Annotated in this window: 81 protein-coding genes (2 of these 81 cut by a window edge); 18 read left to right on the forward strand and 63 right to left on the reverse strand. The window is 45.0% G+C overall.

The genetic code is table 11. The annotated features are described in order from the left end of the window. Both HNP76_RS03980 and tgt read right to left on the reverse strand, forming a co-directional pair. Positions 1–1,016, reverse strand: partial view of a HEAT repeat domain-containing protein gene (locus HNP76_RS03980; RefSeq protein ID WP_184657718.1) — the 5' portion only. It extends 685 nt beyond the left edge of the window; 1,016 of the gene's 1,701 nt are visible here — the first part of the coding sequence; the start codon lies at positions 1,014–1,016; its stop codon lies beyond the left edge, outside the window. Positions 1,017–1,031: 15 nt separating this feature from the next. Further along, positions 1,032–2,180 carry a tRNA guanosine(34) transglycosylase Tgt gene (gene tgt / locus HNP76_RS03985; RefSeq protein WP_184657720.1) on the reverse strand — a complete coding sequence of 383 codons (1,149 nt, stop codon included), beginning with the start codon at positions 2,178–2,180 and terminating at the stop codon, positions 1,032–1,034. An 88-nt stretch (positions 2,181–2,268) separates the two neighbouring features. On the opposite strand from tgt, the gene HNP76_RS03990 reads away from it, so the two are divergent. Continuing rightward, positions 2,269–3,024 carry an SDR family NAD(P)-dependent oxidoreductase gene (locus tag HNP76_RS03990; protein WP_184657722.1) on the forward strand — a complete coding sequence of 252 codons (756 nt, stop codon included), beginning with the start codon at positions 2,269–2,271 and terminating at the stop codon, positions 3,022–3,024. 110 nt (positions 3,025–3,134) lie between these two features. Here the strand turns inward: HNP76_RS03990 and HNP76_RS03995 are convergent, their stop codons facing one another. From HNP76_RS03995 to truB, 14 genes are all read right to left on the reverse strand, one after another. Next, positions 3,135–4,205 carry an LptF/LptG family permease gene (locus HNP76_RS03995; protein WP_184657724.1) on the reverse strand — a complete coding sequence of 357 codons (1,071 nt, stop codon included), beginning with the start codon at positions 4,203–4,205 and terminating at the stop codon, positions 3,135–3,137. After that, positions 4,202–5,626, reverse strand: a complete 1,425-nt coding sequence (locus HNP76_RS04000; RefSeq protein ID WP_246462711.1) for an LptF/LptG family permease — start codon at positions 5,624–5,626, stop codon at positions 4,202–4,204. Before HNP76_RS04000 ends, HNP76_RS03995 begins: the two co-directional genes overlap by 4 nt. Further along, a complete protein-coding gene (dut, locus tag HNP76_RS04005; protein ID WP_184657725.1) occupies positions 5,626–6,066 on the reverse strand; it encodes a dUTP diphosphatase in 441 nt (146 codons plus the stop codon). Before dut ends, HNP76_RS04000 begins: the two co-directional genes overlap by 1 nt. Continuing rightward, positions 6,063–8,243 carry a beta-galactosidase gene (locus HNP76_RS04010; protein ID WP_184657727.1) on the reverse strand — a complete coding sequence of 727 codons (2,181 nt, stop codon included), beginning with the start codon at positions 8,241–8,243 and terminating at the stop codon, positions 6,063–6,065. The genes dut and HNP76_RS04010 overlap by 4 nt, the downstream gene beginning before the upstream one ends. A gap of 31 nt (positions 8,244–8,274) precedes the next feature. Then, complete coding sequence (locus tag HNP76_RS04015) at positions 8,275–9,126, reverse strand: sugar ABC transporter permease (RefSeq protein WP_184657729.1); 852 nt, start codon at positions 9,124–9,126, stop codon at positions 8,275–8,277. Then, the gene (locus HNP76_RS04020; protein WP_184657731.1) at positions 9,123–10,439 is read right to left on the reverse strand and encodes a carbohydrate ABC transporter permease; all 1,317 of its coding nucleotides are present in this window, start codon (positions 10,437–10,439) and stop codon (positions 9,123–9,125) included. The genes HNP76_RS04015 and HNP76_RS04020 overlap by 4 nt, the downstream gene beginning before the upstream one ends. Positions 10,440–10,484: 45 nt before the next feature. Further along, positions 10,485–11,684 carry a sugar ABC transporter substrate-binding protein gene (locus tag HNP76_RS04025; RefSeq protein ID WP_184657733.1) on the reverse strand — a complete coding sequence of 400 codons (1,200 nt, stop codon included), beginning with the start codon at positions 11,682–11,684 and terminating at the stop codon, positions 10,485–10,487. Positions 11,685–11,705: 21 nt separating this feature from the next. Further along, positions 11,706–12,698: a LacI family DNA-binding transcriptional regulator gene (locus tag HNP76_RS04030; protein ID WP_184657735.1), complete on the reverse strand. Its 993-nt coding sequence runs from the start codon at positions 12,696–12,698 to the stop codon at positions 11,706–11,708. 43 nt (positions 12,699–12,741) lie between these two features. Further along, positions 12,742–13,935 (reverse strand): galactokinase, encoded by a 1,194-nt coding sequence (locus HNP76_RS04035; protein WP_184657737.1) that lies wholly within the window; start codon positions 13,933–13,935, stop codon positions 12,742–12,744. Positions 13,936–14,033: 98 nt separating this feature from the next. Then, a complete protein-coding gene (locus HNP76_RS04040; protein ID WP_184657739.1) occupies positions 14,034–15,044 on the reverse strand; it encodes an aldose epimerase family protein in 1,011 nt (336 codons plus the stop codon). Positions 15,045–15,056: 12 nt separating this feature from the next. After that, a complete protein-coding gene (gene galT / locus HNP76_RS04045; protein ID WP_184657741.1) occupies positions 15,057–16,574 on the reverse strand; it encodes a UDP-glucose--hexose-1-phosphate uridylyltransferase in 1,518 nt (505 codons plus the stop codon). A gap of 218 nt (positions 16,575–16,792) precedes the next feature. Continuing rightward, positions 16,793–18,898 (reverse strand): polyribonucleotide nucleotidyltransferase, encoded by a 2,106-nt coding sequence (gene pnp, locus HNP76_RS04050; RefSeq protein WP_184657743.1) that lies wholly within the window; start codon positions 18,896–18,898, stop codon positions 16,793–16,795. A gap of 163 nt (positions 18,899–19,061) precedes the next feature. Next, a complete protein-coding gene (gene rpsO, locus HNP76_RS04055) occupies positions 19,062–19,331 on the reverse strand; it encodes a 30S ribosomal protein S15 (RefSeq protein WP_184657746.1) in 270 nt (89 codons plus the stop codon). A 34-nt stretch (positions 19,332–19,365) separates the two neighbouring features. Continuing rightward, positions 19,366–21,165, reverse strand: a complete 1,800-nt coding sequence (gene truB, locus HNP76_RS04060; RefSeq protein WP_184657748.1) for a tRNA pseudouridine(55) synthase TruB — start codon at positions 21,163–21,165, stop codon at positions 19,366–19,368. A gap of 296 nt (positions 21,166–21,461) precedes the next feature. Between truB and HNP76_RS04065 the strand changes: the two genes are divergently transcribed. Both HNP76_RS04065 and HNP76_RS04070 read left to right on the forward strand, forming a co-directional pair. Beyond that, complete coding sequence (locus HNP76_RS04065) at positions 21,462–23,192, forward strand: ammonium transporter (RefSeq protein WP_184657750.1); 1,731 nt, start codon at positions 21,462–21,464, stop codon at positions 23,190–23,192. A gap of 28 nt (positions 23,193–23,220) precedes the next feature. Further along, on the forward strand, positions 23,221–23,676 hold the full coding sequence (locus HNP76_RS04070; RefSeq protein WP_184657752.1) for a hypothetical protein: 456 nt from the start codon (positions 23,221–23,223) through the stop codon (positions 23,674–23,676). A gap of 253 nt (positions 23,677–23,929) precedes the next feature. Here the strand turns inward: HNP76_RS04070 and HNP76_RS04075 are convergent, their stop codons facing one another. The 4 genes from HNP76_RS04075 to HNP76_RS04090 all read right to left on the reverse strand — a co-directional run bounded on the left by HNP76_RS04075 (position 23,930) and on the right by HNP76_RS04090 (position 30,234). Further along, positions 23,930–24,679, reverse strand: coding sequence for a hypothetical protein (locus tag HNP76_RS04075; RefSeq protein ID WP_184657754.1), 750 nt, complete (start codon positions 24,677–24,679; stop codon positions 23,930–23,932). Between the two features lies 1 nt (position 24,680). Continuing rightward, positions 24,681–25,079, reverse strand: coding sequence for a hypothetical protein (locus tag HNP76_RS04080; protein WP_184657756.1), 399 nt, complete (start codon positions 25,077–25,079; stop codon positions 24,681–24,683). Between the two features lie 130 nt (positions 25,080–25,209). Beyond that, on the reverse strand, positions 25,210–28,575 hold the full coding sequence (locus tag HNP76_RS04085) for a leucine-rich repeat protein (RefSeq protein ID WP_184657758.1): 3,366 nt from the start codon (positions 28,573–28,575) through the stop codon (positions 25,210–25,212). 12 nt (positions 28,576–28,587) lie between these two features. Next, positions 28,588–30,234, reverse strand: a complete 1,647-nt coding sequence (locus HNP76_RS04090; RefSeq protein ID WP_184657760.1) for an InlB B-repeat-containing protein — start codon at positions 30,232–30,234, stop codon at positions 28,588–28,590. Between the two features lie 149 nt (positions 30,235–30,383). Between HNP76_RS04090 and HNP76_RS04095 the strand changes: the two genes are divergently transcribed. The 3 genes from HNP76_RS04095 (at position 30,384) to HNP76_RS04105 (ending at position 37,057) form a co-directional block, all read left to right on the forward strand. Beyond that, the gene (locus tag HNP76_RS04095; protein WP_184657762.1) at positions 30,384–30,719 is read left to right on the forward strand and encodes a helix-turn-helix transcriptional regulator; all 336 of its coding nucleotides are present in this window, start codon (positions 30,384–30,386) and stop codon (positions 30,717–30,719) included. Positions 30,720–30,939: 220 nt separating this feature from the next. After that, on the forward strand, positions 30,940–35,496 hold the full coding sequence (locus HNP76_RS04100) for a glutamate synthase-related protein (RefSeq protein ID WP_184657764.1): 4,557 nt from the start codon (positions 30,940–30,942) through the stop codon (positions 35,494–35,496). Between the two features lie 25 nt (positions 35,497–35,521). Continuing rightward, positions 35,522–37,057 carry a glutamate synthase subunit beta gene (locus tag HNP76_RS04105; RefSeq protein WP_184657766.1) on the forward strand — a complete coding sequence of 512 codons (1,536 nt, stop codon included), beginning with the start codon at positions 35,522–35,524 and terminating at the stop codon, positions 37,055–37,057. Positions 37,058–37,106: 49 nt separating this feature from the next. On the opposite strand, the gene carB is transcribed toward HNP76_RS04105, so the two are convergent. Beyond that, positions 37,107–40,226, reverse strand: coding sequence for a carbamoyl-phosphate synthase large subunit (carB, locus tag HNP76_RS04110; protein ID WP_184657768.1), 3,120 nt, complete (start codon positions 40,224–40,226; stop codon positions 37,107–37,109). A gap of 146 nt (positions 40,227–40,372) precedes the next feature. On the opposite strand from carB, the gene HNP76_RS04115 reads away from it, so the two are divergent. Then, positions 40,373–42,022 carry a glycoside hydrolase family 5 protein gene (locus tag HNP76_RS04115; protein WP_184657770.1) on the forward strand — a complete coding sequence of 550 codons (1,650 nt, stop codon included), beginning with the start codon at positions 40,373–40,375 and terminating at the stop codon, positions 42,020–42,022. On the opposite strand, the gene HNP76_RS04120 is transcribed toward HNP76_RS04115, so the two are convergent. Next, complete coding sequence (locus HNP76_RS04120; RefSeq protein ID WP_184657772.1) at positions 42,019–42,855, reverse strand: AraC family transcriptional regulator; 837 nt, start codon at positions 42,853–42,855, stop codon at positions 42,019–42,021. The two genes, HNP76_RS04115 and HNP76_RS04120, sit on opposite strands and share 4 nt — an antisense overlap. A 146-nt stretch (positions 42,856–43,001) precedes the next feature. Between HNP76_RS04120 and HNP76_RS04125 the strand changes: the two genes are divergently transcribed. Then, positions 43,002–43,757 (forward strand): formylglycine-generating enzyme family protein, encoded by a 756-nt coding sequence (locus HNP76_RS04125; RefSeq protein ID WP_184657774.1) that lies wholly within the window; start codon positions 43,002–43,004, stop codon positions 43,755–43,757. On the opposite strand, the gene HNP76_RS04130 is transcribed toward HNP76_RS04125, so the two are convergent. The 6 genes from HNP76_RS04130 to asnB form a co-directional block, all read right to left on the reverse strand. Beyond that, positions 43,732–45,093 carry an MATE family efflux transporter gene (locus HNP76_RS04130; RefSeq protein WP_184657776.1) on the reverse strand — a complete coding sequence of 454 codons (1,362 nt, stop codon included), beginning with the start codon at positions 45,091–45,093 and terminating at the stop codon, positions 43,732–43,734. The two genes, HNP76_RS04125 and HNP76_RS04130, sit on opposite strands and share 26 nt — an antisense overlap. A gap of 3 nt (positions 45,094–45,096) precedes the next feature. Then, positions 45,097–45,417 (reverse strand): RNA polymerase sigma factor, encoded by a 321-nt coding sequence (locus tag HNP76_RS04135; RefSeq protein WP_184657778.1) that lies wholly within the window; start codon positions 45,415–45,417, stop codon positions 45,097–45,099. Positions 45,418–45,484: 67 nt separating this feature from the next. Next, a complete protein-coding gene (locus HNP76_RS04140; RefSeq protein WP_184657780.1) occupies positions 45,485–46,315 on the reverse strand; it encodes an alpha/beta hydrolase family protein in 831 nt (276 codons plus the stop codon). A 62-nt stretch (positions 46,316–46,377) separates the two neighbouring features. Further along, positions 46,378–47,571 carry a carbamoyl phosphate synthase small subunit gene (locus HNP76_RS04145; RefSeq protein ID WP_184657782.1) on the reverse strand — a complete coding sequence of 398 codons (1,194 nt, stop codon included), beginning with the start codon at positions 47,569–47,571 and terminating at the stop codon, positions 46,378–46,380. A 22-nt stretch (positions 47,572–47,593) separates the two neighbouring features. Beyond that, entirely contained in the window at positions 47,594–49,207 is a 1,614-nt protein-coding gene (gene pyrG / locus HNP76_RS04150) for a CTP synthase (RefSeq protein WP_184657784.1), read from the reverse strand. A 30-nt stretch (positions 49,208–49,237) separates the two neighbouring features. Then, positions 49,238–50,992 carry an asparagine synthase B gene (gene asnB, locus HNP76_RS04155; RefSeq protein ID WP_184657786.1) on the reverse strand — a complete coding sequence of 585 codons (1,755 nt, stop codon included), beginning with the start codon at positions 50,990–50,992 and terminating at the stop codon, positions 49,238–49,240. Between the two features lie 340 nt (positions 50,993–51,332). On the opposite strand from asnB, the gene HNP76_RS04160 reads away from it, so the two are divergent. Further along, on the forward strand, positions 51,333–53,423 hold the full coding sequence (locus HNP76_RS04160; protein WP_184657788.1) for a glutamine synthetase III family protein: 2,091 nt from the start codon (positions 51,333–51,335) through the stop codon (positions 53,421–53,423). 75 nt (positions 53,424–53,498) lie between these two features. Here HNP76_RS04160 and rbfA read toward each other — a convergent pair whose 3' ends face one another. The 10 genes from rbfA to HNP76_RS04210 form a co-directional block, all read right to left on the reverse strand. After that, on the reverse strand, positions 53,499–53,882 hold the full coding sequence (gene rbfA / locus HNP76_RS04165; RefSeq protein ID WP_184657790.1) for a 30S ribosome-binding factor RbfA: 384 nt from the start codon (positions 53,880–53,882) through the stop codon (positions 53,499–53,501). Positions 53,883–53,885: 3 nt separating this feature from the next. Next, positions 53,886–56,582: a translation initiation factor IF-2 gene (infB, locus tag HNP76_RS04170; protein ID WP_184657792.1), complete on the reverse strand. Its 2,697-nt coding sequence runs from the start codon at positions 56,580–56,582 to the stop codon at positions 53,886–53,888. A gap of 17 nt (positions 56,583–56,599) precedes the next feature. After that, positions 56,600–58,066 carry a transcription termination factor NusA gene (nusA, locus tag HNP76_RS04175; protein WP_184657794.1) on the reverse strand — a complete coding sequence of 489 codons (1,467 nt, stop codon included), beginning with the start codon at positions 58,064–58,066 and terminating at the stop codon, positions 56,600–56,602. A 13-nt stretch (positions 58,067–58,079) separates the two neighbouring features. Continuing rightward, positions 58,080–58,553: an LSm family protein gene (locus tag HNP76_RS04180; protein ID WP_184657796.1), complete on the reverse strand. Its 474-nt coding sequence runs from the start codon at positions 58,551–58,553 to the stop codon at positions 58,080–58,082. A 127-nt stretch (positions 58,554–58,680) separates the two neighbouring features. Further along, complete coding sequence (locus HNP76_RS04185) at positions 58,681–59,847, reverse strand: hypothetical protein (protein ID WP_184657798.1); 1,167 nt, start codon at positions 59,845–59,847, stop codon at positions 58,681–58,683. A 108-nt stretch (positions 59,848–59,955) separates the two neighbouring features. Continuing rightward, complete coding sequence (locus tag HNP76_RS04190; RefSeq protein WP_184657800.1) at positions 59,956–60,177, reverse strand: hypothetical protein; 222 nt, start codon at positions 60,175–60,177, stop codon at positions 59,956–59,958. A 52-nt stretch (positions 60,178–60,229) separates the two neighbouring features. Then, complete coding sequence (locus HNP76_RS04195) at positions 60,230–63,289, reverse strand: insulinase family protein (protein WP_184657802.1); 3,060 nt, start codon at positions 63,287–63,289, stop codon at positions 60,230–60,232. Beyond that, positions 63,282–64,616 carry a flagellar motor switch protein FliG gene (locus HNP76_RS04200; RefSeq protein WP_184657804.1) on the reverse strand — a complete coding sequence of 445 codons (1,335 nt, stop codon included), beginning with the start codon at positions 64,614–64,616 and terminating at the stop codon, positions 63,282–63,284. Before HNP76_RS04200 ends, HNP76_RS04195 begins: the two co-directional genes overlap by 8 nt. Positions 64,617–64,757: 141 nt before the next feature. Beyond that, a complete protein-coding gene (locus tag HNP76_RS04205) occupies positions 64,758–65,492 on the reverse strand; it encodes a flagellar filament outer layer protein FlaA (RefSeq protein ID WP_184657806.1) in 735 nt (244 codons plus the stop codon). After that, a complete protein-coding gene (locus HNP76_RS04210) occupies positions 65,492–66,280 on the reverse strand; it encodes a flagellar filament outer layer protein FlaA (protein WP_184657808.1) in 789 nt (262 codons plus the stop codon). The genes HNP76_RS04205 and HNP76_RS04210 overlap by 1 nt, the downstream gene beginning before the upstream one ends. 290 nt (positions 66,281–66,570) lie before the next feature. Between HNP76_RS04210 and HNP76_RS04215 the strand changes: the two genes are divergently transcribed. Both HNP76_RS04215 and HNP76_RS04220 read left to right on the forward strand, forming a co-directional pair. Further along, entirely contained in the window at positions 66,571–67,569 is a 999-nt protein-coding gene (locus HNP76_RS04215) for a class II fructose-bisphosphate aldolase (RefSeq protein WP_184657809.1), read from the forward strand. A 244-nt stretch (positions 67,570–67,813) separates the two neighbouring features. Further along, a complete protein-coding gene (locus tag HNP76_RS04220; protein ID WP_184657811.1) occupies positions 67,814–68,041 on the forward strand; it encodes a hypothetical protein in 228 nt (75 codons plus the stop codon). On the opposite strand, the gene HNP76_RS04225 is transcribed toward HNP76_RS04220, so the two are convergent. The 4 genes from HNP76_RS04225 to ilvB form a co-directional block, all read right to left on the reverse strand. Further along, positions 68,015–73,246 carry an Ig-like domain-containing domain gene (locus tag HNP76_RS04225; RefSeq protein ID WP_184657813.1) on the reverse strand — a complete coding sequence of 1,744 codons (5,232 nt, stop codon included), beginning with the start codon at positions 73,244–73,246 and terminating at the stop codon, positions 68,015–68,017. The genes HNP76_RS04220 and HNP76_RS04225 overlap by 27 nt on opposite strands. 105 nt (positions 73,247–73,351) lie before the next feature. Then, positions 73,352–74,722: an exo-beta-N-acetylmuramidase NamZ family protein gene (locus HNP76_RS04230; RefSeq protein WP_184657815.1), complete on the reverse strand. Its 1,371-nt coding sequence runs from the start codon at positions 74,720–74,722 to the stop codon at positions 73,352–73,354. Positions 74,723–74,724: 2 nt separating this feature from the next. Beyond that, on the reverse strand, positions 74,725–75,831 hold the full coding sequence (locus HNP76_RS04235; RefSeq protein WP_184657816.1) for a glycoside hydrolase family 3 protein: 1,107 nt from the start codon (positions 75,829–75,831) through the stop codon (positions 74,725–74,727). Positions 75,832–75,878: 47 nt separating this feature from the next. Next, positions 75,879–77,600, reverse strand: a complete 1,722-nt coding sequence (gene ilvB, locus HNP76_RS04240) for a biosynthetic-type acetolactate synthase large subunit (RefSeq protein WP_184657818.1) — start codon at positions 77,598–77,600, stop codon at positions 75,879–75,881. Between the two features lie 102 nt (positions 77,601–77,702). Between ilvB and HNP76_RS04245 the strand changes: the two genes are divergently transcribed. The 5 genes from HNP76_RS04245 (at position 77,703) to HNP76_RS04265 (ending at position 84,789) form a co-directional block, all read left to right on the forward strand. Next, entirely contained in the window at positions 77,703–79,406 is a 1,704-nt protein-coding gene (locus HNP76_RS04245; RefSeq protein WP_184657820.1) for a S41 family peptidase, read from the forward strand. Between the two features lie 26 nt (positions 79,407–79,432). Beyond that, positions 79,433–80,785, forward strand: coding sequence for an ATP-grasp domain-containing protein (locus HNP76_RS04250; RefSeq protein WP_184657822.1), 1,353 nt, complete (start codon positions 79,433–79,435; stop codon positions 80,783–80,785). Between the two features lie 205 nt (positions 80,786–80,990). Then, the gene (locus tag HNP76_RS04255) at positions 80,991–82,802 is read left to right on the forward strand and encodes a sensor domain-containing diguanylate cyclase (RefSeq protein ID WP_184657824.1); all 1,812 of its coding nucleotides are present in this window, start codon (positions 80,991–80,993) and stop codon (positions 82,800–82,802) included. A 115-nt stretch (positions 82,803–82,917) separates the two neighbouring features. After that, positions 82,918–84,615 (forward strand): dihydroxy-acid dehydratase, encoded by a 1,698-nt coding sequence (ilvD, locus tag HNP76_RS04260; protein ID WP_184657826.1) that lies wholly within the window; start codon positions 82,918–82,920, stop codon positions 84,613–84,615. Between the two features lie 9 nt (positions 84,616–84,624). Beyond that, positions 84,625–84,789 carry a hypothetical protein gene (locus HNP76_RS04265; RefSeq protein ID WP_184657828.1) on the forward strand — a complete coding sequence of 55 codons (165 nt, stop codon included), beginning with the start codon at positions 84,625–84,627 and terminating at the stop codon, positions 84,787–84,789. A 3-nt stretch (positions 84,790–84,792) separates the two neighbouring features. On the opposite strand, the gene HNP76_RS04270 is transcribed toward HNP76_RS04265, so the two are convergent. Further along, positions 84,793–85,986: a hypothetical protein gene (locus HNP76_RS04270; RefSeq protein WP_184657830.1), complete on the reverse strand. Its 1,194-nt coding sequence runs from the start codon at positions 85,984–85,986 to the stop codon at positions 84,793–84,795. Between the two features lie 129 nt (positions 85,987–86,115). Here HNP76_RS04270 and HNP76_RS04275 point away from each other — a divergent pair, with 129 nt between their 5' ends. Beyond that, positions 86,116–88,074, forward strand: coding sequence for a diguanylate cyclase domain-containing protein (locus HNP76_RS04275; protein WP_184657832.1), 1,959 nt, complete (start codon positions 86,116–86,118; stop codon positions 88,072–88,074). On the opposite strand, the gene HNP76_RS04280 is transcribed toward HNP76_RS04275, so the two are convergent. From HNP76_RS04280 to mraZ, 17 genes are all read right to left on the reverse strand, one after another. After that, positions 88,071–88,763 (reverse strand): DNA alkylation repair protein, encoded by a 693-nt coding sequence (locus HNP76_RS04280; RefSeq protein ID WP_184657833.1) that lies wholly within the window; start codon positions 88,761–88,763, stop codon positions 88,071–88,073. The genes HNP76_RS04275 and HNP76_RS04280 overlap by 4 nt on opposite strands. A gap of 37 nt (positions 88,764–88,800) precedes the next feature. Next, complete coding sequence (hslU, locus tag HNP76_RS04285) at positions 88,801–90,273, reverse strand: ATP-dependent protease ATPase subunit HslU (protein WP_184657835.1); 1,473 nt, start codon at positions 90,271–90,273, stop codon at positions 88,801–88,803. A gap of 1 nt (position 90,274) precedes the next feature. Beyond that, on the reverse strand, positions 90,275–90,814 hold the full coding sequence (gene hslV / locus HNP76_RS04290; RefSeq protein ID WP_184657837.1) for an ATP-dependent protease subunit HslV: 540 nt from the start codon (positions 90,812–90,814) through the stop codon (positions 90,275–90,277). 65 nt (positions 90,815–90,879) lie between these two features. Beyond that, a complete protein-coding gene (locus HNP76_RS04295) occupies positions 90,880–92,973 on the reverse strand; it encodes a methyl-accepting chemotaxis protein (protein ID WP_246462709.1) in 2,094 nt (697 codons plus the stop codon). A gap of 109 nt (positions 92,974–93,082) precedes the next feature. Beyond that, on the reverse strand, positions 93,083–93,982 hold the full coding sequence (locus HNP76_RS04300) for a tyrosine-type recombinase/integrase (RefSeq protein WP_184657839.1): 900 nt from the start codon (positions 93,980–93,982) through the stop codon (positions 93,083–93,085). Between the two features lie 9 nt (positions 93,983–93,991). Next, positions 93,992–96,145, reverse strand: coding sequence for a type I DNA topoisomerase (gene topA, locus HNP76_RS04305; RefSeq protein ID WP_184657841.1), 2,154 nt, complete (start codon positions 96,143–96,145; stop codon positions 93,992–93,994). A gap of 94 nt (positions 96,146–96,239) precedes the next feature. After that, entirely contained in the window at positions 96,240–97,208 is a 969-nt protein-coding gene (gene dprA / locus HNP76_RS04310) for a DNA-processing protein DprA (protein ID WP_184657843.1), read from the reverse strand. 14 nt (positions 97,209–97,222) lie between these two features. After that, positions 97,223–97,957, reverse strand: a complete 735-nt coding sequence (locus HNP76_RS04315; RefSeq protein WP_184657845.1) for a tetratricopeptide repeat protein — start codon at positions 97,955–97,957, stop codon at positions 97,223–97,225. A gap of 20 nt (positions 97,958–97,977) precedes the next feature. After that, a complete protein-coding gene (locus HNP76_RS04320; RefSeq protein ID WP_184657847.1) occupies positions 97,978–98,871 on the reverse strand; it encodes a tyrosine recombinase in 894 nt (297 codons plus the stop codon). A gap of 12 nt (positions 98,872–98,883) precedes the next feature. Continuing rightward, positions 98,884–100,302, reverse strand: a complete 1,419-nt coding sequence (ftsZ, locus tag HNP76_RS04325) for a cell division protein FtsZ (RefSeq protein ID WP_184657850.1) — start codon at positions 100,300–100,302, stop codon at positions 98,884–98,886. Positions 100,303–100,346: 44 nt separating this feature from the next. Then, positions 100,347–101,600, reverse strand: a complete 1,254-nt coding sequence (ftsA, locus tag HNP76_RS04330; RefSeq protein WP_184657852.1) for a cell division protein FtsA — start codon at positions 101,598–101,600, stop codon at positions 100,347–100,349. Next, on the reverse strand, positions 101,593–102,456 hold the full coding sequence (locus HNP76_RS04335; RefSeq protein ID WP_184657854.1) for a cell division protein FtsQ/DivIB: 864 nt from the start codon (positions 102,454–102,456) through the stop codon (positions 101,593–101,595). The genes ftsA and HNP76_RS04335 overlap by 8 nt, the downstream gene beginning before the upstream one ends. Then, positions 102,449–103,615, reverse strand: coding sequence for an FtsW/RodA/SpoVE family cell cycle protein (locus tag HNP76_RS04340; protein WP_184657856.1), 1,167 nt, complete (start codon positions 103,613–103,615; stop codon positions 102,449–102,451). Before HNP76_RS04340 ends, HNP76_RS04335 begins: the two co-directional genes overlap by 8 nt. Next, on the reverse strand, positions 103,612–105,099 hold the full coding sequence (locus tag HNP76_RS04345) for a UDP-N-acetylmuramoyl-tripeptide--D-alanyl-D-alanine ligase (RefSeq protein ID WP_184657859.1): 1,488 nt from the start codon (positions 105,097–105,099) through the stop codon (positions 103,612–103,614). The genes HNP76_RS04340 and HNP76_RS04345 overlap by 4 nt, the downstream gene beginning before the upstream one ends. A 57-nt stretch (positions 105,100–105,156) precedes the next feature. Then, positions 105,157–105,444, reverse strand: a complete 288-nt coding sequence (locus tag HNP76_RS04350) for a septum formation initiator family protein (RefSeq protein ID WP_184657861.1) — start codon at positions 105,442–105,444, stop codon at positions 105,157–105,159. Next, on the reverse strand, positions 105,444–106,436 hold the full coding sequence (gene rsmH, locus HNP76_RS04355) for a 16S rRNA (cytosine(1402)-N(4))-methyltransferase RsmH (protein ID WP_184657863.1): 993 nt from the start codon (positions 106,434–106,436) through the stop codon (positions 105,444–105,446). The genes HNP76_RS04350 and rsmH overlap by 1 nt, the downstream gene beginning before the upstream one ends. A gap of 38 nt (positions 106,437–106,474) precedes the next feature. Continuing rightward, complete coding sequence (gene mraZ, locus HNP76_RS04360; protein ID WP_184657865.1) at positions 106,475–106,930, reverse strand: division/cell wall cluster transcriptional repressor MraZ; 456 nt, start codon at positions 106,928–106,930, stop codon at positions 106,475–106,477. A gap of 165 nt (positions 106,931–107,095) precedes the next feature. Here mraZ and HNP76_RS04365 point away from each other — a divergent pair, with 165 nt between their 5' ends. Beyond that, complete coding sequence (locus HNP76_RS04365) at positions 107,096–107,839, forward strand: DUF8091 domain-containing protein (RefSeq protein WP_184657867.1); 744 nt, start codon at positions 107,096–107,098, stop codon at positions 107,837–107,839. A 9-nt stretch (positions 107,840–107,848) separates the two neighbouring features. On the opposite strand, the gene HNP76_RS04370 is transcribed toward HNP76_RS04365, so the two are convergent. The 3 genes in view from HNP76_RS04370 to HNP76_RS04380 are tightly spaced (at most 28 nt apart) and all read right to left on the reverse strand, a layout consistent with a single transcriptional unit that may run on beyond the window. Further along, positions 107,849–108,202 (reverse strand): hypothetical protein, encoded by a 354-nt coding sequence (locus tag HNP76_RS04370; RefSeq protein WP_184657869.1) that lies wholly within the window; start codon positions 108,200–108,202, stop codon positions 107,849–107,851. A 28-nt stretch (positions 108,203–108,230) separates the two neighbouring features. Beyond that, positions 108,231–113,123, reverse strand: a complete 4,893-nt coding sequence (locus HNP76_RS04375) for a SpoIIE family protein phosphatase (RefSeq protein ID WP_184657871.1) — start codon at positions 113,121–113,123, stop codon at positions 108,231–108,233. A gap of 6 nt (positions 113,124–113,129) precedes the next feature. Further along, positions 113,130–115,343 carry the 3' portion of a hypothetical protein gene (locus HNP76_RS04380; RefSeq protein ID WP_184657873.1) on the reverse strand. Its footprint extends 987 nt past the window's final position, so the window shows 2,214 of its 3,201 coding nt (coding positions 988–3,201); its start codon lies beyond the right edge, outside the window; it ends in the stop codon at positions 113,130–113,132.

Here is a 115,343-nt window from a genome sequence, read left to right on the forward strand (position 1 = left end):
CTGTTCTTAAAATGAGAGATTCCCTTGATTACATACTGGCGGAGGTTGGGATTGGTGTCCTCGAACAAGTCTGCAAGTATTTCCTGGGCCTCAGGCTTTTCCATGACACCGATTGCCTCGGCACTGTACATGCGAACAAAGGCATTTTCGTCGCTGTCCTGGGCATATTCAACAAGCTTGTCGTAAGTTTCAAGGGCATGAAGCTGGCCCAGCACGCGCACAAGGCTCTGTCGCTGGGCAACAGTCAAATCCTCGCGCTCAAGATATTCTGTGATGTAGACGGCTTCCCGGCTTCCACCGATTTTTCCCAGAGTCTCGATTGCACCGGTAAAGTATTCTTCGTTGTCGCTTTCAAGCAAAGTGCAGATTGCAGGAACGGCTTCCTTAGTCTTAGCCATCTGAAGGTATGAGAAACAGGCGTTTACAGTGGAATTTTTTTCGTCATAAGGATCGTTCAGAACCATGACGGCGTAGTCTTCAAGACAGGGATCTTCGATAGTCTTAAAGAAATTAAGGATTTTTTCGCGGATTGCGACGGATTTTGTGTCCTGAAAAAGATCGTAGACCTCGTTGACAAAGCGCACATCCTTTTTTTTGGTCATAGTGTCCAGAAGCTCGGAAATGTCCTCTTCAAGACCATACTTCAGGATATCAGCATTTTTTTCGTTGGCCTCAGGATCCGTGTTATTAAGCTCCTCGACTTTTGCAGAATCAGGAGATTTAGGTCGTTTTGAATTGGGTACATCGCTTACGCCTGCAAGACTTTCCTTTTTAACACGCGGCTCTTCTTCAATTGAAAAATCATCAGCCCCAGAAATCGCGTCAAAGTCTTCGGAAGATGAAATTACGGTCGTTTCCTCAATCGAAATTTCAGAGCTTTCAATCGAAATTTCCGGCTCTGGAATGGCCGGCTCAGAAGGAGCAATTTCAATCTGACCAAAGCCAGACTCCCCTTCCTGGGCAAAAGATGCTCCGGCGAGAAAAGTTATTGCTAAAAACAAGGTACTCTTTTTCATCACGACTCCAAAGCGCTAACCTTTAAGCTTCCAGGCATCCGAGTGATAGCGTTTCAGGAAATTCGTCCTGTATTCTTCAAAACGGTTTTCTGAAATTGCCAGGCGGATTTCCTTCATCATGCTGTGCAAAAAGTAAAGGTTGTGGTAACTTGCCAGCATGCTTCCCAAAATTTCCTGTGACTTAAAAAGATGGCGGAGATAGGCGCGCGAATAATTACGGCAGACCTTACAGTTGCACTCAGGGTCAACAGGTCCAAAATCGCGGGCAAACCTCTCTTGTTTTATCGGCAGATTTCCGTCGCGGGTGAAGTAGCTTCCGTTTCGGGCATTGCGGGTGGGAAGAACGCAGTCGAACATGTCGATTCCAGAATGAACGGCGTCCAGAATGTAGTCCGGAGTTCCGATTCCCATGACATATTTTGCCTTTTCTTTTGGAAGATAATTTACGGTAAAGTCCAGCATGCTTGCAAAAACTTCAGGAGGCTCACCAACGCTAAGACCTCCGATTGCGATTGCAGGCATGTTCATCTCAGTGACAAACTCTGCCGACTGGATTCTGAGATCCTCGAAGAAATTTCCCTGGACGATTGGCATGAGGATTCCCTTGTAGCCGGAGTCGCACTTACGGATCCATTCTTCTTTTGCCCGCTTGAGCCAGTTTTTGGTGATTTCAAGGGCGTGAATCGCTGATTTTTTATCCTCGCCCCAGCCGGTACAGACGTCAAGCTGCATCTGAATGTCGGAATTGAACTGAGCCTGGATGTCGACTACCCGCTCAGGCGTGAACATGTGGCGGCTTCCGTCGATGTTTGAAGAAAAAAGCGCGCCCTCTTCGGTGATTTTTCGCAATTTTGAAAGGGACCAGACCTGAAAACCGCCAGAGTCAGTGAGAAAATTCTTTTTCCAGCCGGAAAATCCGTGCAGACCGCCAGCCTCTTCGATAATATCCGGCCCCGGCCGCAGGTAAAGGTGATAAGTGTTGGCAAGGATAATTTCAAAACCGATTTCGTCCAAGTCATCTTTTGTGAGTGCCTTGACAGTGGCATTGGTTCCGACAGGCATGAAAACAGGAGTCTGAACATCCCCATGCGGAAGATGCAGAGTGCCGGTGCGGGCCTTGCCGTCAGTAGATTCGTGTTTGATTTCAAAAATATTGTCTATCATTTCAAAACGAGTATATCACAAAAAATTCGACAAATTCAATAAAGCGTTGTATTCTGAAAAGGACAATGACAAAAACAGGAGGCTTTTAATGTCAAAAACAGCAATTATCACAGGCGGATCTCGTGGTATCGGACAGGCAATGAGCGAAAAACTCGGCGAACTCGGATACAATGTAGTTATCAATTACAGAAGCGACTCTTCAAAGGCACTTTCTGAAAAAATCGCAGCTGATCTTGAAAGCAAATACAAAGTCGGAACACTTGTTGTCAAAGCAGATGTCAGCAAATACGAAGACTGCGAAAAGCTCGTAAAAGCAACCGTAGAAAAATTCGGTGATAACATCGATGTTCTCGTAAACAATGCAGGAATCACAAACAACAGCAACTGGATTGACATCACACACGAAGCTTATGAGCGTGTAATCGGAACAAATCTCATGAGCGCGCTTCACATGACACATCTGGTTCTTCCGCACATGATTAATCATTCCTCAAAGGATTCACAGTGCGTAATCGTAAATACATCTTCTGTAGGCGGCATGACAGGCGTAATCAATCAAGCAGATTACTGTGCTTCAAAATCAGGTCTCATTGGTTTGACCCGTGCCCTCGCCCTTGAATTTGCAGGCCGTGGAGTACGTGTAAATGCAATCGCACCAGGCATGATTATGACCGACATGCTCCGTGGAGTTAATCAGGACGAACTCAACGCGCTCGCCGCAACAATCCCGGAAGGCTACATCGGCGATGTTTCTGATATTGCAGGAGCTTTGGCATACATTCTCACAGCACCATATCTTACAGGACAAATAATCTCACCAAACGGCGGATTCGTACTCCAGTAAAAAAACTTTGCTCGCGCTAGGGTATGTAGCCCCGAAGTTGCCAGCTTGCTGGCAATGAGCGTGAGCAAAGGGCGGAACACCCGACCACCAAAGGTGGGAGCGCCCAATTTTTACGTTCTCGCATATCTCAAAACCACCGCCGCAATCACAACGAACATAAAGACCGGGAACCAGGCTCCCATGAAGGGGGAAATTGCGCCGAACTTTGCCAGCAGCATGGTAATCATCTGGGTAACGTAGAACAAGACGGCCGCACTGATGCAGGAAGCAAGGCTCATGAGCATTACGTTCTTGCGGGTCTTACCGCTCAGGCCAACTGACAGGAAGACGACTATGAAGAGAATGAATGGAAAGGAGAATTTCTTGTAATAAAGGCTCATCGGCTCGGCAAAAGGAAGACCGGCTTTCTGCAGATGCTCTATGTAGACTTTTGCCGTGGCAGAGTTTACTGTTTCAACACTTATTACGTTGTTCTGGAATGTTTCAGGCGGCTCAACCAGGCGGTCAAGCACGTCCGAAGAGAGCGAAACGGCCTTAATCGTGTCCTCAACATGAGTGTACTGAATTGCCCCGGACAAAACCCAGCGATCATCGCGCCAGACTGCTGAATCAGCGCGGATAACAGAGTTCAATGTCTTGTCTTCGTTCCGAATTATAATGTAAAGCGATGTAAGTCTTTTGGCCTCATCGTCGTAAAATTCAGCTTTATAGCAGATATTGCCGTTTTCACTCAGGATTACGATTTTATCATTGTTCAGAGTTTTGTTTTTGTTGAGGACTTCTTCCTGTTCGGCAGTTTTTTTGGCATAAGTGGGCACGACTACCTTGTCATCAAAGAAAAAGAGGGCAAAGCTCATTACAAAAGCAAAAATCAAAAGAGGGAAAGTGAATCGCGTAAGTGAAATTCCTGAAGCAAAAATCGCGATAAGCTCATTGCTAGCGTACAAGTCACTCAAAGTGTAGGAAACCGCAAAAAGAATTGCAATCGGTGTGGCGTACCAGAGGCATTTGGGCACATAAAGTCCCATAATCCTCATTACCTTCAGGCCCGGAACGCCATTTGAAATAAAATTCCACAGGTTCATCATCAAATCGACCAAAACGAGAACCATGGCGAAAAAAATCAGCGCGCCCACAAAGAGAGGAATTACTTTTCTAAAAAGGTACTCAATAATTTTCATTTTCTCAAAAGCCTCAGATAGAAAAGAATTCCGGCAACGCCAATCAAAAGGTTTGGCGCCCACATTGTGGTAATACCGTAAACACCTGTTCGTGAACTGAAAATCTGGCCGACGATGCTGACAGCCCAGTAGAAAACCGAAATAAAAAGACCGATAATCAATCCGATTGTCTGGCCGTTGTGCTTACCAAAAATCAGGGCCAGAGGCATGGCAAGAATAGCAAAGAAAATCGAACCGAAGGGCATTGAGAATTTTTTGGCCATTTCAAGATGGTAGCGGTTGCGCTTTTTCTCGGAAACATCGGCATCGCCCCTCATCTTGCGGATTTCTTTATAAAGGTCGTAACTGGTCATTTCACGCGGAGAAACGGCACGGTCATTTTCAAGGAAAGTTGATTCAAAAATATTAAGCTCGACATTTTCGCTCGTAAGAACGTCGTAGTCATTTTTTTTGTCGGGGTCGAACATGATTACACTTGCGTCATTCATAATCAATTTCATGAGGACGCCGGGGGCAGAAGCCTTTTTAATCTGGGATTTGTTGGCAACGATAATCCTCTGCCCGTCATCACCGTCAGTATCAAAGAAAATCAAATCGCTCACGTTCTCACCTGAGACTTCACCGATTACCAGAGTCTTGTCATTCGTTCTTTTGATTGAATTGGACTCCAGTTCGACGGCAGGATTTGAAGTGAGGATTGAACGGTAAAGCTTGTTGTAGTTAAGGGTTCCAAGAGGAAGAAGATAGTCGTTCACGAAAAAAGAACCGATTGAAATAATAACGCCCAGAATCAGTACAGGCTTTAAGATAACCCGGTAGCCCTGACCGCTCGCACGGAAAATCAAAATCTCGTTTTCGCTGGCAAGTCGTCCCAGACACATCAAAAATCCGACCAGGGTTGCAAAAGGCGCAGACTGGGCAATTACCATGGGAAGAGAATATGTGATAAGGCGCATTACGTCCATGACAGGAACACGTTTTTTGAGGATATTTTCGGCAACGAGCAGAATCTGATTGACGAAAAAGACCATGAAAAAGAAGATGAAGGCGATAAAAAAATAAAGGAAAAGCTCCTTCATGAGATAGCGGAAAAGAACATGCCTGTTGATTCCCGATTCTTCCTGAGTTAAGGTCGCAAAAAAATCAGCCTGCTTCTTTAACTTGAGTCTGGCAAAAAGTTTTGAAAGATTACGCGAGCAGGAATTGAGAAGATTGAATTCGCTGTATTTTAATAGAAGAAACTTGCCGAATTCCTCGAGGTTTTTCTTGGCCTGACTCCTGGCCCATGTGCGGCGGTAATAAATAACCGAAACCAAAATGCGCTTGATGGGATAAAAGGCAGAAGTCTTTTTAAATCGCTTGAGAAATTCCTTCTTTTTTTTTGCAATAAGCTGCCTGAGCTTCCAAATCGGGAATGCCATTACTTACCAGTTGAGCCGAATCCGCCTGAACCTCTTTCTGTCTCATCAAGGACTGAAACCTGCTCGAAATCAGCAATCGTAACCGGAGCAAGAACAATCTGTGCGATGCGCTCACCGTTTTTAACTTCAAAATCTTCGTTACCAAGGTTGATGAGGATGACTTTGACTTCGCCACGGTAATCAGAATCAATAGTGCCCGGTGTGTTGAGGACCGTGACACCATTTTTAGCAGCAAGACCGGAACGAGGGCGAACCTGAATCTCATATCCTTCCGGGATTGAAAAGAAAAGCCCGGTTGGAATCATTGCACGCTCGCCCTTTTTGATAATGACTGGTTCAGCAAGAAGGGCGCAGATGTCAGCACCTGCAGCCCCGGAAGTTTTATATTGAGGAATAATCGCTCCCTGAGAAGCGACGCATTTGACTGTTACTTTGTTCATTCTTCTATTATATAGGAGAACTCAAAACTTGTCATTATCGAATGAAGTTCCGCAATTTCGCCGCCACTGAAATCAGGCCACTTTTCAAGGTAGATTTTCTCATCCTTTTTAAGAGGAAGGATTTCAAGTTCAAGATTGGAAAAATCAATGGAAGCCTCAAGGAAACGCTTCAAGCCGATTTCCCAGGGATAGTTCTCGCCCAGATAGAAATTGTCGAGAATCAGTTTTCGCTCTCCGCCCTTTATTTCGTAAAGGCCGGCAGTATTTCCTGTGTAGGCTATTTTTACGAAAATATCCGAAAGATTTTTTGAAGGTTCTTTTTTGCGTAGGCTTTCGATACAGGCGCTCAAATCGATTTTGTAGGAAACTTTTCCATCTTCCGAAGATTTTTTCTCAAAAGGGATTTTTCCGCATGATTTTTCGCACTTTTCAAGAGGCTGGTATTTTGCAAAAAGAATCTGATCCAAATCGCTGGCGGCATTTTTGTTTTCAAGGCCAGATTTTTTGAAGGCGGCCAGCTCTTTTTTAAAATCAGGATAAACGAAAAGCTCTCCATTGCTTCTTGTTGAAATCACTATCCTGCCCTTTTCATCTTCAAGGGCGCTTGACTGGCCGTCTGTAATCACAAGCCTTCCATCGCTCATTTTCCAGGCATTCAAAGCGTCTTTTTTGCTGAGGACCAGGAATTTTTCATTTCCCCTTTCTGAAAAATCAAAGAAATCTGAACTGGCGGAGTCATTTTCCCGCTTGTAGAATACAGAGATTTCCTTATTTGCCCCGATTTTCGTAAATGGCGTTACCCTAGCGCTTTTGACCAGAGATTTTCCATAGCTCATGTTGAACGGGAAGAAGAAAAAGTCGCCGTTTTCAACATTGATTTTCGGGAAAAGGATTTTTGAGTCAGGAGACTTTAATTCCAAGTCCTTATGCTCAGCCATTTTCTGGTGGCGGACGTAATTATTGACGAAAATATAACCCCGCTTTTTGTCGCTTCGGAAAGAATAGCGGAGGGAAGTTAAATCATCCGGCTTTACTTCGCAGGGGATTTCCGCCGGCAATCCGCACAAATCGCTTCCCCACTCGGCAGCAAAATATGAAAAGAGCTTGAGCTCGCGCAGGGTGTCCGAAACCTGGCCGAATTCACGGATGGCCGCCCTGAAATCATAAGACTTAACCGGAAGGTCGTTGAGAAAGCCGGTTGCCCGGGATTCCTGCAAGGTTGTAAGCTTTCCTTCCGGATTCGTGCCGCCGGTGTACATGTAAAATCCGAGCAAATTTACCCCGCTTCCAAGTTTTGAGAGGGCGACGGCTGCAATATCCTTAGCAGTGGCAATAGTCCGCCTGTGGCTTGTAACCTGGAGTCCGCCGCCAAGTTCCGCCGTGAGGTAAGGGAATTTTTTCAAATCGAAGGTAATTCCGTAGGCAAAGCCGTGGTCGCTTCCGATATTGTGGTCGTTCCGCTCATGGGTGAAGGTATAGTTTCCGCTAGGCTCAATCTCAGTGACCCGCTGATCCCAGGGAGCATCGCAGTAGCCGCCCATTACAGGCAGCATTCCGCCGGTCCAGGCACCGCCCCAGCCAGTCGCTGTGTACAAAGCAACGTTAAAGCCACATTCTTTCGCGATTTTTTGTAGACGCTGCATGTGAGCTTCACCGCTTTCTTTTTCGTAAAGGCCGCCGCAATGTCCGTACTCATTTTCAATCTGAACACCGATAATTGGCTTTTCCCTGCTCGAATCGTCAGCAGGATTTGCGATAAAGCCTTTTACCTGCCAAAAAATCTCTGAATACCATTTTTTTACAAGGGCGAAGTATTTTTCGTCATTCGTGCGGGGCTCAAAATCTTTATGCAAAAGCCAGTCAGGGAAGCCGCCGTTTCTGACTTCACCATGAGACCAGGGACCGATTCTAAGCAGCATCTTCAAGCCGCACTCACTAACGCATTCCATAAAGGCAGACAGGTCCCGGTTGCCGCTCCAGTCGTAGTGTCCTTCAATTTCTTCATGATGAATCCAGATGACATAGGCACTGACGATTGTAACGCCGCCGGCCTTCATCTTTAAAAGCCGCTCTTTCCATTCAGTGCGGGGCACGCGGGAATAATGAATCTCCCCCATTATCGGGAAAATTCTCTCCCCCTCTTTCATAATGCTTATATTGTCAAAACTGTAAGACATAAAATCTCCATTTCTAATTCCTAATTGGTAACTATTCCTTAACAGCCGCGCCACCGAAGCTGGAAATCAATGTTTTCTGGCTCACAAGGAAGAAAATTACAAATGGAATTGATACAAGCAGCGAACCGGCCGCAAAAATCGTGAATTCGTTCTTTTTATCAGTGACAAATCCGAAAAGTCCCAGGGCAAGGGTCTGATTTTCCGGGCTTCGGAGAACCATTTTTGGGAAAATGAAGTCCATCCAGGGAGCCGTAAAGCTTGTGATTGCAAGGAAAGTGATAATCGGCTTTGCCACAGGCATTATAATCTGAGCGAATACGCGGAAGTGGCTTGCACCATCGATTCTTGCCGCCTCATCAAGACTTTTTGAAACCGTGTCCATGTAGTTCTTGACCAGCCAGGTGTTGTAGGGAATGTTTCCTGCCACATAGACAAGAACCAGGCCCCAGAGGGTATCAAGTCCGTTGATTCTAAGCAGGATTACATAAATCGCAATCATGCCGACGAAACTCGGGAAAATCTGAAGAATGAGAAGGGACATCAAAAATGACTTCTTGAACCTGAAGTTGAAGCGGGAAAAAACATAGGCCGAAAGTGAGGAAATCACGACCGTAGCCGCACTTGTTTCAGTGGCAATCAGCAGGGTGTTCAAAAACCATCTGCCGTAGGATTTTTTCGTGAACAAATCGACAAAGTGTTCAAGAGTAAATCCGTCTTTGAAGGGAATTATATTAAGGGCCGCGATTGAGTTCGTGGGGGCAAAGGCACCGCTCACGACATAAATCAGCGGATAGATTACGAAGAGTGAAATCAAAAAGAAAATCATGTAAATTACGGCTTTGTTCAAGCGGTTGACCAGCTGATCTTTTGTAATAGTTATCATAGAGAGCCTTCCTTGTATGCCTTAGTATTTTTGAAATTGAAAATCGCGAAAGGAGCAAGAACAATGAAAATCATGACCGCGATGACTGAAGCATAGTTGTACTTCATGAGGTTGACCGTAAGCTTGTAAATCCAGGTGACAAGAATATCCGTGCCGCCTGCGAGAGTTGTGGTTGAGTCCGAGACTGTCGGCGCTCCACCTGTGAGGAAGAAGATTGCCCCGAAATTGTTTACGTTGTGGGCAAAACTCATGATGATTAAAGGTAAAGTCTGATACAAAACGAGGGGAAGAGTAATTTTTGAGAAAATCTGTTTTTTGTTCGCACCGTCAATTCTGGCCGCTTCGTTCAAGTCCTCGCTGATTGCAGTCATTGTTCCCATCGAAAGGAGCATGAAATAACCGAAACCGGCCCAGAGGTTTATGACCACGCAGGTGAATTGGGCCATAGTTGCAGTACCCAGCCAGGGAATCGGCTGAGAAATGATTCCAAGAGCCATGAGGCTTCTGTTTACGATTCCGAAAGAACCGTTCAGAAGATTTTTCCAGACAAGCATCGAAACGACACCAGGAACCGCATATGGCAGAATGAAAATAAACCTGAAGACAGGAGCGATACGAACGTGAATTTCCTTAAGCTGAACCGCAACAATCAGGCCGCCAAAATAGCAGGTGAAGGTCGCGAGAACAGCCCAGACTAAAGTCCAGCCGGCAATCCTCAAGAAACCGACTGACCATGAATTCTGGCCTCCAAGCAGCTCAACGAAATTCTGGAAACCGACCCAGTCGACAGTGTTATTAGGAGGAATATGCGACGGGTCGGAGTAATTTGTAAAAGCAACTGCGATACTAAAAAGGAGAGGAACTACGACAAAGACTAAGACCATGACGAAAGCTGGCGCAAGTCCAAAAATCGGGAAAGATTTTCCCAGTGCATTGTCTAAGGATTCTTTTTGATTCTTAAGTCGGCCGGTCCTGCAATATTCAGCATAGCCGTTCTGGGCGCTTTTTACGCTCAGAATATATACAATGACGAAAATTGCAATGATGGCAATAATCAAAATACCGTCGATAAGCATGAAAATCGAATTGTCACGCATTTTAACAGGAAGCTCCGGGTGGGGACTTCCAAGAGTGACGAGCCCGATAATTTTCTTTACGACAAGAGGAAGGGAAACAAAGAAGAGGATTTCACAGAGGGCAAAGAAAGCTCCCTTAACATAATCCTTCAGAAAAAGAAGGTGCGAAAGTCCCATAAAGCAGCAGGCTGTCTTTGTTATTTTCTTCATGTCCGACTTATCTTTTTTAAGTTCCATAGACTCCTCTCAATTTTAATTCACAAAAGTAATGAAGCGGAAGAATTAGTTTCCGACCATTGCCTTGTTACATGCATCAAGTTCGGCTTTAACGTCAGCGCCGTCCCAAATGTTCTTTGATGCGCTGTTCATAGCTTCCCAGTACATTCCCATTTCAGGAACTGTAGGCATTGGGAAAGCATAGTCAAGCTGCTTGAGGAAGCCTTCTGCATAAGGGCTTGAAACTTTTGTATCGATACTTGGAAGGGCACCAGTGATTTCGAAGCGGAGTTTCTGCATTTCGTCGCTCATGAGGAAGGCAGCAAATTCGTTAGCCTCAGCAGGATGCTCTGAGTAAGCAGAAACGAACATAGCGCGTGTTCCGCTGAATGAAGCGGCTGGAGTTGAGTCACCAGGAAGGGCTGGAAGAGGAGCAACGCCGAATTCGATTCCTGCTTTTTCAAATGGAACGACATTCCAAAGGCCAGTGATGTGCATTGCGGCATTTCCGCTCTGAAAAGCACCGTCAACTGTTGCAGTATCGAGGTCAGATGAAGGAACTTTTACGACATCCTTCAAAGTCTGGAAGAATTTCATGCCTTCGATAGACTCGGCAGAGTTGATGTTTGAGTTCTTGCGGTCTGTACCGTCTTTTCCGAAGAGGCGGTTTCCATTTCGGGTTGTGAAGATGATTGTGTAGTAGCCTTCGCAGCACATAACGAAACCGTATTTTCCAGGATTCTTTGAGTTGAAGTCTGAAACCCAGGCTTTCAAGTCATCCCAGTTTTTCGGAACTTCATTATCTGAAATCAGTTTTTTGTTGTAGAAGAGGGCGTATGTTTCGGCAGAAACAGGATAGCCGTACATTGTGCCTTCGTAAGTAAGAGCCTGTGAACATGCGCCGAGAGCACGAGCCTTAATATCATCAGGATTTGCTGTCGGAAGAACATGGCCGCCTGCAACAAGGGCACCAAGTTTATCATGCGGAGCTACAAAAACGTCAGCACCTTTTCCAGCAGGACCGTCAAGGGCAATCTTACCTGTTGTATCTGTAAGCTCGACATTTTCATATTTGATTACTACATTTGGGTGTGTCTTAGTGAAAGCCTCACCTGCCTGTTTGATGAATTCATCAGGACCGTTAGTAGATTCCCAAACCGTCAAAGTGATTTTTTCATCAGCAGCCTTTTTTTTGTTGCAAGAAGAAAAACCAAACAAAGTTACAGCACAAAGTGCGACCATTCCGATTTTTGCGACTCTTTTCATGCAAAAATTCCTCCTTCTTTATTAATATGTTGACTCGCGCATCTGGAAAGAGCAATCAACATAGTTTACAAAATCATATTCCTTTTCACCCAGGATTTTTAGTGAAAGTTCAGCAGCAGTAGAACCAAGACTAAAGGCATCGACATGAAGAGCCGTTATGCCGGGCGAATGGGATTCGAGAAGCAGACTGTCGTGGAAGGAAGCGACTTTAACATCCTTTCCGACAGCAATCTTTTCTTTTTCAAGATATTCGAGAACCTGCATGCAGATTACGTCATCTGAGCAGAGGATCATATTCCAAGATTTGAGGGAAATTTCGTCCTCAATGTCAGCCGCTTCGGTACAGACCGCGTATTGAAGGGAATCAGAATCTTCCATTCCGCTCAAAAAGCCTGAAAGACGGTTATTATTGGCTTCAACATCAAGAGAACCGCAGACAAAAAGCACCTGGGAGTCTTTTTTAAGATTTTTTGTACAGATTCTCGTAAATTCAGCGCAGGATTCCTTCATTCGTGAGTCAACGTGAACGACATCACTTCCGGCACCAGAGCCGATTACGACAAAAGGAAGATGATGGCTTTTGAGCAGTTCCACAGTCTTATCATCATGACGCAGCTGTGTGAGGATTGCGGCGTCAACCTTGCCGTTTGAAAGCACCCTCTCCAGAATTCCGCTGTCCTTTTCCTGGGTCATGCTGACAAGAATACTATAACCGTCCTGGGAAGAGCGGCTTACAATCCCCGAAAGGCACTCATGGAAAAACAGCATTTGGGAAGCGCTGGCCTCAAAGGGCATGATGGCGACAATATTGAGGGTTTTCTGACCGGCAAGGGCTTTTGCAACAAGATTTGGCTTAAAGCCATGCTTTTTTGCGCAAGCCCTTACCTTTTCTTTTGTTTCGATGCTAATTCTACCGGAATCTGACAGGGCACGGGAAACCGTACTTTTCGAAAGCCCGAGTTCGAGAGCGATGTCTTCCATTGTAAAATTATTAGTGTGCAATCGGTTGCTCATACAAACATTGTGCAACCGATTGCACGAATTGTCAAGGAAAAAATTAAATTATGCGGGTAACTCCGTCGCCAGTCTCACACTGGAAGAAGCCGGCAGCATAGCCAATCTTGGCAGTATACTCTTTCTGGACGTTATCGATGAACTGCTTAACCTTGTCCTTGTGGACGAGTGCGATTGCACAGCCACCGAAACCTGCACCAGTCATGCGGGCACCAAGACAGCCTTCCTGCTTCTGAGAAGTTTCAGCCAGAGTGTCGAGCTCGATTCCAGTGACTTCGTAGTCTTCTTTGAGCGATTTGTGGGATTCGTTCAAAAGGGAGCCGAGTTTTTTAAGGTCACCTGCCCTGAGGGCAGTAACGGCATCGAGAACCCGTTGGTTTTCGTAAACGCAGTGCTTTGCCCTCTTCAAAAGGATTTCATCGCTTACAAAAGTTTTGACTTCTTCCCATTTTGAAGGAGTAAGCTCGCACAAAGCCTTAATTGAAAGGCCCTTGTCCTGCAAAATCTTCAAGGCAGCTTCGCACTGGCTCCGCCTTTCGTTGTATTTTGAGTCAGAAAGCTTTCTCACCTTGTTCGTGTTCATTACGACAAAGCGGTAGTCGCCAAGTTCCAGAGGCGCGTACTCGTATTCAAGTGTTGCACAGTCCAGCATTTCGGCGGTATTTTTTTTGCCTGTCGCGATGATGAACTGATCCATGATTCCGCAGTTTACGCCCATGAAATTGTGCTCGCTCATCTGCCCAAGCTTAGCGATTTCAACCCGGTCAATATTGAAGCCGAAAGTCTCGCTCACAGCCCAGGCAAAGCCGCACTCCAGGGCAGAGGAAGAAGAAATTCCTCCGCCTGCAGGAACATTGCTGACCATGAGAATCTCAAAGCCAGAGTCGAGCTTGTAGCCCTGAGCCTTAATCTGGCTCAAAATGCCGTTGAGGTAGTTTGCATAGTCATTTTTTTTGTCAAAGGCAAAATTGTCGTTTACGTCAAACTCGTAAGTTCCCGGAAAACGCACGTCGTTGTAGATGATTTTTGAATCCGCACGCTTACGAATCGCAACATAAAGATAGCGGTCGATGCTGGCAGGGAAAACCTTTCCGCCGTTGTAGTCAATGTGCTCACCGATGATGTTGATTCGTGCCGGTGAAGCGTATACGCGCACATCTTCAATTTTTCCGCCGTAAGTTTTAATGAATTCCCCCGGCAAATCCTTGGGGTCGTATTCTTTTGCGGTCAATCCCATTTTATTCTCCTATTCAAGAAGGGGGAAGCCTCCCCCTTCGGTCACACTTCGTTGTGCCCTACCCCCTCTGCGCCCTCAAACGCCGGGCGCAACGCGGGCTAGAACTTAAAAATCGTTTTATGGAAATATTTCTCACCAGGATTCAGGACACAAGTCGGGAAGCTTGGTTCGTTGATTGCGTTCGGGAAGCGCTCTGTCTCAAAGCAGATACCGTCGTGAGGCTTGTGAGTTACACCGCCCTTTCCGATTTTTCCGCCGATATAGTTTGCCGTGTAGACGTGAACGCCTGCCTGGTTCGTGAACATTTCCATGCTGATTCCGCTTTCGTCTGACCAGATTTTTCCAAAGCGGACGAGACCTGTCTCGTTTCCGCCTGTGATGAAGCACTGGTCGTAGCCGTTTTTGAGCGGCTCAACCTTGTCGCAGTCCTTTCCGACCAGTTTTTCACTAGTGAAGTCGAATACAGTTCCGGCTACGTCGAGGATTTTTCCGGTTGGTGCCGAGTCTGCGGCTGTCTCAAGGATTGACTTGCAGTCAAGCTGAAGGTGATGGCCTTCTACGCTGCCCTTTCCGTTGAGGTTGAAGTAAGCATGGTTGGTAAGGTTGAGAGGTGTTGCCTTGTCGCTTGTTGCAGAATATTCCCAGATAAGCTCGTTTTTGTCGTTGAGCTTGTAGATTACAGAAAGTTCGACGTTTCCAGGGAAGCCCTGCTCGCCGTCCGGGCTAGTTCGTGTAAATTTTACGCCCTCGCCCTCTGAATCAGAATATTTCTCGCCCTTCCAAAGCTGTTTTTCGTAGCGTGTGTTTCCGCCGTGAAGGCAGTTTTCGCCGTCATTTTTGTCGAGAGTGTAAGTTTTTCCTTCGAGGCTGAATTTTGCACCGCGGATTCGGTTTGCAAAACGGCCTACAATTGCGTTGTGAGCCTCAGTTCCCTTTTTCCACTGGTCAAGAGTGTCGAATCCAAGAAGGATGTCAACTTTTGAGCCGTCCTTTGCAGGCACATAAAGGTTTGTGATTGTGCAGCCCCATTCAATTGCAGTAAAGCTGACTTTTCCGTTTGATACAGTGAAAGCTGTAATTTCGTCGTCCAGTTTTTTAACTTCTGTCATAAAATTCCCCTTTTACAGAGCCTCAACAAATTTCATGAACGAGGCTCTTCCTTCATCAGTGTATTTATAAACGCCCGCATGTTCAAGGACTTTAGAGAATACATGACCGACTTCTTCCTTAAGGACTGAATCACACTTTTCTTCGCTCATAGATGCAAAATCGTATCTTTCCCGGAGTTCTGCCACCCAGTCAGCGTGCTTTGAAAGATTCTCGTCACAAGCAATGTCTTTTCCAGCACGCAAGGCTGTGTTCAAGTCTAAAAGCTCAGTCTTGAGTCGCCCCGGCAGAATCGCAAGTCCCATGACTTCAATCAGGCCGATATTTTCCTTTTTGATGTGGTGAAGCTCTGCGTGAGGATGATAGACTCCAAGCGGATGCTCAGCAGTCGTGATGTTGTTGCGTAAAACCAGGTCAAGCTCAAAGAGTTTTCCACGGCGGCGGGCAATCGGATTCAATGTATTGTGCGCCTCTCCGTCAGTCTCAGCAAATATAAAGGCACTTTCGTCAGAGTAAGCGCGCCACTTTTCAAGAACATGCTCTGCAAACTCGACAAGCCTCTCTTTTTTCTCGCCTGCGACACGGATAACGCTCATCGGCCATTTTACGATTCCGCATTTTAAATCTTCAAAGCCCTTGACCGTAAATTCCTTTTCAACAGGAGCCTTTGCCATCGGGAACTCGTAAGCTCCGCCCTGAAAATGGTCGTGGGTAAGGATTGAACCGCCGACAATCGGCAAGTCCGCGTTGCTTCCAAGAATATAGTGAGGGAATTTTTCAACGAAATCCAAAAGTCTCTCGAAAGTTTTTCTGGAGATTGCCATGGGCGAATGCTCGAACTTGAAGACGATACAGTGCTCGTTGTAGTAGACATAAGGAGAATACTGGAAGCCCCATTTTTCTCCGGCAAGTTCAATCGGAATAATGCGGTGATTTTCGCGGGCAGGATGATTTACACGACCGGCGTAGCCCTCGTTTTCCTTGCACAAAAGGCACTTAGGATAGCCCGCCTGCTTCATGAGCTTGGCAGCGGCGATTGCCTTGGGGTCCTTTTCTGGCTTAGAAAGATTGATAGTGATATCCATGTCTCCGTATGGAGTTTTTGAAATCCACTTTAAGTCCTTGCAGACACGGTAACGGCGGATATAGTCAGAATCCTGACTCAATTTATAGAAAAAGTCCGTAGCCTCTTTGGGAGACTTTGCGTAAAGCTCATTGAATTTTTTAATGATGTTCGATGGTCTGTCAACCATTACGCTCATAAGGCGGGCATCAAACAAATCACGGTAAACAACGCCCTCTCCCCCGGTAAGTCCCTTTTCAACGGCATAATCAAGAATGTTTTTGAGGATGTCTTCAAGGTCAGAAATTTCAACGTTCGGAAGAGAAGAAACATCCTCGTCCTTTTCAAATCCGTCAAGATTCAAAAGAAGAAGAAACTGGTTTTTGACGAAAATCAAGTCCTCTTTTTCAATAAGCCCTGCTTTAAGTCCATAAGAAGCAAGGCGGTTAATCTCATTGTAAATGCTCATGACTAATATTGTACAACCGATTGCACAAAATTATCAATAGAAATTTACGATTTTTGATAGCGGTACTATCATTTTTTTTCAATTTTTCATAAAAAAACTCCAGTCGTGATGACTGGAGTTAAAAATATACACAGATAGACACAGATTAGCACCGATTACAAATTTCATATTGCAAAACACATAATCTGTGAAAATCTGTGTTAATCTGTGGATTAAAATTATTTCTTTGCTTCGATTGCGTCGATGTAAGAAAGATTCAATCTTCCCTGCTTGTCAACTTCGAGAAGTTTTACAGGAATCTGCTGTCCTTCCTTGAGAACGTCAGTTACCTTCTCTACGCGGCCGCGTGAAAGTTTGGAAATGTGACACAAGCCTTCTTTGCCTGGCAAAATCTCAACGAACGCACCGAATTCCATGATTCGTTTAACAGTTCCGTTGTAAATTGTGCCGACTTCCGGGTCTTCGCAGATGCCTTTAACGGCGATTTTTGCTTCTTCGGCTGATTTGCCTGTTTTGCCGTAAATCTGAACTGTTCCGTCGTCTTCTGTGTTGATTGTAACACCGTACTGAGCGCAGAGAGCCTTGATGTTCTTTCCGCCTGGTCCGATGAGGGCGCCGATCTTGTCCGGAGCAATCTTCATTGTGAGGATTTTCGGAGCGAACGGGCTGATTGGCTGAGGCTTGTCGATGCACTTCTCCATGATTGAAAGGATGTGCAGGCGGCCAGCTTTTGCCTGTGCCAAAGCGTTCTTCATGATTTCTGTTGTAACGCCGGCAATCTTGATATCCATCTGGAAGCCAGTGATACCGTCTTTTGTACCGGCAACCTTGAAGTCCATGTCGCCCAAGTGATCTTCTTCACCGAGGATATCAGAAAGAATCTTGTAGCGTCCGTATGGATTGTCGCCTTCCGGCTCTGTGATAAGGCCCATTGCGATACCGGCAACCATCTTTTTCATTGGAACGCCAGCAGCCAGCAATGAGAGACACCCACCACAAGTTGAAGCCTGTGAAGATGAGCCGTTTGATTCCATAATCTCTGAAACTACACGGATTGTGTATGGGAATTCTGACATTGGAGGAATCATTGGGGCCAAAGAACGGCGAGCCAAGTTTCCGTGACCGATTTCGCGGCGGCCAGTTGTCAGGCGGCCTGTCTCACCAACTGAATATGGCGGGAAGTTGTAGTGGAGGATGAAGTTTTCGCTTCTCTCTCCGTCGATATCGTCGAGAACCTGTGCGTCGAGTGCTGTTCCCAAAGTTGTTACAGCGAGAGACTGTGTTTCACCGCGTGTGAACAAAGCCGAGCCGTGAGGACGTGGGAGAACGTTGACTTCACAAGTGATTGGGCGGATTTCGTCGCATTTGCGTCCGTCGATTCGCAAGCCCTTGTCCAAAATTGATTTTCGGAGAAGGTTGTACTGAATGTCATCGAAGCACTGGTCAAAGAGCTTTTTCTGGATTTCGTCAGCGAGCTGCTCTGCGTGATTTGCAACAACCTGCTTTTTAACCTCAGAAATTGCCTTGCCGCGGTTCATTTTGCCGTCCTGGAAGCAGGCTTTTTCCAAAAGTGGTGTTGCTTCTGCGATGATGGCATCCTTGTTCTCAAGCTCAACATTGAGTGGAGCGAGAGGAAGCTTTTCTTTGCCGCATTTTGCAACAAGCTGTTCCTGAAGCTCACACATTGCTGTGATAAAGCCCTGTGCCTTTTCGAGGGCGCCGAGCATGATGTCTTCAGAAACTTCGTTTGCACCGCCTTCTACCATTGTGAAGCCGTCTTTTGTACCGGCAACAACGATTTCAAGCTCTGCCTTTTCCTGCTGCTGGAATGTCGGGTTGATGACATATTCACCGTTGATGTAAGCAACACGAGCGGCTGCGACAGGGCCGTGGAACGGAATGTCAGAAATTGAAACTGCAGCAGAAGAAGCGATAACTGCAAGAATGTCCGGCGGGTTGATTCCGTCAGATGAAACGCATGTTGGAACAATCTGAATTTCGCGGCCGAAGCTTACTTCAAAAAGCGGGCGCATCGGGCGGTCGATAAGACGTGAAACAAGGATTTCCTTGTCCTTTGGGCGTCCTTCACGCTTGATGAATCCGCCAGGAATTTTACCAGCTGCATAATATTTTTCGTTGTACTCAACTGTAACAGGAACGAAGTCCAATCCCTCTTTTACTTCTGATGAAGCACAAACTGTAGCAACGATTGCTGCACCTGCATACTGTGCATATACACAACCATTTGCCTGCTTACCGATTTTACCAGTCTCAAGGATAAGTTCGGAATCTCCAAGTTTGTAGGTTACTCTTTCTACAGACATAATTTTACTCCTACATACATCACTACATCCGATGTACGTTTTAAATATAATAACTTTATAATTTTAAACTATTATAAGATAATAATCAATGAAAAGTTTTCAAAATGGGCAAAAAAAAAATCCCACCAGACATCTGCCTGATGGGATTGCAAAAAAAACAGAATTATTTGCGGAGGCCGAGCTCTTTAATGAGTGAGCGGTATGTCTCGAGGTCTTTTCTCTGGAGATATTTGAGAAGAGAGCGGCGAGCACCGATTACTTTGAGCAAAGCGCGTTTGCAGCTTGTGTCTTTTGGGAAGTTCTGTGAGTGTGTTGTGAGCTGCTTGATTCGTTCTGTGAGAAGAGCGATCTGAACTTTTGTGTTACCTGTGTCAGCCTCGTTAGCGCCGAATTTGCTGACCAAAGCAGCTGTTGTTTCTTTTGTAAGTGCCATTTACTTACTCCTTAAAAATATAAATTTTACTGGCTTATAAGAACTGAATTGACCGAACAAAGCCACTGATTAAATTATCAGAGAATGCGAGGCGAAGATTCCCATCCTCTAATGTACAATCAGAATTGGCTGCACGGTAATTTTGTGCTTCACCAGATTTTTGACTAAAATCGTAGAAACTCACAATCGTTTTGTAAGTTCCTTCGGGAGGCAAAAGCTGCGCACCCTTTTTTGCAGCATAAATTTGATTTTTGCCCTGTTTGTGCCAATTGAAACCAGTGCAATCAAGCTCGAAATTCTTTAGAAGCATTTTTTGAGCCTGATGGAACTGACGCTCCAGAACACAAGTTCGGATCCTGGAAGAAGAAACCTTTTCGCCTTCAAAAATAACCGAATCAATTGTTTGGACAGCAAAATCTAAATCTGCCGCGATATTTTTGATTTCTTCCATGCCGACAAGACCTTTGTAACCGCAGTGGAAATCTGATCCTTCTGCAAGATACTTGAGCCCGCAATTCTGCACCAGCACATTAAGAAAATCACGTCCTTCTATTCTACCGAATTCAGAAGAAAAGTCAATGACTATGGCAAATGCAAATCCTTGTTCCGTAAGATTTTCGATTTTTTGAGACAATGAAACGACATCGCCTTCGTAAGACTGCGGATTTTTATAGCCACGGAGTGAGCGCGTAAAAGTAAGCACTCCCGGAACAAGTTTATTTTCTTTTTGCGCAATAACTGAATCAAAAATCGCCCTGTGTCCCAAGTGAGAGCCGTCAAAACTTCCGATTGTGATTGCAGTGCCGGCATTTTTTAATTCTTCCGGGAATTTTCCGTTTACAACCTGATCCCAGGAAAAAATCTTCATTTTTTGCTCAGGGTAATGAATCACAAAACCGTAATTGAGCAGAAATTTATTGCCGTCAGCCTTTTTTGTGATGACTCCGCCAAATTTTCCGTCATCATAAAAAACAGCGACTTCATTTTTGACGTTCTCGCTGTTTAAATCATGGACGAACATCTTAGCCTTTAAAGGACGGCCATTGTTAAAATCATTGATGTAGCGGTGGGCAAGAACGGCTGTGTCCATGCCGCAAAGTCGGGCAAGATCCATGTCCATATCAAGAAGATGTGAACGGATTTGAGAATACAACTTTTCATCATCAGCAGGATTTTTTGGCGAACAATCAGCACCGACTGCATCCTCGAGCTTGAACGGCCCTACCCGCGTGCGCTTGAGTTCTTTGAGATGAGCGACACTTCCGCAGGCCGAAGCAATATCACGGGCAAGCGAGCGAATGTAAGTTCCTTTGGAGCATGAAATTTCGATTCGGGCAAAATTATCATAAAAATCAAGCAATTTAATAGAAGAAATTGTAATTTTTCTGGCTTTTAATTCGACAGCCTTTCCCTCACGCATCAAGTCACTGGCCCTTTTTCCGTCAACATGAAGGGCGCTGTAGGCAGGAGGAACCTGATCAATCTCACCTAAAAACTGGGGAAGGACGGCTTCAACTTCTTCTCTGGATGGGATTTTTCCTGTTTTAATGACCTGACCAGTCGGGTCCAGGGTGTCAGTTTCGCTTCCGAATTCAACAAGGGCTATATAAGTTTTGTCAAAATTTGTGATATGGGGAACTAAATGAGTGAGTTTTCCTACAAGAACGACCAGAAGACCGTCGGCAAATGAATCCAGCGTGCCTGTATGACCGACTTTTGTGGTGGAAAGTGCGCGCTTGACCGAGGAGAGAGAAGAAAAACTTGTGAGACCTGCCTGTTTTGCAAGCAGAACAATACCGGACAAGCCTGAATCCGAGTTCTTATTCTTTTTCATCTATATAATTGAAAAAAGACTAGCAATTTTACGATTGGGTGTCAAGTTAAAGTCATTAAGATTTTCTTTAACTATCTTGACATTTTTTTTTCAAAAAGATATAAATAGAATATCACACGACAATGAGGTCGCAGGAAGGCAATTCTTGCGACCTTTTTTTGTGTTATTAACATGGCAATGAAGCCGTGAGTTCAAATTTGAATTCGCGGCTTTTTTTATTATCGACGATGGTGTCGGGCATGTGCGCAGTGTCTGATGTTATCGTCGATTTTTTTGCAAAAATAGGAGGTAAAAAAATGCAAGATTTATGGAGTGTATGGTTCTTAATTGGTGCCGCATTCGTATTCTGGATGCAGGCAGGTTTTGCGATGGTGGAGACAGGTTTCACACGCGCAAAAAACGCCGGCAACATCATCATGAAGAACCTGATGGATTTCTGTATCGGAACCGTAATGTGGTTCCTGATTGGTGCATCAATGATGCTTTCTTTCACAGATCCTGTAACAGGTGAAGTAAGCAAAGGAATCTGGAGCGTTCTCGGAAAACCCGGCTTCTCAGTTTTCAGCGACTATGCTCACTTTGATTTCTCAAACTTCGTCTTCAACCTTGTTTTCTGTGCCACAACAGCAACAATCGTTTCTGGTGCAATGGCAGAGCGAACAAAATTCAGCTCATACTGTATCTATTCAGCAATCATTTCTGGTATCATCTACCCTATCGAAGCTCACTGGACATGGGGCGGCGGATTTTTGGCACAGTGGGGCTTCCACGATTACGCAGGTTCAGCATGTATCCACATGGTAGGCGGTATCTGTGCCCTGATTGGTGCCGCAATGGTCGGTCCTCGTATCGGAAAATTCACACGCGATGCAGCCGGTAAGGTCACAAAGGTAAAGGCTTTCCCTGGCCACAACCTGACAATCGGTGCCCTGGGTGTATTCATCCTCTGGTTGGGCTGGTACGGATTCAACGGTGCTGCCGCAACTGACGTTCCAACCCTCGGTTCAGTATTCCTTACAACAACTGTAGCTCCTGCTGTTGCAACTGTAGTTACAATGATTTTCACATGGATTAAATATGGCAAGCCTGATGTTTCAATGTGTTTGAACGCCTCACTTGCAGGATTGGTTGCAATCACAGCTCCATGTGACGTTACAGACTGTGCTGGTGCGGCAATCATCGGTGCCGTAGCAGGCCTGCTCGTAGTATTCGGAATCTGGCTTTTGGACTACAAGCTCCACATTGATGACCCGGTTGGTGCCGTTGCAGTTCACATGATGAACGGTATCTGGGGTACAATTGCCGTAGGTCTTTTCGCCACAAAATCAGCTCCAGGATTTGAACTTGCAGGAATTCAGGAAGGTCTTTTCTACGGCGGCGGATTTGCCCAGCTCGGAAAGCAGTTCGGCGGCATGTTCATCATCATGCTCTGGACAGTCCTTACAATCACAATCCTTTTCACAATCATCAAGAAAATCATGGGATTGCGAGTCAGTGTTGAGGAAGAAATCATCGGTCTTGATAAGATTGAGCACGGCTTGGATTCAAGCTACTCAGGCTTCGACATCGAGCAGCACTATTCAAGCGCAGAGCTCAAGGCAGCTGCTTCTGCCGGCGTAAAGGTTCCGGAAGAAAAGGCTGTTCCGGTCGTCAAAGTTCCTTCAAGCAAGCCGGATGCAAAATTCCACAAGGTTGTCATCGTAACACGTCAGACAAAATTCGACGAAATCAAGTCTGCAATGAACGACATCGGAGTAACAGGTATGACTGTAACAAACGTACTTGGCTGTGGCGTACAGCACGGTGCAGGAGAGTTCTACCGCGGTGCTCAGATTGATATGACACTTCTTCCTAAGATTAAGGTTGAAATCGTCGTAAGCGAAGTTCCTGTTGATTTGGTTGTCACAGCCGCCAAGGAAGTTTTGTACACAGGCCACATCGGCGACGGAAAGATTTTCGTATACGATGTTGAGAATGTAATCAAAGTAAGAACCGGCGAAGAAGGTTACGACGCTTTGCAGGACTAAAAATCTTTCAAACAAGAGATAGAGGGGAATGTCTTCAAGGGCATTCCCCTTTTTTTTGGATTTTTCTGACTTTTTTTCATTTGCATTGCCGAAAATCAAAGAACTTTTTGACAAGCCGGTCGCAGAGTTGTCAGAAATTGAGTTCTGGAGTATTCTAATAATGGCAGAAGAGAACAAGAAAGCACGGCTTCTGCTCAACAAACTTACCAGGATGCAGGAGGAAATGGACATGGCACAGGCACTTTTGAATCAGATGAGCCGCGACCAGCAGGAATGGGAAAACCAGATCGGCTACGAAAGATTTGTCCATGACTGCATCTCGCGCGAAAAATACGCCTTCATGCAGGGCGAAAAGCAAGCTTCCATTACAAACGCGAAGAAAATGCTGACTGACTGTGTTCCTGAAGAACAAGTTGCAAAATGGACTTCACTGCCATTGGAACAAGTGCTGGCTCTTAAAGAAAAATTGAAAACGGGAAGTTAAAACTTTCAAACAAGACGTAACAGGGAATGTCCGTGAGGACAGTCCCTGTTTTTGCCGTTGCAGGAAATTCCGCTGGCGAGCAAGGGAGGCTTTGTTTGTTTCAGCTCGTTCCTTCCTTTTATATGATAATAATTATACGTAAATATTTTTTTTGTTTTTTGGGAAAAGTTTTTTTATACTTTTGCCATACGCCACAATGCATCAGCAGAATTTCCTTCCGTAAAAATAATTTCATATTCTGATTTCATGGCTTCTACTCTTCATCTGTTTTTAATTTAGAGTTTTCTAAAGAATTTAATTCGCTAATGTTTCCCCACTTCACAGAAGTTTTTTTCTTGCGAGAATTACTTTTAATCTCTTTATTAGCATTTTTTAGCAATCCCTCTGTATATTTCAGAACTTCATTATTCATAGTAACTTCAAGTTTTTTTTTGCATTCAGAATCTGGATTTCTAACCATCATAACATATCCCATTTTTTCATTTGGAAAAGAATAACCTCGATGTAACTTTAATTCTTCTTCATCCCAGTTCTTTTCTTTTTTGATTAAAACTATTGAATATTTTCCATCCTCATTATGTACATCATCACACCAAATATTTTTATCAATAATTCCCAGAGACTTAATTTCAAAAGTTGTATTATCTGCAAAAAACTTGAATTCATCAGCAGTAGGTAATCTGTATCCGTCAGAATCCCGACTTTTTACATCAAATACAAATTCACCATTGCAGATTGCAGGATTTTCTATCTGATAGCACGGAGTCAGATGTTCTATTTCAGAGCGCAATATGCATAAACACACAGCTTCATACCATGTGACAGGTATATCAAGTGCAATATGTTTATCGATAAGAGCATCATCAGGTATTTCACAAACCTCATGAAAATTTTTGTTTTTATTCAACTCTTCTCTAAATGAATTTAATCGTTTCATAAGAAGTTGAGTACTTTTTTCCCTTTCATTTTCAGATAAGTCTTTAAGATAAACAATACCGCTCATTTTACAACCTCGCAAATTTCCGTAATTCGTGTGCCTGGACAATGCAATCATCAGGGAAGCCCCCCCCTTGCCCCCTGCCGATAAAATGAATCGAATAATCATTCTTCATTGTATTAACAGCATCCAAAGTATCGCCATCAGTTAGGCATGCACAGAAAACTATCTCACATCCCTTATCCCGAAAAGTTTCCAGATGAGATTTTATGAACTTTTCGTACTTATCATCTATTAAAAGTCCAATCTTCGGGGTATTTTTCCCACTTAGAATATAAACAGTATCTGTATAAAGTTCCTCTTCTTGATAATCAGGATATAAATTCTTCAGCATTTCTCTTAACGCTTTAAGAGTCTTTTTTTTTCCAGTGTTCGTTGCCCCCTGTAATACAAACATCTCATTCATATTCGTTTTTCTCCCTTTGAAAAATCTTTCTCATTCCGCCCCCTGCACATAGCTCAACGAACCGTATTGTGCAGAAGTGCGGATTTAGCTTGCAAACTTTCTAAACTCTCTCCGTAAGTTACATTTACATCTACAGAGACACATTTCCATCAGAGCAATGCACGACAGTAGCGGCGACATCTTCTTTCCAACGTGAACCTTTTGTAATGCTGTTCCATTCTGCTTTAGTTCCTGCAAAATTGATTGTTGAAAGATTTTTGCAATATAAGAACGCCCTCCCCCCTATGCTCGTCACACTGCCAGGTATCTCCACGCTCGTAAGTCCGCTGCATCCAGAGAACGCATACTCTCCTATGCTCTTCACGCTGTCTGGTATCTCCACGCTCGTAAGCCCGCTGCATCCAGAGAACGCATACTCTCCTATGCTCTTCACACTGTCCGGTACTACTAGCCCGGTAAGTTTTTCGCCATTTATATATAAATCAGCTCCATTACAACATGGATTGCTATCCACCCCTTCAAACTGAATTCCCAGCCACTGCTCTATCGTTCCTGCGTAATACACTGTTTTAAGTCCGCTGCATTTAAAGAACGCACTAGATCCTATGCTCGTCACGCTGTCTGGTATCTCCACGCTCGTAAGCCCGCTGCATCCAGAGAACGCATACTCTCCTATGCTCGTCACACTGTCTGGTACTACTAGCTTGGTAAGTTTTTCGCCATTTATATATAAATCAGCTCCATTACAACATGGATTGCTAGCCACCCCTTCAAACTGAATTCCCAACCACTGCTCTATCGTTCCTGCGTAATACACTGTTTTAAGTCCGCTGCATCCAGAGAACGCATACTTTCCTATGCTCGTCACGCTGTCTGATATCTCCACGCTCGTAAGTCCGCTGCAGTAATAGAACGTATTTTCTCCTATGCTCGTTACGCCGTTTCCTAACTCCACACTCGTTAGTCCACTACATTTAGAGAACGCACCGTTAAACAGTTTTCCGCCTGTTACTTTTACTTTTTTCAATGATGAAGGAACAGTATCGAATATATATTTAAACTCTATTGATTTACTTTCGATATCTGCACTGGCACCGACAAACGGAATTGTAATACTTTCAAGGGAGCTGCATTCAGAGAATGCCCCTTGTCCTATGCTCATCACACTGTCTGGTACCTCCACGCTCGTAAGCCCGCTGCATCCATAGAACACATACTCTCCTATGCTCGTAACGCCGTTTCCTATCTCCACGCTCGTGAGTCCGCTGCATCCAGAGAACGCAAATTGCCCTATGCTCGTCACACTGTCCGGTACTACTAGCTCGGTAAGTTTTTCGCCATTTATATATAAATCAGCTCCATTACAGCATGGATTGCTATTCCACCATTCAAACTGAATTCCCAGCCACTGCTCTATCGTTCCTGCGTAATACACTGTTTTAAGTCCGCTGCATCCATAGAACGCCCCTTCCCCTATGCTCTTCAAGCTGTCTGGTAAAGCAATTGCCGACAAATTAGAACATCCACGAAATGATTTTGTCGGTTCAGAAGATGCGCTTTCCAAATAAGTCAATCCTGAGGTTCTGGACAAATCCAGGCTAACGCGTATCTCTGAATTCTTACTTTCCAAATTTTTTAATGCAGAATTTATTTCGCGTATTTTTGACTGTGTAATTTCACCCGTCACAAGCAGACTTGCACTTTTTGTGAGCGACTTTATCTTGTTCACTATTTCACTTGAGGTTAATTCATTTACCCAAACAGCATAAAGAACAACCCTTCCGCCTTGTTCCGGGCAGAGACTTGCAACAGTCTGCTTATCGGCATACTCTGCGTTTTCTGAGTTCTTATCGGTTGTCCACCCCATAAATACTTTACCATTATAAGAAAATAGATTCTTTGGCAATTCAACATCTTCACCACATGCGGCTTTAAGATTGTCCATTGAACCTGTGGCATCATTAATATTTGCATTAAAAATTATCGTGTAAGTTTCTTTCCATTTCGCATACAGTGTAAGCTTTCCTGTACACCCCTTTTCGATTTTTTCAAGCTGACTTTCTGCTTCAAATGTGGAGCTTGTATACCATCCGCCGAAAAAGTAATCCTCACGAACCGGATCTTTTAATGTAAAACTAGATTCTACTGTATATTTTTCAGGATTCTCACTGTTGTTACTACCATCATTCAGCACATATTCAATGTCATATTCGATTATTTCCCATTTTGCATAAAGCGTGAGTCTTCCGCTGCTGCCTTTTTCTATTTTTGACACTTTACTTTCATCTGCAAATGAATCATCCGTGTACCAGCCTGCAAATTTATACCCTTCACGTGTCGCATCCTTAAAATCAAAGGTATCATCTTTTGCCGTATAAGCTACCGGATTTTCCGCACTGTTCGTTCCGCCGTTCAGTTCATAAGTAATCTTGTAAGGAGCTGGCAGCAAAATCACATTGCTGAATTCTGATTCTTCCTCCTCTGAATACGCTTTGATTGCAATATAAAGATTTTTTTCGTCAGATGTATTTTCAACCACATATTCTGTATTCTGGATTTCTTCCGGCTCTTCCGTAAACAGAGCTGCATTAAAATTCTTTACATCAATGAAGCCTTCCGTCTCGTACTTGAAAATCTTATATTTTTCTGCATACGGAACGGTGTTCCAGGCAATTCCCGAAGCAGTTCTGAATATCGTGATGTAGTTTCCTGTCCGGAGAGTTTCTTCCCCCTTGCTGGTGCTGCCGTTTGAAACTTTCACAAGGGTCGTGTAATAGCTTTTTGGCTCGGCAGAATTTGCCGTGCTGTCATAGATGTAAAATTTGAGGACGTAATATCCGCTCTGCACATCTGATTTTTGAAAAACGACAGATGAATATGGGTGTTCATCAATGATTTTTTCTTCGGAAGTGATTTCCAAAGTCTTTTTTGCCAGAACAGTAATTTCGCTGTCAAGGCCAGTCTGAAAATTTTGTGCAATGAGAACCAGTTCAGCCTTTACACAACCTGTCTCAAGCTTCGGATACCAGAAAGTCACATCAATATCGCCACGGCCGGCAACTTCCTTCATATAAAAGCCGAGTGAATTCAAACCATAGCTAATTGTTTTTGAAATCGTATCCTCTAAAAGCTGTGTGTTGCTGTCCAGATATGCTTTAAGGGTGAAAGACCAGTTTCCTACATCAACTTCAATCACCTTTTTTTCCTTCAGCTTGCTGTATGTCACCCATGTCGCAATTTTTCTCTTGACGGAATCATTAGGACCGCTTCCCCAAAGCTCATAAATAAAGTCTTCTTTATTCAGAGTTGTTGGCATGATAGTCCTTTCGGGCTGAGATTCTTCCAAAGAAACTGTAATATAAGCCTTTTTAGAAGAAGAGATTTCCCCTGCAGTCATTTCTTCCGAAGAATTATTGTCTGTATCAGAATCAGAGCATGAGAGAACAAAAAAAGATGCGCACAAACATAAAAAAATGGATTTAAAGATTTTCTTCATTTAATTTTCCTCCTATCGCAATGTAAATTCAGCCGTTGCCGAATACCGGTTTCCATCATCATCAGTAACGATGACCATTATCGTGTGATTTCGTTTGTCGCTTACAAGTGACTGCGTGATTTTGCAGAAACCGTCCGTAATTGACTGGGCCTTGTCGTCTATCCACCATTTGTATTTTTTGAAGCCGTCTTTTGCGATGAACATATTTGTTTTCTCGTAATAGGAAAGCAGGCCATCTTCATCAGTAAAATCCCTGATTGTTACATTCAGTGAGAAACTCAGAGACTTTATGACATCAACTCTGTATGTCACGGTCTTTTCACCGTATGTAATCGTTATTGTCTGCTCCCCCTCAGAGTCCAGTGTTTCTGGAGATACGCTAAATCCACTTTCAATAGTCTTGCTTGTTCCATCAGAGTATGTTGCAAGAAGCACAGTTCCGTCCGTATCAACCGAATCACCTATGTCGTATAAGGTTTTATATGGCTTTGTCATGAAAGAAAGACCTGTCAGTTCATTGTAAACTTCAACATCGAATGTCACAGTTTTACCTTCATAAGTTACCGTGACGGTTTGACTTCCAACAGAGTTCAGTTTTTCCGGTGACACCGTGAAGCCGCTTTCTATCGTCTTTTTTGTGCCGTCAGAATATGCTGCGATAAGTTCCGCGCCACTGACATCAACAGATTCTCCGTATTTGTATTCCGTTTTTGCAGGATTTCTATTGAAGTATATTGAAGAAAGTTCTGCTTCTTTAACGACAAGCATCCATACTGCATAAAGCGTGACCACTTCTCCATCAGTTGAAGAAAGGTCTTTTACGCTAGCACCGTCCGCATAGTCCGCAGAAGTTGCACTGCTGGTTTTTGCCCAACCCTCAAATGTAAAGCCCGTTCTCAAGAATGTGCTTTTTGGCAAAGTAAGAACTTCCCCCTGAGAAGCGGCAATATCGCTCAGAGAGCCAGATGCATCAGAAGCGTTTGAGTTGAAACGAATTGTGTATTTTATAGTTTTCTGTTCGTCTTCCTTTTCGGACGGCTTTTCCTGCTCCTGCTCCGTCGGTTTATCCTGCTTGCCAGGTTCATCGGTCTGTGCAGGATTATCAGTTTCACCAGGCTTATCTTCTTCCTCAGTTTTTCCAGGATTTTCATTTTCTCCCGGCTTATCTTCTTCATCAGTTTTCCCCGGATTTTCCCCTTCTCCCGGCTTATCAGTATTCTCAGCTTCTGTATTTTTCACCCACACAGCATAGAGAGTTATGTCTGAATTGACGATTACAGAGTCACCGTCATCATAATTCGCACTTATCGCAGTTGCAGAACGAGCCCAGCCCGCAAAGGTATATCCCTCACGGCTTACGCCAAGCCCCTTCGCTTTTTCAAGCTTAAATTCTTTATTTGTTTCTATATTATTGTATGAAATTGAGCCTTCTCCGCCGTTTGCATCAAGGGAAAGTGTGTAATACGTTTTTCCATCTTCCGTTTTCTTGCCATCATCTTCCTTTTCGCTTTCGTCTGAGTCCTTGGATTTTTCATCTTCATCTGTTTTCTCAGTCTTCTGATTTTCATTTCCGCTGTCACCAGAACTGTCAGTAGAACAATTTGCAAATAAAAAGAACATTGCCGCAAGTAATGCCACTACAGAAAGGATTTTTTTCATAATTCGCCCCCACGATCTTGCATCAAAGTTGACACTCAATTGAGTTACACTTAAGTATATATTATGCTATTTGAGTTTTCTAGGCAATATAAATTGCTCATTGAGTTTTGCGAATATTTGTATATATCTAATTGAATTATTATAAAGCCATGGGAAATTCATTCAGAGAAAATGTAAAAGATGAATTGTCGTTTTTAGGTATAACAGCTAAAGAACTCTCTCAAAAAGCAAAGATTCCGTACCAAACATTAGAAAACTACTTAAATTCACGTGCTACAATTCCCCCCGCCGACTACGCATGCCGGATTGCAAAAGTTCTAAACACCAGCGTTGAAAACCTGCTTGGTGGCGAAGACAATTCCAACGCACTGGCCGAAGACAAAAAACAGGAAAAGCACATCCTCACGCTGATTTCCCGCCTTTCCCCCGAAAACAAAAAGGCCATTCTGCAAGTGCTGACAACAATGGTACGCGGTCAGACCTAAGCCAGAGTCAGGATTAATAAGTATATTGACAAAAATAAGCCGTTAGTGTATAAAAAATTAACGGCAAAGAGGTCGTAGATTTTCTGCTTGAGATTCAGGCGTAAAATCTACGACCTCTTTTGTTTTTATAACAAAAGAAAAAAACGACAATGAAGTCGCAGGTGATGTTTTTTTTAAGGGCATCGTCTGCGACTTTTTTGTTTTGAATAGGAGAACAAAATTGAAGACACTTTACGAACCATCGTTTGAGCATGATTCCTGCGGTATCGGAGCGGTCGTTAACATTGATGGCAAAAAATCGCACGGAGTCGTTGAAAATGCTCTTTCCATCGTCGAAAAACTGGAGCATCGCGCTGGCAAAGACGCTAGCGGCGAAACAGGTGACGGCGTTGGAATCCTCGTCCAGATCAGCCACGATTTTTTTAATGAAGCCGCAAAAAAAGGCGAGATTTCACTGGCTGGCAAAAAAATTGAATCTTTGGGAGACGAGAGAGACTACGGAATCGGAATGTTCTTCTTCCCGGCAGATAATTTCGAATCAGAAAAATCTCGCTTCGAAAAAATCTGTGCCTCAGAAAAATTGAATTTCATCGGCTGGCGAAAAGTTCCTGTAAAAGCCGAAGTCCTTGGCCAGAAAGCAAGGGACTGTATGCCGGAAGTATGGCAGGCCTTTCTAGCCCGCCCGGAAAACTGCGAGAGGGGTCTTGAGTTCGACAAACTCCTTTATAAAGCCCGCCTTGCCTTTGAAAAAGGAGCAGATTCAAAAACTTACATCTGTTCCATGAGCAGCAGGACAATCGTTTACAAGGGAATGTTCCTTGTCCAGCAGCTCCGCACTTTCTATCATGACCTTCAATCTGATCTTTATTCTTCTTCACTTGCCCTCGTTCACTCACGATTTTCTACAAACACTAACCCAAGCTGGCAGAGAGCCCACCCTAACCGCTTTATCGCCCACAACGGCGAAATCAATACAATCCGCGGAAACGTTGACCGCATGATTGCCCGCGAAGGTGAAGTCGACACGACAGGCTCTGACTCGGCAATGCTCGACAACACTCTTGAATATCTGGTAATGAACGGAATGGACTTGCCTCTTGCCGTAATGGTCTGTATCCCACAGGCATGGAAGCACGAAGACACCCTCGGTCAGGACAAAAAAGACTTCTACCACTACTGGGCAACAATGATGGAGCCATGGGACGGTCCTGCCGCAATCCTTTTCAGCGACGGTGACGTTTTGGGTGCCACACTCGACCGAAACGGACTTCGCCCTAGCCGCTACTATATCACAAGCGACAACATGCTCATCCTCAGCTCGGAAGTCGGCGTTCTTGAAATCCCGGAAAGCAAAATCGTCAAAAAATCACGCCTCATGCCGGGAAAAATGCTTCTGGTCGATACAAAGGCAAAAAAAGTCATCACAGACGACGAAATCAAGAGTCACTACGCATCTGAGCATCCTTACGGCGAATGGATCAGCCAGAACCTCATCCAGCTTGCATCCCTCAAGATTCCTAACAAAAAGGTTCCTGTTTCAACTCAGGAAGAACGGGACAGGCTTTACAGGGCTTTCGGCTGGAATTACGAGGACGTCAACGAGATGGTTCTTTCAATGGCAAAAACTGGTGTCGAGCCGATCGGATCTATGGGCGTTGACACACCGCTTGCCTGCATGAGCGACAATCACCCGAGTCTTTTTGAATACTTCAAGCAGCTCTTCGCCCAAGTCACAAACCCGCCGATTGACTCACTCCGTGAAAAAATCGTAACTGACACGACTGTCTATGTCGGAAGTGACGGCGACCTTCTTGATCCAAAGGGCAAAAACTGCCATGTCCTCGAAATCCACAATCCGATCCTCACAGGCACAGACCTGATTAAAATCAAGGCACTGGACCAGAAAGGCCTGAGAACGACGACACTTTCACTGCTTCTAAAAATTGAAAACGGAAAATTGAAAATTGAAAGCGGGGAAAGCCTTCCCCTCGCTGCAGCCGCTGACGCGTCTTCCGCTACCCCTTCTGCGGGGGCTACCCCCACAACGCCCCCAGTTCTTGAGGTGGCACTGGAAAATCTTTTCAAGCAGATTGATTCGGCTTATGAAGATGGCTACAACATCATCGTTCTTTCTGACCGTGGCGTTGACGAAAAACATGCGGCAATTCCTTCCCTGCTCGCTGTCAGTGCCGTTGAGCAGTATCTTATCCGCACAAAAAAACGAACAAAGATTTCAATCCTCCTTGAGAGCGCTGAAGTCCGCAATGTTCATCAGGCTGCAATGTGCTTAGGCTATGGTGCGCGGGCTGTAAATCCTTACCTTGCCCATGAGGCAATCGCTGAGCTCATTGACCAGAAAATCCTCGACAAGGACTACCACACGGCAATCAACGACTACAATTTCGCAATCATCAACGGAATCGTAAAAATCGGCGCTAAGATGGGAATCAGCACGGTTCAGTCTTATCAGTCGGCACAGATTTTTGAGGCTGTCGGCATTTCCCCTGAAGTCACTGAAAAATACTTCACAAACACGGTCAGCCGAGTCGGCGGAATCACCCTCAAGGAAATCGAAGAAGACATCATCTATCACCACAACAAGGCATGGAATCCAAACGGCCTCACGGAAAACAGCCACCTGGATTCAACCGGCTACCACAAGATGCGTCGGGGTCCTGGAGCAGAAGACCATCTTTACAATCCTGAGACAATCATCGCACTTCAGGAATCGACACAGAAAGGCGACTACAAGCGATTCAAGGAATACACTGCCCTTGTTGATGCTGACGAAAAGCCACACACACTGCGCGCAATGCTTGATTTCAACTACGACAAAAACAGCGGAATCCCGCTTGATGAAGTCGAGAGCGTAGACCAAATCGTTCAGCGCTTTAAGACTGGTGCCATGTCTTACGGCTCAATTTCTGAGGAAGCCCACAAGTGCATGGCCGAGGCAATGAATCACCTTCACGGAAAAAGCAACAGTGGTGAGGGCGGCGAAAAACCAGAGCGTCTGGGAACTGTCTTCAATTCCGCAATCAAGCAGGTCGCTTCGGGACGATTCGGCGTTACAGAAGAATATCTTCTCAGCGCAAAAGAGATTCAGATTAAAATGGCACAGGGAGCAAAGCCTGGCGAGGGCGGACACCTTCCTGGAAAGAAAGTTTATCCCTGGATTGCCCAGACCCGTTATGCAACTCCTGGAGTAAGCTTGATTTCGCCTCCACCACACCACGACATCTATTCAATCGAGGATCTGGCCCAGCTCATTTACGACTTGAAGAATGCCAACCGGGATGCCCGAATTAGCGTCAAGCTGGTAAGTGAAGCTGGTGTCGGAACTGTCGCAGCCGGTGTTGCAAAAGCAGGTGCCCAGGTAATCTTGATTTCAGGTCACGACGGCGGAACTGGTGCGGCTCCAATCTCATCAATTCACAATGCAGGCTTACCTTGGGAGCTAGGACTAGCCGAAGCCCACCAGACTCTGATTCAGAACGGCTTACGCGGCCGGGTAATCATCGAAACCGACGGAAAACTCATGAGCGGACGTGATGTTGCTATTGCGGCCCTGCTCGGTGCGGAGGAATTCGGATTTGCGACAGCTCCTCTCGTAACAATGGGCTGCCGAATGATGCGTGCCTGCCAGAGCGATACCTGTCCTTTCGGAATCGCAACCCAGAACGAAAAACTTCGTGCAAACTTCAAGGGCAAGGCAGAATATGTTGAGAATTTCATGCGCTTTGTAGCAGAAGAACTCCGTGAATTCATGGCAAAGCTCGGAATCAGGACAGTCGAGGAACTTTGCGGAAGAACTGACCTTCTCAAGCTCAAGGAAAAGCAGGGCTTTAAGCGGGCAAACCTTCTTGACCTGTCACGAGTCCTTGCAAAGGCAGAAGAAGGAAAAGCTGAAAGCTGGAAAACTGAGCGCAGCCTCTACGACTTCAAGCTGGAAGCAACTCTTGATATGAAGGAACTTCTGGCAGAACTGAAGGAAAATGCCAGCTCTTCAAACTACCGCATTGAATCAACAGACAGAACAGCCTGCACTATTTTGGGCAGCGAGATTCAGAAAAAATACGGCGGAAAAGTTGAGGAAGATGCATTCAAAGTTCATTTTGCCGGTGGTGCCGGACAGAGCTTCGGAGCCTTCATTCCAAAGGGCTTGAGCGTTTACCTTGAGGGAGATGCAAACGACTATCTCGGAAAGGGCCTGAGCGGCGGAAAAATCGTAGTTAAAAAGGCTGGTGATTTTGGCGGAAAGGCTGACGAAAACATCATCATTGGTAACGTTGCCCTCTTCGGCTCAACAAGCGGACAGGCTTTCATCAACGGTGTTGCAGGAGAGCGATTCTGCGTACGAAATTCGGGCGCAACTGCTGTTGTCGAAGGAACTGGCGACCATGCCCTTGAATACATGACAGGCGGCGTAGCGGTCATTCTTGGCGAGACAGGACGAAACCTTGCAGCCGGAATGAGCGGCGGCATCGCATACATCCTCGACGAAAAGCACGAGGTTTACAAAAAGCTCAACCGTGAATTCGTCACGATGTACGACCTGGACGATGAAGTTACGGCACTTGTAGATGAAAAATTTGCTGACGGCAGCAATCCTGATGTCGAAAAACTCCGTTCCCTTCTTGAAAAGCACGTCAAGGAAACCGGCTCAGAAAAAGGCAGGGAGATTCTTTCCGACTTTGAGAGTTATATTCCGCGCTTCAAGAAGATTATTCCAAACGACTACCTCAAAGTAAAAATTGCAGCAATGCAGGCTAAGTAAAAAAGGAAAAAGGGAGAAAAAAGAAATGGGAAAGCTCACTGGATTTATGGATTATGCGAGAAAGGAGAACGGTAATTTTGCTCCACTCGAAAGAATAACGAATTTTAAGGAATTTCATCCTGTTCTTGACGACAAGGCCCGCCGCGAGCAGGCTGCCCGCTGCATGAACTGCGGTGTTCCGATGTGCCAGAGCGCGATAAGATTAGGTGGAATGGTCACAGGCTGTCCGCTCCACAACTTTATTCCGGAATGGAACGACGCCCTTTACAAGGGTCAATATGACATGGCAGCATGGAGGCTTTTAAAGACTTCAAGTTTCCCTGAATTTACTGGTCGTGTCTGCCCGGCTCTCTGTGAAAAGGCCTGCAACCTCGAAAATGACGCTGTCACGATTCACGACAACGAGCTTTACATCATCGAGAGGGCCTTTGCCACAGGCTACATGAAGCCGGAAATTCCAAAAAGCCGCTCTGGAAAGAGAATTGCCGTAATCGGCTCAGGTCCTGCGGGCCTTGCAGTAGCCGACTGGCTCAACAGGCGCGGTCACTCAGTCACTGTTTACGAGCGTGAGGACAGGGCCGGCGGACTTTTGATGTACGGAATTCCAAACATGAAGCTGGACAAAAAAATCGTCGAAAGGCGAATCCAGCTGATGAAGGATGAGGGAGTTCAGTTCATCTTTAACGCTGATGTCGGCCGCACCTTCTCTTCTGACGACATCCTCAAAAATTACGATGCCGTAGCCCTCTGCTGCGGTGCAAAAAATCCCCGCCCCCTCTCAGCAAGCGGAGCTGAAAAACTTCTCCCGGCAGAAAAAGGCGGACTCATGTTCGCGGTTGATTTTCTTACAAAAGTCACAAAATCTGTCGTTGCCCTGAGCGAGGCTGAAAAATCTTTTGACGGAGACCTTGTAATCACCAACAAAAACATAGCCCTTTCACTTGAAAAGAAAGGCATAAATATAGAAGGAAAAAGCGTAATTGTCCTTGGCGGCGGTGACACAGGCAACGACTGTACCGGAACCTGTATCCGTCTGGGCGCAAAAAGCGTCACCCAGATTGAGATGATGCCGAAACCGCCTCTCGAGCGCACAGCAGACAATCCGTGGCCACAGTGGCCTAAAACCCTCAAGACTGATTACGGTGCAGAAGAATCAATCGCAAAATTCGGCCATGATCCGAGGGTCTTCAAAACCACAATCAAGGAAGTCTATTCAAAGGACGGAAAAGTCACCGGCGTAAAGACAGTTGAAGTCGAGTTCAAGAACGTTGACGGAGTAAGAAAACTCGTTGAAATCGAAGGAAGCGAAAAGGAACTTGAGGCAGATTTGATTCTTGTTGCGGCAGGATTTTTGGGCGCAGAAGAATACTCAGCTTCATCATTCGGAACAAAGCTTTCTCCACGAAACACAGTAGTCACATCCTCAGCAGAAAGCTACCAGACCGAAAACGAAAAAATCTTCACGGCCGGAGACATGCACAGAGGCCAGTCGCTGGTAGTCTGGGCAATCGCAGAAGGCCGAGCCTGTGCAAAGGCAATCGATGACTGGCTGATGAGGTAATAAAAAGCAGCTAAAAAAAAATCTCCTGAAAAGGAGATTTTTTTTTATTTTATAAATCGTGGTTGATGTCTACCAGGCTTGCATTTCCTAGCGTATAGGGGCTTGCCAAACAGTCTGCCAGTGCATTTGCCGTGTCGATGGCTGTGAGGCAGTCGATGTCACGTTCTACTGCAAGGCGGCGGAGCTTGACGCTTTCTGCTACCGGGTCTCGGCCCTTGGCTGAGGTTGAAACGACATAGACTACCTTTCCGCTTTCAAGCAGGGTCATTACATTGTCATTGTAGTTTTCATGAACTTTTGCAACATACTCAACTTCCATGCCGGAACGCTCGATTGTAGCCGCATTTCCGCTGGTAGCGTACAATTTAAAGCCCAGATCATAGAATTTTCGGGCAAGGGACGGAAGCTCTGGCAAATCGCTCTGGCGAACAGAGAACAAAACGCCGCCAGTCTTCAGGCTCTTCCAGCCTGCAGCGGCCATGCCCTTGAAAACTGCTTCATTTCTTGTGCTTGCGATTCCCAGAACTTCGCCGGTTGACTTCATTTCAGGACCAAGATGAGTGTCCACATCCATGAGCTTTTCAAAGCTGAAGACAGGAACTTTTACTGCAAAATAATTCGGCTTTCGGTAGAGGCCTGTTCCGTAGCCCATTTCACTCACCTTCTCGCCCAGCATTGCCCGGGTTGCAAGGTCAATCATCGGAATGCCCGAAACTTTTGAAATGTAAGGAACGGTTCGGCTTGAGCGCGGATTTGCCTCGATGATATAGAGGTCATTTTCGTAAATCAAATACTGGATGTTTACAAGACCTTTTGTTCCCAGGGCAAGGGCTAAGTCAACCGACTGCTTTACGATTTTTGATTCGATGTCAGATTCAAACTCGCCCGGATAGACTGCAATCGAGTCGCCTGAGTGGATTCCGGTACGCTCGATGTGCTCCATGATTCCAGGAATAAGGACATTCTCGCCGTCGCAGATACAGTCGACTTCAAGTTCCTTTCCTTCCATATATTTATCAATCAAAACAGGATTTTCGATTTTCTGGCGCAGGATGATTGCCATGTATTCCTTTACATCAGCAGAGTTTCGGGCAACAATCATGTTCTGGCCGCCCAAAACATAGCTAGGCCTCATCAAAACCGGGTAAGTGATTTTTTCGGCAGTCTCAAGAGCCTCAACCTCAGTAAAGACGGTCATTCCCTTCGGCCGTTTGATTTGAAGCCGGTCACAAAGCTCCTCAAAACGCTCGCGGTCTTCGGCAAGGTCAATTGCATCGGCACTGGTTCCGAGAATCTTGATTCCCTGTTCGTCAAGGAATTTAGCAAGCTTAATCGCAGTTCCGCCGCCAAAGGCAACTACAACGCCGAGCGGCTTTTCAACGGCAAGGACATTCATGACATCAACCGGAGTTAGCGGCTCAAAGTAAAGCCTGTCCGCCGTGTCAAAGTCTGTCGAAACGGTCTCAGGGTTATTGTTTACGATTGCGACCTCGTAGCCCAGTTTTTTGAGGGCACGCACGCACTGAACGCTAGCATAGTCGAACTCAATTCCCTGACCGATTCGGATTGGTCCAGAACCGAGGACTACGATAGTTCCTTTTGATGAGCGTTTTCTTTCATTCAGGAAGGTCTCGGCTTCGTTTTCGCCTGATGTCGTTGAGTAGAAATACGGAGTTTCCGCATCGAACTCGCCCGCACAGGTATCAACCATTTTGAAACTCTTTGGCTGGAAGAGCATCTTTTCGCCGGCTGCTTTTTCGGCATTGCAAATCTTTTCAAGTTTCCACAAGAACCATTCGTCAATCTTTGTGATTTCGTGAATTTCTTCGACTGTAAGAAGATTTCTCTTCAAAGCCTGGTAAATTGCAAAAATCCTCTGGTCAGTGCATTTTGTTACCCGCTCGCGGATTTTCTCGTCACTTTCCTTTACAAAGGCTGGAAGGTTCAAGTCCTTTACTCCGACTTCAAGACCGCGGGCAGCCTTTAAGATTGCTTCCTCGAAATTCTGGCCGATTGCCATTACCTCGCCTGTCGCCTTCATCTGGGTACCGAGCTTTCGGGCTGCATAAACGAATTTGTCGAACGGGAATTTCGGCATTTTTACTACGACATAATCCAAAACTGGCTCAAAGCAGGCTTTTGTCTTTTTGGTTACGAAGTTAGGAATTTCATCGAGGGTAAAGCCGACCGCAATCAGGGCCGCAACTTTTGCAATCGGATAGCCTGTGGCCTTTGAAGCGAGGGCTGAAGAGCGTGAAACACGAGGGTTTACTTCGATTACAGCATATTCAAAAGAATCCGGGTTTAAGGCAAACTGACAGTTACAGCCGCCTTCAATCTCAAGGGCTGAAATAATGTTTAAGGCCGCAGAACGGAGCATCTGATATTCTTTGTCGGCAAGGGTTACTGTCGGAGCGATTACAATTGAGTCTCCTGTGTGGACGCCGACCGGGTCAAAGTTTTCCATTGAACAGACTGTGATTACGTTGCCTGTTGAATCCCTCATTACCTCAAATTCAACTTCCTTCCAGCCTGAAATACATTTTTCAACAAGAATCTGATGAATCGGCGAGCGGTGAAGGCCATTGTGGGCAATCTCGTCAAGCTCCCGGTCATTGTTTACGATACCGCCGCCGGTACCACCGAGCGTAAATGCCGGTCGGATAATTGCCGGGAATCCAATCACATTATGAACAAAATCAGCCGCGTCTTCATAAGTCGTAACGACCTTACTCGGAATGCAGGGCTCATCGATTGCTTCCATAGTATCCTTGAACATCTGTCGGTCTTCGGCCTTGTCGATTGTCTCCGGCCGGGCACCCAAAAGCTGTACATTGTGGCTCTTTAAAAATCCTGATTTTGCAAGCTCCATACTCAGAGTGAGGCCTGTCTGACCGCCCAAAGTCGAAAGAAGTGAATCGGGCTTTTCTTTTTCGATAATTCTTTGCAAAGATTCAAGCGTAAGCGGCTCCAGATAAATCTCATCCGCCATAAAATGGTCCGTCATGAGGGTTGCAGGGTTTGAATTCACAAGACAAACTTCAAGTCCCAGTGACTTTAAGGCTTTACAAGCCTGGTTTCCTGCATAATCAAATTCCGCTGCCTGACCGATTACAATCGGGCCGGAACCAATAATCATAACTTTGTGGATATTTTTATTAAGTGGCATTTCTAACCTCGCCTGAATAAAAAAAAGCGACAGCACCCCCGTGGAATGATGTCGCCTTTGACGCTATATACTATAGCGAAAATCGGCTTTTTATGGAAGTCTTTTTAACTTGTCATTTGGACCTTAGTCATTTACAATATTTCATCATGAAGAAACTATTTTCCTTATTTTTAATTTTGAGTTTTTTTGCTGGATCTGGATTTGCCGCCCAGAGCGTTCAAAAGTCACTTCCCTTTTCCAAGGGCATAAACCTGCCAGGCTGGCTTGAATACAACCGCCTCAACACCCTCCGCTACGGCAGGCAGGATTTTGAAAACCTCAAGAGCATGGGAGTCGAGATTGTCCGTCTTCCAGTCTGGTTTGAAATCTGGAATGACGGCTCATCAGAATACAAAGTTGTGCCCGAATGTTTTGAAATGATTGACAAGGCAGTTGACTGGGCAAAGGAACTTGGTCTTTACATCATCATTGACTTTCACAACGACTGCAACGGCTCTTCAAAGACCAATCCCAAAATCGAAAAGGTCCTCCTTAAAATCTGGCCCCAGATTGTAGAGCACTACAAGGACAGGGGCAGCCACATTGTCTACGAAGTTATGAACGAGCCTCATTTTTCAAGCGGAAACCTCAAGTCCGACATCAGTAAATGGGGTAAAATTCAGGGAAATGTCTTAAAGGCTATCCGAGAAATCGACAAAAGCCACACGATTATAGTCGGCGGCGGTGACTGGAATTCTTTGGACTCAATGCTGGCCCTTCCTGATTATGACGACGACAATTTGATTTACAATTTCCACGATTACACGCCATTCCTTTTCACTCATCAGGGAGCTACATGGACCTACACCAAGCGGCTGACTAACATTCCCTTCCCCTATGTAAAGGAAAAAATGCCTCCCCTTCCAAAAAATGCCAGCCAGGACGAAAAAAGGGAATACAAGAACTACGAAAAGAATTCCTCAGAGGAAGTTCTGGTCTCACCTCTGGACAAGGCCGTTGAATTTGCAAACAAGAGAAATGCTTCCCTCATGTGCAACGAATTCGGCGTCTACATGAATTATGCCCAGCCTGAAGAAAGGGTCAACTGGTACAGAATCAAATGCGGCTGGATGGCAGATAGAAACATCATCCGGGTAAGCTGGGATTACACCCAGGAATTCGGCGTATTCAATTCGCCCAACGAATCACGCTTCCCGGAAGACTTGAACGCACCTCTTTTGGAAGCAATGGGATTTAAACTCCCGGCCGGAAAAAGCAAGACCTGGTTCAACAATGCAAGGGAAAGCGGCGACTGGACAATCTACAAGAACGGCAGCATAGGGCTTTTAAAGGCCAACGCCTACAGCGCAGAAGGAAGCCTCACCCATAAAATTGATTCCGAGCAGGTCATTTTCCTCAGCAGCATAAGCCCATACGGCCAGATCTGCTTCAGCTTTGGCGAGGCCTGTGATTTTACAGAACTTAAGGATTCAGGCGCCCAAGTTGAATTCCTTATAAAAAGCAAGGACAAGGCCCTCAATATTTCCCTTTATTTCAGGGACATGGAGTCAAAGATTTTCCCATGGCGGGCTTCATACTCGCTCAATTCAAAGGTAGTCAAGGCAGACGGAGAATGGCACAAAGTCACCATCCCGCTCAAAGATTTTTCAGACATCGGCGGCTGGACAAACGCAGAGGGCTGGAAAAACGGCGAGCACAAATTCAGCTGGAGCCTGGTCGACGCCCTTATTTTTGACAACGGAGCCAGCCCTTCAAAAAGCGGCTTCATGCTCAAGGACATAAAAATCGTCCGCTAGCTTCCCTGCATTTCACTACGGATTACTTCAGGTGTTTTTCCGAAAGTTTTTTTGAACTCCCGGATAAATACCTTGTAGTTCGTAATCCCGCATTCTTCCAGAATCACCGAAATTTTCTGGTTCGTATTTTGAAGCATCTGATAAAAGGCCGAAATCCTCAGCGACATCAGGTATTCGTTAAAAGTCATGTCCGTATACTTTTTGAAAAGACGGCACATGTGCTCAGGCGTTACATTGAGGATTTCAGCCACGTCACTCAGAGAGATTTTATTGCGGAATTCCTTTTCGACATAAGCCATGACCGGTGAAATCCTATTGATTCCGTAATATGAAAGAGTCCCCGCCTTTTTCTGCTCAACTTTATAAGATGTAAGCAGCTGATAAAAAAAGTCATAAAGAAGAGAAATGAATTTGATTTTGTTTTCCTGCCTCTGGTCATCAACTGACTTAAGCATAAGCGAAAGGTAAGAAAAAAGTTTTTCCGCCTCCCCGCTTTCAGGCTTTTCCTTTAAAAGCACGTTTTCGATTTCGTCATAGACACCCTCAAAGGCACTCAGGGGCACCTGCAAAAGAATATACCTGGCATGGCCGCACAATTTTGAGGAATGAATCAATTCAGAGTTGATGATTATCATGTCGCCGTCCGTAAGGAGATATTTTCTCTGCTCGACCGTAAAATCAATCTTTCCCTCAAGGACATAAAGAATCTCGATATGGTTGTGCCAGTGAAAGGGAGAATAAAAATTGACGTCATCAACGACCTCGAAGCGGATTGAAAACTGAAGGTCAAAGTGCCGCTTGTGCAGGATGTTCTCGTGCTTAAATTCTTTCATGTCAATATTCTAAAATAAAAATGGCAAAAAAACAAATATTTTTGACCAAAATATCAAAATCAACCTATTAAAAATCATTTTCCTTTCTTGTTAATTTTAATTTAAGTGATAAAGTCAAATCATCAGTAAAAAAAAAGGAGGACATTATGAAAATCAGGACAAACTTAAAGGTTTTAATTTTGGCTTTGGGAATCGCATCTCTCTCATCTTGCGGAGGCAGGAGCCCAAAAATCACTCTGGAAAACGGAGTCTCACTCGGCTATGTTTCCATTCCGGGCAAAGATTTCTGCATCGCAAAAACTGAAGTAACCCAGGAATTCTACGAGGCCGTCACCGGGGTAAATCCATCTCAGACCAAGGGAGCAAAATTTCCTGTCGAATCAGTCAGCTGGTACGACTCGCTTGTTTTCTGCAACAAACTGAGCGCCCTTCTCGGAAAAACTCCGGCCTACAAAATCAACGGCAGCACAAATCCCGACCAGTGGAACTACACTCCCCACCAGAGCTCAATCATAGAAGACGAAATCGAATTCAACCCTGATGCAGACGGCTTCCACCTGCCTACAATGGAAGAATGGGATTTTGCAATCAAAGGCGGAGAAAATTTCACCTACTCAGGAAGCGAAGATCTGGATTCAGTTGCCTGGACTGACTGCAACAGCGGAGGCCTTTTGCACGAGGTTGCCCAGTTAAAGCCAAACGGCTACGGAATTTACGACATGTCGGGCAATGTTTTTGAATGGGTCTGGAGCGTAAGAAAAGACACGAGCCGCTATCTAAGGGGAGGCAGTTACTTTGATGCGGCCCGTGCCGGAAAATGTACTAATAAAGAACTGAATTATGCCTCAAGGCAATTCAAAACTGCAGGATTCAGAATCACATGGAAGAAGGCCCAGGAATAGAGCTTCTGCAAATTTTCCTGTACTTTGCGAGATTGATGATGAAGCGTACAAACTCATCAGCCATTACCGCAAAGAATACTCCGGAAACGCCAAGATGCAGGGCGAATACAAAAAGACTTGCACAGCTGATTACGAAAACAGTTCCGAAAATCTGAGTGCAGAACATCCATTTTGTGTCGCCGCTTCCACGGATTCCGCTTCCCACGATTATGTTTCCGGACTTTGAGAAGAGGTTTACCGCAATGAAGAGAAGATAAATTCCCGAAGTTGTGGTAATCCTCTCGTCCTTTGTAAAGACCGAAATTATTTCCTGGGGGAAGGCAAGAGAAGCCGCCACCATTATCAGGGCAATGACAAAGCAGATTGAATAGGCGGACAAACATACGCCCTTGTACTGCTTTGCATCCCCTTTTCCGACAGCCTCAGAACTTAAAGTCAAAGTTCCGCTTCCCAATGCACCTACGACGACAACTGCAAGCAGCTCGACGCCAAAAACAATCGAGAAAATTCCCGCCGCCAGCTCGTTTATCGTATTCAATATTCGAATGATGGCAAGGTTTCCTAAATTCCAGCAGAAATCTTCGAGGGCCGTGTTGATTCCAAGCCGGGCCGAATGGAGGTAGCTTGAGAATTTTGCCTTTTTGAGGGCAGGAGCCTTTGGTCTTGTTGAAAGCTTACGGCTTCTTGCATAGGCGACAAGCATGTAGAGGGCACCGAGATACTCTGCAAGGGTTGTACCCAGAGCCGCACCCTTTACGCCCATTTCAGGAAAGCCAAAGCGGCCGAAAATCAATACCCAGTCAAAGAAAATGTTCAGGCAGGAACGCAAAAGACTCCAGATTGCCAGATGCTTTGTGTGGTTCGATGTCTGAAAAATCACCATGAGTGAGCCGCCCAAACCGATTAAAAGGAAAACCGGCGAAGAATAGCGGGCATAATCCACGCACCAGGGAAGAATGTTCTCTGAAACGCCCATGAGACGGAAAACCGGAACGGAACCGAATCCCCACAAAAAGAAAAGCATTACTGGAAGAATATTGTTGAATTTCAAGAGGGCACCTGAATATTCCTCAACATTCTCCTGATTTTTTGCCCCAACGTTCTGACTGATCAGGATTGAAGCGCCGGTCGCGATTGAAATACAGACCGACATTGTTGTCCAGATTGGAGAATTTGCATTTCCCAAAACGCTCATGTAAAGGGAATTTGCGTTTCCCAAAAAAATGCGGTCAATCAGCATCTGAAGCTGGTTTATGATATTGCTGAGAATCAGCGGAACCGCAATAGCTAAAAGTCTTGAATAATAAACTTTGTATTCTTTTAACTTTACATTCATAATTTACCCCTCTTTTATTAATCGTAGATCACAAATTTCCCGGCAAACCCTATTTGCAGCCATATAAAAGAAATTTGCCGAAAGCTTCTGTTTTTTAACCCTATCGCTCATAATCTGAACAAAAACCTTTTGCATCGCAGCTAGAGCCAAATCCTCATCATTCAAAATTGAACGGCAGCACCTGAGAACCATCGGAGCGTATTTCTGGTATAATTCTGAAAAATCACGATTAGTTAAAGTTTTCATCGACATCAGCCTCTTTTTTTCATCTTTTCCAGAATATACTAATGACAAATCAAATTTCTGAGAATGATTTTTAGACAAGATGCAAGTTTTTACCGATGAAATGCAATATTCAGCAGCTATTTTGGATAAGATGCAGGCAAAAAAACTAATTTAACAGCCTGATAAGCCAGTCAGTAACAGTCTCGTCAGCATTTTCCGTCTTATCGTTAAGTTCAACCCAAAAGTGTCCCCGGGTTTCATATTCAATATAATGTGAATTTTTACACCATTTTCCGCAAAGTTTGCCGACTCTGCTCCCCGGCTCGTAAATTCCCTTGTCATTTTTGGAAACAGCGGAATAAAACTGTACCGGCAAAACTGAAATCAGCTCCCTAAGACTTATATCGTAAAATCCGCTTCCAGAAATCACGGCCCGGAAAAGGCGCGGCTCATGGCAGGCCAGCTCGACTACGAATTTTGCCCCCTGGGAAAAACCATAGCCGATGATTTTACTTTTATCGATGCATTTATTACGGACGGCAATATTCTGAATCAAAAGACTCGTGCTTGCAGGATCCGTAAAATAATTAATGCGGGAAAGGATGACCAGGACCGCCGCTCCTTCTGGATAAATCTTCTGCTGGAAATCTTTCGTGGCAAACTGGCGGCCGTATTTACGCAGGGATGAATATTTTTCGTCACTGCCGTGAAAAACTACAATCAAAGGAAGTTTTGCGCTCTCGTTATCCTTGTCATTGCGGTATTTATCTGGAAGGAAAAGATAATAATCGTGACCGGAAGGCAGTTCCTCGTAAAGCCACTTGTCGATGTAAACCTTTTTTTCTGCCCAGAAATATGCGGCGTCAAAAGAAAAATCCATGGGCTTACGGACATAAAGGAGAAACAAAGATAAAAAAGCTAAAAGTAAGAAGCCAAGCAGCAGGCCTAAGGCAAGAATGATTCTTTTTTTGGCGGGCTGCTTAAGTGTGGTAATCATTTTCATCCTCTTTTTTATATATGAAAATTATACCACACTTGGGAAAAATTTAAATAAATTTTCTATTTTTCCTGCATCATGGCAATGAATCTGTCAAAGAGGAAATTCGTGTCATGAGGACCGCCACAGGCTTCCGGGTGGAACTGAACGCTGAAGGCCGGAATATCAGTGTATGTCAGGCCCTCGCAAGTATTGTCATTGGCATTTACAAAGCTCAGTTTGGCATAGGCTGGAATCGTGTCGCTTTCAACAGCATAGCCGTGGTTCTGGCTGGTGATGTAAACCCGACCGCTCTCCAAATCCTTTACCGGGTGATTTCCGCCACGGTGACCGTATTTGAGCTTAGAAGTTTTTGCACCCCGGGCCAGGGCAAGCATCTGATGACCAAGGCAAATTCCAAAAATCGGAATCTTTGACTGGCACAACTTTCTGATTTCTTCTATTATACTGACATTCTCCGCAGGGTCTCCAGGACCGTTGCTGAGCATAATTCCGTCCGGATTAAGCTCAATCACATCCTGAGCCGTGGCATCGTATGGAAGAACAGTGACCTTACAGCCCCGTTTTTCAAGTTCCCGCTCAATATTTGCCTTTGCACCGAAATCAAAGAGACAGACAGAGAATTTAACGGGGGAAGTCTCCCCCTCGCTGCAAGCGCCTTCGGCGTTTTCCGCTACCCCTTCTCCTAAGGGGCGCTGCCCCTTAAAATCCCCGCCCTTTTCTTTACAAAGGCTTTGAACGCTTTCGACGGCATTTTCTATCTTATATTCTTTAATTTCCTTCAATATGGCTTCTGAGACAAGCTGGCAAGAACCATCATCAGCTTTCTTAATCCCTATTTTCTCAGCTTCCTGGCCGCTGATTATCATTCCGTTCATGACACCAGCTTCACGCAGAATTTTCGTGAGTTTTCTTGTGTCAATTCCGCAAATTCCCACGATATTCTGTGCTTTAAGGAAAGAATCCAGGTCACCCTGGCAGCGGAAATTACTTGGTCCGTCGCAAAGTTCCCGGACAATATATCCGCGAACCCAGCTTTTTTTGCTCTCAAAATCCTCGGGCTGGACTCCGTAGTTTCCGATTAAAGGAAAAGTCTGGGTAACAATCTGACCGAAATAGCTTGGGTCAGTCAAAGTTTCAACGTAGCCCGTCATTCCGGTTGTAAAAACCGTTTCACCAATCGTTTTGCCTTCTGCTCCGATAGAATTTCCCTCAAAAAAGCTTCCATCAGCAAGAATCAAATATGCTTTGCTCATTTTATTCCTCTTAACGCCGGACCTATAAAGCAGATGCCTTCAGGAATTCTACAAAGAGTTTTCCTGCATTGTTGGGGCGGCTCTTGAATTCAGGATGGAACTGCACACCGATAAAGAATTTGTGCTTTCCCTTTCCCTCGCCCTGCGGCAATTCAACAGTCTCAACGATTTTGTCATCAGGACTTTTTCCGCTGATTACAAGGCCGGCCGCACTCATCTGCTCGCGGTAGTCATTATTGAATTCGTAGCGGTGTCTGTGGCGCTCCTCGATTAAGTCAGAACCGTAGGCCCTTTTCATAATCGTGCCGTCTGTGACTTTGCAAGGATAGCTTCCCAGACGCATTGTACCACCAAGGATAACGCCTTCCTGATCTTTCATCAAGTCGATTACAGGATTTTCGCAGAGTTCGTCAAATTCGCGGCTGTTTGCATTTTTGAGGCCGAGGACGTCCCGGGCAAATTCGATTACACTAATCTGCATTCCAAGACAGATTCCAAAATAAGGAATATTGTGGGTTCGGGCATAGCGGCAGGCAGCGATCATTCCTTCGATTCCACGCTGGCCAAATCCGCCCGGAAGAATAATTCCCGAACAGTCAGAAAAAATCGATCCGGCACTTTCGTCGGTAACGGAATCAGAATCAACCCATTTGATTTTTACATTTTTTCCAATTACAAATGAAGCATGATTCAGGCTCTCAACGATACTCAAATATGAATCGTGAAGCTTTACGTATTTTCCGACCAAGGCAATCTGAATCTCGCCCTGTCGTCCGTGAATTGTCTCAACCATTTGAGACCAGTCAGCCAGAGCCCTGTAGTCAGTCGGCTTTTCAAGGCCCAGGTCACGGCAAACAACGTCATCCATGTTCTGGGCATGAAGCATGAGTGGAACTTCGTATAAACTCTTACAGGTCGTGTTGTTGATTACACAGTCTTCGCTTACGTTACAGAAAAGGGAAATCTTCTTGCGGATGTCGGCAGGGATTTCCTTGTCACAGCGGGCAACAATAATGTCCGGGTGAATTCCAACTGCCATCAGTTCCTTTACAGAATGCTGGGTCGGCTTAGACTTAAACTCATCGCTGCCCGAAATATATGGAACCAGACAGACATGAATAAAAAGACAGTTGCGGCGGCCTACCTCCAGGGAAAGCTGGCGGATAGCCTCAAGGAAAGGCTGGCTTTCAATATCACCGATTGTACCGCCAATCTCAACAATGCTCACGTCACAGCCGGAAACCTCGGCATTTTTAAGGATAAAGTCTTTGATTTCATTGGTAACGTGAGGAATAATCTGAACGGTCTGACCCAGATAATCGCCGTTGCGCTCCTTGTTCAAGACGTTCCAGTAAACTCGGCCGCTTGTAAGGTTAGAATATTTTGTAAGATTCTCGTCGATAAAACGCTCGTAGTGGCCCAGGTCCAGGTCAGTCTCAGCACCATCTTCAGTAACAAAAACTTCACCGTGCTGGAAGGGACTCATCGTGCCCGGGTCAACATTCATGTATGGATCCAGTTTCTGTGATGCAATTTTTAGTCCGCGGCATTTCAAAAGCCGTCCAAGAGATGCGGCAGTAATTCCTTTTCCAAGTCCGCTAACAACTCCGCCAGTTACAAAAATAAATTTACTCATAAATACTCCTAAAAAATCAACAGGGCCCGATTAATATGCTTTGTCGTGCACTCCAGCGATTGCTCTTCCTGATGGTTCATCCATGTTCTTCCATGCGGCATCCCATTCCAGGGCTTTTGCTGTTGAGCAGGCAACTCCGGCTTCGTGAGGAACACAGCGGGCAGCAGAGTCGCTTGGGAAGAGGCGGCTGTAAATTTCTCGGTAGTAGTATTCCTCTTTTGTCTTTGGAGGATTTACCGGGAAGCGGTTTTCACGGCGGGCAAATTCTGCGTCGCTTACCTTTTCTTCTGTCATTTTTTTGAGGGTATCAATCCAGTTGTAGCCGACTCCGTCAGAGAACTGTTCCTTTTGTCGCCATGCGATGCTTTCAGGGAGCAGGTCTTCAAATGCCTTGCGCAAAATCCATTTTTCCATGCGCTGCTTGCCGTCAGCCAGCTTGATGTTCATTTTGTCGCTCGGATTCAATCTCATTGCAATGTCGATGAAATCCTTGTCCAGGAAAGGAACGCGGCCTTCAACACCCCATGCCATAAGCGATTTGTTGGCACGGAGACAGTCATAAAGATGAAGTTTGCTCATTTTGCGGACAAGTTCTTCGTGGAATTCCTGGGCATTAGGAGCCTTATGGAAGTACAAATATCCGCCGAAAAGCTCGTCACTTCCCTCGCCCGAAAGAACCATTTTGATTCCCATTGATTTGATTACGCGGGCCAAAAGGTACATCGGAGTTGATGCACGGACTGTAGTGATGTCGTATGTTTCAATGTGGTAGATTACGTCAGGCAGGGCATCGAGTGCTTCCTGAATCGTAAAGTGAACTTCGTGGTGAACGGTTCCGATATAGTCAGCCGCTTTCTGGGCTGCGATAAGGTCAGGAGAACCTTCAAGTCCGACTGCGAATGAGTGGAGCTGAGGCCACCATGCAGCTTCCTTTGAATCAGTCTCAACACGTTTTTTTGAGAATTTCTGTGTGATTGCGGCGATAATAGAAGAATCAAGACCGCCTGAAAGAAGTACTCCATAAGGAACGTCAGACATGAGCTGAGCCTTTACGGCAGATTCAAGTCCATTTCGAACTTTTTCGATTACGCTAGGATTGATTACCTCGCCCTTTTCGTCTGTGGCTTTCGGAGAATTCTTTACTGCATCGAAAGTTTCCCAGTCACGCTTGTACCAGCGCTCAACTTTTCCGCTTTTTGAGTAGAGGAAGTGTCCGTTTGGGAATTCCTCGATTGTCTGACAGTCGCCTTCAAGAGCCTTAAGCTCGCTTGCAACATAGTAGCGGCCGGCCTTGTCCCAGCCCTGGTAAAGAGGGATTACACCGATTTCGTCGCGGGAAATAAGATAGACGTCGTTTTCTGAGTCATAGAGGGCAAAAGCAAAAATACCGCTCAGTTTTTCAATCATTTCAGCAAAGTTTCCGCTTTCACGGTATTTTTTATAGAGGGGAATGATTGCCTCACAGTCACTTCCTGTCAAAAAGTTATATTTTCCCTCAAATTCACGGCGGATTTCCTTGTGATTGTAGATTTCACCGTTTGCGGCAAGAATGATTTTTCCGTCATCGCTTACAAGAGGCTGCTTTCCTGAAAGAGGATCTACGATAGAAAGACGCTCATGGCTCAAAATCGCATTATTGCCTGTGTAAACGCCGCTCCAGTCCGGACCGCGGTGGCGGATTTTTTTGCTCATTTCCAAAACCTGTGCACGAAGTTCTTCTTTTAATCCTTCTGCAATCGGTTTTCCACCCGAAGCCAAATCAAATGCACCTACAAAACCACACATTTTAAAATCTCCTATTCAAAAACAAAAAAAAGACGACACCATTACCACGAATAGCGTCGTCTTTGACATAATTTACCTAAATACTATATCGAAAATCCGAAAGATTGGTCAAGAGCATATTTTTTGAAATAAAAATCAATATTTTTTACTTGACAAAAAAAATTCTTCACGCTATAACAGAACTATCAAACGACAATGAGGTCGCAGGAAGGCAATTCTTGCGACCTTTTTCGTTTTATACAGGTATCAAAAAAACGGCAAAGGCGCCGCATTTAAAGACTGGTGTACAACGGTCTGAAAGTGCGGCGCCTTTTAAGTTTTAAAAAAATAGGAGAAACAAATGGATTCTGTAACATCAATCTTTGGTGAAAATGTTTTTAACGAAACAGTAATGAAAGCACGTCTTCCAAAAGAAACTTTCAAACAGCTTATGAAAACTATTGAAGACGGTGAGAAACTTGCCCCGACAGTCGCAAATGTCGTTGCAAACGCAATGAAAGACTGGGCAATCGAAAAGGGTGCAACACACTTCACACACTGGTTCCAGCCGCTCACAGGCACAACAGCCGAAAAGCACGATTCTTTCATCACACCTTCAAGCGAAGGCAAGGTAATCATGGAATTCAGCGGAAAAGAGCTTGTTCAGGGTGAGCCTGACGCTTCTTCATTCCCTTCTGGCGGCATCCGTGCTACATTCGAAGCCCGCGGCTACACTGCATGGGATCCTACATCTTATGCTTTCATTAAAGACGGAGTCCTCTGCATTCCGACAGCCTTCTGTTCATATACAGGTGAGGCTCTTGATAAAAAGACTCCTCTCCTCCGCTCAATGCAGGCAATTTCAAAACAGGCAGTCCGAGTCCTTCATCTTTTCGGAAACCCGGACGTTACTTCTGTAAAAACAACAGTCGGTCCTGAGCAGGAATACTTCCTCGTTGATAAGGCAGTATGGGAAAAACGCGAGGATCTTATTTTCACAGGCCGCACACTTTTCGGCGCAAAATCTCCGAAAGGACAGGAACTTGAAGACCACTACTTCGGTATGATTAAACCACGCGTTCAGGCATTCATGAAAGACTTGAACGAAGAACTCTGGAAGCTTGGAATCCTTGCAAAAACTGAGCACAACGAAGTTGCTCCGGCTCAGCACGAGCTTGCTCCAATCTTCACAACAACAAATATTGCATGTGACCACAACCAGCTCACAATGGAGCTCATGAAAAAAGTGGCCGCAAAGCATGGAATGGTATGTTTGCTTCACGAAAAGCCATTTGCCGGCGTAAACGGAAGCGGTAAACATAATAACTGGTCCATTTCCACAAACACTGGAAAGAACCTTCTTGATCCTGGTGCCACACCTGAAAGCAACGCGCAATTTCTCCTATTCTTGTGTGCTGTAATTAAGGCTGTGGACGAGTATCAAGATCTGCTGAGAATTTCTGTAGCAAGTGCCGGAAACGATCACCGCCTTGGCGCAAATGAGGCACCACCGGCAATCGTTTCAATGTTCCTTGGCGACGAGCTTTCAGAAATTCTCGACTGCCTTGAGCAGGGAAAACCTTACGGAAGCCACGAAAAAGAGAAGATGCAGATTGGCGTCACTGTTTTGCCGGACTTCAACAAGGACACAACAGACCGAAACCGAACTTCACCGTTCGCATTCACAGGAAACAAATTCGAATTCCGTATGCTGGGTTCAAGCGAATCAGTTGCATGTGCAAACGTATTCCTTAACACGGCAGTTGCAGAAGAATTGGCTCAGTTTGCCGATGAACTCGAAAAGTCATCTGACTTCAAGGGCGACTTGCACAAACTCATCCTCAAGACAATCAAAGAGCACAAACGAATCATTTTCAACGGCAACGGCTACGATGATTCTTGGGTAAAAGAAGCAGAAAAACGCGGACTTTTGAACTTGAAGTCAACTCCAGAAGCCCTGGCAAAGATTCTCGACGAAAAGAACGTCAAAGTCTTTGAGAAGCACGGAGTTTACAGCCCGGTTGAGCTTAAGAGCCGCTACGAGATTCACAACGAGAACTATTCAAAAATCATCAATATCGAAGCATTGACGATGATTGATATGGTTAAAAAACTCTATCTCCCAGCCGGAGCAAAATATGCCAAGTTCCTTGCAGACTCAGTTGCTGTCAAAAAATCAATCGGCGGTGCAGATGACTCTTACGAGGCAGACTTGCTCAAAAAAGTCAGCGCACTCACAGGAAAGATTTACAGCGAAGTACAGAAACTTGAAAAAGCAGTCGACGGTGTTTCAAAACTTTCTGCAGCAGGCGAAATCGCCCTCTACTACCGCAAAGAAGTTTTCAGCGTAATGGGAACTTTGCGTGAGGCAGTAGACGAGCTTGAAGGCTTCCTTCCATCTAGCGAATGGCCTGTTCCAAGCTACGGCGAACTCCTCTACAGCGTAAAATAAGTCAGGCTGAAATAAAATAAAAATGCCACAGGTTCAAATTGAATCTGTGGCATTTTTTGTTTAAAAAACGAAATATTATTCGTTTGATTTTGCTTCTTCGGCCTGTTTTTCTGATTCTTCCAGGCGGTTAAGTTTGTTCACCATATCGAAGCCGTCTTTTATGCTTGTATCCTCGATAAAAGTGAGCTTAGGAAACTTATAAATCGTAAGTTTTTTAGCGATTGAAGACTGAATAAAGCCAGCGGCAGAATTCAAGCCCTCAACGCCCTTTTTAACCTGTGATTCATTGAGGAAGCTTGAGACATAGACTTTTGCATAGGCCAAATCCTTAGCAACCTCAACACGATTTATTGAAAGGAAAGTCGAGACCCGCGGGTCCTTGACTTTCTGTAAGCTTATAAGCTTGGAGATTTCATCACGAATCTGCTCTCCAAGCTTGAGCATTCTGAATTCACCCATATTCTACTCCTCGGAAGCAGAGCCTGTGCCTTCTGCGGCAGCCTTAGCAGCAGCTTCTTTCTCTTTTGCGATTGAGTCGCCGAGCTTGCGGGCAATTTCAACATACTCGAATACTTCGAATACGTCGCCTTCCTGGATATCCTGCCAGTTTTCAAGACCGATACCACATTCAAAGCCGTATGTAACTTCTTTTGCATCGTCCTTGAATCGTTTGAGGGAAGTGATTTTGCCAGTGTATTTAACGATTCCATCGCGGATGAGGTTGACAGAGCTTGTTCGCTTAACGACACCTTCCGTAACGTAACAACCGGCGATAACGCCAACTTTTGGAACACGGAATGTGTTGCGGACTTCGACCTGTCCAGTAACTTCTTCTTTTGTATCCGGCTTGAGCATGCCTTCCATTGCAAGGGTGATTTCCTCAACACACTTGTAAATGATGTTGTATTTTCGGATATCGACCTTTTCCTGCTCTGCAAGGAGTTTTGCCTTTGGTGTCGGGCGGACATTGAATCCGATGAGGATTGCGTTTCCGTCTGCTGCAGCCAAAGTAACGTCTGACTCGTTGATTGCACCGGCAGAAGAATGGATTACATTCAAGCGGATTTCCGGAGTTGAGAGCTTTTCAAGGCTTGTTTTAAGAGCCTCGGCAGAACCCTGCAAGTCAGCTTTGATGATGACTTTGAGCTCGTTGATTTCGCTTGCCTGAATTGTTGATACAAGGTTATCAAGATTGACTTTCTTGACTGCCTTTGCAGCCTCAAAGCGCTTGAGTTCCTGTCGTTTTGCAGAAATTGCGCGTGCGTCTTTTTCGGTTTCTGTAACCTGGAAAGGATCACCGGCGTTCGGCATGTCGTCAAGACCAAGAACCTCAACTGGCATACTTGGCAATGCTTCCAGAACCTTTTCGCCGCGGTCATTGAACATGGCACGAACACGGCCTGAGTAAATGCCTGCAACAAAAGGATCACCGATTTTGAGGGTACCGCTCTGAACGACGACAGAAGCAACAACACCGCGTCCCTGATCGATTCGAGACTCGATGACTTTACCTTCTGCACGAGTGTCGTACTGGGCTTTAAGCTCCAGAACCTCTGCCTGCAAGAGAATTGCATCGAGAAGGTCGTCGATTCCCTGACCACGGAGGGCAGAAATCTTAACATACTGAGTGTCACCGCCCCATTCTTCAGGAGTGAGCCCCTGATTTGAGAGCTGGGTCATGACGTTCTCAGGATTTGCGTCCGGTTTATCAATTTTGTTGACTGCAACGATGATAGGAACCTTAGCATCCTTTGCGTGGCTCAGAGCTTCGAGAGTCTGAGGCATAACGCCGTCATCAGCTGCAACAACGAGAACTACGATATCCGTAATCTGAGCACCGCGGGCACGCATCATTGTGAATGCTTCGTGACCTGGTGTATCGAGGAATGTGATTGTTCCCTTTTCTGTATGAACCTGATAAGCACCGATTTTCTGTGTGATGCCGCCGGCCTCGCCTGCGACAACATTTGTCTTTCGGATTGCGTCCAAAGTCTTTGTCTTACCGTGGTCAACGTGACCCATGACGGTAACGATTGGCGGACGAATGCGAAGGTTTTCTTCATCACCGACATCATGCTCGATAACAGTCTCATCATAGAGGGAAACGAGATGTACTTCACAGCCGTATTCATCAGCAAGCAAAGTAGCTGTATCAGAGTCAATTGACTGGTTGATTGTAACCATCATGCCCATACCCATGAGCTTAGCAATGATGTCACCAGCCTTGAGGTTCATCTTCTTTGCAAGGTCAGAAACAGAAATAGTTTCCATGATATCGATTGATTTTGGAACTACGCTCGCCTGAGTTGTCTGCTTCTTCTTGTAAAGTTCTTCCTCGTCAAAAAGCTCTTCTTTATCTTTTCGCTGTCCGTAGACCTGTTTTTTGCCTTTAAACTGCTTTTTGCCTGCCTGTGGAGCCGGCATTGGAGCAGGTGCGAATCCTCCGCGTGGAGCAAATCCGCCGCCCTGTGGACGAGGACCGCCGAATCCAGGACGATTGCCGCCCTGTCCGCCGAAGCCCGGTCTGTTTCCAAATCCAGGTCTTCCCTGTCCGCCCTGGCCGTTAAAGCCGCCGCGGTTGAATCCGCCCTGACCGCCGTTTCGGTTAAAGCCACCCTGGCCGCCGTTACGGTTGAATCCGCCCTGACGGTTATTGTCGCGCTCACGGTTCTGATAGCCCTCGCGAGCCTGTGCGCCAGTGAAACCACCGCTTCGGCCGCCGTTCTGGCCATAGCCGCCACGGTTTCCGTTGTAGCCGTTTCGGTCACGGTTATAGCCGCCCTGTCGTTTGTCAGAAAGATTTCCGGCCTTTACGTTCGGGCGTGCTGAATTGAGTTCAAATGATTTTGCTGGACGAGCAGCCTCAGGTTTTGCAGGTTCGACACGAGGCTTTTCCTGCTGTTCAGAAGGTTTTTGAGCAGGGGAAGGAGCCGGAGTCGGTTTTTTGACGACAACATGGACGCCATTTTTAGCCCGCTCTTCTGAGTTTGAGTCTGGTTTGCCCTCGCTGCCAGCATTCGGTGAAGGATTCTTCTTCTTTATGACAATTTTCTTTTTTGCCGGTAATGAAGAAGATTCGCTTTTTGAATTTTCTGCAGCAGCCTCAGGCTTCTTTTTTCTTAAAACAAATTCTGGTTTTTTTTCAGCTTCTTCCGCCATATTTCTCTATGAACCTCTTACTCTTCGTCCTCTTCAAATTCGAATTCAACGCCACATGATGGACAATGTGTCATGTCAAGCGTGATTTTTGCACCGCACTCTGGGCAGAAGTATTCTTCTTCCTCTTCGGCAGTATTTTCTTCTGTTGGAGCAACCTCAGAAGTTTCTTCTTCCTCTTCTTCGACAAATTCTACCGTGTTATGAACAATCTTGCTTACTTCCTCAAGCTCTTCTGCTGTAACACTTTCAAGACCGTTCAACTCACCATTTTCATATGCAAGGGCGAATTTCTCAATATCCTCATAGCCTGCTTCCTTGAGCTTGGCAGCAACTTCCTGATTGACTCCCGGAAGGTCTGCGATGACAGAAATTTCTTCTGGCTCAGCAGGAGCGGCTGTATTTGTGAACAATTCCTGAGCACGGCGGGTTGTAATCTCTGTGAGATCCATCTCTGCTGCCTGCTCTTCTGTTTTAACGTCAATGCTCCAGTCACACAAGCGGTTTGCAAGGCGGACGTTCTGACCGTTTTTACCGATTGCAACTGAGAACTGCTCGTCGTTAACGATTGCAAGCGCTGTCTTTTTCTCGTCATCGAGGATAACTACGCGGTTAACCTCAGCTGGAGAAAGGGCATTCTTGATGAATACAACCGGGTCGTCTGAATAGCGGAGGACATCAATCTTCTCGCCTTCAAGCTCACGGATAACATTCTGGATTCGCATACCCTTTGGACCGACACATGAGCCGACCGGATCAACATCCTCTTTTGTAGTTGAAACGGCAATCTTTGTGCGGTAGCCTGCATCGCGGACAATTTTTTTGATTTCGACTGTTTTGTCCTGAATCTCAGGAACTTCAAGCTCAAGGATAGACTGAACGAATTTCGGATCTGAACGGCTCAATACAAGCTGCAAACCAGATGAAATTCTCTTCAAGTCAACGATGAAAGCCTTAATTCGGTCGTTTTTGTTGTAAACTTCACGCGGAGACTGATATTTCTTTGGCAAAACGCCCTCAACCTTTCCAAGGTCAACATAGATGTTACCGTTGTACTCGCGCTGGAAATAACCGATGATGATTTCACCGACCTTATCCTTGTATTCGTTATAAAGCTTATCTTTGAATGACTCGTTCAAGCCCTTATGTGTTTCCTGCTTTCCGACAGAAACTGCTGAACGGTCAAATGTTTTTGGATCCACAACGATATCAATTTCATCACCAAGCTCACACTCTGGAGAAAGTTTAAGAGCGTCCTCAAGCTCAATTTCGGTAACCGGGTCATACACGCCGTCAACGATAGTTTTTCGAGAAGCGACGGTAACATCTGACATATCATCAGCGAAAGTAACGATACAGTTATCAGCAGTACCGAAAGTACGCTTGTAAGCTGCACGCAAAGTGTTCTCAATAGTCTGTTTGACTGAATCCAATGAAAAACCTTTTTCCTGAGTCAGTTCACGGATTGCATCTGCCATTTCTGACATATCGAGCCTCCTACTACAAATGAATAAATTTTGCTTTTGCTATATTATCAAAAGAAATGACCTTTGATTCCAAAGTGCCGTCTTCTTTTGTTTCTTCCAATGTAAGTGAATTTGTATCAGCTGCCTTTAAAAGACCGCCTACCCAATCTGTAACAGTTTTATCGTAAACGCGGATTTCACGCCCCAAAAAGAGAGGAAATTCAGCCGCATTACGGATATTGCGCTCCATACCCGGAGATGTAAGCTCCATGTATGTGTTGTCCGTTCCAAGCATTTCTTCGAGGGCCGGAAGCAGGACTTTATGCACGCGGGAACAGTCATTTACGCCGATATTTACGCTGGCATCTGCTCCGGTGATTGTTGCAAGAATCTGAGTGACACCGTTCTGTGGGGAAATCTTAAGTTCAACAAGATGAAAGCCAAGCTCACTCACGATTTTTTCACATTCTGTATAATGGGGATAAGAATCTAAAGCGATGTAATCCATGAGTGCCTCCTTGCACGAACTTGCAAATAAATAAAAATGGACTCGTTTTTGCGAGTCCATTAAAATATTTCTATTAAAATGTTAGGAATATATTAACATTTCTAAGAGATTCTGTCAACACCGGGCCTTATTTTCCGACCTCTTCCGTCTGACCGAATTCACAGATTGCATCATTAATGTTTGCATGCTCAAGAAGCTCAAGATTCTTCCTGACTTTCTTGTAGACCCTGATTTCACCCTTTCCAGTTCCGCCAAGAACCTTCAAAAGGCAGCGCTTTCCCTGGGGCATTTCGTAGTCCCGGACAAACATTTCCTTGCCCCGGCAGTAAATATCGATATCGACTACGTATTTTCCCTTGTGAATGCTTACGCTCCAGTGAACCCTCTCCCCCTCAAGATTGTCACTGAGCTGGGAGCAGTCGTGGATTATCACGTCTTTTTTGAAGATTTTGCGGTTTTCAACGCAATATTTCTCCCCCTCAAGATCGACAACCGAGCACAATTTTCCGTTGAACTCACCTTCAAGGGCAAAGCAGGAATTCATCATCTGCCGGCCAGAAATAATGCTGGTAAGGTTTGACGAAGAAATATGGAAATAAGGAGAATTAAGCCTTTCTCCCCAGCTTTTATCGATGTAGCCGTTTGAAGATTTTGGAAGAACTACAAATTCCTGATTGTCAACATGAATTGAGCCTGAGAAAAGGGTTTTTAAGCCGATTGGAATCCAAAGATAGTTCTTGCGGTCGTATAATGGAGAATTTTCAATTGCCCGCTCGAATTTCAAGTCCCAGTCCATGGAGCCAACGTTGCAAAGAAGCTCCGGTTTAACCCGCAAATCCTGGGCGGTAACAAGAATTGAGCCGGAAAGTCCTTTCGAACTGAAAAGACAGTCCCCTACTTTGAAATTTTCAGTGTTTTTTACATAAGAAAACTGAGATGATGCATAGAATTTATTCATCTGCTTGCCGTCTTCGCCGTAAATCCCTGCCTTTACAAGCACATAGGAAGGCTTTACATCAATCTCATCATTGGCGTGAGAGGCAGATTCCGTTCCCGCAAGGGCATATTGCAAGTCTGCTTCGGATATGGCAAGTCTTGATTTCTGACTGATTACAGCGACTTTAGGAGAAATAGCAGGATTTACAATGTATAATTCTATAAAAAACTTTCTCTCGCGGCCATTCAGCTTGCTCATAGCAGTGAAGACATATCGCCACCGCTCAAAGCCCTCCTGCCTTAACTTTCCACGGAGTATATACTGGTCGAAACGCTTATTAATTTTTGACTTTGCCATATTCTGCCCACCAACATCAGTTTAATATGATTTTAAACTGACTATCTTTTTTATTCTCGACAATTTAAATAATGAACTTTAGCAGGCAGCACCAATCTTTTCATTAATTTATCTGAGGAATTTATTGAGTGTTGAGTCAATATCTTCCTTTTCAAGAGGAAAATTTTCATCAAGATAAGAAAGACACTCCATGCCGGCTGTCTGGACATGCTCAAACCAGATTCTGTAAAGCTCTGGTTCCAGATCCTCGCTTGGAATAGGCGCCCCCTGAATGTCAGAAACTAACTGCCGCATCATCTTTATGCATTTTGCAAACTTTTCGTTTTTCATTTTTGACTCCTTAACTTTTTATGATAAAACAAATCTTAATCTTCACTTAAAATTATAACGACAATGCAATGATTTTTCCAGCAAAACCGCTCTCAGAAATCATTTTTTTGCCGCAAATTATGGCTTTTTTCTTCGATTTTTCCATTTTTTCATCGGAAAGCAAAGAATAAAGCCGCTTAAATGCATTTTTTAAGTCAGAAGATGAGGTATTAAGGATTCCAAGGATTTTTCTCTCCCGGTCTTCATCCGTAATTCCGTAAAGCAGCCTTGTAAGTGCAGATGAACCACGCCCTTTCGGAGACTGAGGCTGGATGAAATGACTGTAGCAGCCCATAACGGCGCAGGTTACGTCCTCATCAGAAAAATCGTATTCGCAGGCTTCCTTTATGCAGTTTTCAAAGACCTGGCAGGAATCAAAAGCGGCCGGGTCACGATAAGTCGCAAAAAGCAGGAGTCCTGACATGGGCTCGGCATTGCAGAATGCACCGTAAGCACCGCCAATAGTGCGGATTTTCTCCCAGAGAAGATTGTTTGAAAGCCAGTGGGTACAGACTTCCTCGGAATAGCTGTTGGCATCCTCGTAGCGGGAAGCCGGAATACACTCAGCCGCATAGCCCACCTGTGAAGAAGTGACAAAGGCCTCGGCATTCGGTATTTTTCCTTCCGTTCCGGCGATTTCCGTAAGGGCAAAGAAGTCAGAGTCTTCGCTTTTCTTAGGATTTTGAGGAGCGCGGAGTTTTAGTTCAGAAGCAAAAGCAGGCAGATGTTCCGCAAGTTTTTTGAAAGAAGATTCTTCGGCCGTAGCGTGAATTATTGCCCCGCCCTCTTTTATCAGCTTAAAAATACGCCGGAATTCTTTAATAGTTGAAGAAACAGGAGTATCAGCAAGTTTTTTCAAAGTGAGGTACTGGGAAATGCCGTTCCAAATTTCATCCACGGCAGTCTTACGGGAATTCTGGCAGAGGATTCGGTTTGAGACAAAAATGTGGCCGTCAGGAACAACAGAAGACTCAAAATCGTTGCGGCTTTCTGTGATGATATCCTGAATCCTCTTTTCATCAGAAAAATCAGTTTCAGAAAGACAGCCCTTGAAGAGAGCCAGAGCGTTTTCAGTCTCTTCCTCAATCATCGACATTCTGAAAATCACCCAGTCACGCTTTACCCAATTGTATTTTCCGGCAAGTTTTTTTGCATTCTCAGTATTGGGACCTTCCATGGTAAGCAGGTTGACGCCGATTCCACCGGTATGAAGGGCTGTTTCTTCGGCGGCGTGGGCCCAGTCAAGCTTGCCCCAGCCACATTCGGTTACACAGTCAGCAAAAGCCGGCAAAAGAGGATAATCAGAAGGAGAAAGAATGTCAGCAGGGAAAGCAAGATCAAAATATATGATGCCGTTCGTGTTCTCAAGATTTTTCAGGAATGGAATTTTAGAGCCGTCAGAACCAGCCACCGAGTCAATTTCAATGTTGGAGCGGTTCATCACAGGCTTTCCCTTGGTGATAAAATCTTCCGGCCGCAGATGAGGCAGGCATGAAGCATCATCTTCTACCTGCTGGAAGGCATGAAGGGAGTCAAGCTCATCCTTAATTTCCTGAACAGACTTATGCTTTAAAAGCTCGGCAATTCTCTCTTTTTCAGCCGCTTCCCTCTTTTCGACATAATTTTTCGACGGGGTTACAACAACAAGAGAGCGGGCCTTGTTTTCGAGGATAAGCTTTTTCAGCAGATTAGGAATGTAGTCCGGGTCACTTTCGATTTTTTTGTGAACCTGCTCCAGATGTGAGCGCATGCGGATCTGATTTTCAAGGCCGTCACCATAAAGCCAGCCGTAAATCGGGCGAGCCATCAGAGAAATCGCAAAAGGTCCGTGACCACGCTTGATTTCGCGGTGGGAGAATTCCAAAGTCGCCAGAGTTGACTCGATATCTTTTTTAGAGATTCCCTTTTCAAGAAGATTTTTCAAGGTTTCAAGAACAAGTTCTTCAACCTTGCGCTCATTGCCCTTTTTAACACCCCGAAGACCGATTGTCAAAACAGTAGTATAAATCGAGCCGAAAAGTCCGTTCTGTGGGGCCAGATCCTCGCCCAGCCCGCTTTCAATCAGGGCTTTTTGAAGGGGTGAACCGTCATGATTGCACAAGATTCCAGTGAGTACGATTTTTTCTGTGGCAGAAAGGGCATTTTCCGAGCGGCCGACCATCCAGTTCACAAGGACGGTATTGCTTTCCTCGCCGTCTCCGCTTGGGCCCTCTGCATACACTTCAATCGGCTCAGAGATTTTCTGGGGAGTAACAAGCTTTATAAAATCATCGATCCGATTTTTTCGGGCAGAATCAGAAAGGTCTATATCCGGGAATTTCTTTTCAAGGCGGGTAAGAAAATTTTCCTGCAGGAAATCAAGCTGCTCAGTCGTCGGAATATTTCCGTGCAAAAAGACAAAGCAATTGTCCGGCCGGTACCAGGTTTTATGGAAATCAAGGAATTCCTCGTATGTAACAGTCGGAATTTCAAGTGGGTCACCGCCAGAATCCTTTTCGTAAATTGAACCTTTTAAAAGACTGGCAAGAGAAATATCAGCCGCAACGGACTCAAAAGAAGAATAACTCCCCTTCATCTCATTGTAAACTACACCCTGAATCGAAGGATTTCCGTTTTCGTCGATTTCAAGGCGGTGGGCTTCCTGCATGAAGATTTCTTTATTGAGCCGTGGAAAGAAAACCGCATCTCCATAAACCGACATAAGGTTAAAATAATCGGCCTTTGCGATTGAACTTGCCGGATAAACTGTCTTGTCAGAATATGTCATTGCATTGAGGTAAGTTTTTACGCTCTGGTTTGACATAATGACAAAGGGGTCCTTTAGCGGATATTTTTCGGAACCGCAAAGAACTGAGTGTTCGATTATGTGGGCAAGTCCGTTTGCCTTTGTGTTTGGCGTTCGGAAAGCAAAAGCAAAAAGATTTTCAGGATCATCATTCAGAAGATGAAAGACTTCGAGGCCAGTCTTGGTGTGGCGCAGATGAAAAGCCGTGGAATGATAATCTGGAATTTCAAAAACATTTAAAACATTAAAAGATTTATAGGAATCACCTTTTTTAAGAAGCTCAGACATAAAGTTCGTCATCCCTGCCTTTTATATACAAATTTCCTTCTTCATAAGCACGCCTGAGCGTAGAAAAGAATTGCGAAGTGGCCTTTTCACAGTCACTCTTTCGCATCGGATATAGGAATTTCTCAGTTTCGAGAATTGATTTTCTTCGGTTTTCAGAAACGTTGTCCAGGATTTTATTTCGGAAATCTTCTGCCTTTGTGGCAATGAGATAAGCGATTTCTTCCTCATCCATGTCACGCAGCTTGTCCTGAATAAAGCGGTCGTCTGCATTGATGATATCCTCGGTCGTAAAAAGCCGCTCGCGCAAGTCTTCGCCAAGTTCAGAATCAGCTTCAGCAAGATTCGCAAGTATTCCTTCTTCAGCTTCCGGTGACATTCTCTTAAGAATCTGGGCAAGAATATTTTTTCCGTCGATTGAATCAGATTTTGAAGTCGCAAGATGATTCATCTTTTCCTGCATTGCCTTGTCTACCCGCTGAACGATTTCCGGTGAAATTTTTGAAAGGCGGGCAAGACGCATTACGACATCTTTTTTGTCCTCTGTCTCCATGCCGTTAATGACCTGGGCAGAAACCTTGGGATTCAAATAAGAAAGGACCAGAGCCTTTACAGCGTTGGACTCATCTTTTAAAAGAAGGGAAACCCGCTCGCTGTCGGTCTCAGCAAGATATTCAAAGGGCTTGCCGGAAATTTGGGTCGCAGTTTTTTCAAGAATTACCCCGGCCTTGTGGGTGCCGAAAGCCTTTTCAAGAATCGTGCGGGCCGTGTCTATTCCGCCCTCTTCCCTGGCCTGTTTTACAAGCCCCTGAAATTCCTCAAGAATTGCCTTAGCCTCTTCCGGCTCAACATATCGGATTGACGCGATTTCAGGAATGATTTTTTCCGTCTGCTCATCAGTAAGATGCGGAAGGATTTTTGCCGCCTCGTCCACTCCAATCAGCATGAGGAATTTTGCAACGCGGCGATAAATATTTTCCTTACCATCCTTTTCGCGGGGCTGCTCCGGAACTTTAATCAAACCGCCGGAAGTAAGGGCCTTTGCCGCTATTCGTGCAGTTTCGTTTCCCTGGAAATCCTTGTCGCTCAGCTGAGGGAAAAATCTTTTGTCAAAGATTTCGTTCATTGTTTTATGATGATTAGAAGCAGTGGAAGATTTGATTTCAGAAGAAAAAGATGATTTAACAAATCCCTGCTTTTCGCCTTCATTTTTTTGCGTTGAAATTTTCTCAAAAACAGGAGTAAAAACTTTCTTTTCGGGGTTATTTTCGGAAGATTCATTTTTTGCCGTATTTTTATAGGCATTGATTCCAAAATTACTTAGATTCATAAAAAGATTATAACATCTTTCAGTATAAATTAGAATAAAAAATGATTAAAAATTCGATAAATGAAATTAAAGACAGTCTCCGAGCATAAAAAAAACCCGCCGAATTCAGCGGGCTTTCACAGTAGAACTGTTTATTAACGACTACCAGTCATCGTTCATGTCGTCTTCGTCGCGGTTCTCGAGATCATAAAGATCTGTTACAGCGCGAAGGTCGTCGAGGTACATGTAGTATGTGCCGCGAGCGAGCATTGGGTTACAGTCAACACGGAAACCAACAATGCGAAGACCTGGTTTTACACCATGGTAAGCAGAAGACTGGATAATTCCATGCTCTCCATCCGGAGTTGGAGGAACTGCTACAGACATCTTTTTCCAACCAGAGAATCCGAGTGAACCGAGGTACAACTCGAAGTTGTTGCCGTTGTAGTCCTGAACGAGGACATACATCTCATGGTTCATGTTTCGGCCAGCAACCCACAAAGAAATTGTCTTTGTAACACCCTCGATTGGAATTGGGCGAGCTGATTTGATGAAGAATGAGTTTACACCACGATGGAAGAACTCAACTTTGATACCGAGAACTTTTGAGTCCTCAGCATCTTCTTCGCCTTTGAGAGGCTCTTTTGCAAGAGGGTTTCCTTCAAAAAGACGAGCATTAATTACACCGTTATCCGGAGAAATGTGAGCATTCCAGCTGCCTTCCAATTCATAGCGGTCAACTGATACTTCACGGAGAGCCTGGCGGGCAGAATCATTACCCATTACTGTTGGATCTGGTGAAGCAAGGCTCTCGTTGTCGTTCTGACGATTGTTATCCTGTGCAAAAACTGCTGCAGAAAGTGCCAATGCAATGGCAACTGTAAGTAACTTTTTCATTATTTAGCTTCTCCTTGTGATGATGTGCTTCCGCTTGAGCCAGAATCACCGAAATCAACGTTCTTGAGCTCATATCCATCGAATACATTGCTCAAAGCATTTGTAGAGAACTTGAGCTGATCGAAGAAGATATTGAAGTCATCAACATATTCATCTGGATCTGTGCGAACTCGGAATCCAACGAATGTCATTGTTGTAGGACCTGAGCGCAAGCGTGAATGCTGTCGAACATGAGAAGGAATTGGAACGATTACATTTCGCCATCCGTTGAAAGCAAGATTGCCGGCTGGAAGTGTATAAACACGACCGTCTGCATCGCGAACGAGAATATCAATGAAATAAAGGTAATTTGCGCCCCAAACCCAGAAATCAACCTGAGTAACTGTACCTACGAAAGGAATCTCATATGGCTTGCCTTCATTCTCAGGATAAACCTCGAACCAGTTCTCACCTTTGCGAAGATAGCTGGTTTTTACACCGAGAACTTTTGGCTGATCTCCTTCTTTATTGAACAATCTGAGGGAATTTGGCTGACCATCAAAATACTCAAGCTTTGGGAAACCCTTTTCTTTATCAATATAATGGCTCGCCTGAACTGCCCATGTCCAGTTGTGAGACTCAGTGCTGTTGACCGATTTTCCAGGTACCTGATAATCTTGAGAACCTACGTTATCAAAATTATCAATGATTCTTGTTTCTACGGCCTTTGAGCTAGGTTGTGCAACTGCCGGAACTGTCAAGGCAAGCATGAATGCAAAACCAGTAAAGACTACTACGCCCTTTTTCATTCAAAAACTCCTTTTTATTTATTCGTGCGTTCTTTATTGAAAGAAACCCATATCTTGAATATCGGCATAACTTTCTAAAACCCACACAAAATCATTAGTAATTATATTTCTAACACACATCTTTGTCAAATAATTTGAAAGACTATTTTTAATTTTTTATCTTCCCTGCATTTTATCCCCGAAAAAAAATATTTTTTAGACAAAAGCGACATGTTCTTGATTTTCTCGCGTTTTAAACATATTATATTCCATACAGTTTGTAATTAATCCATTGGATTTTAGGAGTTTTTATGACTAGCTACAAAGAACTTGGCTTGGTGAACACAAAAGATATGTTCGCAAAAGCAATGAAAGGCGGATATGCTATCCCAGCATTCAACTTCAACAATATGGAGCAGATGCAGGCTATCATCATGGCTTGTGTTGAGGTTAAATCACCTGTAATTCTTCAGGTATCAAAAGGCGCTCGCGCTTACGCAAACGCTAACATCCTCCGCAACATGGCTCGCGGCGCTGTTGAGTACGCTCACGAACTTGGATGCGATATTCCAATCGTTCTTCACCTTGACCACGGTCCAAACTTTGAAGTTGCTAAAGACTGTATCGACAACGGTTTCTCTTCAGTAATGATTGATGGTTCTGCCCTTCCATACGATGAGAACGTTGCACTCACAAAAAAAGTAGTTGAATACGCTCACGCTCACGACGTAACAGTTGAGGCAGAGCTTGGCGTTCTCGGTGGCGTTGAGGATGACGTTGCTGCAGAAGAGTCAAAATACACAAAACCAGAGGAAGTTGTTGACTTCACATCAAAAACAGGATGTGACTCACTCGCAATTTCTATCGGTACATCACACGGACGCTGTAAGTTCACACCAGCGCAGTGTACACGCACTCCTGACGGCGTTCTCATTCCACCACCATTGGCATTCGACGTTCTCGAAGCAATCGAAAAACAGCTTCCTGGATTCCCAATCGTTCTCCATGGTTCTTCATCAGTTCCAGTAGAGTACGTAAAAATCATCGAGCAGTTCGGTGGAAAAATCCCTGACTCAGTTGGTATCCCAGAGGAACAGCTCCGCAAGGCTGCAAAATCAGCAGTTTGCAAAATCAACATCGACTCAGACGGCCGCCTCGCTATGACAGCAGCTATCCGCAAGCACTTTGCAGAGCACCCAGGCGACTTCGACCCACGCCAGTACCTCACACCAGCTCGCGAAGAGCTCAAAAAGATGTACATGCACAAATGTGTTGAAGTTCTCGGTTCAGCAGGACACGCATTGGACTAGTCATAAACCGCAATAAATAATTGCAATGACGAAAATGCCCGGTAAACAGAAGAAATTCTGAATTACCGGGCATTTTTTTTGTAATTTTCTGACTTTTTGCCATTTGCATTGCTGGAACGCTCGCGCTATTATCGTCTGTACGTTTGAGAATATCTGCATCGAGTACGGCTAAGTCAAACTACACAAAGGAACTTGAAGACTATGTAATTGACGCCCGCCATAATGTCAATGGAGATTTCAGTATATGACATGGGAACGACAGAGGGCTTATGATTTTGACGCAGGTAAAGAAGCAGCTTCCATCGAAAATGCGAAGAACTTGCTAAAACTTGGTGTAGCGCCAGAAACAATTGCGGAAGGTTGCTCTCTGCCGCTGGAGCAGGTGCTGGCAATTAAGGAAGAATTGAAATCAGAAAGCTTGAAATTCCGGTTGCCAGATAAGTTTTTACTTTTGCTTTACCTCGCTCATTGAAGATGTTCCGTCAGCGAAGTGTGCAATAACCACATAACAGTCGCCTTCGTCAATTTCGTTTACAGGTATTTTGTATTTTTTTGCAGCATGATCAGTGCTATCAAATGACATTACTTTTTCGCCTATGTGACGACGGTTTCTTTGCCATTTGTTTATGTCCCATGACTTACATTCTTCGTAAGAGTATTTTGTTGTGAGTGTCTGAACAAAAACAGGAGCATCAGAAGAAATTGCCACGGAATCTTTTGATGAACCGTTTGCTAGAATAAGGTCGTAGTTCCCAGTGTTTTGAACATATTTGTTGTCAGTACCTTTGTAATAGTAATAATATCTTGGAATCGAAAAATCATAACGACCGTGATCAGTTCCATATGAAGCTTGATAGAAGCCATAGCATACCATCATATAAAATCCCTGTGCCTCACAGTTTTGCAACGGCATATATGCAGAATATTGAGTTGAATAATAACCTTTTAAGTCACCTACTTTCTTTTGCTCCCATGTACCTATTCCATCACTATCAGAATCTTCAAAACTATATAAATAATACTGCCAGCGATACGCCTGTGAATAACTCGTATTTGGATATGACATCTCCATATAAAGAATATCAAACCTTGTAATCTCTGGCGGAACTTCCATAAATGCATATCTACCAGGTGAATGGCTGTTTTCGTTTCCAGCTTTATCAACGACTTTTAGTTCATACGAAACATTATCATCCAAATCCCATCTTGGCAAATATACATAATGAGTTGATGCGTCATAAAGGCTCGAGTCGAGTTCATAACTGCTTTCTGCAGAATTATTCTGTAAAATACATTTTTTTACTCCCGATTCATAATCTTTAACCGAATATCCAAAAAGCATGTAATCAAAAATTTCTGTAGAAGTTCCAAATTTATTTTTAATCACATTAAAGTAATCATAATTATCTGGGCCTCCAACAGAATCTAGAAAGACAGGTTTACTATTGTCATATAGATCTGAATTCGGAACTGTTATTGGCAGTTTAGTTCTTGGAGAAATTTTTCCGTCCTTTTCACCAGTAATCGTTTTTGCTGCGTATGAATCGATTTTAGCAGGATCATAAAGATATCTTGTAAGCACTTCGTATGAACAAGAATATGTTCCAGATTCAAAGAATAAATTATCATCTATGTATATTAAATCATATTTATTCCATGAATCATAATCAATATGAACTGTTATTTTTACATAGTCATCTCTTGACTTACTATATTCAATATACTTAATTCCAACAGGCTCTAATTCAGAATCTGTAAGCTCGGACTTAAAGTTTATTCCCTTACTGTTTAATCCGTATGAATTGGACCGTGTACTTTTTGTGATATGAACCTGATAATCTATATGTTCAAATTCACATGGAATATATGAATCAGAGTAAGCTGAATCCCGGTCATTATCGTTATAATTGTATAGAAGCCTAAAATGATATTTATCTGTTTCAGAAGAATTTTTTAGGTAGTCATGTGAAAAAGTAAAGTCTACATAGCCGCTATATGGTGCTCCGTTATAATAATACGGAGTAATACTAAGCAAAACGGGTGTCGGTGGGAATGTAAATTTTTTAGCAGAAACATTTCCAATGTCATCTGTTACTTTTACAGTAAAACTCTTATTTGAGACATCTTCAATATTTTCAAGCACAAGACTCCATTTATAGTCTATTCTATCAGATTTATAATAATTATCATAATATTGGAAAGAATCGTTAAAATCAAAATCTACAACTCGTTCAGTTCCTTCATCATCAATATATTCACAGTTTACGGTAAGTTTAGATGAATCTATTTCGCAGTTTCTATAAACAATTTTCTTTAAATTTATCCATCGCCCATATGGGGCATCATTCACAAAAGGATGTCCTATCTGTGTAAACCAAATTGTCGTAAGGTCATTAGTCGTATTCTCAACATTCAAATCTGTCAAATCAATATAGCTGTCTTTTATCGCTATTACAGTCTGATTCTCACTTTCATCCGTATTTCCACAGGCATCAGCAACATTAACTGTTAAAAGAATTGCACCGTCATCAGACTGAATATCGTACTTAATTCTAAAATCTGTATATCCAGTTCCATCATTTACAAACTGGGCATCGTGAGAATCAGCGGAATAAGGAACTGCATCAGATACGTCTTCATTTACGACACTACCCTTCTTATCATTTGTTCTCTGCTCGGTAATATTTACAAATTTAACACCACTCTCCTCGTCAAAATAGCGTCCGTAAATATATACAGTTCCCTGGGTTCTGTTCTGCAATATTTGATCATCTGAGAATGAATTCAGACTGTCTAATGAGAATTTTTCAGTATCCTTAATTCCAGAAACCTTTGATATTTCAGAATATTTGGTGGTTGCAAAGAAGTCATATTTTTTTGGTGCCGTGTTCTCCACTTCTGGCTTATAGCGCACTTTGAAAGTTGACTTTGAATTCTGTACAAGAGGAAGATTTGAAACTTTTACGCCATCGCCAAAACTTACGCTAATATCTATGTAAGCCATGTTTTTTGCGAAATTTTTGAGGTCATTTGCTTTTGGTACGAGTGTAAGGATTTTTCCTGCAGAATCAAAAGAAGGAGTTTCAAAATATTCACTCATATCCTTATTGTTTTTAGCAGAATCAGTATAAAGAATTAAAAGATTATCCAAAACATTCTGTTTATTCATCGGCATATTGAACGTCACTTTGACTGGAGTATTTGCCGTATGAGTTCCTTCGCCAGGCGAAACAGAAAGAACAGCAGGCTTCAAACTTATACTTGCCGCAATCGTAACATAAGAAACCGGTTTGTAAATATAAAGTTTCGTTGAAAGAGCTTTTCTATCAGCAATTTTTAAGTCAGTGTCATAAACATCCGAACCATAAATTTCCCAGCCATTGAACTGATATCCATCATAGATGGAAAGTTCCAAATCAAGAACAGAACCTATGTCATAGTCTATATTTCTATCTAAGTAAACCGATTCCTGATTTATAAAGATTTTGCCGCCATTTTCTGATGAAAGACTATACTTAATTCCTGATTTCGCTGTTGTTTCAGAAGTTATTTCATAATTAAAAACATAATCTTCCTGCATATAGGCTTTTTCAGTACCGTCATTGTAGTAAAATGAAGCTGGAATAGTTACGGTAACTGTTTTTTTATCAGAAGCTGATAGATCAAGATACTTTGTGTTTTTAAGGATAATTGTTTTATCACTCAAAGTTCGGCTTTCATTATCAAAGAATGAATCAACATTATATCCGTCCATTGTTACCTTAATTTTATCGAGCAGCGCCTCACATTCTGAAGCGAGCGGCTTGTTGAAGGTAATCGTAATGTCTGAGTCTTTTGGATTTGTCTTTTCGGCAGGTGTCGTTGATGCGACTTTAAGGCTTTCGCTTGCCTTTGCCGTAACCGTTATGCCCTGCACCGCTTCATTGACGATGAGTTTTGTTGAGAGGGATTTCTTATCGAGAATCTTGATTTTATCCTCGCCTACTTCAGTGTTTCCTAGAGTTACGCTCCAGCCGTTGAACTGCCAGCCCTGGGCAAGTTCGAAGGAAATCGGAACTTCCTGCCCTACTGAATATTTGTTTGCTGAGCCTGCAGCCGGTGTCAGGGAACCGGAATTCTTTGCCGCTGCGAAAGTGACTTCGGCCTTGTCGATGGTGGTTTCGTCAATCGTATAGTTGAAGGTCTTTCCGATTCCGCCGTAGGTGACTTTTGTGCCGTCATCAAGAATATAATAAAAATCAGTCGGTACCGTTACTGAAATTTTCTTTGTCTGACCAGAAGCTACGTCCAGCATGTTTGACTTATCGGCCGCAAAGGTTACGGTATTTCCGCTGATGACAGGCTCAAGGAAGCTTGCATGGACAGGAGAGCCGCCGAGTGTAATCATGATGTTTTCAAGCTGGGCAAGTCCTTCCTCGTCATCCGGCAGGTTCTGGTCAAATGTTATAATTATAGAAGAGTTTTTGCTTACGCTTGGATTGAGGCTGTCATTTATCGGAGAAAAGGCTGAAACCCTCAGTCTTGGTGCACATAGGGCCTTAATCTGGGTTGGTTCGGTAGAGCCTGTTTTTTCGAGGACTGTCGCCGTGGTCGAATTGCTCTTTTGATCTGCAACATAAATAATTGATTTGTCGTAGTCCCATCTTACAAACTGATAGTCCGCATTTTCAGTGAAGGAAAGGTTGATTTTCTGACCGATGCTGTAATCCTTGGTGCCGGAAAGATGGAGGGAGCCTTCTGCCACCTCGCATGAGATGTTGACCGTGGCCTTTTCGTCAGTTGCCTCGGTAATCTGGTATCTCCATGTCTTTTCTGCGCTCATGCTTACGCCATTCTGGTCACAAATTCCTGTTGAAAGAGTTACAATGACTGCTTTCTTTTCGACTCCGCTTTCAAATTCAATGGGCTTTGACTTGTTCACGGAAACCGTAAGAAGGTTATCCTCGAGGACCGGCTGGTTGAAATGCTCGGCAAGGGAAATTCCGTCCGCATTCGTAATTGAAATGTTCTTGAGGAAGGTCTGGTTTTCATAGACATAGGCCCAGATTTCTTCTGTTTCTTCGCCTGTCTCTGAATCAGTCTTTTTGCTTGCTATGGTTTCAGCCCCGTCCGGGATTTCGCCCTTGCTGAAAATAAAGCTTTTTGGATCCGGCTTTTTTGAGAATTGCACGGTGATTGAGCGGTCACGGCTTACGCCATTGGCCTCGTATTTCGGGTTTGGCTCGCCCACTACGGCTATTCGGTCAGAGCATAATGGCAGGATGCGCACGTCGTCTGAATCAATGTTGACGGTTGCCATGGTTTTTGGGGATGCCTCATTGTCAAAGACAACGCCCTCTATTTCCTTTTTGGAATCTTCGTTTGAGACTGCAATCCACTTTACAAAACTGTAGCCGGATGCTTCGGTAAAGCTGACTTCAAAGGGATAGCCCTGCTTTACGGTGTACTTGCCGTCAGGAATCGAGGCTCCTGTTCCTACTTCAGGGGAAATGATTATTGAAAGTGACTTTGCCTTTGCGTAGGCAATGTCTTTATCGAGCTGTTCCTTAAAGTCGCCGTTGTCAAGGAAGTTTTCACACGATACAAAAGAGAAGAAAGTACCCCCCCCCAGTATAGTAAAACAAAGAAGTGATTTGAAAGTTCGTAAAATTTTTTTAGTGATGCAAGACTTTTTCATATTTTGGGATTCCTCTATTCTTAATTATAACTTATAAAAAGACTTTTTCAAGGTAGGCTTAAAAAAAAGAGGAAAGATTTACGATAAAGGATTTGCAGGAGCCCCCTAGTCTTTGTAGAGGAGATAGGGCTTTCGAAGTTTCTTGAAATTTGTAATGTCAGTCTGCCAGAATGACTTTATTTTATCTGCTGAAAGGCCGGCTTCAAGCTGCTCGCGGACTTTTGTCGAACCGCTCAAGAGGTCAATCCAATAGTATTCTCGCAAACGGACTTTTCCCCAGAATTCTGAGTCCTTTCCGGCTTCTTTTGCTTTTTGATAGGCGCCACAAAGATAGGAAAGATCGCAACCAGCAAGAAAGATTTCTTCGAGGGGCTTTGATCGAAGGTCTTTTCCGAAGCAGGTCTGCTCCAAAAAAGGCGGATTTACCGCTCCTGGCATGGATTTCGGAACAAAAGAAAAATCCACTCCGTCAAGGGAATCAAAATAAGGACTTCCGTAGGCTTCAAATGGAAAATCAGTGCCCCGGCCCACGGAAACAATCGTGTTTTCAAAAAAGCAAGTTGAGGCGTAGAGATATATGGCCCTCATATTCTTGATGTTTGGAGAAGGAGCCCGGATAAGGGAGTATTTTGTCTGATGTGTGTAATTTTTGCAGGGAATGACCGTAAGGCGGCAGGAATCTTTACCGGCTGAAAACCAGCCCTCGCCATTCATCATTTGGGCAAGTTCACCCAGAGTCATGCCGTGCACGGTCGGAATCGGAAGGCGGCCAACCCCGGATTTAAAGTCGTCCTTTAGGATTTCACCGTCCACATAAAAGCCGTTGGGATTGGGCCGGTCAAGGATAACGACTTCCTTTTGATTTTTCGCACATGCATCCATAAGATAATAGAGGGTAATGTAATAAGTGTAGTAACGCAGCCCGACGTCCTGAATGTCTATTACAAGGGTGTCAAAAACTTCCATGTTCTTTGGATTTATCGTGTGCCTGCTGTCGTTTTCGTAAAGGGAAAGAATCGGGATTCCGGTCTTTTCGTCAAGGCTGTCATAAATGCCTGAGCCCGCATCTTCAGTGCCCCGGAAACCATGCTCAGGACAGAATATCGCCTCAACCTTAATTTTCTGGGAAAGAAGAAAATCAAGAATATGCTCTCCGTAAGTGACGGGATTTCCTTCCAAGTCCCTGCCAAAAGGAATGAGGGAAAGGTCCTTATCAGCGGAACTTGTAAAGCCGCCGAACTGAACGCTTCCGTCAGAAAGAATGATTTTGTCACCAACGATGCCCGAATGATTTGAAAAAAGAGCTATCCGCCTTTCCTTTAAAAGAGGGCCGTACTGGTCAAACTGCTCGTCGCCAAGTATTACGCGGGGATTTAGGTCTGCGGCCGTCGATTTTGATGATGTGCAGGAAGTGAAAATCATTAAATTTATAGAAGAAATCAGCAGAGGAAGAAAGGCAAGTTTGTGAATCTTCATTTTTAATACCCTTTAAGCTGTAAAACCCTCAGTACGCTTTCATTGAGACGGTCTTCGCTGATTCTGCCTGAGCGTACAGCCGCAAGAATGGCATCATAGCCTGCAAAAAAATCTTTGGGCATGAGGATGATGTCGTTTCCGGCTTCAAATGCAAGAAGGCTTGCTTCCCCTGAGCCGTAGTTCTTTTCGATTGCCCCCATATCCAGGGCATCGCTCAAAACAAGACCCTTGTAGCCCAGCTCGCCACGCAGTTTTTCCGTAATCAGTTTTTTTGAAAGAGAGGCCGGATAAAGGCTGTCTATCGCCGTACAGGTGACGTGGGCAATCATAATGCAGTCAGTCTGGCTGAAGTTCTGCCTGAAAGGGATGAGCTCGCAGGCTTTAAGTTCTTCCCAGGTCTTTGTGACCGCAACATAGTCTGAATGGGTGTCGCCCCTTGTGTCTCCGTGACCGGGGAAATGCTTTATGCAGCCCTTTAGGCCTGTTGAATGAAGTCCGCTCAAAAAGGCCCCGGCCATATCGGCTACCAGCTGGGGATTATCACCAAAGGCCCTGTCTCCGATGACTATGTTTTCTGGATTTGTGTTTACATCAGTGACCGGTGCAAAATCGAGGGTAAAGCCGTATATCGAAAGGTAGGAGCCGATGATTTGACCGGCTCCGCGGGCGTTTTCTATGTCTCCAGTTTTTCCGACCTCTCCCATGCTCTTAAACTTTGGAAGGAAGAAATTTTCGTTCCTTGCAAGTCGGGCTACCCTTCCTCCCTCTTCGTCAATGGCAAGAGTGGCTGGAATCGGCGTGAGTGAAGAAAGAAATTTTGTGAGTTTTCTGGTCTGTTCGGGAGTCTTTATGTTCCGGGCAAAAAGAATGAAGCCTGCGACCGGGTATTTTAAAGCGGCTTTTGAAAGGGCGGGATTTGCTTCTGTTTGCGAGCCGAGGATTTTGCCTGAAACAAGCTGTTCCGGCGTTATGATGAAAAGCTGAGCAACTTTTTCCTCGGTCGTCATCTGTGAAAGTATGACTTTGGCATCTGTAAGCTCAAAATCACGTTTTGGAGAAGCTTTATCCTCTGGGGATGAGGCACAGCCAGCCAATGAAACTGCAGCCAAAAGAACCGCAGTGCATTGGACTGTAAATGCCTTGAAAAAAATCAAATTTAGTTGTCCCACGACATCATCTGGTCGTCGATCGGTTTTCCTGGGATTGCCATCGGGAGAATCATTTCGTCGATGTCAACGCGAGAGTCTACGATGCAAGGCTTTTTGCTTTCGAATGCTTCCTTGAAGACTTTTTCGAACTCGGCGTTGTTGCCTGCCTTGTAGTAGCCTACTCCGTATGCGTCAGCCAGCTTGCCCCAGTCAGGACCGAAGTCGAGTGTTGTGTGGCTGTAGCGTTTGTCGTAGAAGAGCTTCTGCCATACGCGGACGTTGCCCAAAGTGCCGTTGTTTACCAGAACGATTACGATTGGAAGATTGTAGCGCGCGATTGTGCAGAGCTCGTTGCAGTTCATACGGAATGAGCCGTCACCTGCGATATGAACTACGCGGTCTTCCGGGTGAGCGACCTGGATTCCCATTGCGGCTCCTGTACCGAAGCCCATTGTTCCCAAACCGCCTGATGTTACGAAGCGGCGCGGCTTTCCGAACGGATAGAACTGGGCCGTCCACATCTGGTGCTGGCCGACTTCGGTTGTGATGTAGGCTTCGTCGCCTGCGTATTTGTGAACTGTCTCAAGCATGAATTTAGGATTGATTGCGTCAGCCTTGACTTCTGAGTAACAAGCCGGAACTTCTTTTTTCCAGTCATCGACTTTTTTAAGCCAGTCTTTGTGGTCGTGTTTTTCGATGAGGGGAAGGAGACGTGTAAGGATTGCCTTTACGTCGCCGATAAGCTGTCCGCCGACAGGAATGTTCTTATTGATTTCGGCAGGGTCGATGTCGATGTGGAATACTGTTGCATGCTCAGCGAATTTTTTTGGATCGCCGATTACGCGGTCAGAAAATCGTGAGCCGAGGGCAAGGACCAGGTCGCTTTCGGTTACTGCCATGTTGCTGGCCCTTGTTCCGTGCATACCGACCATCCATGTGCAGAGAGGGTGGCTTGCAGGGAATACGTCGCGGCCCATAAGGCTTTCTGCAACCGGGATCTGTGCCTTTTCTGCGAATTCCAGAAGCTCCTTTTCGGCGCCGGAGATTTTAACGCCGCCGCCTGCGTAGATTACAGGTCGTTCAGCCTTGTTGATGATTTCTGCTGCCTTTTTGATTTCTTCGTCTGTTGGAACTGCAACCTTTACGACTCGTGAGAAATTTGCGTTTTCTGCAACGATGTCCTTGAGTCCGTCACTGCCTTTTGGAAGAGGCTCGAATTCCCATGATTTTGCAGTTACGTCTTTTGGAATGTCGATGAGGACAGGGCCTGGACGGCCTGATTTTGCGATGATGAAGGCCTCACGGAAAGTTTTTGCGAGGTCTTTGACATCCTTTACGATGAAGTTGTGCTTTGTGATTGGAAGGGTTACGCCTGTGATGTCGATTTCCTGGAAAGTGTCTTTTCCGAGAAGAGGTGTGCCGACGTTACATGTGATTGCAACGACAGGAACTGAGTCCATGTAGGCTGTCGCAATACCTGTTACGAGGTTTGTAGCTCCAGGGCCAGAAGTTGCCATACAGACACCGACATTTCCTGTGGTGCGTGCATAACCGTCTGCGGCGTGGGCTGCAGCCTGTTCGTGTGCTGTTAGAATATGATTGATTCGGTCTGAATTCTGATAAAGTGCGTCATAAATGTTGAGGATGTTTCCGCCAGGATAGCCGAAAACTGTGGTTACTCCCTGCTCAACAAGACATTCGATTACGATTTGTGCGCCTGTAATTTTCATATGTTCCCCATGAAGATTTTTTGATTAAGGGTATTTTACTGATTTTGGGAAGTTGATTCAATTAAGCTACGCAAAATCATTAAAAAATTGTATATTGTCTCTATGAAAAAAGTTTCATTAATTCAAAAAAATCTGACAATGCTTGCTTTTGCGGGTATTCTTTCATCATTTTGGCTTTTGGGCTGCGCTTCAACCAGCGGCGGAAATACACTCCCTTCTGTTCATGTGACGTCTGAAGAATTTAAGGCAAACGCACTCAAAGTTGAACCTTGCGAATGGAAAGACATTGAAAATCCTTACGAAAATTTCAATTCTGTTGAGAAAATTTCAGAAGACCAGCTCGAAAAAGATCTGGATATGTTCTGCTGGATTTTTAAAACAACTTATGCGGGCTATGAAAATGCTTGTGAACGTGGCTTGGATCTAGAACTTCTCAAAAAGAATATAAAAAATCATTTTGAAGGAAAAGAAATCAGCGTTGAGGAATTTTTTGAAGTCTTAAAAGCTGAACTTTCGGGCAAAATTCAAGACACGCACTTTTCAATCCACCTCAATAACTGGTCATGGCATTTCTGCGACAATTACATCGTTTACTGGTCGGATATTTTCGTCAAAAAGACAGGAGATTCGTTTGAAGTCGTGGAAGTCGGGGAAGATTCGGCAAAACTGGGAATTAAAACCGGCTCAAAATACGAAGGAAGCACGGAAAATCTCTTTTACTATCCAGGAAAAGGCGAAGGAATCTACAGAGTCGGTGAAATCGAAAAAGCTCGCCTTCCAGCCTATTCTCAAATGCTCAAAAAAACTGACGACAAAATCAACGTCGCTCCATCTCAGGAAAAGTCGCTTTTAGTTTCAATCGATGGCAAAGTCTATGAAATTCACGCAAAATCAGAAGTTCCGATTAATATGCTTCCGAATGTACGTTATGGCGAAAAACAGACCGAAAATTCCGCGTATATTTCTCTGAGCAGTTTTCAGCAGCCGCCAGCTGATTCAAAATATCGAAGAGGTGCGGATAAAAATTTTCAAAAATTCATGAAGGCCGGCTCTAATTTTCAGGACAAAAAGAACATAATCGTCGATTTAAGAAGCAACTCTGGCGGCTACGATACTTACGGCACAAATTTTTTTATTAATCTGTATGTTCCGGGCAGCAAAAATGTGAGCGAATACGACTTGGCGCGATATGGAATCGGAATTGCCTCAAAATTCTGGAAAGCAGAAAACTTTGTTCCAGCAAAACAAGTTCAGTCACCAGCCCTCACCCAGCTTGAAGCCATGAAATACAAAAAATTCAATACACAAACCAGAGAAGCGGACAATATCGTGGAAAATATGCTGCTTGAACAGAAAAATGCCCCCTGCAAAATCACTTATGACTCAAGAAACTTTTTGGATAAGATGGCAGAACATGCACTTCCTGTTCCAGAAAAACCTCATTTCACAGGAAAACTGATTATACTAATCGACAGGAACTCAGCTTCTGCCACAGAAGAGTTTGTGTGGACTGCAAAAGAAGACTTTGGCAATCAGGTTATTGTTGTGGGAGAAAATTCTTCAGGCTGCTGTGAATACTGGAATGTGAATCCCTTCCGGCTCTCAGAATCAAAAATCGTGTTCTACATTTCAGCAACGGAAATGACAGGAAGCCTCAAACGATTCAAAAACTGGCATGGCGAAGGCTTTGGCGTTTACCCGGACGTGTGGACAAACGGGGTAGATTTATTGGAAACACTTGTTAATCTGACTAGTGACGAATCACTCCGAGAAAAGATTCAGAATATTGAGTGGGGATTGCAGTAATTTATTGCCACTTGTATATTGTCTCTATGCGGATTCTTTTTTATTCTACAAGCTCAAACATTTACGACGGCGGGGCAATCACCACCACGACACTTCCTTCATGGACTGAGCAATGGGATTTTTTTGCTGAAAGTCACCCTGAGCACGAGATTTTGATTGCGACTCAGCTTCCGGCCATGTTTTTGTGCGACGTTGATGGCAATTCTATAGTAGAATCCGGGAAAGTCCGGCGGATTTTGATAAAATCTGACAAAGAAAAAGAAATTGCTGATGAACTTGCGGAATTGAAGCCCGACATTGCGATTGCGGTCAGCTTTTATGTCGTTCCATACGACTGGCTCACGATAAAGGACGCGATGGTGGCGGATTTTTTGCGCGAAAAGGGAATCAGAACGATATGCCACTCGGTTGAGACAGCGACAATCTGCTTTGACAAGTGGCGCACCCATGTTTTTCTGGAAAAGCTCGGCGTGAACTGTGCGAAAGCAGTTTACATGCACCACGAGCTTTGGATTAACGGCGGAAACAGGCGTGATTTACGGAGCAATGTCTTTCGCGACTCAGTTTTTCATGAAATCAAAAAATTGCGCTTTCCGGTGATTATAAAAGACACGACGGGTCTCAGTTCTTTTGGCGCGGACGTTGTGAATACTTACGATGAAGCGGTGGGAATCTTAAAATCCAAGAAAACGACTTCGGACAGAATAATAGAAGAAATGATTTCAGGAGAGCAGTTCGGCTGCGAGATTTACGGCAGCGGCGGCAAGTACACGATTTTTCCGCCATTCAAATTCAGCGTGAACCAGTACGGAATCACAAGCCCAAAGCAAAGCGTGAAAATCGGGCCGATCGGCTTGAATGAAAAAGAAAAAAGGCTCTACAAGATTAGGGAGCTGAACGAAATGCTTTTGAAGCTCGCAAATGGAATGAGGCTCGACGGAATTGCCCAGGTGGATTTGGTCTTCGACGGCGAAAAATGGTTCGTGATTGAAGTAAATCCAAGGCTTTCCGGGATGAGCACGACTTATGCGGCCAGTTCCGGCCTTTTTTTACCGGAGATAATTTTTAATGAATTATTGAATTCCTCACAGAGAGCACAGAGGGCACATAGATTGTCGTTAAATATCAAATTCCCGATTCTGGAGCGGGGAAAGCTTCTGGAACTCAAGGCTCTGCCCTACGTTGCATTTGTTAATCAGATTGAAAACCATGCGGCCAGGCAGATTCGCGAGCAGGGATACTGCGAGGTGATTTTGTGCGCCGCTACCAGGGCAAAACTTCTGGAAAATCTTCTGGACTTAAAAGAGAAATTCGCTGATTTTATTGAAGAAGGATTTTTTGACAAGGCGGAGGATATGCTCAGGGAACTGGCGGGCTAAGGATTGTAGTGACGGCGAAGCCGTTGCGAAGTGACGTAGAGAAGCGAAGGAACGCAGCAATGCAGCCGAAAGGCGGAACCCAAACGAGCACGACAACAAAAGTGCTCGCGGAAAGCCTGGCCTGAGCGAATGCGAAGGCAGCCCCCAAAATTTAATTGTACAAATTCCACTTTTCCAGTGTATCATTAGATAAGGGAGTCAGTGGATGAAGCAGATAACTTGTGCAGTTCAGGATACTTTTGATGCGGTTAAATTTCTGGATGGAATAAAGGCGAGTCCTGAATATCAGAATGCGAAATCAGTTCTTGTAAATATTTTTACGGAGCGTGTCCAAAAAGATTATATCAGCTATCTTTCTGGCATAGTCCGTGAAAAACTTGAAAAGGCCAGGGTTGCCGGTCTCACCTGCATTCAGGGCCTGGCTCACGGAGAAAGTTTTCGCGAAAGGACCATTCTCACAGTCCTCTATTTCAGCCAGTCTGAGGTCGAACTTTTGGAATATGATTTTTCTGAGATTTCGGTTGATGAGGCAAAAAATAATTTTCTGGAAGTCCTGCATAAAATCAAGAATTTGCGGGGAATTCAGGTCTACACCACTCCACTCAAAAACAATGTCACCAACGACTTTCTTTCCGCAGTCAATTTTGAGCATGAAGATGTTCCGATTTTTGGTGCCGGGGCAGGCTTTGCAGACACTGCCGAAGAACAGAATTTATACATCATCGGAAACAAAATCCATGATAACGGCGTAGTCATCACTTTATTCAGAGGCGAGAGGCTTAGAATTTACGCGGAATCAACTTTGGGCTGGACTCCAATCGGCAAGGAATTCAAAATCACCGGCGTGGCTGAAAATCATATTTTAAAGACCCTTGACGGTGAAGTGGCCGGTGAAATCTATCAGAATTATCTTGGCGTTACATCCAGCCAAAGCTTTATTGAAAACACATGCGAATTTCCCTTTATGCTCAAGCGGGGCGACAAGTGGCTGGCCCGAATGCCAATCAAAAAGGACGAAGAGGGCTTCGTTCATTTTACCGCTGACATCCACGAGGGCGAAAAACTGGTCTTCTCTTACGGCTCAAAAAAACTGATTTTAAAGCAATCTTTCAACCTGGCCGAATACATGAGCCGGAAAAATCTCGACGGTCTTTTGCTTCACGTCTGCCGCAACAGGCAGCTCTATTTGAAGGACGACGAAATCCTTGAAATTCACGCATTCTCGAATTTTTACCGTGAGGCGGCAGGCTGTTTTGCCTTCTCAGAAATTCTTTACAAAAACAGAAGCGGGGGCCTGCAGAACAGCGCTCTGGTCGTAGTCGGATTCAGGGAATTTTCGGCCGACGAAAAGATAAACGAAGAAGACTGCTACATCGACTTTTACGGAGCAAGAAATTTTATCGACAACAAGCTGGTCGAAGACATTTCCCTGAGCAAAAAAGACGAAATTGCCCTGCCCTTTGAAGACCGTCTGGTAAATTTCTTACACGCGACGAGCCGGGATCTTTATCAGGCAAACTTAAAGCTTGAGGAAGCGGCGACAACGGACGGACTCACAAAGATTTTCAACCGAAAAAAGATCTCCGAAATCATTTGCGGCGAGTTGAAAAAGAAAAGTCAGGAAAAAATCAGCCTGATAATGTTCGACATCGACAATTTCAAGCGGATAAACGACACCTACGGCCACGACATGGGCGATGAAGTTCTGGTCAAAATTGCAGGCAAGGCAAAAAGCTGCATAAGAAGCTCTGATTCAATCGGTCGCTGGGGCGGCGAGGAATTCATGATTCTTCTGCCGGGCGCGCAAAAAGAAGAAGCAAGGGAAATTGCAGAAAAAATCCGCTCATCAATCAATGCAATTCAATGGGAGAAAATGCCTGCAATCAGTATTTCAGTCGGCGTAACCCAGGTTCGTGACGAAGAAGACCTGCAGGATTCCTACAAGCGGGTTGACGAAAGACTCTACTACGCCAAAACGCACGGAAAGAACCAGGTCTGCTCTGAGGATATTGCATAAGGCGCACTAAAGCATTTCAAATATTTCACTTTACGCAACACTCAAGAACAAGTATAATTCTCTGAGTTACAACAGATTGCCGGGTCAAGCCCGGCAATGACAATTGAGGTACATTATGGCAAATACTAAAAAATCTGATAACGCAATCAAGGGTACGGCACGCGCTCCGCACCGCTCACTTTTCTATGCTTCTGGCTACACTGACGAGGAACTCGCCCAGCCGATGGTCGGAATCATCTGCGCAAAAAACGAACTTATTCCAGGCCACATCGAGCTTGACCGCATCGCTGAGGCTGTAAAGGCTGGCGTACGCTTAGCCGGCGGCACTCCAGTTGAATTCCCTGCAATCGGTGTATGTGACGGCATCGCAATGGGCCACGAGGGCATGAAATACTCCCTCGTTACCCGCGAGCTCATCGCTGACTCAGTTGAATGTGTCGCAAAGGCCCACCAGTTTGACGCCCTGGTAATGATTCCAAACTGCGACAAAATCGTTCCGGGTATGCTCATGGCTGCTGCCCGCCTCGACCTTCCGACAGTTTTCGTCTCTGGCGGTCCTATGATGCCTGGTCACTTGCCGGGTCATGATCCTTCAAATCCATACTCAGGCAAAAACCTTTCCTTGACTGATATGTTCGAGGCTGTAGGCGGCCTTGCAGTAGGCAAAATCAACGAGTGCCAGCTTAAGGAACTTGAAAACTACGCTTGTCCTGGCTGCGGTGCTTGTTCAGGCATGTTCACAGCAAACTCAATGAACTGTCTCACTGAGGTTTTGGGTCTTGGCTTGCCGGGCAACGGAACAATTCCAGCCGTAACAGGACGACGAATCCAGCTTGCAAAACACGCAGGCATGGCTGTAATGGAAATGTACAAAAAGGGAATCACTGCCCGAGCGATGATGACCAAAAAGAATTTTGAGAACGGCCTTGCCGCAGACATGGCTCTCGGCTGCTCTTCAAATACAATGCTCCACCTCCCTGCAATCGCTCACGAGGCTGGAATCGAAATCGACCTTCACGAAGTAAACGAAATCTCTAACCGCACTCCTAACCTCTGCCACCTTGCTCCTGCAGGCCACACATTCATGTGCGAGCTTGATGATGCAGGCGGCGTTCAGGCTGTTCTTGCTGAGCTTGCAAAAAAGAACCTCATCGATACAAGCCTCATCACTGTCACAGGAAAAACAATCGCAGAGAACATCAAGGGAGTTAAAAACCGCAATCCTGAAATCCTCCGCCCGATTGAAAATCCTTACTCTGACAACGGCGGAATCGCAATCCTCTTCGGAAACCTTGCTCCAAACGGCACTGTAGTAAAACGCTCTGCTTGTGCAAAGGAACTCATGCTCCACACAGGTCCTGCCCGCGTATTCAACGACGAGGCTGAGGCAATGGAAGCAGTTCAGAAGGCACAGATTAAGGCCGGTGACGTAGTCGTAATCCGCTATGAAGGACCAAAAGGCGGACCTGGTATGCGAGAAATGCTGGCAGTTACAGCAGCCCTCGCAGGTCAGGGCCTGGACAAGCAGGTTGCCCTGATTACAGACGGCCGCTTCTCTGGAGCTACCCGCGGTGCTTCACTCGGTCACTGTTCACCGGAAGCAGCAGTCGGCGGTCCTATCGCTCTTGTTGAGGAAGGAGACAAAATCACCCTCGACATCAACAACTACAAGATTCACCTCGACGTAAGCGATGAAGAACTCAGCCGTCGAAAGGCAGCATGGAAAGCCCCTGAACCAAAAGTTAAGACAGGCTACCTTGCCCGCTACGCAAAACTCGTTTCTTCTGCTGACAAGGGAGCTATTTTGCAATAGAATTGCAATATGACTGAAACTTTTAGCAACTGGACGGAATATGATGCCTGGCTTATTCAGCATTACGAGGAATTCGCGATGACTAAAGTCGATGAAATTGACGGAAAAGTTGTCGTGGAATACATGCCTAAGGCTGAATGGGAAAAACAGGAAAGGGCTGCAGGACGAATGTAGCAATCAGTAATTGTCCCACCTGAAATCATCAAAATCCTTAATCTGCACTTCCCTCTCATTCCGGAAATATTTTTCAAGTTTTCGGATTGTGAGGGGATTTTTATTTGCGTAATTGGGATTGAGGTAAAAATAGGCCGAATACAAGCTTTCGGCCTCGCTTTCCTTTGAACTTTCATCATCAATAAAGACTATTCCCGCCAGATTTCTGGCCACGTCACATACCCGGATTTTTTTGTTCTGATAGCTTTGCGAATAGCGGGCTGCATCTTCTTTGATTCTGTTGAGCTCGATAAAAGTTCGGCGGGCAAGGGAGCGGTAAAAGATATTGTTGAAGTCACCGAAATCGACTGTTTCCTCGTTGAACCAGGGATTCCTCACCATTGTGATAACGGAATATTCATTGTCCACAAGTTTTGAGCCGTAGTCCAGAAATTTGTACTTGTAGGCCTCGGCCATGGCGAAGGGAGAATATTCTTTTACGGTTGTCAGGGTGTCGGAATATTCGATTCGGAAGGTAAAGACGATTCCTGTTTTTGACTCGTAGGGCACAAGGCGGCGGTTTTCAGAAATTGCATTTGTCAGGGCGTAGTAAATTTTTCGTTTTTCATAGCCCAGATGGGACTTTACTTCGGTGTAGTCTATGCTTGAAAGGTTGTCCACGCCAATCATCACGCTTTTTCCCAGAGTGACCAGGGCGTATTCTTCCACAACCTCGATAACTTCGTCCAAAATGTTCTGGTGGATGCAGTTGAATGATTTTATGTCGGTGAAAACCTTGTCGTGGCGAAGGTGCAGGCACAAGTCGATGTCGATTACTTCTTTCTGACCGTTGATTGCCGGAATCGATGAGGGATGATTTTTTATAGGAAGAAGGTTGATGTAGGAAAGATTGAAGAATTCGGAAAACTGGGAATAAAAATCCAGGGCAACCAGCTCGGAGTAAGGCCCCGCCCAGGCAGAATTTTTGGCCTCACCGATGTTTTTAACCCGCTCGGCAATATCGTTGATTGCTGACCTGTCGCCGGAGAATTTATCATTGAGCCGCCTGAGCCTGTCAAAGAAATTGCGGGCAAAGAGGTTGTGTGGCTTACGGTTGAGAGGGGCAATGCAGTTGTTCGTGTTCGCACGGTTCTTTATAACCTTGCTGACTTTGAAGACCTGCCTGATGATTTTTTCGAGATTCTCGATGTCGGTCATTTTTTTAATTATAAATCCTGATTTTCAGATTCACAAGTTTTATTATATGGCTGTCATAATATAGAAGATTTTTCTTTGTAAATCAAAAATCCTGTGTTATACTGAATAACATAAGAATATTTAAAGAAAATGAAAAGCAGAAGAATCAGCCTGAAGATTGCGGCCATAGTCGGTACAGTTGAAATAATTGCAATGACGGCCCTTTTTCTCATCATCAATCTCGGTCTCACAAAAGTTCTGGAAGACAAGGCCATGAGCGACATGAAAATCATTGCCCGGGACAGAGCTCAACTGGTCGAGTCATACGTTATTGGCTGCTGCGATTTTCTGACGGGTTACAGCCGCTCCCCCATAATCCGGGAAGGCTTCACCAAAAAAAACGATCCACTTGCCCGCCGGAAGGTTCACGAAGTCACCATGGCATACGCTTCAGGCCACGGCGACACGGAAGGCCTTTACATAGCCGAATGGGACACCTTCGTTCTGGACCACACAAATCCAAAGTCAGTAAACATCAGGTTCCGTGACAGGGAAAGCGCAAAAGTTCTGGAGAAAACAATAAAAGCAAAGGGAAAGGCCTTCTGCACCGGAATCGTCATGGCTCCGGTCACAAAAAAGATGGTAATTCCTGTCTACGCGCCGGTTTATGACGAAGACAGAAATGCAATCGGCTTTGCAGGCGGTGCCTTTTATACCGACGCCCTTGAAAAAACGCTGGCTCCCCTTTCAGACAAGGCCATAGGCTATTCCCTGATAAATGCCAATACGAACGAATATATTTTCAATGAAGATTCCCAGCTTGTCGGTCAGAAATGCAGCGACCAGAATCTGCTTGAAGCCCTGGAGACTTTCAAATCCGAAGATAATGATGCAAAAACCGTAAGCTACCGCTCAGCAAAATCAGTAACATCATGCTACTTTATGGAAGATAAAAACTGGGTCTTCGTTGTTGAGGATTCAAACGAAAATGTCTTTGGAATTGTCCGCTCAGTCAGGACCATTCTGGCTGCAATCTGCATTTTTATCACCCTGATTATTCTGCTCATCTTCGGTTCCAGCGTAGAATTCACGATGAGGCCGATTCGAGTCATCAACAGGCAGATTGAAAACTTTAAGGCCGGGGATTACTCTCACTCAGACCTGCTCAATAAATATCTGACCCGCGACGACGAATTTGGTTCAATCGCAAATGCGGTTAAGGAACTTCACGGAGTCCTCGAAAACCAGTATCAGCTTTTCTTCGAGCTGCTTGAAGCCCAGACGGTCGGAACTCTCGTAACGGACCTTGAAGACAACAATATAGTCCTGGTCAATAAAATGGCCCTCAAACTCTGGGGAATTCCTCTGGAAAAGAAGGGCACCCTCACCATGGATGAAATTAAAAGCCGCTTTGACAGGGAAGAAACCGAAAAAATCGCCAACGTCAGGGCTCTGGCAAAGATGTCAAAAGAAGAAATCATCTACGAAACTTCCCTGGTTCATGACGACGGCAAAAAAGTTCATCTTTTAAGCCATGCAAAGTCCGCCCACCTCTCAAACGGCGAGACTGTAATCATTTTCTCCTTCATCGACATTTCGGCTCAGAAAAAACTTGAGGCAAATCTTGTAGTCCTTTCAGAAACTGATTCGCTCACGCAAATCTGCAACAGGCGCAGCGGCGAATACAAGGTCAAAAAAGCCGTCATCGAAGGAAAGTACGGCATGTTCTGTCTTTTCGACGCCAACAAATTCAAATCGATTAACGACGGATTCGGTCACAGCGCGGGCGACAAAGTCCTCATTGAAATTGCAAAATGCATGAAAAAGACTTTCCGCGATTCAGACATTTTAATCAGGCTGGGCGGCGACGAATTCGTAGTCTTTGCCCCTGGAATCGAAAATCAGACAGTCGGCAAAATGGTTCTCGACCGCTTCATGAAAAACATCAAAAACATAAAGATTCCGGAACTTGGCGACCACAAGATTTCAATCAGCCTGGGTGCGGTCTTGATTTCAGATAACGAAGAATTCTCCCAGATGTACAGCAAGGCCGACTCCCTCATGTACGAATGCAAGCAGCAGGGCGGCAACGCATACAAATTTTACTAGCGGATTTTCAAGCTTCTTAAATATTCTTTCTGTTCAGGAGAAATTCTGTAGCTTTCAATTGATTTTTGTATTGCCTTGTTGTGAGCCCATACATCAAGTTTTTTCTGCTCTATGAATGGAAGGGCAGCCTGGTACTGCTTGGCAAGGGCCGTGGCAAAATACCAGGCAAGCATCATGTTCACATAATATTCCTGAGAGCGGATTGAAGCGACTTTTTCAAGATAGTCAGGATTAAAATCCTCGTCCAGAAAATGCTGCATGAGCATGCCGACTGCAAAACGGATTGTGTAAGTTTCGCCTGATTCAAGCCATTTTTCGATGTATGGAAGAAGTTTTTCGTGATTTTTTTTGAAGACCTTGGGCGAAAGCTGGTCGCAGGTCGCCCAGTTGTTTATAAAGGGAAGGAAATTTTCAAGGAGAGCCAGGCAGGCCTCAAAATCTTTTTGCTCGCTGATTAAAAAGGCATGGAGCTGATTTTCGTCAAAATACTTGTGAGGCAGGGAAGAAAGAAAATCGCTCAGGCCCTCCCCGCCCTCTTTGTAAAGTTCTTTTGCAAAAGAACGGAGAAGCGGAGTGCGCACCCCGATTACAGAATCCAAAGCTATATTCGGAATCAGCTTGGCCTGAAAATCGCGGTAGGCAATATCCTGAAGACTAAAAAGATGCGGGGTAATTTCAGCCTTTGTCATACTCTCTCCTTTGGCCTAATCCCTTGCGGGCTGCACTTTACAAAATGTAGCGGCTCAAATCCTGGTCTTTTACGACGCCGGTGAGTTTTTCATCGACATATTTTGAGTCTACATTAACGGTCTCACCTTCGTGCTCGTCGGCATCAAAGCTGATTTCTTCGAGAACCTTTTCCATGATTGTGTGCAGACGTCGGGCACCGATATTTTCGCTTCGGGCATTAAGTTCCTCGGCAATCTCACTCATGCGGTCAATTGCATCCTCAGTGAAGACGATGTTGACTCCCTCGGTTGCAAGAAGGGCCGTGTACTGCTTGGTAAGGGCGTTCTTTGGCTCAGTAAGGATCCGCTTGAAGTCGGTTTTTGAAAGGGATTCAAGCTCGACTCTGAGTGGGAAGCGTCCCTGAAGCTCAGGAATCAAGTCGCTGGGAGCTGCAAGACTGAATGCACCTGCCGCAACAAAAAGTATGTGGGTTGTATCTACAACGCCAAACTTCGTGTTGACCTTTGAACCTTCGACAATCGGAAGAATATCGCGCTGAACGCCTTCCCGGCTTACATTTGAGCCGTGGCCCTCGCCGTTTTTTGTGGCGATTTTATCAATCTCATCAATGAAGATGATTCCGCTCTGCTCTACCCGCTCTTTTGCCTTGTCAGCGACTTTATCTGAATCAATCATTGAGTCCAGGACTTCTTCCGTGAGGATTTTTCGAGCTTCGCGGACAGTAACAGTCTTCTGCTTGTGATTTTTTCCAGAAAGCATATTCTGGATTTCCATCATGCCGCTCTGAATGTCGTCCATTGAGCCGCCCGCAATGATTTCCATGCTCGGCATAGAACGCTGTCGTTTGACAGTGACTTCAACTTCGCGATCTTCAAGCTTGCCCTCGCGGAGCATGGTGCGGAATTTCTCGCGGGTTGAATTATCAAGGGGCTTTTCAGCTGCCTTTTTTTCGTCCTCAGCCTGCTGTGCGGCAAGGCGCGAGTTCTGCTCTTCCATGAACTTCTGGGCTTCTTCCGGAGTGCCGGAGAATGGAATAATCTCAAACGGTGAAGCAGACTTTTCTTCGGATTTTTCTTCCTTTTTTCCGGTTCCAGGAAGGAGAAGGTCAAGCAGCCTCTCCTCAACCTTTGGACCGCAAGACTCCCGCATTGAGTCCTCGACTTCTTTTTTGACGTTATTGAAGCCAACTGCCATCAAGTCTCGGACCATTGACTCAACATCGCGGCCGACATATCCGACCTCAGTGTATTTTGTTGCCTCAACTTTGATAAAAGGCGCGTTCACGAGCTTGGCAAGACGGCGGGCAATTTCTGTTTTACCAACACCAGTCGGTCCTATCATAAGGATATTTTTGGGCGCAACTTCATCACGAATATCTTCTGACAAATGAATTCGGCGGATTCGGTTACGAAGAGCAACGGCAACGGCCTTCTTAGCCTTGTCCTGCCCGATAATGTAAGAATCAAGTTTTTCAACAATCTGTTTCGGTGTAAGTCCTTCGATAGACATATTAAAGTTCCTCGACTGTGATGTTATTGTTTGTATAAATACAAATGTTGCCGGCGATTTTTAAGCTTCGCTCGGCGATTTCGCGGGCAGACAAGTCGCTTGAATCAAGATATGCAAGTGCTGCAGAATAGGCATAATTTCCGCCAGAACCAATTGCAAGGACGTCGTTCTCTGGCTCGATTACGTTTCCGTCACCTGAAATCAAAAGAATCTTTGATGAGTCTGCAACGATAAGCATGGCCTCAAGCTTCTGATACATCTTGTTCGTGCGCCACATTTTTGCAAGTTCAACAGCACTTCTTGTCAAATCTCCGTTGAATTCCTTGATTTTTTCTTCGAATTTATCAAGCAATGTAAAGGCATCGGCAACGCTTCCCGCAAATCCAGTGAGAATCTTGCCGTTATAAATCTTTCTGACCTTTCTGGCATTTCCTTTGCAGACGGTGTTTCCCAAAGTGACCTGACCGTCGCCCGCCATAGCAACCTTACCGTTTCGTTTTACAGCGATTACGGTGGTGCTCCTGATTTCAATCTTTTCCATATTATAAAGATAAAGGAAATAAAGAAAGTCGGCAAGTAATTAATTAGTAATTGCAAAAAGTCTCGCTAAACCCGGAACAAATCGATTTCGTTTCCGATTTTTGAGATTGAATCGTTCATTACGCCGGAGATTTCAGAGAGAGCCGCACCAGTCTCATTGATTTTCCTTGCACCAATTCCCATCTCGCCGACACTATCCTTAATCTTGAGCGTGGCGTTCTGGAGTTTCTGGACTTCGTGAAGAATCTGCTTGTTGCCCTCGGACATCTCAGCGGAAGCCGTGCGGACTTCGGAAGTGCTGTCGTTCATCGCATGAAGGGCATCGCCAATCTGCTGACTTCCGGCCTGCTGCTCCTGCATTGCGGCACGAATCTGGCGCACAAGCTGGTCAGTGTCCTTGATTTTGTCGGCCACGGACTGGAAAGCCGTGCTTGAATCAACAGAAGCCGAAACGACATCAGAAATTGAAGCACGGATTTTTCCAAGCTGAATACCGATTGTCTTTGACTGCTCGCTTGAATTCTCGGAGAGCTTTCGGATTTCATCGGCGACAACAGAGAAGCCTTTGCCCGCCTCACCTGCATGAGCCGCCTCGATTGCCGCATTCATAGCAAGAAGGTTCGTCTGCTCAGCGATTGCTGAAATGACGGTGTTAGCGTCCTGAAGCATCTCGCTCTGTGTCTTAATCTGCTCGATTTTGTTGTTTACATCCTCTTGCTTTGCGGAACCGGTCTGTGCGTTGACTTCAAGTTCCTCGAAGGAGCCTGCCATTTTCTCGACAGTCTGATTTACACTCGAAATGTTTCCAATCATTTCTTCAACGGCTGCGGAAGCCTGTGAGACCTGAGAAACCTGATTCTCAATCATGCGCTCCAAAGAAGCAATGTTTGAAGCAATCTCATTGATTGCACCAGCCGTCTCATCCACGCTACCTGATTGATTCACAATCTGCTTGTTTACACCCTCGATATTGGCAAGAATTTCCGTGATTGAAGCCGCCGTATCCTGACTGACCGCGCTCATATTCGAACCTGCATTCTGCAAATTCGATTTTGAATTCTTTACCTGAGAAATAATTGAATGAAGTTTTGCTACGAACACATTGAAGCCAGAAACAACATCGCCGACCTCATCTTTTGAATTTACTTCAAGCCGCTGTGTTAAGTCAGCATTGCCAGTTGAAATTTCAGTAATCGCGCTCTTAAGGCGACGAAGAGGCCTGATTGAAAGCCTGATTACAAACGCAACGACAGAAAGAGAAATAACTGTCAAAACGATAAACGCAATGACAATTAGAGTCATCAAAGAATCAAGTCGCTCCTGAAAATCAGAGAAAGGAACAGAACAAGCCGCAATCCAGCTGGTATCTGGAATACGCTCAAAAACCGACATCCATTTTTTGCCATTGTCTACATAAATATCACTTCCAGTCTCGCCTGAAAGCATGAGAGTAAGGTGATCGCCAAGTGAAGTGCCCTGATTCTGCTTCTCAATCGCACCGACATCCTCAACACCGACCTTCCAATGGTCTTCGTTCGCAAGGGTAATTTTTGTAGCAGCACTGATTACATAAGGCTTACGATTCTTTGACATCGGATGAGCCATACACAGATTGCTCAGCTTGAAACCATCAACTACACAGTACAAAACATTGATTACTCGGCCTGAATAATCCTTTACAGGATAAGAATATGTCATCGTAACCGCGTTTGTTTTTTCGTCTACGGAAGGGTCAGTAATAACAAGACTGCCGTTTTTTGCACCTGTAAAATATTCCTCGCTCGCCGCAGAGAAAAACTCCCCGGAAGATTTATCCACCCCCTGCCCATTCATATCAAGGACAGAGACATCAATATAATCCTTGTCCAAAGATGTGACGGCACGAGCAATTCTGGCCTTTTCAGCAAGACTTACATCAGGATTCCGCATGTTGACATCTGCTGCAAGAGTCTGGAGCATACGAACATCACGTTCATTGTTAAGTCGCATTTCTTTTGCAACGGCATTGACGGAATGGAGCAAATCCTCATACATCATTTGTTGAAGGGATTTTGAAGAATTTAGACTGACAACAATACCAATAATAAGGTTTGAAATGACAGTGCCAACAAATACAGTAAGAATAATTTTAAAGCTCAAGCTTTTTCGTGGACTTTTCACACAAGCCTCCTTCAGAATATTATAACACGACTTTGAAATAAAATTAAGATTTTTTTATGATTTATTTTTTTTCGAGGAAGCTAAACAGATACATAAATCTAGCGAGAGATTATTTTGCGTGAGGATGCGCCTTGTTATACATAGCAATCATCTGTTCTGTGCTGATGTGAGTGTATCTTTGGGTGGTGGAAATGCTTGAATGACCGAGAAGTTCCTGAACCAGGCGCACGTCAGCTCCGTTAGTAATCATCGCAGTTGCAAAAGTATGTCGGAATGCGTGCGGAGAGATATGGTGCTTTGTACCCTCGCTTCCAGAATATCGCGTGATAATCAATCTGATTCCACCTGTGGTGAGAGGGCCGCCCCGCTGATTCACAAAAATATGCCGTTCTTTGTCAGTTTCCCCAAAGCGATTTTTTCTGTCCTCAAGATAAGCTTTTAAGGCTTTCTGGGCATCTTCTTCAAAATAAACTCGCCTGTCCTTGCTACCTTTACCAGTTACAATCGCCGAAGAAAAATCTCCGTTAAAATCATCAAGCGTAAGTGAAGCAATCTCAGAGACACGGCAGCCAGAAGAATAAAGCATCTCAAAAAGAGCCTTGTCGCGTTTTTCCCATAAAAGCTCATTCACTTCAGGCTCGTGGCAAAGCTTATCAACCTCTGCTCCGGTCATAAAGCGGGGAAGTTTTTTGGGATTTTTGACGGTCTTAAGTTCAAAGGCGACATTGACCTTCAAATGGCCGAATTTCCGGCAATAGGCAAACAGATTCCGAACTGAAGAAATAAAGCGGTTAATCGAAGCCGCAGAACGCTTTTTTTTGGAAAGAAAACCGACGCACTGCTTTAAGTCCTCAAGCTCGATTGAATCAAGCTGGCGGGCCGGTCCGATAAAAGGCATAGCCGCAAACTGATCCAGGTCGTTTTTGAAGGCCGTCACCGTGTTGACCGAAAGAGTGCGGACGGATTCGATATAGGAAAGATATTCAGAAATCGCTTCGGAAACTGTCATGTCCTGTTTTTAGTCTTCCCTTATATCAGCAGGCATTTCTGCCGGCTCTTCATCTGCCGTATGGAGATAATCGCAGTCAGGGTTGATACATGACTTGTAGCTGCCGTTCTTTTTGTCGTATTTTTCGACCAGGAACCAGCCGCACTTAGGACAATACTGATTATCGAGAGGCTTGAAGTGAGAGATGAAGTCGCACTTTGGATAGTTTGTACAGCCGTAGAATTCTTTGCCGCGGCCCTTTGTCTTTCTTGCTACGATTTCGCCGTCACAGCCCTCTTTTGGACATTTTGCAAGAGGAATTGACTTGGTGTTGTGGCACTCTGGGAAGCCTGAGCAGGCAAGGAAGTAGCCGAAACGGCCGAGTTTTTTGACCATAGGCTTGCCGCACTTGTCACAGACCTTTTCCGTAGGCTCGTCCAAAAATCCCTTTACGCTGTCAACGCTAGTTTCAACTTCATCGCAGCGTTTTTTGAAAGGACCGTAGAAGTCGCGGATCATGTTGTTCCAGACAATCTTGTCGTTTTCAACTTCATCGAGAGTATTTTCGACTTCGGCAGTAAAATGCTCGTTGATTACATCCGGGAATGCTTCGACAAGGATTTTGCAGATCATCTTGCCAAGAATTGTAGGCATGAGCTGCTTGTTGTTGCGGGTAACGTAATAGCGGTCGAGAAGAACCGAAATGATTGGCGCATATGTTGAAGGACGGCCGATTCCCTTTTCTTCGAGGGTGCGGACGATTGAAGCGTCTGAATAGCGGGCGGGGCCCTGAGTAAAGTGCTGCTCCGGATAGAATGAGTGGCTTGACTCCAAGACCTCGTCTTTTTTGAGGGATGGAAGATTGCCTGTAACTTCCTCTTTTGCAGAAAGAAGCTTGATGACTGAATAGAAGCCCTTTTCTACCAGTTTGCTTGCAGAAACGCGGAAAAGAGCGTCTCCGGCAAGGATTTCAACAGAAGTCGTAGCCGTTTTGGCGTTTGTCATCTGACATGAAACAAAGCGCTCCCAGACGATTGTGTAGAGGCGGAGCTGGTCGCGGGTAAGATAGTCTTTTACATAGTCAGGAGTGTATTTTGAATATGTCGGACGTATACATTCATGTGCGTCCTGGGCGCTCTTTCCCACAGCGTAATGAATGGGCTCTTCGGGCAGATTCTGAGGATATTCCTTTCCAATCCATTCGCGAACCTCGTCCAGAGCAGTCTGGGAAATTCGGACAGAGTCTGTTCGCATGTAGGTGATGAGACCGACACGGTTTGCTCCCATCTGAATGCCTTCGTAAAGCTGCTGGGCAATCTGCATGGTCTTTCGGGAAGTGAATCCCAGACGGTTTGCCGCCGCCTGCTGCATTTTTGAAGTGGTGAAAGGTGGCTTTGGTCGGACAGTCTTTTCTGTAACTTTTACGTCGCTGACCTTGCACTCGGAATTTTTGATTTCCTCGATGATTTCGTTTACGGCTTTTTCTGATTTGAGCTCGGGATTTTCACCCTTGTATTTTGCAAGCTGGGCCGTGAATTTTGTCTTTCCCTTCTGGAAATCGGCTTCCAAAGTCCAGTATTCTTCCGGGATAAAGTCTTCAACTTCCTTTTCGCGCTCACAGATGAGGCGGAGGGCTACAGACTGAACGCGGCCTGCACTCAAGCCGTTCTTTACCTTTTCCCACAAAATCGGGCTGAGGTTGTAGCCTACCAGACGGTCAAGGACACGGCGGGCTTTCTGGGCGTTTACCTTGCTTTCAACAATGTCGCCAGGGTGCTTTACTGCCTCTTTGATTGCGACAGGAGTGATTTCGTTGAATACGATTCGCTTGATGTCGGCGTTTGTTTTATCTTTGAGAGCATTGTTCAAATGCCATGCGATTGCTTCTCCTTCACGGTCGTTATCGGAAGCCAGCAGGACATGGCTTGATTTTTTTGCATCTTTTTGAAGTTCTTTAAGGAGTTTTGCCCGGCCGCGCACGGTAATATATTCGGGCTGAAAATCATTCTCAATATTGACAGCCAGGCGGGATTTGGGCAAATCAATCAAGTGACCCATTGAGGCTTTTACAGTGTAACCAGGTCCAAGATATTTTTCGATTGTTGTTGCTTTTGCAGGGGACTCCACGATTACAAGCGTAGTTTCTTTTGGTTCTTTCGTTGACTTTTCTTTAGCCTTTGTCATAATTCAAAACTTCCTATTTGAACTTTTACAATTTTCTTCTATTATAAATATGAAGTTTGATTTATTGCAATAGGCTTTAAAATATTTTCAGCCATTAAAGCCATAAGTTTTTTTTGAATTCCTCATAATCACAGATAATTTTTGCCCCGTCCGAAACAAAGGCCTCTGGCGAAGAAGCCTGACTTGCCCCAATTTTGCCCGGAATTTCCCGAGTAAAACATTCCTGATGGAAAAAGACTTCCCGGTTATAGCCCAAGGCCAGGTCTGCCGTAATCATTGCCCCGCTGCCTGCCTGGGCCTGAACGACAAGAGTTGCAGGAGAAAGAGCCGCCACAATCCGGTTACGCTGAACATAGCGGAACTGAACCGAAGGAGTGAGCGGTAAATATTCTGACAGGATAAGCCCGCCTTTTTCAAGAATTTTTGAAGCAAGGCGGATATGGGAATGGGGCGTGATGATGTCAATTCCGCTCGGAAGGACAGCGCAGGTGGCTGAATTATTGGAAAGAAGGGCTCCCTTGTGGGAAGCGGCGTCAATTCCAAAGGCAAGGCCGCTGATTACACAAAATCCGTCGTCACAGGCAGCCTTTGAAAAGTCCGTAGCCGCTTTTAGAGCCTGGGGAAAAGCCCGGCGGGTTCCTACAACCGAAACACAGGGGCGATTTAAAATCTCAAGATTTCCCCGGTAAAAAAGCATAAAGGGCGGATCCTTCATTTCACGCAGCATGGCAGGATAATCAGAATCGAGGCAGCAGCAGCTTTTTATCCCCTGAATTTCCATGATTTTTCTGGAAACCTTCACTTTTTTCAGGCATTCAGCTGCATCCCACCTGGCACGGGGAAAGACTCTTTTTACGGCAAGGGAAATTGACGTGATTGAGAGGGAAAGCAGCCTGTCAGCAAAAGATTTTTCATCAGCAAAAGGATTTCCATGATCGTCAGTCAAAAGAAAATTATGGAAAATGATTTTTTCGCGGACAGTCAAAAAAGACGCGTCTGAAACAATCAGACGCGCCAAAAGCTCAATATTATGGGAGGTTTGAGTTTTTGATGTTATTTCCATACTAGGAAAGATAATTATTTTGAGTAAGAAGCGTCAAGAACAATTTTTTTGTTTGAGAGGGCTTCCTGCTTTTTCTGCTCGGATTTTGTCTGACTGGCAATTTTGTCGTAGAGGCTGGCAGATTTGTCGTACTGGCCCTGCATGTAATAGGCCCGGGCAAGGACGAACATCGCATCAAAATTGCGGGTGTCAAAAGAAAGGAGCCTTTCAAGATAAGGAATTGCCTTTTCGCTCTGGTCAAGTTCGAAAACGTAGAGGATTCCAAGTCCGTAGAGGGCTCGTCCGTATTTTGGCTCAAGCTCAACTGCCCTCAGATAAGCGCTTTCGGAAAGCTTAAGGTAATTGTATTTTTCTGTGGTAGAAGAAGCTCCAGTCGCACCGTAATCAAGGCTGGCCTTTGCCATGTAGCCTGCACACAAGCCCACATAATAGAAAAGGTTCTGGTTGGTTGGATAAATCTGAATCGCCTTCTGGAAATTCTGCAGGGCCTGACCGTACTGCTTGGCATCAAGATAGCGGACGGCAAGCATTTTGTACCAGATTCCGACCTGTGAGTCTGCAAGCTGATTGTCAGCGACACGCTGCTGATATTTTGCGATTGCTTCCTTTAACTCTGCTTCTGTCGTTGGGGAAGAAACGCCCTCCTCCATCTTCTGCATACGGATAATAGCCTTGTTGGACTTTGTACATCCGCAGAGAGTGAAAACAGTAAAAGCAACTGCAAGAAATGATTTATATCTTTTTTTCATATTTTCCTCCGTTTTGGAGTTTAATTTTTATGCCCCGGGAAGAATTCCTTGTGTCCTTCCCGAAGCTGTTTGTCATCCACATGGGTGTAGATTGTTGTCGTTGCCAAATCCGAATGTCCCAAAAGTTCCTGAACGCTCCTCAAATCCATTCCACCTGCAAGAAGATGGGTGGCAAATGAATGTCTGAGGGTGTGAACCTTTGCCTGGACTCCGGCCTTTACCTCAAGGGCCTTGAAATTCTTCCAGATTCCCTTGCGGCTCATTGGCTCGCCCCTGTAATTAACAAAGACTTCCGAAACAATTTTTGAACCGACCAGAAGGGGACGAACTTCCATAAGATACTGCTCAAGTTTTTCTTTTGCAGAGATTCCGAAGGGAACCATCCTCTCCTTGTCACCCTTTCCCCGAACTATAAGAAGCCTTTCTTTTAAGTGAAGGTTTGACACTTGCAGAGTCGCCGCCTCACTGATTCGAAGACCGCATGAATAAATCAGTTCGAATAAAGCCCGGTCGCGTATACCAAGAGCCTGTGTGGTGTCGATTGCATCAAGAATTGAATCAACCTGCTCCACCGAAAGGACTTTTGGAAGAGCCCGGCTTGCCTTGGGACGCTCCAGAAGCATCGCGTGGTTTTCCGGCCACATTTTCTGACGAAGCAGATATGAGCCCAAAGCACGCAGGCCTGAAATATCCTTTGCAATCGTAAGCTCGTCGCACTTTTGCTCAGTACGCCGCCAGATAAGATAGGAAATAAGGACCTGGGGATTAACGGCCGCCAGTTTTATTTCCTCTTTTTGAAGCCAGTTCAGAAAAATCTTTGCGCACTCTTCGTAAGTCGATGCTGAATTTTCTGAAAGGCGTTCAACTGAGACCATATCGCTATGAAATCTTAAGAGCAAGCCTTCGATTGTCATTGCGACCCCGGATTATTTTTTACCGATTGAAATTCCGCGTGAAAGGCCTTCAAGATTTCGGCGCCAGATTGCAGGCTGCTCATAGTCATCTCCGCCTGAAAATCCAGCCGGTGGTGTAAGAGAACTTGCAGAAGACTGAGACTGAGGCTTAGAAGCGCGGGTAAAGTCAGACATGAAGTCCTTTTTTTCTGCAGGCTTTTCTTCGCTCATAATTGAAGCTGATGAAGAAGCTGCCGAGTGATTTTTGTCATCTTCGTAAATCTGGTCATTTCCGAAAATTCCGGTCATAAAATCATTCTTTTTTGTTTCCTGAACCGGAGCTGCTGTTTCAACAGGAGTTTTTCGTGAACCGATTTTAACGAAATTGTCGATTGAGATTGTGTCAGAATTAATCTGCTCCTCAACCTTCTGAATCTCCGGAGTTTTTTCTGCCGCAGATGATTTGTTGAAGCCTGTTGCTATTACAGTTACGCTGATTTTGTCTTCCATTGACTCATCGAGAACCTGGCCCCAGAGGACAACTGCATCAGGATTTGCGCGCTCAGTTATGATCTGGGCGATTTCGTTACATTCAGCGATTCCGACGTCGTTGTTACCGCAGATGTTGATGAGGACATTCTTGGCTCCGTCGATATTTGTGTCAACCAGAAGACGGTTGTTGATTGCGTTGTGGGCAGCATCGACAGCACGGTTATCACCTTCGCCGACACCGATTCCAAGGATTGCATCTCCCTGGCCCTTCATTACAGACTCAACGTCACGGAAGTCGCGGTTAACGAGACCTGGTTTTGTGATGATGTCAGAAATACCCTGAACGCCCTGGCGCAAAATGTCATTGATGAGGGTAAATGCCATTGGAACTGAAAGACGTTTTTCTGCATCCTTGAGGATAAGCTCGTTTGGAATTGCGATAAGTGAGTCAACTTCTTCACGAAGCTTGCGGACACCCTCTTCTGCATGAGCCATTCGAACCTTTCCTTCGAATTTGAAAGGAGTTGTTACGACTGCAACTGTAAGGGCACCCAAATCGCGGGCAATTTTAGCTACGACCGGGGCAGAACCTGTTCCTGTTCCACCTCCCATTCCGGCCGTGATGAATACCATATCAGAATCTTTGAGGAGTTCCTTAATCTGTTCCTGCTGTTCCTTAGCCGACTCTTCACCGACCTCAGGCTTTCCGCCCGCACCAAGTCCGCCGGCAAGTTTCTGACCAATCTGTATTTTGTACTGTGCTTTATTCTGGCTGAGAGCCTGCAAGTCTGTGTTCATGGCGATGAATTCTACGCCGCCAACTCCGCTCTCAATCATTGTGTTTACGGCATTTCCACCGCAACCGCCGCAGCCTACGACCTTAATTTTTGTCGGGCTAGCCGTGTTTAAAGCCGGAGAATCTGTTCCCGCAGCCTTTACTACTTCGTATTCAAAACTCATGTTGTCCTCCCACCTACAACTGATTTTTGTAATTCTATTTTTTGTTAAAAGAACTTCTTCATGAACTTCTTAAATGTGCTTTCTCCCTGTGGCTTAGGAATGGCAGCCTCACGCTTTTTCGAATGTTTTTTTTCAAGCTGGGCGTGATCTTTGTGAGCCAGAATCAAGCCGACTGCAGTGGCATATTCCGGAACCCGGTATTTGTCTTCCATGCCGCCCATTTTCTGAGGGTAGCCGAGACGAACTGAAGAAGTGTTGAATACACTCTGAGCCATCTCAACAGCACCGTTAAGCTGGGCACCGCCACCAGTAAGGATAATGCTGCCTGAAAGCTGCATCGAAGAAAGCCTGCGACAAATCTCGTCCCTTACCATTGTAAAGATTTCTTCCATTCTTGGATAGATAATCTGGCATAATTCTACTTTAGTAGTAAGCTCCGTGCTTCTGCTGCCGAATCCAGGAATCAAAACTTCCTCATTTTCGTTTTCGACCAGAGGAAGCCAGCAGCATCCATTTTCAATCTTGATTTTTTCAGCGGTGGAATTTGGAATTCCCTTTACAATCGCAATGTCGTTTGTGACAAGATTTCCGCCGATTGGAATTGAACATGTGCAAATAGGAGCGTCATTTAAAACGACGATAACATCGGTAGTTCCGCCACCAATGTCAATCAAAATCGAGCCGAGTTTCTTTTCGTCCTCAATCATGACGGCTTCGGTACAAGCCAGGGTTTTAAGCATGACCTCGTCCAGCTGGTAATTTGCCTGGTCAACACAGGTCGTAATGTTTTGAACGGCCGTGCGGCTGGCTGTAATGATATGAACGTCAGCTTCGAGACGAATGGCTATATTGTTTACAGGATTTTTAAATCCGTCTGTTCCGTCGATAATGTACTGCTGAGGAATTACATGGAGCAATTTTCGGTCAAGAGGAACTTTTATTGAATTGGCGCAATCAATTACACGCTTAACATCGTCCTCGGTGATTGCCCGCTCGCTTTTTCCATAAGAAGAAATTGCAACGGCACCCTTGGAATTGATGCTTTCAATCTGAACGCCGCCGATACCGGTTACGCATGACTGAACTTCGAGGCCTGTATTCTGCTCTACTTCATCAATGACCTCGTGAATGCACTGCTTTGTTGCCTCGATATTGACGATTGTACCGTTTCGAAGACAACCGCTCGAAGGCTTTTTTGCGACATCAACAATTTCGACAGTCTTGTCATCATTTACAACACCGATTACAGCTCGAACAAAACAAGTTCCGATGTCAAGACCAACAACTATGTTACTCAACGAATTCTCCTGTATGTTGATGAAGTGTATCAGATTTTGTCCGGTAAGTCACTGACCCGTAGCGAAGATCGATTTCCTCGACATCTGGCTCAAGCGCATTCACAACATCAAGAGCGACCATCATATACTGAAGAGCCTCTTCGCTCAGCTGTCGTCCCGTAAGGATTCTGGTCTGAGAATGAATCGGATAAAGTACCAGTTCATAGTTTCCATATTCCTTAGGAATGACATGAATTTCTGAAACAGCCGCAAAATAATTCTGTGAAAGAGAACGAATCTGATCAATCTGCTCCATCAAAGCACGATACTTTTGAGGAATTCTCATCCCCTCTGGTATATTTTCGACAGGAATTCCAGAAATTAAAGGAAGAGATGTGTCAGAATTAGCAGAAAATGAAGTTCCGTTGAAAAGAACGCCGTTTTTGTCAATTTCTACAGGTACTGTGCGTCCGTTTGCAGAAACGAAAGTCATTGCGACAGGCTTGCGTTCAGTTACATGGATATAAACTTTGTTTGGGAAGCGCTTTGAAACTTTTACGCTCTCAACTCCAGGAACAGACATCAAAAGTGATTTTGCTTCGTTTGTGCTGAAATTCATGAACTTTTTGTTTGCGCAAGGCATAATCACGCCGGACATAGTTTCCTTTGAATAAGCGGAAAGTCCTGTCCATGAAATTTCAACCTTATCAAGACAGGGAACTACGAAAAAGTAGACGCAAAGCTCACAGATGAGAAGAATTCCAAAAATAGCAGCAAAGATTTTGATGGCGTTCAATTTTGACTCCGAAACCACCTTTCTTTTTCTCCTTCCGTGAACCTCAAAATTTTCGAATCCCTGAATCACAAAATCACTCATAAATTATCTCCTCCATTTCAATATCGTCATTTGGACCGATTTCATTACGCGAAGCGTTCACCAGAAAGCCACAAATTGCCAGGGTGAACAAAATTGACGAGCCGCCCGAAGAAAAAAATGGGAGCGGAATACCCGTCGTTGGAATAACGCCGCCAACAACAGCGACGTTTATCACTGACTGTGCAACGATTGAAACAATAAAGCCGAAAGCCGCAATCGAAGCAAAGCGTGATTTTGCAGTAAGGGCACAGTGAAGTCCCCGCCATGCAAAAAGGGCAAGAAGGGCAAAATAAATCAAAACCCCGAAATAGCCCATTGACTCGGCCCAGCCGGCAAAAATGTAGTCTGACTGAACCTCTGGAATTGAATTGATTCTGGAAAGACCTGAGCCAAGCCCCTGCCCCCAAAATCCGCCCGCACAGATTGCCCTGCGGGCTGCATAGGTCTGATAGTTCAAAGTCTGTAAGTAGCTGTCCTGGTCCAAAAAGCCGATGATTCGGTTGAGCCGGTATGGCTCCAGGAAAACAAAGAGCGCACACAGGGGAACGATAATCGACATGACCGGAAGCAGCCAGAAAATTTTTGAGCCGCTTGCAATAAAAAGAAGGATTGCCAGGGCCGAAACAAAAACCGATGTCGAAAGGTCAGACTGAAGTGCAATTGAGCTGACCATAACGAAGCATACTACAACAGCCGGGAAAACAGTCTTATCAAAAGCGTCTGTAATCCGGGCCTGTTTTTCAAAATAATTTGCAAGGTAAAGGACTATGACGAACTTAACCATTTCAGAAGGCTGAAAAGTCATGAATCCAAGGCGAATCCATCGTCTCGCACCATTTACTTCAATTCCGATTCCCGGGATAAAGGTCATGATGGAAAGAAGAAGGGCAATTACCACCATGAGAGGCAGGAAACGCTTGATTGTCTCCATGCTGAAAGTCGCAAAAACGACAAAAAGCATGAAGCCCAGGCATGAACTGATCAGCTGTCTTTTTACGAAATAAAGAGAATCATTGAAAGCCCTCATTCCGTAGTTTCCAGAGCAGACATAAAGAGTGAAAATGCCGATTCCCCAGAGAAGGATTGAAAGGAGTATCAATGAAATGTCGCACTTTTTGTAATTTTCCAGAGGACGTTCGGCAACAATGCTGAAGTTCACGACTCGCCCCCCATTCCGATCAGAGGCAGAATCCGCTCAAGGCCCATTCCACGAGAGCCCTTGAGCATAATCAGGTCACCGCTTTCGGCAAATTCAGATATTTCTTTTGCGGCATCATTTACAGCCGCTTCGTCTTTGTTTCCGATATAAACCAGGCGGACGGAAGAAATTTTCTCGTCTGCAAGGGAAGATTTTCTCTCGGCGATTTCAATTGCCTTTTCAAAAGCAAAATTCATCTCAAAACCGAAGAAGACAATCATGTCAGCATCAGAAAAGAGGGCTTTTTCGCCGATTCTAGCGTGCTCTTTTTCTGATTCCTCGCCAAGCTCCAGCATATCGCCCAGAACATAGATTTTTTTGCCCTGGATTTTTGTGTCAGCGCAGAGGTCGAGGGCTTTTTCCATTGAGTCAGGATTTGCGTTGTAGCAGTCCTCAAGGACAGTAAATTTGCCCTTTTTGATTGTAGAGCGGCCACCGAGAGGCTTGAGGCTTTCAATTCCAGTCTTAATCTGCTCTGCAGTGCAGCCCAGAGTCTTTGCCAGGGCGATTGCTCCGAGGGCATTGAGGAAATTATATTTTCCAGGAAGGGAAAGGCGCATTTCAAGACCGTCAACGCTAAAGACAGTACCGGAAAGTCCTTCATCAGCAATAAGCTTTACGCTTTCATCGCAGTCGACGCCGTATTTTACGACCTTGCCCTTAACTCCTTTTTCAAGGAAAGATGCAAAATCGTCTTTTTCAGGGATAAAGGCAGCCCCGAATGAATCTATATAAGTGAAAATCTTTTTCTTTTCGTTTGCAATGTTCTGTCGGCTTCCCAAAATTCCGATGTGGGCTGTACCGATGTTGGTTATGATTGCGTAATTAGGCTTGAAGACTTCTGCAATCTCACCGATTTCGTTTACGCGGTTCATTCCCATCTCAAAAAGTCCCAGCTCATGCTCGCTGCGGATATTGAAGACGGAAAGAGGAAGACCAGTCTCTGAATTGAAGTTGCCTTTTGTGGCAATGACAGAAAATTTCTGGCGGAGGATTGATGCCGTAATTTCCTTAGTCGTTGTTTTGCCGCTTGAACCAGTCACAGCACAGCGAATAAGACGGGGAAACTTACGGACATAGGCAGCCGCCGCTTTCTGCAGGGCCTGCATTGTGTTCTCCACCAGAATAAAGGCTACATTTTTGTTATCAGCGGCCTCTTTTTTCAAGGCCTCAAGGAGATTTTTAGATGTTTTTTTAGAAATAAAAACGGCAGACGCGCCTTTTTCAAGTGCCTGAGGAATATAGGAATGCCCGTCCTGAAATTCACCGATGAGGGGAACAAAGAGAGATTTTTCCGCGATCAAACGGCTGTCAGTCTGCACGCTCGTGAAGCAAAAGTTCTGCTCCGGGAAATTCCCGTTAAGAAGAACTCCTCCCACTGCTTCAAGGGTTTCTGACAATTTCAAGAGACTTTCTATATTTTCGACACAAAGAGCGTCTGTCATTTTATAATCCACCTTTTTTAATTCGCAATTTGTAATTATCTCTTACATACTGCTCATTTATTTAATTTCAACTCGAACGATATCCTCGCTCTTTGCCTTGTGCATTCCCAGCTCTTCCTCGGCAATCTTTTCGATGCGGTCGGAACTGGAAAGAAGGCTTATGTCCGAAATCAGCTTGCGGTTCTGCTCGACGATTTCGACCTGCTTAGCCTCAAGCCGCGCAATGTCACGCTTTAATTTGGCGTAACGGTGAGCCTGAAAGGCATCCAGGGCAAGAAGGAGCGGAATCAGCACCACTGCGGCATAAGCTACGAAGCGCAACTTTGTATCATGCTTAATCTTCATTACATTGCCTCCTGCTCAATAGCCAGCTTGTGCATTTCAGTCGCGTCACGAAGTTTTCGGACAACCCGGAGCTTGGCACTTCGGCTTGGTGAATTGGTCTTCACCTCTTCGGCAGTCGGCTCTACAGGCTTTCGGGTTAAAATCTCGGCGCAAGGCTGACCACCGCAAGTGCACTGGGCCTGCTGAGGCGGACAGATGCACTTTTTGCCAAGATTCCGGAAATAATTCTTTACGATGCGGTCCTCAAGGGAATGGAAGGTAATCACTCCCAACTTTCCGCCCACAGCAAGAACATTAAAGGCGTCATGCAGAGCCTGTGGCAGCCGGCGCAACTCGGAATTCACTGCAATGCGAAGGGCCTGGAAAGTCCTTGTCGCAGGGTGAATGTTTCCGTGCTTGTAGTTACCCGGAACAGCGTTGTAAATAATCTCTGCAAGCTGCTTTGAAGACTCGATTTTGCCGCCAGTTCTTGCCTCAACGATTGCGCGGGCAATTCTGCGGCTCATCTTTTCATCGCTGTAAAGATATATCATGTTGGCGAGTTCTTCTTCCCGCCAGTTGTTTACGATGTCGCTGGCAGACTCCCCTTCCTCAAAGTTAAGGCGCATGTCTAAAGGCTCGTCATAGCGGAAAGAGAATCCCCGGCCAGATTTTTCGTAGTGATAGACCGAAATTCCAAGGTCAAAAAGAATGATGTTCGGTTTTTCTTTATCTGAAGGATAATTTGCGTAGAATTCGTTGAACCAGCCGTTGTAAAAATCCATGCGGTCGCCGTAAACAGAAAGGCGCTCGCGGGCACGGGCCTGGATTGTCTTGTCGCGGTCAAGTCCAAGAATATGAAGGGAAGGAAATTTAGACAAAAATGCGTTTGAATGGCCGCCTTCGCCAAGAGTAGAGTCAATCATGAATGCATTTTTTTCAAACGGTTCACCGACAGGGCTTAAATAAGACAAGCATTCGCCAAGCAGAACCGGTGTGTGAACAATTTCCAACTTTCTTATCCCACTTTTTTAATATTTTTTTTCAAATACTAGAAACTGATGCTGCTCAAAGCTTCTGCCGCTTCCTCAAGAGAATCTGCATTCTCACCGAGGTAGTCGTTGTAGGCCTGAGCGTCCCAAAGCTCCATGTATTTGTTGATTCCAAGAATTACGCAATCCTTAGAAAGATGAGCGTACTCGCGTAAGCTCTGCGGGATAGAAAGGCGTCCGGACTTATCAAGCTCCACTTCCTGAGCAGGAGCTATAAAGTGACGGAGAACAATGCGGTCTTTTTGATTAAATGGAGAGGCCGTCTCCATAATCTTTGACGAAATGTTTTTCCATTCATCGAGAGTATAAAGCCATAAACAGTGGTCGAAAGCCTGTGTAATGATGAGGACGTTTTTGTCTGTTTCTGCAAACAATTCGTTTCGCAATCTCGTTGGAAAAAGGATTCTTCCCTTTTCGTCCAGCGTGTTGCGGTACTCACCAGTTAACAACTCCATACCACTATTTACCACTTTACCCCACAATTTCCCACTTGATTATCATTTTATCCCCCAAATTCACTAAAGTCAACTGAAAAAATGCCGATAATGCCAGTTTTTTCAAAAATTTTAAAAATTATAAATTGCAAGATGCGGCTGGAATTTGCTAAAATCTGCTGACTGATGATAAACACCTACAACGAATCCCAACTTCACGAAAAGCTCAAAAAACTCTACGCCATGGAAGCAAACGGCTTGATGGAAGTCAAACTTGACGACACTCCCTGGATTTGCGACATTCTTGATGAAAATAAAAACGTAATTGAAATACAGACTTCAAATCTTTCGGCACTGACTGAAAAAGCCGGATACATTCTGGAGACAGGAAGAAAGCTTAAAATCGTCCACCCGATTGCAGAAAGCAAGTGGATTGAGCTTTACGGCAGGGACGGACAGCTTATCCACCGCAAGAAAAGCCCCAAAAAAGCAAGTTTTTTCGACTCGCTCAGGGGAATGACTCAAATCGCCCCGCTTTTTCTGCATGAAAACTGCGAGCTTGAAATCCTCTACTGCGAAATAAGCGAAATGAGGCGGAAAACAGAGCTGCCGAGCCAAAATCAGACAAAAAGCCGGCGCCGGCTCAAAGAATGGCTTCCAATGGGAAAAAGACTGGAAAAAATCACAAGAAAAGAAAGATTTGCTTCGAAGGAAGACTGGCTAAAATTGATTCCGGAAAGCCTTCGTACAAAAGAAGATGGAAATTACCCGACTTTCAGGACCGTTGACTTTAAAAGGGAGCTGGCAAAAGAAAAAGGAGCGAAAAACGCCAGATGGTCTCCGCTCCTGATTTGGATTCTTTTAAAAATGCAAATCCTTGAAATAAATGAAGTCAAAGGAAGAAGCAAGTTTTATAAAATCAGCAGTTAGCTATGTTTTCTAATTTTTAGCCGCTGATTCCTGAAGTTTTTCTTCCCTTGATTTTATCTCATCCTCAGCCTTTTTGATGCTTTCGAGGATTTTTGCGACATTTTCGTCTGAAGCAGCAAGGGATTCGGATCCGTCCTCAAGAAAAGCCTTGCATGCAAGCTCGCCGAGGGCAGACTTGTCTTTTTTTATCTGGGACTTGAACTGCTGGATTTCGATTTTAAGGATGCTCTCGTCACCGAATTTTGTGGCAGCCTTGCCCGCTTTATCGAGGGCCTCCTTGGAAGCTGCCCCGCCCTTATCCAGGGCCTGCTTGAGGGCGACCATGCCTTTATCAAAATATCCTTTCAACTCATCTTTTGTCATAAAGCAACTCCTGATTTTTAATTATATATCACATTCTCTTAATTGCAAGCAAGGTCAAGTCGTCGGCCTGAACGTCCTCGCTGACGCCCGTGTAATAGACGTAGTTTGTCTCCCCCTCATCAACCTTGTTCACGCAGTAATAATCGTAGCGGTTGAAGTATTTTGAAAGGAAGATGTCGATTTTGCGGTCGATTTTGATTCCATCTCCGAAAACCTGAATTACGGTCTTCTTTTTTCCTTCCAAATCCATCTCAGTCTTTTCTACCCTGCCGCTTGAGCCCGGCTTTTTGTACATTCGGAAGACTTTTTCGACAGCAGTAAGGGCAATAATCGCGTCTTCAATCGTGCCATCGCATTTAGAGAAGTCGAACTCCAGCTTTTCGCCCTCAATAGGACTGTGATAGCGGGTCAAGACATATTTTTTCTTATTCAGAACTGATTCAATGATGTCCTGAACACGGCTAGGCTCCATCTGTTCGCTCTGCTCGCCCTTTTTGTGGGTCGCGTGGACTTCTCCGGCCTTAAGGCTGGCTTCGTTACAGGCAATAACTTCAAAATCACTGTTGCGGAAGAATCTTGTCGATTCCTCAATGCCGTCAGTATAGAGGAAGAGGACGTCGTTTGACTTGAGGTGGATTTTCTCAACCTTGTAGCCGCCCTTCATTTCAACCATAAAGCTTGGCAAAGGACCGGCAGCAGGGGCTTCATGCAGGGTAATGACCTTGATTTTCCGCTCGGCTGAGTCAAAGACACGGAGGATGTTGTCGCCCGCATTGCAGGTGTAAACGTCACCGGTCTTTGTGTCAAAGAGACATATCATCATGGCGGCGAATTTGCCCCGTAAGCCAAGGGATTCGATAAAGTCGTTTATGTCCGAAGCAAGAAGATTTAGCTTTACTCCGTTCTTTTCAAATTTCCAGTTGGCAAAATAGCGGCGGAAAATCGTAGCGACAATTGTCATGATAAGGGCCGCAGGAACACCATGGCCGGAAGCATCGCATTTGATGAAGGCATACCAGCGGTCATCGAGCTTTTTGTAGTCGAAGTAGTCACCTGAAACGGCATCAGTTCCCTCGTAATAGCCGTAGAGCTGGATTTCCTTTTCCTTAAGCTCGGCGACGGTTTCCTTTTCGGCTCCCTCACTTACAAGAGGAATGAAAGCCTTTTGAACGGCCTGACCGTCAAGGTTCATGATGCTCATTTCAGCAGCCTCAGCGCGGGCCTTTGCCTCTTCTGCCTGAGCCCGGGCGGCCTTTTCACGCTCTTTTGCAGCCCGCTGATAGGCAATCTTGGCCCTTTCCTCGTCCTTGGCGCCCTTTACCAGACCCTTGGTCATTTCATTTACCGAATCGCCCAAAGTACGGAGCTCGTCCCGGGAAGTGATTTTAATCTCAACACCCTCAAGGAGAAGCTTGTTTTCAGTTTCGGTGATTTTCTTAACGTGAGAGACGATTTTCATGATTGGCTTAGTGATTACCGATGAAAGCGTGAAAGAGCTGACAAGGGCAATCAGGGCCGCGATAAGTGCCGAAGCGAATGAAATGTAGACGACAAGATTCCGGGAATCCTCGACCTGGCGCAGGAGGGTGCTGGTGCTGACCCTGAGGATTACAATGGCCTGCAAGAAGTCAGAATCATTGTTAGCCTTCTGGTAGATTACCGGCCAGTAAAAGTCATATTCAGTTACGTCATGGTCGAGCTTGTTATTGTCCATATGAGGGAAGGAAGTAAAGCTCTGGGCAGAAAATTCATTGAGTCTGCGGAAAATCAAATCCGAATTGTCGGCCGTAGTTCTGGACAGGTCATCGACGATTTTTTTAGCCTCGTCGTTTAAATACATGGACAGGGCGCGGAAATTCGAGTTCAAGGATGCGTTGACCTGAACGGTACCGGCATCAAATACAGGAGAAGTGATTTTCTCAAGGATGTCAGCATCGTTTGTAGCCCAGACATAGTTCAGTGGCTTTTTCATGTAATCGATGGAAGACTTGTCATCAACTGCGTATCCGTCGATGTGGCGGCTTATAATTGTAGCGAATTTTGACTCAGGGAAGTTGTCTGTCTGGTTTACGATGGCTCCGATTTCAACGATTTTTTCACGTCCGTCATCAAGGTAGGTCTCAAGACCGCTGGCCATGTTTCCCATTACGACTTTAACGCGGTCTTTCAGTCCGGAAATCAAGATTCTTTCCTGGACCCGCATCATTCGCGAACCGATGGCAAAGGAAATGCCCGCCACGATGAAAAGCAGCAATCCGGTAATCAAAAATCCGAATTTCACTTTCAGGGAATATCGAGTTCTCAAAGCAGAGTGAATTTTTTCCATCTTTTCCTGTTCCATATATTCTCCCGTCATAATTAAGGCGACATCTTTTCTGATTCTAATCATATCCCCGGCTGCACTTATAATGCCCCGGAAGCAGACGAAAATTCCCAGCAGAACAAGGGCTATCAGCGACCAGAAGATAAGCAGGTCCGTGTTCACGCTGTAATCGGCTTCGATTTTAGGAATGATTTTCCAAACCGGCTCAAAGTTATATTGCTTCTCGTATTTGACCGTGCCGTTTTCGCCGATCACGAGATTTTTTCTCCATGTAGAAAGGCCCCGCTCCGTGTGGCGGATTTGAACTGAGTAAATTCCGCTCTTCATTCCATCGATTTTGATTCCTGAAATTTTTTCCAGGGAAGAGCTGCCCTTTTCAATCGAATAGTCTCCCTCATCCTTTTTGAAGACGAATTTCTTGCCGCTTTCCTTTTGCGTGAGGATGACTTCTGAAATTTCACCGTCATAAGAAAATTCCTCGCCCGATACGGAAATCGAAACATTTCCCAAATCATCAGGCAGGGCCTCGACGTTGCGGATTAAAGTGGCGGCCTTGTATTTGTTCAGGAATAAGAGGCAGTTTTCAGCCTCGCCCGCATTTCCAACCGAGTCAATCGCCCGGACAGAGAAAACATAAAGTCCGTTATCCCGGTTTCGGTAGGCTGCGCTGGCTTTTGAGGAAGCAATCTTTGAGCCAGGAATTTTTGCCCGGGAAAGGGCATCCTCGTTCTGCTCCAAAAGACCCGCAAGGATTTCGCTGCTTTCTTCGGGGGTGATTTCAAGTTTTTTTGTTTTTGTTACCGCAAGATTTTTTTCAAGCGGAGCGATTCTTGTCAAAGTCCATGAGTAGCCCGCAATCTCGTCGCTGTCGCTCAAATCATTCTGCCATGAGAAAGCGACGTCATTGCTGGAAGCAAAGCCCCACTCGTCCTTGTCAAAGCTGATGTCAGTGACTTTTTGCGGCGGAGTACAGTCATAATAGTATTCAAGGCTTGCCGTGTCAGACCAGTTTCCGGCCTTGTCGAGAACGCAGGCCTTAAAATAAATTATCTGGTCAGCTTTTAAATCCGTCTGAACCTTTGCTGAAATCACGTTGTCGCCAGTTTTTCTGTAGTGGGAAGACAAAACGTTCCTGTCTGGCTGGGCGTCTTTGTCGCTCGTCCAGATTCCAGACCAGCCCTCAATTCCAGAAATATCACTTGGCATCAGGACCCGGACGGAAGGATTCTTTTCTCCCCCACGCTTTCCGGCCCTAAAGTTTCTGGCGGAAATCTCAGGTTTTGGAGCCCGGTAATCCTCGCAGAGCATGGAAATTGAAGTTGAAGCAGAATCTTCCTGCCATGCAAGACAGAGAGAGGAATTTTCGGCAAGGATAAAGGCGCATGGGAAAGTCGCAGAAATCTTTTTATCCTGACGCCACTGAATTGAATCAACCTCAATCCACTGAACGCCCAGGTTTTCCGCCAGATGGACATTGTTTACGCCGTTACGGTCATCAAACCAGAGGGCAAAGAATTTTCCGTGGAATAAAAACAATGACGGACGGCGGCCGTTTCCAAAAGCGTTAAGGGACTCGACATCTGCCCGGTCAAGGATTCTACCATCAGGAGAAAGGGGGGCTACCATTACCGTGGCAGTGCTTCCGGTTTTTGAGGTGCGCTCCCAGACAATTTTTGTGTTCTGCCCGTCCGAAAGAACGAAGGGACGGAAATTCTTAAAATCAAGGTAAGATGAACTGTCCGGCATTGAAGACCAGTCGGTTACGATGAAAGGCTCGCTCCAGATGCCGCCCGGAGCCCTTGATGAAGCGTAAATCAGGGATGTGCTTGAGTCTTTTGCATTCCAGCCCTCAAAGAAGACAAAGTCATTTCCATTGATGTTCGTGAAGAAAGGAGAAAATGCGTTTGAAATCGAAGAAGCCGGATTGAAGAACTTGAGGCTCGACCAGTTTTTGCCGTCAGCTGACTCAGAATATAAAATCGAGAAGGAAGACTCGGTCGGGCTCTGCTTTCCTTCACCCAGAGAAATGAAAAGGATAAATGAACCGTCTTCCGAAGCAAAGATTCTCGATGAAGTTATCTGCTTTTTTTGAGGCGGGAAAGTATATTCAGAAAAAGATGCCGCATTGTCCGAAGAAGAATAAACCTTGACTACGCCGTTGGCCGCAGAAGAATCAATTACAGAAACGGCGATTCTTCCCAGCGGAGAAAGGGCCGCAGAATACATATCAGGAACGTCATCGCCTGAATATTTAAAGGCTTCCTTGAGGCTGAAGGTGTCTGACCAGAGAAGGTCATCTTTTTTCTGCCGCCAGGAAATCTTTATCTCCTGCCTTGCCTTGTCCACCGACTCATAAAAAATGTAAGCGTTGTGGGAATCATAAAGGGCCAGAGGGAAATATGAATTTTTAGACGAAAGCCTTTCAACCGAATCCCAGAAAAACCTTTCCCTGTTCTGAGCGCCAAGATTTGCCGCAAAAAGGAAGACTAGAAGGAAAAGGAAGAGCCTTAAAAAGCTGAAGGACAGGCCTGAGCGAGAAAAACTTTTACTTTTTTTCTGGGACTTTCTTAAAAATCCCGAATCCATGCGGCAATCCATAATTTCCTACAGTCGTTTGAGAAGACGGTTGTTCAAATCTATGACTTTGCGGCTTTTTTTAGCGGCCGCTCCTTTCAAAAGATTGTCCATTATACCTTTTGCATCGGCAAAACGCCTCTGGTTAAAGAGTCGGGCAGCTTCAGCATACATCTTTTCGTCATTCTGAGAAAGAATTGCCGTGGCGCTGGCACCGATTTTAAGCTGAATCTGAAGCTTAAGCTCCTTTGCAGCCTTGCTGGTTCCGTCAATTGCAATCGCCTCGTTGGCAAGAAGCAGGGCCTTGTTGAGTTTAGCCTCGTCACTACCCGCATCCTTGAAGGCTTTCTTAGCCTCGGCAATTTTTGAATCGGCAGAGCGCTTGACTTCTTTTTTAACTTCCTTTTTCGGGAACATTCCAAGAGAGTCCTTTATATCGTAAATTTCCTGGGCCAGCCCCGGATATTTTGGGTTAATCGCATACAGGTCTTCCAGGTCGGCCAGGCGCTCGTTTTTGTTGGCATTGAGGCGGGCCGCGTTGTACTGGTTTTCAAACTGACGGGGGAAGCCTTCCGGGTCGAGTTCCTGCTGAATTTTAAGGGTAATGAGACGGGCTTCCTTGTTGAGGGGATAAACGTTCTGCACGTTACGGATATTTGTAAGGGCAAGATTGAAGGCTTCGTTGGCCTTTACCGTATTTCCGTCATTCTTGAGCTTGACGCCCTTTTCAAAGCTCTGCTTAGCCATATCAAGACTGTAGGAAAGCTCAGGATAGTGGGGGTCAGACTGGAGCAAAACACGGCCGTATTCAATACTCTTAATGGTCTTTACGATGTTGAGCATGTCTTCGATTTCTGAGTCTTCTTCCGTGCTGACTTTTGACCAGCGGGACTGAGCCGTAACAAGAAGGGTTTCCGCAGTATCAAAGCTGCTCGAATAATAGGCGATTGCCGCCTTGTCCTTGAGGGCAAAGACTTCACGCAAGACTTTCTCATACTCTGCCCGCTGAATCTTTACGGCAAGCTCGTTCAAGGTTTCCTCACGCATTGCGCGGATTTTTTCTGAGTATTCTATGTCCAGGGCCTCGGCGTATTTTTCCGAGGCTGAATCAACCGCAATATTGGCGTTTTCAAAGTCTTCTTTTTTGAAAGCCCTGAGTGCGATTTCATACTGTTCGTCAGCATTTCTGATGAGATTTTCGTAGTCCCTGATTTTTGGAATCGCTTCCTCGGCCAGAGTCTGATTTTTAGCATAAAGAGAATCGAAATCCAGAATGATTTTATCCAGGGCAAGGGTTCCCTTGTTGTAGTCACTTTCGCTCATGCGGTACTCTTCTCCGCCGTTAAGCACTTCCCTCTTTTCAAGAAGCTCCGTCTTTTTGATGCTGATTTCCTGATTTATCTTAAGGGCAGAATCTTTTGCCTCAATCGGATATTTCTTTATGAACTCAGAAGAAAAATCAGAGTCCGAAGAAGAGGCCAGGCCGCCGGTCAGAAGTTTTTCCGTATCAGAGCAAAGTTTTTCATAGTGGTCATAGTCTTTTTTTGCCAGGGCTGAATATGCGCTTGCCATGTAGCCCCAGAGTCCTTTGGCATGATTTCTTGCTTCCTTAAGGTTCTGCTCATTGAGGGAGAGGAAGTAGCCGATTTGCTTACGGAAATCAAGGGGATTGTCTGAAATCTGAACTCCGGCCGTAGTCCGCTTTTGGGCCCCGGAAATCCTCAGTCTGCCGCCGCTGATTCTACGCAGTTCCTCGATTTCCTTTTCGCGCTCAGATTTTTTGTCAAAGAATTCCTTCTGTTTTTTTTCTTCCTCATTTACGAGTGAGATATAAGACTTGGAATCAGCTTTAATCTGCTCATAGCGGAGAAGTTTTTTGAGGTTGTAGGCAAGAACCGGATCCGAGAAGTCATTTTTGTCGATTTTCTCAGGATTGGCTTTTTCCCAGGCCAGCTCCTGGGCACTCTTATAGGCAAGGGACAAATCCGAAAGATATTCGCTGACAAAGCTCATAGATGATGCATAGCCGGAAAATTTCTCACCGACAGTGCTTCCGTCAAGATTCTTTTCGAGGTTATAGAGGTCATGGACATAGCGGGCAAACTGAGAATACATTTTTGCCACAGCGACATTTTTCTGCTCGGCATCGATTTTATTGGCCAGAGAGTAGATTTTACCCTCAGGAAGATTTGTAATAAGCAGGTTAAGGGTTTCAAGAACAGCTTCGTTAGTTTTATCCTTCAT

The sequence above is a fragment of the Treponema ruminis genome, assembly GCF_014201975.1.
Lineage (GTDB): Bacteria > Spirochaetota > Spirochaetia > Treponematales > Treponemataceae > Treponema_D > Treponema_D ruminis.

Coding starts and splice junctions, on each gene's coding strand:
- tgt (WP_184657720.1), bottom strand. CDS start 2,180: ATGATAGACAATATTTTTGAAATCAAACACGAATCTACTGACGGCAAG.
- HNP76_RS03990 (WP_184657722.1), top strand. CDS start 2,269: ATGTCAAAAACAGCAATTATCACAGGCGGATCTCGTGGTATCGGACAG.
- HNP76_RS03995 (WP_184657724.1), bottom strand. CDS start 4,205: ATGAAAATTATTGAGTACCTTTTTAGAAAAGTAATTCCTCTCTTTGTG.
- HNP76_RS04000 (WP_246462711.1), bottom strand. CDS start 5,626: ATGGCATTCCCGATTTGGAAGCTCAGGCAGCTTATTGCAAAAAAAAAG.
- dut (WP_184657725.1), bottom strand. CDS start 6,066: ATGAACAAAGTAACAGTCAAATGCGTCGCTTCTCAGGGAGCGATTATT.
- HNP76_RS04010 (WP_184657727.1), bottom strand. CDS start 8,243: ATGTCTTACAGTTTTGACAATATAAGCATTATGAAAGAGGGGGAGAGA.
- HNP76_RS04015 (WP_184657729.1), bottom strand. CDS start 9,126: ATGATAACTATTACAAAAGATCAGCTGGTCAACCGCTTGAACAAAGCC.
- HNP76_RS04020 (WP_184657731.1), bottom strand. CDS start 10,439: ATGGAACTTAAAAAAGATAAGTCGGACATGAAGAAAATAACAAAGACA.
- HNP76_RS04025 (WP_184657733.1), bottom strand. CDS start 11,684: ATGAAAAGAGTCGCAAAAATCGGAATGGTCGCACTTTGTGCTGTAACT.
- HNP76_RS04030 (WP_184657735.1), bottom strand. CDS start 12,698: ATGAGCAACCGATTGCACACTAATAATTTTACAATGGAAGACATCGCT.
- HNP76_RS04035 (WP_184657737.1), bottom strand. CDS start 13,935: ATGGGATTGACCGCAAAAGAATACGACCCCAAGGATTTGCCGGGGGAA.
- HNP76_RS04040 (WP_184657739.1), bottom strand. CDS start 15,044: ATGACAGAAGTTAAAAAACTGGACGACGAAATTACAGCTTTCACTGTA.
- galT (WP_184657741.1), bottom strand. CDS start 16,574: ATGAGCATTTACAATGAGATTAACCGCCTTGCTTCTTATGGACTTAAA.
- pnp (WP_184657743.1), bottom strand. CDS start 18,898: ATGTCTGTAGAAAGAGTAACCTACAAACTTGGAGATTCCGAACTTATC.
- rpsO (WP_184657746.1), bottom strand. CDS start 19,331: ATGGCACTTACAAAAGAAACAACAGCTGCTTTGGTCAGCAAATTCGGC.
- truB (WP_184657748.1), bottom strand. CDS start 21,165: ATGAAAAAGAATAAGAACTCGGATTCAGGCTTGTCCGGTATTGTTCTG.
- HNP76_RS04065 (WP_184657750.1), top strand. CDS start 21,462: ATGCAAGATTTATGGAGTGTATGGTTCTTAATTGGTGCCGCATTCGTA.
- HNP76_RS04070 (WP_184657752.1), top strand. CDS start 23,221: ATGTCTTCAAGGGCATTCCCCTTTTTTTTGGATTTTTCTGACTTTTTT.
- HNP76_RS04075 (WP_184657754.1), bottom strand. CDS start 24,679: ATGAGCGGTATTGTTTATCTTAAAGACTTATCTGAAAATGAAAGGGAA.
- HNP76_RS04080 (WP_184657756.1), bottom strand. CDS start 25,079: ATGAATGAGATGTTTGTATTACAGGGGGCAACGAACACTGGAAAAAAA.
- HNP76_RS04085 (WP_184657758.1), bottom strand. CDS start 28,575: ATGAAGAAAATCTTTAAATCCATTTTTTTATGTTTGTGCGCATCTTTT.
- HNP76_RS04090 (WP_184657760.1), bottom strand. CDS start 30,234: ATGAAAAAAATCCTTTCTGTAGTGGCATTACTTGCGGCAATGTTCTTT.
- HNP76_RS04095 (WP_184657762.1), top strand. CDS start 30,384: ATGGGAAATTCATTCAGAGAAAATGTAAAAGATGAATTGTCGTTTTTA.
- HNP76_RS04105 (WP_184657766.1), top strand. CDS start 35,522: ATGGGAAAGCTCACTGGATTTATGGATTATGCGAGAAAGGAGAACGGT.
- carB (WP_184657768.1), bottom strand. CDS start 40,226: ATGCCACTTAATAAAAATATCCACAAAGTTATGATTATTGGTTCCGGC.
- HNP76_RS04115 (WP_184657770.1), top strand. CDS start 40,373: ATGAAGAAACTATTTTCCTTATTTTTAATTTTGAGTTTTTTTGCTGGA.
- HNP76_RS04120 (WP_184657772.1), bottom strand. CDS start 42,855: ATGAAAGAATTTAAGCACGAGAACATCCTGCACAAGCGGCACTTTGAC.
- HNP76_RS04125 (WP_184657774.1), top strand. CDS start 43,002: ATGAAAATCAGGACAAACTTAAAGGTTTTAATTTTGGCTTTGGGAATC.
- HNP76_RS04130 (WP_184657776.1), bottom strand. CDS start 45,093: ATGAATGTAAAGTTAAAAGAATACAAAGTTTATTATTCAAGACTTTTA.
- HNP76_RS04140 (WP_184657780.1), bottom strand. CDS start 46,315: ATGATTACCACACTTAAGCAGCCCGCCAAAAAAAGAATCATTCTTGCC.
- HNP76_RS04145 (WP_184657782.1), bottom strand. CDS start 47,571: ATGAGCAAAGCATATTTGATTCTTGCTGATGGAAGCTTTTTTGAGGGA.
- pyrG (WP_184657784.1), bottom strand. CDS start 49,207: ATGAGTAAATTTATTTTTGTAACTGGCGGAGTTGTTAGCGGACTTGGA.
- asnB (WP_184657786.1), bottom strand. CDS start 50,992: ATGTGTGGTTTTGTAGGTGCATTTGATTTGGCTTCGGGTGGAAAACCG.
- HNP76_RS04160 (WP_184657788.1), top strand. CDS start 51,333: ATGGATTCTGTAACATCAATCTTTGGTGAAAATGTTTTTAACGAAACA.
- rbfA (WP_184657790.1), bottom strand. CDS start 53,882: ATGGGTGAATTCAGAATGCTCAAGCTTGGAGAGCAGATTCGTGATGAA.
- infB (WP_184657792.1), bottom strand. CDS start 56,582: ATGGCGGAAGAAGCTGAAAAAAAACCAGAATTTGTTTTAAGAAAAAAG.
- nusA (WP_184657794.1), bottom strand. CDS start 58,066: ATGTCAGAAATGGCAGATGCAATCCGTGAACTGACTCAGGAAAAAGGT.
- HNP76_RS04180 (WP_184657796.1), bottom strand. CDS start 58,553: ATGGATTACATCGCTTTAGATTCTTATCCCCATTATACAGAATGTGAA.
- HNP76_RS04185 (WP_184657798.1), bottom strand. CDS start 59,847: ATGGCAAAGTCAAAAATTAATAAGCGTTTCGACCAGTATATACTCCGT.
- HNP76_RS04190 (WP_184657800.1), bottom strand. CDS start 60,177: ATGAAAAACGAAAAGTTTGCAAAATGCATAAAGATGATGCGGCAGTTA.
- HNP76_RS04195 (WP_184657802.1), bottom strand. CDS start 63,289: ATGTCTGAGCTTCTTAAAAAAGGTGATTCCTATAAATCTTTTAATGTT.
- HNP76_RS04200 (WP_184657804.1), bottom strand. CDS start 64,616: ATGAATCTAAGTAATTTTGGAATCAATGCCTATAAAAATACGGCAAAA.
- HNP76_RS04205 (WP_184657806.1), bottom strand. CDS start 65,492: ATGAAAAAGTTACTTACAGTTGCCATTGCATTGGCACTTTCTGCAGCA.
- HNP76_RS04210 (WP_184657808.1), bottom strand. CDS start 66,280: ATGAAAAAGGGCGTAGTAGTCTTTACTGGTTTTGCATTCATGCTTGCC.
- HNP76_RS04215 (WP_184657809.1), top strand. CDS start 66,571: ATGACTAGCTACAAAGAACTTGGCTTGGTGAACACAAAAGATATGTTC.
- HNP76_RS04220 (WP_184657811.1), top strand. CDS start 67,814: ATGACATGGGAACGACAGAGGGCTTATGATTTTGACGCAGGTAAAGAA.
- HNP76_RS04225 (WP_184657813.1), bottom strand. CDS start 73,246: ATGAAAAAGTCTTGCATCACTAAAAAAATTTTACGAACTTTCAAATCA.
- HNP76_RS04230 (WP_184657815.1), bottom strand. CDS start 74,722: ATGAAGATTCACAAACTTGCCTTTCTTCCTCTGCTGATTTCTTCTATA.
- ilvB (WP_184657818.1), bottom strand. CDS start 77,600: ATGAAAATTACAGGCGCACAAATCGTAATCGAATGTCTTGTTGAGCAG.
- HNP76_RS04245 (WP_184657820.1), top strand. CDS start 77,703: ATGAAAAAAGTTTCATTAATTCAAAAAAATCTGACAATGCTTGCTTTT.
- HNP76_RS04250 (WP_184657822.1), top strand. CDS start 79,433: ATGCGGATTCTTTTTTATTCTACAAGCTCAAACATTTACGACGGCGGG.
- HNP76_RS04255 (WP_184657824.1), top strand. CDS start 80,991: ATGAAGCAGATAACTTGTGCAGTTCAGGATACTTTTGATGCGGTTAAA.
- ilvD (WP_184657826.1), top strand. CDS start 82,918: ATGGCAAATACTAAAAAATCTGATAACGCAATCAAGGGTACGGCACGC.
- HNP76_RS04265 (WP_184657828.1), top strand. CDS start 84,625: ATGACTGAAACTTTTAGCAACTGGACGGAATATGATGCCTGGCTTATT.
- HNP76_RS04270 (WP_184657830.1), bottom strand. CDS start 85,986: ATGACCGACATCGAGAATCTCGAAAAAATCATCAGGCAGGTCTTCAAA.
- HNP76_RS04275 (WP_184657832.1), top strand. CDS start 86,116: ATGAAAAGCAGAAGAATCAGCCTGAAGATTGCGGCCATAGTCGGTACA.
- HNP76_RS04280 (WP_184657833.1), bottom strand. CDS start 88,763: ATGACAAAGGCTGAAATTACCCCGCATCTTTTTAGTCTTCAGGATATT.
- hslU (WP_184657835.1), bottom strand. CDS start 90,273: ATGTCTATCGAAGGACTTACACCGAAACAGATTGTTGAAAAACTTGAT.
- hslV (WP_184657837.1), bottom strand. CDS start 90,814: ATGGAAAAGATTGAAATCAGGAGCACCACCGTAATCGCTGTAAAACGA.
- HNP76_RS04300 (WP_184657839.1), bottom strand. CDS start 93,982: ATGACAGTTTCCGAAGCGATTTCTGAATATCTTTCCTATATCGAATCC.
- topA (WP_184657841.1), bottom strand. CDS start 96,145: ATGACAAAGGCTAAAGAAAAGTCAACGAAAGAACCAAAAGAAACTACG.
- dprA (WP_184657843.1), bottom strand. CDS start 97,208: ATGGAAATAACATCAAAAACTCAAACCTCCCATAATATTGAGCTTTTG.
- HNP76_RS04315 (WP_184657845.1), bottom strand. CDS start 97,957: ATGAAAAAAAGATATAAATCATTTCTTGCAGTTGCTTTTACTGTTTTC.
- HNP76_RS04320 (WP_184657847.1), bottom strand. CDS start 98,871: ATGACAATCGAAGGCTTGCTCTTAAGATTTCATAGCGATATGGTCTCA.
- ftsZ (WP_184657850.1), bottom strand. CDS start 100,302: ATGAGTTTTGAATACGAAGTAGTAAAGGCTGCGGGAACAGATTCTCCG.
- HNP76_RS04335 (WP_184657854.1), bottom strand. CDS start 102,456: ATGAGTGATTTTGTGATTCAGGGATTCGAAAATTTTGAGGTTCACGGA.
- HNP76_RS04345 (WP_184657859.1), bottom strand. CDS start 105,099: ATGACAGACGCTCTTTGTGTCGAAAATATAGAAAGTCTCTTGAAATTG.
- HNP76_RS04350 (WP_184657861.1), bottom strand. CDS start 105,444: ATGAAGATTAAGCATGATACAAAGTTGCGCTTCGTAGCTTATGCCGCA.
- mraZ (WP_184657865.1), bottom strand. CDS start 106,930: ATGGAGTTGTTAACTGGTGAGTACCGCAACACGCTGGACGAAAAGGGA.
- HNP76_RS04365 (WP_184657867.1), top strand. CDS start 107,096: ATGATAAACACCTACAACGAATCCCAACTTCACGAAAAGCTCAAAAAA.
- HNP76_RS04370 (WP_184657869.1), bottom strand. CDS start 108,202: ATGACAAAAGATGAGTTGAAAGGATATTTTGATAAAGGCATGGTCGCC.
- HNP76_RS04375 (WP_184657871.1), bottom strand. CDS start 113,123: ATGGATTGCCGCATGGATTCGGGATTTTTAAGAAAGTCCCAGAAAAAA.